Here is a 110,504-nt window from a genome sequence, read left to right on the forward strand (position 1 = left end):
CGCATGAACAACAACCGCGGCGACCAGTCGAGCCTCAGCACGCCCGTCGGCGAGCCCGCTCGCACGGTCACGACAGCCGGCCACCAGGCCCTGCTGCAGTCGAAGCAGAAGACCGTCGACGTCGGCGACGTCTACTTCCGGATGCTCGAGCCGGGCGAGATCAAGCAGGCGATGGCGTTCCCGGCCGACTACCTCATGGCCGGCAACCGCCGCGAGCAGGTGAAGCTCTCGGGCAACGCCGTCACGCCGCCCGCGGCGCGAGACCTCGTGGCAACAGTCGCTCAGGCGTACGGGTACGCAGCGTGAACTCTCAAAGGATCGTCGCGGCGATCTCGCCCCAGGTCATGCCTCCACCGCCGACGGAGACGAAGCCGTTGCGACCGCTCACGTCGAACGTATGCCCGATGAGCGTGAGGCGCACCTCGTACTCCTCGGCCGTCGCACCGCGTCTGTGGACCACGTACTCATCGGGACCGGTGCGTGAGACGCGGTACTCCATGCCGTCCTTCGTGAACAGAACGGACGTATTGATCGCTGACGGCAGCGGCGGGATCGGAAGAAACGTCATGCGGGCAGACTATGCGCGCTCCGGCCGGGCGGTCGAGCGATGACCGTGCTACCGCCGCTCGCGATGACGTACGCGATCCACTGGCCGGAGCTCGGCATCCGCAAGGTCGGTCACTCCTGTTACGCGCCCTCAGGCGGGAGGCTTCCAGACGCTTCGCCGATGACGATCTCATTCCTAAGGGGCGCGCGCTCGGCAGCGTCGTCCCACGACGCGATGTGCTGTGGCAGTTCGCGGAGCAGGACCGCGATCGCGTCCGGATCATGGATCAGCGCTTCGGCGACGGACTCGATGAAGTTCATCGCCCCCCAGCGCCAGAACTCGTGCACCTTGTCTTCACCGTCGACCGTCTCGAGCGGCATCGGCGATTCACGGATGCCCCGCACGATCGCGAGAGCATCGGGCGCGCCGCGAACGGTGGAGACCGTGAGTAGGGCCTCCAGTTCCGCGATCCGGGCATGCGCGGCGTCGTCGTCGTACTTGAAGACAAGTTGCACGAGCTCGAGCAGAGCGGCGACAGCTTCGAGCAATGCCGCCCTGTGCGCATCACCCTCGGCGCGAGCGATCGCGTCAGCCTCGATCCGGTGCGCGGACCGTGTGAAGCGGTACGCAACGAAGCTCAGGAGCAGTGTGGCACCGCCGAGCAAGCTCGGGACGACTACCAGGGAGAGCCAGTCGAACCAGCTGGGCTCGACGATGCTCGCTTCGAGGACGCTCACGAGCCGAAGCGTAGCGGGAGCACGATCGTGACTCTGCCGCCGCTCGCCATGACCTACGCCGTCTACTGGCGCCGCTACGGCGTGCTCAAGGTCGGCCGCGCCTGGCGCATGCGCCGCATCGAGCAGCTCGCCGAGACGGGCGCCGAGGTGCTCGTGCTCGTGCGCTCGACGCCGGCCTCGTGGGAGCGCGGCGCGCTCGCGGCGATGCGCGAGCGCTTTGAGCAGCGCTTCACCGACGCGGAGGACGGCGCACGCCTCCTCCCAAACCACGGCTCCGGCTGGACCGAGTGCTTCTGGGTGCTCGACGACGAGGTCGGCGAGGCGATCGACGTACTGATGAGAGGGACCGCCCGCTATGGCGATGACGAAGAGGCGCTTCATGACGCCCGAGGAGTTCAGCGACGAGGATCTCGGCTGCCTGCCGCGCGCGACGAGGTTCACGGCGCTCGCGCTGCGCATGTGGGCCGACGACGCCGGCCGCGCACGACTGAACGCCCGCAGCGTCAAGGGTGCGATCTTCGCGAACGACATGGAGCTGACGCTCGAGGAACTCGAGGCGGACATCCTGCGCCTCGCCGAGGTGGGCTTCCTGAGCCTCTACACGGCGGACGACGGCAGGGAGTACTTCGCGATCGCGCCGCGGTTCAACACGGCGCCCGAGAAGGCGAAGGTCTCCGACCTGCCGCCCCCGCCCGTCCGGACGGCATCCGGACCGCCGCAGGACGCCGTACCGGTAGTGGGGAGGGGAGAGAGCGAGGCCGAGAGCGAGGAGCCGGAGGGAGCCCCGACCGGACGCCATCCCGACGCCGGCCCGCCGATGTTCTGCCACGAGCACATGCCCAGCGGGTCCGGGGGAGCGCCCTGCGGACCTTGCCGGGATGCCCGGATGGTGCACGAAGCCTGGGCACGCACCGCCCGCACCACGACCAGACGGCCGCGCTTCGAGGACGACGAGGAGGACCCGACATGACGATCGACTTCGCTCCGGGCTGGGAGGCGTTCTGGCTCAAGATGCGCCGCATGCCGCTCGACGAGCTGCTGACCGAGGCGAGCGCGCCCGAGCCGAGCGAGCGCTCCGGCCGGCACGGCAACCTCGACGCCCTGGTGCGCGAGTCGCGCGACGTGCTGCCGAAGATCACCGTGCAGCGCTACATGGACCGAGCCGCGAGGGCGGCCGCGATCACGAAGCAGCAGACCAAGGCAGCAGAGCGCATGCTCGGCCTCGCCTCGACGGGGAAGGACGCCGCATGAGCACGATCACCGAGCGCCCCTGCATCCGCGGCTGCACGCTCCGGGGCGAGCACTTCGCCACCTGCCTCGACCGCGACGGCCAGCCGACCGAGGGTTGCAAGGGATGCGTGCCGGCGCCCGCTCGCGACGGCGTGCTGCTCTGCAATCGATGCTGGGGCCGCTCGCTCGGCGCGCTCTACGACGCCCCGGACCTCGTCGGCGCGATCCGCGCACGAGCGAACCCGCTCAAGGCGCAGGTGTTCGACAAGGTGCTCGTCTCCGGCTCCCGCATCGAGGGCATCCCGGCTCCCGTGAACGCCGACTTCATCGAGGCCGCCGACGCGCTCACGCGCGGCCTGCAGGGCTGGGCGCGCTTCATCGAGCCCGCATCCGTGCCGGCCCGCCGCGGGCTCCGCGCGGGCGCCGAGGCGGACGAGGCCCGCGAGATCGTGCTCGAGGCGACGACCGTCATCCTCGACGCGCTCCCGACGCTCGCGAACGACGCGGTCCAGATCGTCGAGCTCTGCCGCTACCTGCTCGACGAGATCCCCGGCGAGCACGACGACGAGTGCCTCGCTCGCGGCGGCGGCCGCCCGGCGCCCGGCTGCACGGGCTGCAAGGTCGACCGCGAGTGGACGGTCCGTGCGGCGCTCGCGAAGTGGCCGCTCGTCGAGCGCGCGTGGTTCGCGGCGCAGCCGTGCCCGTACTGCTCGCTCCGCACCGTCCGCGTCACGCCGGCCCGCCGCCTCAAGGACGACACCGTCTACGAGTGCCAGGGCTGCCAGTGGACCCGCACCGACGCCGACGACGACGGCCCGTGGCCGCTCGTCTTCTCTCGCCGATCCGGGGAGAGCCTCCGATGACGCGTCTCGACTTCACCTGGGGCACCCCGTGCGGCGTCGGCGTCGCGAACGAGTGGTGCGTCGACAACCGAGACCCGCACAAGCACGGCTTCGCATGCGACAAGCGCTGCCGATGCCGTACCGATCAGGCGGCCTGGCGCTGCGACGAGACCGACAGGAAGGCATGACCATGAAGACGAGGACTCTCGCGATCGCCGCGACCGCGGCGACCGTAGCGCTCGCGCTCACCGGATGCGTGAGCGACGCCGACCGCGCCTCGCAGAATCTCGGCACCGCGTCCGAGCAGTTCGAGATCGAGCGCCGCATCACCGCCATCAACGGCTTCACCGACGCGGTCATGCTCGAGATCGAGGGCCGATGCTCGGTCGAGACGGCCGACGCGGCGCTCACGAACGCGCTCGAGATCACCTGCAAGATCGGGCCCGACGAGTACGTGAAGCACTTCGCGCTGCTCGGCGACAACGGCTACGCGACCGTGCAGCAGCTCGGCACGGCCGACGTGAGCGTCTACCACCACCGTGTCCTCATCAAGCCCGAGAACCTCTTGCCCGAGTTCGACTACGAGGCGGGCGAGCAGTGAGCGGCATCGTCTTCGCGGTCGTCACGAACGACCCGGTGACCGGCGACCCGGTGGAGATCCAGGCCGACATCGACTGGAACCTCGGCACGGCCGCAGTGATCGCCGAGAGCGTCGGCGGCAAGGTCGTCGCCGCGCCGCGCGGCCCGTGGCAGCTCGTGCCCGATGAGGTCGTCGCCGACGCGCTCGAGGCGTCGAAGCAGGCCGTGATGGATGACGAGCTCTCGAAGATGCTCGACGCCGGAGAGGAGACCGACCGTGGCTGAGACGAAGGAGATGCGGGAGGGTCCAGCGGAGATGCGTTGGCGTGCTGAGTGGATCCGTGATCACTCGCCTGAGGGAGCGTCGCCGCGGATGATGGTCGCAGTGCCGGATGTGCTGGAACTGGTCGCGAGGTTGGAGGCGGCTGACGCCGCGCTCGCCCGCGTGACCGACCTCCACGCGCGGGAGACGCTCACGGGTCTCGTCGTCGGTGACTGCGCGATGGAGGAATGCGATCACGAGGGCGAGTGCCCGCGCACGGGCTCGATCGACGTGTGCGCAGCCTGTCTGCGGCTCGCGGAGGAAGCCGTCTCGCACTACGGCGAGGACGGGTACGGAGATGAGGTGCTCTGGCCGTGCGCCACGATGCGCGCGATCAGCGGTGCGCTGATGTCGGCCGAGGATCAGTCGGAGGGTGATCGTGCCTGAGCGCATCCACCGCTGCCCTCATCCAGGCGAAGGGCTCACGCCGTGCTGCAGCCGCATGGTGTTCGACCTCCCCGCGAACGATCGCATCACCGACGCGCCCGAGCAGGTGACGTGTCGTGGATGATCGCTTGCTGAGCATGGACGAGGCGATGGCCCGCGTCGACCGAAGGAAGCGCACGCTGCAGGAGTGGCGGCAGAAGGGCCTCATCCGCTTCTACCAGGTGCGCGACGACTACACGGGCCGCACCGTCGCGAAGACGCTCGAGAGCCGCCTGGTACAGGTCGACAAGGAGATGCGCGACCGGATGTCGGCCGGGCGCCCGCGCCGCGCCGACTCGTAGCCTCCGCATCCTTCGCACCGTGCGTGATACGCTACGCGTGCGAGATGAATGGGCCCGGATGGACTCCGGGCCCATTCGCGTTCCCCCGCCTCGGCCCGTCGTCGATCAGGAGGATCCGTGCAGGGTACGTTTCGTACATGGCCGAAGATCCGACCAAGCGCGTCGTCGACTCCCTGACCCTTCGTTTCACCGGAGAAAACGAGGGAGGTGGGGACCTGCACGAGCTCCGGGCCTCTCACGTCGCGGAGGTGTTGCAGGGCCTCGTCGGCCTCACCAGCGACTTCGATAAGGCAGGCGTCTTCACTGACGGGCCGATCGACTCCGAGGTGCTGGTACGGCCGCCGCAGGAGGGTTCGTTCCTCATCGAGGTCGTGAGAGTCGTGACCGAGAACTGGGAGACAGCGGCGGTGGTCGGCACGGCGGCCGGCGTCCCGTCGCTCGCCAACGTGATCTGGTGGGCGACGAAGTCCGCGCGCGCTGAGCTCAAGGACTACGAGCGCCTGGAGAACGGTCGGGTGAAGGTCATGTGGCAGGACGACACCGCCCAGGAGATCCCGGCGGCCGCCTTCGATGAACTGCAGAAGCGGAAGCGCCGGCGCAAGAAGCAGCTCCAGCAGATTCTTGCCCCGCTCAGCGACGCCCGCGTTGAGGCGGTCGACGTCGCGAGCGACCCCGAGATGGTCGAGGCCGCCCCGGAAGCCGAACTCGAGGCCCCTGAGTCCTTCGTGCTCAAGCGTGCGGACTACGACGCTGTGCGGCCCGACGACGAGATCGAGGAAAGCGACCACATCTTCACCGTCGAAGCCCGCATGTCAGCCATCAACTTCGACGACCCGACGAAGTGGAAGGTTAAGACGAAGGAGCAGACTCGGTCTGCGATCGTTGAGGACAAGGAGTTCCTGCAGAAGGTTGCGAACGGCTTGGCGATCCGAAAGAGTGATCTCTTCCACCTTCGGGTTCGCGAGAACAAGATCGTGAAGAACGGGCGGTCCCGCACTAGTTGGACCGTCCTCCACGTCGACAGCCATAGGAGAGCGGCAGGTGACGACGAGGCGTAAGCAGGGTGCAAGGCGTCGGCTGGACGCGGCCAGCGCGATGCTGCTCCTCATCGGCCTGGTGTGCGGTGCGTTCGCATACTGGCTGATCGTCGATCGAGCAGTGACCCCACTCGTAATGATCCCAGCGGTGGTGTCCGCGACGATCGGGATGGCGCACCTGCGAAAGTGGGAAGCGCCGCGTACATAGTCGGCTGCCTGGGCGCGTGTCAGCGGTCGCACTTACCGTGCGGCCATGACCTGCTCGAAGACGCGCTACCGCGATCGGATCGCAGCGCTCCTCGCGCTGTCCCAGATCCAGCGGATCGACAACGCCGGCCGGCCGAAGACCGAGCAGCGCGCGTACCGATGCCCCGACTGCCGCGGCTGGCACCTGACGTCACGGAAGAGCAGACGCCGCCGCTCGAGCTGACCGAGGGGCGGCGAGGTGGCGAACACGCGAGCAGGCTCCGGGCACCGCTGCTCGACCTGCGGCGCATGCTTCGTCGTCCCCTCGCTGCGCGTCGATCACGAGCACCGCGAGCACGGAGGCCCGCCATGGCCTGGGACACGAGCGATCGCCGCTCCCGGCTTCCCGAGGATTGGGACGACCTCCGCAAGCAGGTGAAGCGCCGAGCCGGCGGCCGCTGCGAAGCGAAGCGCCACGCGCCCCACTGCAACGGCATCGGCACCGACTGCGACCACGTTCGCCCCGGCGATGACCACGGCCTCGGCAATCTGCAGTGGCTCAGCCGTCCCTGCCACGACGCGAAGACCCGGGCCGACAACGCCCGCCAGAACGCAGAACGCGCGGCACTCCGCCGACGCCCCACAGAGAACCATCCCGGGAGGATCACATGAAGCAGGTCAAGCTCACCCGTCGCGCTGGCGGTCGCAAGGAGGGCGACGTCATCGACGTCACCGACGGCGTCGCCGAGCAGCTCATCGAGAGCGGCAGCGCCGAGGCCGTCGAGTCGGCGAGCGGCAAGGACGAGGACACCTCGCCCTACGCGAAGCTCACCGGCGAGAAGCTCAAGGCGGAGATCGACAAGCGCAACGCCGACCGCGACGACGAGGCGAAGCACATCAAGCCCGAGGGCACGAAGGTCGCCGACCTCCGCGCCGCGCTCGAGGCCGACGACGAGTCCAGCGCCGAGTAGCGCAGGCTGACGCACTCCTGGCCGCGTCTCTTCATCCCGAAGAGTTCGAAGCGCGGCCAGGCTCCATGCCCTTCGGTTGGGGACACAACTGAACACCGAGCCGCGAAGTTCCGTCGCGAGCGCTCGGCAGGACTGGCCTCCCTGCATAGAAGCGGGCCGCACACTTCCGGAGGCGTCACCATGCCCGAGCCCGACGCCTACCGATGCGGTCTGCCCGTCGCGATGACCGCACTCGCGGCCGGCATGGCAGCGCTCCTCCTGACCGCCGCGCTGGCGGTCGCCCGCGGTCGCCGATGACCGCCTAGGGCGGCCGCCACCGACGGGTGGGGGGTACCTCCCCTTCGGTTCGCCTCCCAACCGCCGGATAGCAACTCCGATCCTGCGTGCGCCGCTCGGCTGTTTTTTTCTGGGGCCGGGAGAGCGCCGGACAGGCCCGCTGCCGCGCGTTCTCCGCCTCGCCGACCTTCGACGCCGTCGCGGCGTCGGCGACGGCTCTGCTTGAGGGTCGATCGAGCCACCGTGGGCACATTCCGCTAAATCACTGAAAATAGCCGTTACACCGTGTAGACTCGGCGCATGACCTTCCGAAGCTGCGCCCAGTGCGGTGCGGGCATGACGCTCGCCCGGTCCGACGCGCGCTTCTGCTCGGGGGCATGCCGCGTCGCCGCCCACCGGGCCTCGAAGCGGGCCCCGTTCCCGGCCGAGATGGTCGCCGCCGACCGCTGGATGCGGTGGCGCCCCGTCCGCCGCGGTGACCGCTGGACCAAGAAGCCCGTCACCGTCGCCGGCCGTGCCGCTTCCTCGACCGACCCCTCGACGTGGGCGTCGTTCGAGGCCGCGAAGCGCTCGAGCGAGGGCGCCGGCCTCGGCTTCGCGCTCGGCGACGGCGTCGGCTGCATCGACCTCGACCACTGCATCCGTCCCGACGGCTCCCTCGAGCGGTGGGCCGAGCGGATCATCAACGCATGCCCGCCGACGTTCATGGAGGTGTCGCAGTCGGGCACGGGCATCCACATCTTCGGCCTCCTGCCCGAGGCGCCGGGCCGCAACTTCCGTTCGGCCGGCGTCGAGCTCGAGGTCTACTCGACGGGCCGCTTCATGGCCGTCACGGGTGAACGGTTCCGTGACGCGCCGCTGGGGCTCGCCGACCTCTCCGAGGTGCTCGCCTCGGCTCTCTAGCGCCCTGGCGGCGCGTCAGCGTCCCAGGAGGACACCGATGGCTCCCTCGGCACCCCGCGGGCTCGGCACGACCGGGCGCAAGCTCTGGCGCGAGACCGTCAAGCGCTACGAGCTGCGCACCGACGAGCTCGAGATCCTGCGCGCTGCATGCGGTGAGGCCGACATCATCAAGTCGATCGAGGAAGCCCTCGTCGATGCTGACCTGACGACGACCGGCTCGATGGGCCAGATCGTCGCGCACCCGCTGCTGAGCGAGGTCCGTCAGCACCGGGTCACGCTCGCGAGCCTGCTCGGGCGCCTCAAGCTGCCCGACGAGATGGGCGCGGGCGAGACGAACCAGCAGCGGGGCGCAGCGCAGTCGCGCTGGGCCGCGGCGTTCGGGACGCAGGTCAGCTGATGGCCGTGGCGCGTTCCGCGCCGGCCTTCCACCGCTCGGACGAGGCGGAGTACCTCGAGATCGAGCGCTGGTACGCCGACATGCTCGAGCGCACCACGCCGCCGACCGACCTGCAGTGGCAGCCGGTGCGCATCGGCCCGACGTGGCAGTGGGAGAACGGCTGGGTCCTGCCCGAGGCAACCCTCGGCTGGCGCTTCCTCGCGTGGTGCGGCATGTGGCTCCGCGGCCGCAAGGGCCCGTGGCAGTTCACGCCCGAGCAGGCGCGCTTCCTGCTCTGGTACTACGCCCTCGACGAGCACGGCCGCTTCCGCTACCACTCCGGCGCGCTGCAGCGGCTGAAGGGCTGGGGCAAGGACCCGCTCGCCGCGACTGTCTCCGCTGGCGGCATGTTCGCGCCGACGCTGTTTGACCACTGGGAGGGCGACCGGCCCATCGGCCGCGACAACGACCGCGCGTGGGTGCAGGTCATCGCCGTCTCGCTCGAGCAGACGAAGAACACCATGAAGCTCTTCCCGTCGCTCTTCACGCCAGAGGCTCGGTTGCGCTACGGCATCCAGGTCGGCAAGGAGAACGTCTGGGGGCTCGGCGACACGCGGCAGATCCAGGCCGTCACCTCGTCGGTGCTCGCGATCGAGGGCGGCCGGCCGACGCAGATCATCCGCAACGAGACGCAGAACTGGCTCGAGTCGAACCAGGGCCACGACATGGCCGGCGCGATCGAGGGCAACGCCTCGAAGTCCGAGGTCGACAGCCCCGCCCGGATGCTCGACATCTTCAACGCCTACCGGCCGGGCCAGGACTCGGTCGCGCAGCGGCTGCGCGAGGCGATCGAGGACACCTGGGGCGACCCCGACGCGGAGGACGCCGACCGGCGCCCGAAGGTCGTCGACTTCGGTGTGCTCTACGACTCGCTCGAGGCGCCCGAGGACGCGCCGCTCACGCTCGACGCCGCCCCCGAGGTGGTGCGCGCCGTGCGCGGCGATGCCATCTGGCTGGACCTCGACCGGATCAAGAAGTCGATTTCGAACCCGCTCAACGCCCCGTCCGAGTCGCGCCGCAAGTGGTACAACCAGATCACCGCGGCCGAGGATGCGTGGACCGAGCCCGCCGAGATCGACCCGCTGCGCGACTTCGACGTCACCGTCGAGCGCGGCGAGGAGATCGTGCTCTTCCTCGACTGCTCGAAGTCCGACGACGCAACCGCGCTCGTGGGCTGCCGCATGATCGACGGGCACGTCTTCACGCTCGGCATGTGGCAGCGACCGCCCGGCAAGCGCGGCGACGGTTGGATCGTGCCGCGGGAGGACGTCGACGCGAAGATCAAGATGGCGTTCGAGCAGTGGCGCCCGGTGGCGTTCTTCGGCGACCCCTCGCACGTCACCGACGACGAGACGACCGACCGCTTCTGGGACCCGCTGTTCGAGGAGTGGCACCTGCGTTACCGCGACCAGCTGCGCGTGTGGGCGGACGGCACGCCGGGCCGCAACGGGCACGCGGTCATGTTCGACATGACGGCGCGGGAGCGCTCGAAGCAGTTCGCCAACGCGGTCGCGTTCACGCTCGAGGAGATCCGCTCGGCGGCATTCACCTGGGACGGCGACGCGCGCATGCGCCGCCATCTGCTGAACGCCCGCCGCTACCCGGTGCAGGGCATCGTCTCGATCGCCAAGGAGTCGCGCGAGTCGAAGCGCAAGATCGACCTCGCCGTCGGTCTATGCGGCGCGCGCATGGTGCGGCGCCTCGTCATGAGCAGCAGCAAGACCGGAGGAGGTGCCGTGTGGTGATGTCCCAGCAGGCCGTCGTCGGCCTCACCAACGACGTGCTCCTGCCCGGGTGGAGACTCGAGCGTGCACGCCTCGACATCATCGACAAGTGGTGGCGGTGGACGCCCGAGCAGGTCAAGCTGCCCTCGCGCGCATCCAAGGAGGCGAAGGACCTCCGCGAGCTCGCCGAGTCCCCGTGGATGCGCCTGCTCGTGACGACCCTCGGGCAGCAGCTCGAGGCGGAGCTCTGCCGCACCTCGCGGCCCGGCGCCAACGAGAAGACCGTCGCCGGCCTGTGGCTGCCCTGGCAGCGCAACCGCATGGGCTCGCGCCAGCGCGCGATCCATCGCAGCGCGCTCGCCTTCGGGTACGCCTACACGACGGTGCTGCCCGGCGACACGGGCGCGGTCATCCGCGGCCGCTCGCCCCGCGACCTCTTCGCGGTCTACGAGGACGCGGTCGTCGACGAGTACCCGGCCTACTTCATCATCGTCAACGGCAACCGCTACACGGTCGTCGACGAGGAGGCCCAGTACACCCTCGTCGAGCAGGACGGCCGGGTGCAGTTCGTGGACTTCGACCTTCACGACGTCGGCGTCGCGCCGGCGGTGCGCTACTCGAACGAGATCGACCTCGAGGGGCGCACGCCCGGCGAGATCGAGCCGCTCATCAAGGTCGCGCGTCGTATCGACAAGACGACCTACGACCGGCTGCTGATCCAGCACTTCAACTCGTGGAAGGTGCGCACCGCGACCGGCCTCGAGCGGCCCGCGACCGACACCGAGCGCGAGCAGCAGAAGATGCTGCTGCGCCACGAGGACATCCTCACCGGCGGCCAGGGCGTCACGTTCGACACCCTCGACGAGACGAACCTCGAGCCGATCCTCAAGGCGCTCGAGCTCGACGTCGAGTGGTTCGCGGCCCTCTCGCAGACGCCCGCGCACGCCTACACGGGCAAGATGATCAACCTCTCGGCCGACGCGATCGAGGAGGCGCGGAACACGCTCGACTCGAAGACGCGGGACCGCAAGACCGGCTTCGGCGACTCGCACGCGCAGACGCTTCGGCTCGCCGCGCACGTCGAGGGGCGCGAGGTCGACGCGGAGGACTTCTCGCTGAGCATCCAGTGGGCCGATCACGGCTCGCGCTCGCTCGCGCAGGCGGCCGACGCGCTCGGCAAGGTCGCGACCATGCTCGGCGTGCCGGCGGAGAAGCTCTGGGACCGCATCCCGACCGTCTCGGCCGAGGAAGCGCGCACCTGGCTGGAGTACAAGCGCAACAACCCCGACGCGGACGTGCAGCTCGCGGCGGCACTGGATCGGCAGATCCGTGGCACGGACGGCTGAGGGCCGACGCCTCACCGAAGCGCACCGGCGTCAGCAGCTCGCGATCGCGGCGAAGGCCGAGGTCGCGGCTCGCCGCCTCTGGCCGCGGCTCGACGTCGCCGACCTCGACCGCTCCGAGCCGGCGTGGCTCGCGAGCAACCTGGCCGTCTACGAGTCGATGCACCGCGACTCCGCGGCTCTCGCCGCGCGCTACGTGCCGATGTACCGCGACGCCGAGCTCGGCGACCCCGCGGGGCCGACGGTGAGCGCGCCCTTCGCTCGCGCCGAGACCACGGCTGCTCTGCACATCGCCGGGCCAGTCGCGGTCAAGCAACGGATCGCGAAGGGCGTCGACCCGCGCGAGGCGCACGCGGGAGGCATCGTGGCGCTCGCGGGCATCGCTCGCCGCCAGGTGCTCCGCGGCGGCCGCCTCATCGTCGATCGCTCCACACGTGCGGACGGCCGCGCGGTCGGTTGGCGCCGCGTCACCGACGGTGACCCGTGCCCGTTCTGCGGCATGCTCGCGAGCCGCGGCCCCGTCTACGGCTCCCGCCAGCGCGCGCAGGAGATCGGCGGATCGGGCCTCCGCTACCACGGCGGATGCGGATGCACGGCCGAGATCGTCTACGGCGGGTGGGAGCCGAACGCCGCCGAGCAGCGATTCATCGAGCGCTACGAGGCGGCCGCCGCCGAGGTCGACGCGATGGGCCTGCCCCGCGTCGAGAAGACCGTGCTCCCCATCCTGCGCCGCGACTGGCCCGCCTAGACCACCCGACGCTCGTCGGGCACCACGCCGTCCCTGGAGGACGGCCCGACCAGCCCCAGGAGGGCACCATGCACGACCACCCCACGCTCAGCCACGTCCTCGACGTCGCACTCCCGCTGATCCCGAGCCGCCCCCGGCTCCGGTTCGTCGAGGGCGCGGCAGCCGGAGCCGCCGCCTCCGACGGCCCCGGCTACGACGACGACGCCGACGAGCCCGACGAGCAGGAGTCCCAGGAGGACTCCGACGACGACTCCGACGGCTCCGAGGAGCAGGACGAGCCCGACGACGAGCAGCAGTTCGACGCCGCGGCCGCCGCCGAGCGCATCCGCAAGAAGAACCGCGAGAACGCCAACCTCCGCAAGCGCGCGAAGGCAGCGGAGGACGAGGCAGCCGCCAACAAGGGCGCCGCCGACAAGGTCTCGACCCTGGAGGCCGAGAACCTGCGACTCCGCGTGGCGCTCGAGCACGGCCTGCCGCTCAAGCTCGCGAAGCGCCTCACCGGCACGACCGAGGAGGAGCTGCTCGAGGACGCCCAGGAGCTGCTCGAGCTCACGAACGGCGACAAGCGCAAGAAGCCCCCGACGGACCAGCCGAAGCAGCGCCTGCGCGGCGGCGGCGACCCCACGGAGGCACCGATCGACGAGACCGCGGATACGCACAAGTTCGCGTCGTCGGTCTTCGACAACTAGCCAGCACGGCACCGTGCGGGCCTCACGAAAGGAGAGCCACCGTGGCTCACACCCTGTACACGCCTGAGCAGGCGGCGCGCGCGACCATCGCGTCGATCCGCTGGCTCTCGGGCCTCACCCGCACGGTGCGGCAGGACTTCTCGACGGAGTTCGTCGCCGGCCGCGGCCAGACCGTCAACGTCCGTCGCCCGATCTCCGCCGGCAAGGCGAAGGTCTACACGAAGGCGCAGCGCACCGCCCGCGAGGCGATCCAGTTCAACGAGCTGACCGAGACCTGGTTCCCGGTCACGCTCGAGGACCAGGTCTACAACGCGGTCCGCCTGCCCGACGACTTCGCGACGTTCTCGCTCATGGACCTCACCCGCCAGGTGCTCCGGCCCCAGGCGGAGTCGGTCGTCGACGAGCTCGCCGCGCCGCTCGTGACGCAGATGACCGCGATCGCCACCGACGCGGCCATCCCGACGATCGACCCCGACGGGTCGAACTTCCGCCAGGCGCTCATCCAGGCGCGGAAGGTCCTCAACGACCGGCACGTGCCGGCCGTCGGCCGCACCTTCGCGGTCGGCTCCGGCATGGAGGCCGCGGCGCTGTCCGACGAGCTGCTGCAGAAGCAGAACGAGTCGGGCACGAGCGAGACGCTGCGCAACGCGACCATCGGTCGCCTGTTCGGCTTCACGATCATCAGCGACCCGGCCCTGCCCGAGGACTTCGGCATCGGCTACCACCGCGACGCCTTCGCCCACGTCACGCGCCCCTCGCGTGAGCCGGAGGGCGCCGCGAAGTCGGCCACCGTCGCGCAGGACGGCTTCGCCCTGCGCTGGATCCAGCACTACAACCCGCTCCAGCTCGAGGACCAGTCGGTCGTCGACACGTTCTTCGGCGCGGACACGCTCGAGGCGAGCTTCGCCGTCTCGGCGTCGCTCACGGAGACGCCGTAGCCATGGCTCGCGAGGCACTGGCCAGCGTGACGGAGCTCGCCGAGTTCCTCGGCGAGACGATCGCCGACGGGACCGCCGAGCACAAGCGCGCTGGCTGGTGCCTCCGGGTCGCGTCCGGTCTCGTGCGAGACGAGACCGGACGCACCTGGCTCGGCGACGACGGCAAGCTCGAGCAGAACCTGCCCGAGTCGGTCGTCAACGTCACGATCTACTGCGCATCACGGGTCTACGACAACCGCGAGGCGCGCACGAGCGGTGGCATCGACGACCTCACCGAGGGCTTCAAGGTTCAGGAGGCCGGCGCCTACCTCACCGCCTCGGAGCGGCGGCAGCTCGCGGCGATCCGCGACGCGGGCCGCAGCGGTCTCGGCACCGTCTCGACGGTCCGCGAGCCCGCAGCGGCCCCGGCGGCGGGCACCGTGCCCACCGAAACGCCGGGCGTCGAGTTCCCCTGGTACTAGGAGCGCCGATGAGCCCGAGCCGGATGCTCGATCGCGGCCGCCGCCGCGCCGAGAAGCGCATGACCGACACCGTCAAGGGCACCCTCACCGACCGCTCCGGCGCGCCGGAGTGGGACGACGAGACGAAGACCGAGACGTACCCGGAGCGCGTGGTCTACACGGGCCCCGCCCGGGTGCGCTTCGGCAACGCGCAGGCCACGGACCGCGACGACCAGGGCCAGCTCGTGACCGTGCAGGGTGCGGTCATGTCGCTGCCGATCGCGACGTCGTCGAGCATCCCGGTCGGCACCGTCTTCGAGATCACCGCATCCGAGAACGACGAGGGGAACGTCGGCCGCCGGTGCCGCGTCGTCGGCGACCACACGCAGACCGACGCCACCGCGCGCCGCCTGCGCGTCGACTTCTACTCGTAGGAGGCGACCGTGGCCGACGCGCACGAGCTGCACGAGCTCGCTCACGAGTTCCAGCAGGTGCCGTCGAACCTCAACCAGTACCTCGTGCCAGCACTCGAGGCCAGCGCCTTCGACGCGCGGGACGAGTGGCGCGACTCGCTGCGCGAGGTCACCGGATCGCGGCTGCGGCACGCGCCGACGTCGATCGACTACGACGTCCGCGCGCTTGGCGGCAGCCTCCAGCACCTGCTCGGGCTCGCGCGCGGCTACGAGGCCGAGATCGGCCCCAGCCTCGCTCGACGACAGGGCGCCATGGCCGGTTGGTTCCAGGAAGGCTCCGTCGACGGCGTCCCCGCCGTGCACAGCGCCGAGCGCGTGCTCGCCGCGGTCATCGACACCTTCGAGGGCCGCATGGCCGCCGCCGTCGACGACGCGATGAGGGGACTGACGTGAGCGAACTGACCTACGAGATCCAGCCCTACGTCGACCGCGTGCTCGCGCGGCTCCGCGCCGCGCCGTTCAGCGACCGCGACGTGTTCGACTCCGGCATCCCGCGCGGCGTCGAGCGGCCGCAGCGCTACCTGCTCGCGTTCACCGGCTTCGACGCCGCCGATCCGCGCCTCACCGGCGCGCAGGCGAACCACAACGTGGTCGTCATCGTCCGCGGCGTCGGCACCACGGCGCGCGAGGCGCGCGCCGCCATCGATCACGCGCGCACGCGCCTCATCGGCGCCCGCCTCGAAGTGCCCGGCCGCGCATCCGCGCCCATCCGGCACGAGGGCTCGCTCGTCAGCCCGATCGGCTTCGACCCCGACGTCGGCGACGGCCGCTGGTTCCACGAAGACGAGTTCGCCTGGTTCACGACCCCGGCTGGAGGCAGCTGATGCCCATCATGCGCGACAAGCACTCGAAGGTCGTGCGGGACGTCCCGCAGGTCACCCTCGACCGCTGGCCGGACGAGTACGAGCCGGCGCCCAAGACGATCCGCGAGCAGGTCGAGGCGACCGGCAGGCCGCACGCGCCGGCACCGCGCCCGAAGCGGCGCTCGCGCGAGACGAAGACCCCGGCAGCGGCGAACCAGCCGACGCCGACCGTTCCCGCTGAGGGGACCGACACGAAGGGAGAGGTCGCATGACCCTCGAAGCAACGCCCGGCGCGGTGCCCCAGGCGGGGAACTTCCTCGTCCTGTGGGTGCCGGAGGGGGGCCTCGCCGACCCCGCCAAGCCCACGGTCGCCGAGCTCACCGCCCCGACGGTGAAGAAGGTGACCTACTCGCACAAGAAGGGCGGCTACACGCCCTCCAAGGAGACGCAGCGTCTCAACGACGAGCGGCTCACGAAGGCGACGGTCCGCACCACGCGCGGCCAGACGACCTACGGCCTCGAGTCGACGATCGTCTTCGGCGACGAGGAGGACGTGGCCGCGAGCGTGCTCGTCGAAGGCGCCGCCGGCTACCTCGTCGAGCGCTGGGCGGTGCCCAACGCGACCGAGATCGCCGCCGCGCAGAAGGTCGACGTCAAGGAGGTCACGGACATCGAGACCTTCAAGATGCCGCCCACCGGCGACGGCGACTTCACGAAGCGCGTCCGCCCGTTCATCGGCGAGGTCTACGAGGACGTCGCCGTCGTCGCCTAGCGACACCTCTGACCCCTGGCCGGGCCGCGCTCTCACCGTCGCGACCCGGCCAGGCATTCCCCACCCACGGTGAGAACGGTGAGAGGACCATCCATGTCCAAGATCAAGGACCGCCTCAAGCGGACCACCTACAAGTCGATGCGCGTCGATATCTGCCTCGACGGCGAGCTGCGAGACGAGCGCGACCGCCGCATCGCCGACGTGCGCGCCGCGGCGCAGGCCGCGGAGGAGTACAACAAGGCCGCCAAGAAGGGCGCCGTCGACGAGCGCCTCGGCCAGGTCTCCGACGTCGAGCGGCGCCTCCAGGACGCGCTCGCCGCCGCTCGCGAGCTCGACGAGCAGATCGCCAGCGAGTTGCTCACGATCGAGGTGCGCGCGCTCCCGGGCGACCACTTCTCGCGCCTCAAGCGCAAGTTCCCCGTCCCCGAGAAGGCGATGCCGGCCGACCGCGCCGCGGGCTTCAACACCGAGGCCGTCGCACTCGCCGCGCTCCCCGACAGCGGCTACTACGTCGACGGCGACGGCGACGAGGAGACCCTCGATGCGCTCAGCGAGGACGACGTCAAGGAGCTGCGCGCGACGATCACCGACGGCGACTTCGACCGCATCCGGCTCGCCGTGCTGAACCTCAACTCCAGCGACGGCTTCCAGGGGGTGGGGCACCTAAAAGCCGCCTCGTCGGTGACGCCCGCCTCCGACTCGAAGTAGCCACCGCCGCACGGCTCGGCATCTCCCACCGGCGACTGCTGGGGTGGACGCCGGCCGTGCTGCACGAGCACGTCTACGACGACGCGGGCCGCATGGTCGAGACGCTCGTGCACACCGAGCCCGAGTGGGACACCGACGAGGTCGATCTGATGATCGCCGCGCACCTGCTCGAGCAGGAGACGGGACCCCACGGGCAGCCCTACTCCGAGAGCGTCGGCAAGCAGGCGAACCCCGACAGCCCCGAGCACACGCACCGCTACGAGACGGATCTGCCCGTCACGGACTGGGCGCTGCGCGCGCAGTTGGAGGCGGCCCGCGAGTTCGAGCAGCAGCTCGAAGAGGCCGGCATCGACGAGCGCGAGCGATCGCTGATCCTCCGCTCGACGCACTTCACCGTGCGCCGCGTCGAGCGGGAGCCGGGCACCTAGCAACTCATGCCGACGGGAGGCGATCTGTGGCCGAGCGCACCGTCTCCGTCAGGCTCACCGCCGACGCCGCGCAGTACCTCCGGACCTTCGACGAGGTCGCGCGGAAGTCCCAGGACACCGCGAGCAAGGTCGAGGAGCAGCTGCGGCGCCAGCAGGAGGCGTACCAGCGCGTCGGAGCGGTCGCGCTCTCGATCGGCGTGCTCGCCGCCGCAGGGTTCACCGCAGCCGTCGCCTCGTACGCGTCGTTCGACGCGGCGATGTCGAACGTGCAGGCGGCGACCCACGCATCCGCGGAGGAGCAGGAGCTGCTGCGGCAGGCCGCGCTCGACGCGGGCGCCGCCACCGTCTACTCGGCAGAGGAGGCGGCGCAGGCGATCGAGGAGCTCGCGAAGGCGGGCCTCTCGACGGCGCAGATACTCGGCGGCGGCCTCACCGCCGCCCTCGACCTCGCGGCCGCGGGTGAGCTCGAGGTCGCGCGCGCGGCGGAGATCACCGCGATCACGCTGCAGCAGTTCCGCCTCAGCGGCGAGCAGGCTACGCACGTCGCCGACCTGCTCGCCGCGGGCGCGGGCAAGGCAGTCGGCTCCGTCGACGACCTCGCCAACGGCCTCAAGTTCGTCGGCCCGATCGCGGCCTCGATGGGCGTCTCCATCGAGGAGACGACCGGCGTGCTCGCGCTGTTCGCGCAGCAGGGCATCATCGGCGAGCAGGCCGGAACATCGCTGCGCGGCGTGCTCGCCTCGCTCACCTCACCGTCGGCCGCCGCCCGGCGCGAGATCGAGGCGCTCGGGCTCACGCTCTACGACTCCGAGGGCAACTTCCTCGGCCTTCGCAACGCCGCCGAGCAGCTCTCGATGGCGTACAGCGACATGGATGGAGCCTCGCGCGATGCCTCGATGGGCATCGTCTTCGGCCGGGAGACGATCACGGCTGCGACCGCGCTTTACCGCGCGGGCGCTGATGGCGTGCAGGAGTGGACTGACGCGGTCGACGACTCCGGCTACGCGGCCGAGACCGCGGCGATGCGGCTCGACAATCTCAGGGGCGACCTCGAAGAGCTCAGCGGTTCGGCCGAGACGTTCATGATCGAGCTCGGCGAGGCCGGCGATGGTCCGATGCGGGCGCTCGTGCAGGCAGCGACGGCCGTCATCAACGGCTTCACCGACATGCCCGAGCCGATGCAGATCGCGGCCCTGGCGGCGCTCGGCCTCGTCGGCGCGCTCGGCCTCACGAGCGGCGCGATGCTGACGCTCATCCCCCGCATCGCGGAGACGCGCGCGGCGTGGGCGCTCATGACGACGACCGCGGCGGGCTCGCGCAGCACGCTCGCGGGCGTGTCCGCCCTTCTCGGCGGGCCCTGGGGCATCGCCCTCACCGTCGCGACGGGTGCTGTCATCGGGCTCACTGCGGCTATCTCGGCCGCGTCCGCGTCGTCGTCGGAGTGGCAGAACGTCCTCCAGACGGGCACGCGCTCCGGCCAGACGCTGCTCGAGACCGCGGGCGAGCTGCAATTCGGAGTCGACAGCCTTGGCTCCGCGCTCGACGAGATGGGCTCGCATCGCATCCTCTGGATGGACGCGCTCGGGGGCGACGAGGCGGCGACGGCCGCCGCGAGGCTCGACGGTCTCGCGAACAACCTCAACGAGATCGGCGCGCAGCTCGCGGAGACCGCGCGCGGCGGGAACGTCGACGCGGCGCGTTCGATGTTCCAGGCGCTCGCCGACGACGCGAACCTCACCGAGGAGCAGATCGGCACGCTCATCAACCGCATGCCCGAGTGGCGCGACGCGCTGATCGAGCAGGCGACCCAGCAGGGCCGGAACGTTACTTCGGGGTCGGAGCTGCAGCAGCAGGAGCAGCTCGTCGCGTTCGCGATGGAGGAGAGCGCCACGGCCGCGGGCGAGTCGACGGATGCCGCGCGGACGCTCGCGGAACAGGCGCAGACCACCGCTGACGAGATCGCCGGCCTCGCTGACGAGATCCGTGGGCTGAACGAGCTCTACTACGGCGCCCAGGACGCTACGGCCGCCTACTACCAGTCGGTCGATGACCTCCAGGCAGCGATCGCAGAGGGGCTCTCGCCCGCTCTGCTCACCGCCGCCGGCGACATCGACCTGTCCACGCAGGCGGGCCGGGACGCCGAGGCGATGCTGTCGAAGGTCGCCGAGAACGCGCTCGAGGCGGCCGCGTCGATGATCGAGCTCGACGGGGACACCATCGGTGCGACGGCGCGAGTCCAGGAAGCACGAGATGCGTTCCTGGAGGGGGCGGAGGCGGCCGGCATTAACGCCGAGCAGGCCAACGTGCTCGCCGACCGGTACGGGCTCATCCCCGACGCCGTGCACACGGCCGTCACGAACACCGCCCCGCAGGCCGAGACGATGGCCTCGCTCTACCAGCGCGCGCTCGGCCGGATCCCCGAGGGCATCAACACCAACGTGTCGATCTCCACCGCGCAGGCCGAAGCGGACGTGCAGTTCTTCCTCCGCACCCGGACGATGAACGTCAACGTCGCCGCCCAAGCACGCGGAGGCTTCGGCGTCGGGTCGCAGGCGATGCCAGGCATGATCGGCCGCGCCTCCGGCGGCATCCTCCCGGGCCCGCCCTCCTCCGTCGACAACATGGTCATCCGCGCAGCGTCCGGCGAGTTCATCATGAACGCGCTCGCGACGTCCCACTCGACGAACCGGGCGCTGCTCGAGTGGATGAACGCCGGCGGCATCGTCCCCGCGTTTGCCGGTGGCGGGCTCGTCGGTGCCGCGCACTACGTGGCAGCGCCGTCGGTACACGTCGCTCCCGCGTCGCTCGAGGGGCTCACCGTGCTCGTGCAGAGCCCGTTCACCGGCGAGTACCTGCGCGGGGAGATCGCGGCGATCACTGACGCACGGATCCACGACGCTGACGACCGAGCGGCACTGGACTACAGGCTGGGAGGTCGTTGATGCTGGTGCTTGAGCCTGCGTCGGACGACGCACCCTGCCCACGAGTCGGGATCTTCGACGATGCAGTGCCGAGTGCGGCGGCGTTCGCTACCGTGCACCGCACCGTCGAGGGACGGCAAGCCCAGGTGCGCGACGCGATCCGCGTGTCCGTGTCAGGGGCGCTGTCGCGCGTCGACTACGAGGCGCCCATGGATGTGGACATCACCTACCGAGTTCAGTGGTTCGACTCGGCGGGCGACGATCTCGGCTTCTCGGAGCCGGCGACGACACGGATCATCTCGCCCCGATTCCTCGACGGGCGCCCGCGTCTGCTGCTGCACAATCCACTCGACCCGCGGACAGCGGTCTGGGTGCACCCTGGCCGAGGGTTCGCCCAGTCGATCTCTCGGCCGGTACCCGGCCGGGTGGTGTGGGGGCAAGGACGGCGTCTCGGCATAGCACAGTCCGAGCGTCGACGAGGGCTCATCGGCGTTTCGCTCGACGTCGTCACCGACACGGCGCAGGAGGCTGCCCGCTTCGACGCGCTCTTCGGCGACAGCACGACGTCGCGCATGCCGATCCTCTGCGTGCGAATCCCGGCCGCGCTGCGCTTTACCCTGCTCGACCCCGTGTGGTTCGCCGCCGTCTACGAGCCGGTCGCGATCCCCGACACGGCGATGTGGACCGAAGAGGTCGCATGGCGGATGCGAGCCGACGAGGTCGACTCGCCAGTCCCGTCGCTCGTGCGGCCGTTGCTGACGCTCGGCGACATCGCCGCCTACTACCCGACCCTCGGCGCGCTTGCCGCGGACAACCCGACCTTGCTGGCCCTGTCTCGCCGGTACGAGATCGCCGGCTCTGGAGGCTCCTGAATGCGTGCAGTGACCGACGACCTGAAGGCGATCCTCGATGGCGGCCAGTACGAGCTCGACATGCGGCTCGACGCGTTCTACGGCGCTGACCGCACCCTCGAGGGCCTCACGGTCGATCGGTCCTGGGAGTTGCGCTGGGTGAAGTCCGCGGACGTGCCCGGTTCCGGGTCGGTGCTCGTGCAGGTGCAGATGCCGGATGGGTCGTCGTTGACGCCGCGCGAGTTCACGGCCCGCCTTGCCCCGTTCGGGCAAGAGGTGATGCCGCTGCTCACGATCCGGGCGGGCGAGTTCGGGGAGACGATCCCCGCCGGCCGGTTCCGCATCGTCGACGTCCCTTCCGCGCGCGACGAGAATCTCGTCCACTCTGCTCGGATCATCACGGTCGGCTCGTACGTGAAGCTCGCGCTCGCGGATCAGTTGGAGGCGGTGCGGGCGGCGGAGTTCGCGAAGCCCGAGAAGCCGGTGCACACGTCGGATGCGTGGCAGGAGCTCGCGCGCCTGACGGGGATGCGGATCGAGCGTCGCGGCGCGACCGTGCCGGTGCCGGCGTCGATCACGTACGAGATGTCGGACGGTGGCCGCATCAAGGCCGTGCAGGAGATCGCGGCGGCGCTGGGCGGCACCCCGTACGTGACCGCGGACGGCGCGTTGACGGTGCTGCCGGATGAGCCGTCGATCCCCGTCCGGCGGTTCCCATTCAAGGGCTCGACGGTCCTCGACTTCGAGATCGGCATGTCCTCGGCGGGCGTCTACAACGAGGTCGTCGGGATCTTCGAGGATGACGACCGGAACCCGATCGTCGTCCCGCCCGCGCAGATCACGGATGGGCCGCTCAGGGTGGATGGCCCGTTCGGGCGCCGCACCCGCTTCTACTCGTCGCCGTTCGTCAAGACGGCCGAGCAGGCGCGCTCGGCGGTCACGAAGATCCTCGAGCAGTCGTCGCAGCAGAAGGCGTACCGGACGTCGTTCCCCGCGATCCTCGACCCTCGCGTCGAGGTCGGGGACACGATCGAGGTGGAGCAGGACGCGCACACGTACACGGCGGTCGTCGTCGAGGTGGTGTGGAAGGCGGACGCGACGATGACGCTCACGGTCGACATCGTGCGCACGCTCGACGAGGCGAACCTGCTGGGGGTGTGACGTGTCGAGACTGTCGCGCGCGGTCGCCCAGCAGACGTCGAAGCAGCACGGGCGGGCACTAACCGGGATCTACCGGCGCATGCAGGGCGCGTTCGCGGTCGTGACGGTGCAGGGCGCTGACGTGACCCTCCCGTTCGCGGGGACGGTGCAGCCGGTGCCGGGCGCGGTCGTGAACATCGAGCTGCGCGACTCCGGCTACCTCGTGCTGGGACCGGTGAAGTCGCCGCCGACGCGCGGACGGATCACGGCGACCGGCACCCCGTTCGTTACTGTCCTCGCTGGCGGGGAGTCGTTCGAGCTGCCGTACATGGCCGCGTACACGCCCGCGGTCGATGACGACGTCGCGATCGACTGGTCGGAGGCAGGCGGGCTGGTGCGCGGCAAGGTGTCGACGACACCGGTCGCGGCACCTGTGTCGCCAGTGTTCGAGGCGCTCCCCGGCCACTACCATCCATCGCCGTTCCTCGCGACGGCCGCTGGATACCACCGTCTCTCTGGCGGTGCGCCGAACCTGTCGTGGTTCCCGAACTACGGGATCGGGCAGGCGTCGGCCGCCTGGTACGGGTCGACGGTCGCGGACTCCATCCCGGACGGCGCGACGATCGTGTCGGCGCGGCTGTTCCTGTCGGTGCGGTCGTCGCAGCTCGGCGGCCCGAAGCTGCAGGTGATCGAGGGCGCGGGTCCGCAGGCGCGGGTGCAGGTGGGCGGGGACTTCCCGCTCCCGGCCAGAACCGGCTGGGTACCGATCCCGCTCGAGGTCATCGACCTGCTGAAAGTCGCCCCGCGTGGCCTGTCCACGATCGGCGCGACTGTCCCGTCCGGTTCGGACATCTACAAGAAGCTCACGGACGACCCGATGTCGTTCGCGCTCGACATCGAATGGAGAAGCTGATGGCTGACAGTTACGGACCTAAGGGCTTCCCGAAGTACGGTCCCGACTCGAACGCGGAGCTGTGGCCGAAGCTGCAGGAGGTGGGCGAGTTCGCGGGCGCGGTCGGGAACCGTCGCGTGGGGACGAAGGCGGATCGTGCGGCACTGTCGGTGTCGACGACCGCGGCTGAGCAGGCGTGGCGGGGGCTCGAGTTCTACGAGACGGACACGGGGATCACGTACCTGTGTGTGGCGGTGTCGCCGGCCGTGTCGTGGGTGCGTACGTCGGCGCGCACGATCCTGCTGCGCGTGGACGAGACGGCGGAGTGGACGATCCCGACGGGGTCGGAGGGTCGCCGGGTCGGGCCGATCACGCTCACCACGCCCCGGCATGTGGTCGTGTCGATCTTGTCGACGTGGATGTCGCCGGGGAACTCGGCGGCGCAGATCATCCCGTACCTGAATGGGGCGAAGCACACGGATGGGTTGCGGGCGGCGGCGACGACGGTCCACAACAACTCGCGCGGCAACACGCCCCTGTCGTTCAAGCTCGTGTTCGAGGCTGATCTGCCGGCTGGCAAGCATGACGTGGGCATGTGGATTGTGGTGCCTGGGACGGCGGCGGCGCACGTGTCGCTGAACATGTACCTCGACGTGCAGGCCGACTGATGTACGCATCCCCGCTGCGCATCCCCCTGATCCGCACGGGGAAGTACGGGAAGCGCGCCCCGGTGCTGATGCCGGGCGGGAAGGTGTCGGCGAACGACCATGAGGGCGTCGACACTCGAGCGCCGGTCGGGACGCCCGTCTACCCCGTGATCGGCGGGACTGTCATCCAGGTGATCGACGGGTGGGCGTCGCCGTCGAAGCCTGGCCGTTCCTACGGCCGCTCGATCTTCCGTCCGGGTGGTGGCGGCAACCAGGTCGTCTACCGCGGCGACGACGGCCGCGACCACAACGACGGGCACCTCTCCGACGTGCTCGTGAAGCCCGGTCAGCGCGTCGAGACGGGCACGATGATCGCGCGCACAGGCAGGACCGGCGTGTTCGCCGCGCACCTGCACCACGGCGTGTGGATCGAGCACGCCCCGAACCGGTGGCGGTCGATCGACCCGACGCCGCTGCTGCCCTGGTCGGGCGACGTGTTCGGCGAACTCAAGCCCGCGACCACGAAGACCGAGAACCGCCTGCCCGACCCGATCGTGGCGGCGCTGACCCGAGAGGACGACGACATGCGAATCATCCAGGCACCGAACCGGGGGCTGGCGCTCGTCGGCGCGGGCTACTACTCCCACATCCGCGCCGAGTTCCTCAGTTCGGCGCTCGCCGTCTGGGGCCCGTCGACGGAGGTGGTCGGCCTCAACGACCGCCAGTTCGACGAGGCGCGCGCGCTGGCGACTCAGGGCACCGTCTCCGACGCGCTGAACGCGGTCCCGACCGCCATCGCGGGCGTCCTCGACGCGGTGCGTGCGCAGGCGTCCGCGCAGGGCGTCGACCTCGACGAGAGCGAGCTCGCCACCTCGCTGCTCCACCAGGGCCTCGCGCAGGAGATGGTCGACGCGCTCGTGAACCGCGCTCGCTGACCCCTCGACCCGGAAGGGGTAGCCGATGCCGGAGTGGCTCGGATCGGTCCTCGGGCCGGGAATCGGTGGCGCGTTCATCGCGGGCGTCGTCGCGATCGTGGTCGCGGCGATCAACAAGCGCCGCACCGCGCCGGAGCGGAAGCTCGACGCGCTCGACGGCGCGCTCCGGCTCGTGCAGGACCTGCAGGAGGAACGCGACACGGCCGACCAGCGGACCCGTGACGCGCGCTCAGAGGCGGCGGAAGAACGGCAGCGACTACGTGACGACCTCGCGGAGGAGCGCGCCGCGCACGCCGCGACGAAAGCAGCTCACGACGTCGAGCGGGCATCGACGGTCACGCGGGAGCGCATCAAGGACGCCTACATCGAGGTGCTCCGAGCCCACATCACGCAGGGCTTCCCGCCGCCACCGCCCGACTACCCCGAGGGGATCTGATGACCGACTCGCACGAAGTGATCGCGGCGCTCGAGCAGGAGAAGCGCGCGACGGTGCGCGATCGTAAGGTCGCGCGCACATGGTCGACGCTCGCGGTCATCGGTCTGCTGCTGGGGGCGCTGTTCGCGATCTGGATGATCGCGGACCTCACGCAGGCGCGCTCGCTGTGGCGGACGCAGTACTACGAGCTGCACACGGAGTACGTCGAGGCGACCGGGGAAGAGCCTGAAGCGGACGCGCCGGCGGATGTCGTCGAGGGGATGCCTGGCCCGCCCGGACCGTCTGGCGCGCCGGGACGTCCGGGCCGCGATGGTGTCGACGGCCGCGATGGACTCGACGGGGCTCCCGGCGCGACCGGATCGGCTGGGAGTGTCGGTGAAGCGGGCGCGGATGGCGCACCTGGCGACTCGATCACCGGCCCGCCCGGCCCGCCCGGACCCGCTGGGGTCGACGGCGCGCCCGGGACGCCCGGGACACCCGGCGAGCCGGGACCCGCAGGCGCGAACGGTCGCGGCATCGCGGCGGTCTCCTGCTCGGGCGCCGCGCTCGAGCTGACCATCACCTTCGACGACGGCACCACCGAGACCGTCGCATGCGCCCAGGAAGGGGCAACACCATGACCGTCCCCGTCACCACACAGCAGCGCTACCCGTGGAAGGCGGCGCTGCGTACCGCGATCGAGACGGCGATCCCGCTCGTCGGCCTCGTCGCTCTCGCGTTCATCGCCGCTGGCCCTGAGCTCGCCGCGTTCGCGGACCAGTTCTGGCCGGGCACGCCGATCGGCGCCTGGATCGTCGCGGCCGTCACGTTCGTGTCGGCGTCCGCGGGTCTGCTTGCACGCCTCGCCGCGCTCCCGCAGGTGGACGCGCTCATGCAGCGGATCTTCAAGCTCGGCTCGTCACCCGCGGCTGACCGTGGCAAGCACGCAGCCTGACCCGGTCTGGCGCCGCGTCACCGACGTGGTGCTGTCGCTCGCGATGATCGGGTCCGGGATGCTCGCGGACGCGCTCGAGGACGGCGCGCGCCGTGCCTACGCCCGGATCCGCCGCGCCTGACCGCGCACACGACTACGCCCCTCCCTCGCCTGGCTTCGGCCGCGGGGGAGGGGCGTCCTTCGTGGTTGAATCGGCGGATGGCACACAGTCAGTCACGACGGCGAGACGCGAAGAAGCACCGCGCTCGCGTCGCGGACGCGCCGCCTGAGTCCTGGTATGAGATGGACCCGGACGAGGTTTTCGAGGAACACGAGATGCCGATTGCGATGCCGTGCAACTGCTGCCGCATCGTCCAGCGGAACCGCTACGTGCAGCACTCGCTCGCGTTCTTCGCCATCGTGTGGACCCGGCGCGACGGCTTCGGCCGATGGATCGAGCAGTACTCCGTAGACACGGGGCACGGCTACTTCCACGAGCACGTGCACGGTCATCAGAGACCGAACGACCGCAGAAACATTCGACCCCTACGGGCACAGGTAGACGTGCAAGAATGCTTCGACGAAGGCTACGACCAAGTGCATGCCCGGCAGCAACGAGGGTGCAAGGGATGAGGTGGACGATGGACCAGCGAAATCAGGTCATCCGTAGGGTGATGCGAGCAGTCGCTCGGCAAGCGCCAGCGCGCCCCCTTCGAGTTGTCGCCGCCGACGGCACGCGCCCCATTGTGGCGACGCTGCCGGACGACACCTTGGCCCACGCCATCAAGCAGGTCGAGGCTTTCGGTGGCCGCGCGAACGTGTTCGTTGCCTTCCCGGATCGGATGCGGCTCATCGAAATGCACATCGGCGGACCCGATGATGACAGGGCCGACGCATCGCCGGCCGCACCCACGACGACCATGGCGATGTACGTTGCCTTCCTTGAGTCCACCGAGCGCGGGCACGGCGTTGTGACGGTGCGAACGTCGGACGAGTTGGTGAGCGCACCGGGCGTCGCTGAGATGGCCTACGCGTTCTGAACCCTGCGGAGTGCCCGGCCCTCTTCGGAGGTGGCGGGGCGCTTTGTCGTTCACCAGTAGTCGCCGTAGCCGCGGTCGAACTCTGCGCGCAGCTGCGGGAGCGTGTTCGTCGGCCAGTCGGCGCGGGCGGCGTCGCCCATGACGGCGCGCCAAAGTGTCTCGCCGTCGGGCACGCGCTCGAGCGGGAGGGGCTTGCCGTGGTTCTCGGCTTCGGCGACGTCGCCGCCGAGGTTGTAGGCGGTCTGGAAGTGGTCGGGCTTGCTCATCATGGCGCCGACGGTAGGTGCGGCCGCTGACGCTCACCAGCCGCGGATGCCGGGCACGTCGTCGGGCTCGTACGGCGGGCGCTCGCCGTCGACGGGGTCGGGCATCCATCCGCAAGCAGGGCAGGCACCGTCGCGGAGAGTGTGCCTGCAGCGCTCGCACACGTCACCGGGGAAGTCGAGCATCAGTTCTCGAAGGGCTCCTGAGTCAAGACCATGTCGAGCCCGTCGTCCGGGTGGTAGGTCCAGGTCGCTTCGTACCCGTCCCACTCGGCGGTCATGGTCCCGTCCAGCGCTCGCGTCGACTGGATGCGCTGCTGGTCCGCTTGGCTCATGTCAAGCTCGTCAAGCACGCAGAAGATCGCGGTCGTGCTGGCACCGGGTGCACGGCCTACCGCGCCGTCGATCACCAGGCTCTCGCCGTCGTCGAGTACTTCGAAGCCGCTGCCGATGTGCCCATCGCAACTGTCCACCGCCTGCCAGAACGGTACGTGCGAGGCGCTCGGCGTCGGGGTCGACTCCGGCTCGTCGGCCGAAGCGCTCGCACATCCGGCGAGCAAGAGCGCGGCGGCGCTCAGCGCGGCCAGGCGAAGCGTCTTCATGGCGCGAGTCTAAGCGGAAGTCACCGGCTGCCGGGAGAATGTGAGGGATGCTCTCCGACCTTGACCGCGCCGTCCTCGACCTCGCCGCCAAGCCCTGGAAAGGCCGCGGCTGGCTCGAGCGCGAAGCCCGCGACCGTCTCGGCCTCTCGTCGATCCGCTTCTACCAGCGCCTCGACGCGCTCGTGCGGACGCGGGAGGCAATCGAATATGACCCGATAACCTGCCGCCGCATCCGCGAGCTCGCGGCATGATCGGTTGGGGGGAACGCGCCGAGTCACGCTGATGACCGCGGGACTCGTCATCGTGCTGTGGACGGTCGCGGGGCCCGCGCTGCAGGGCGTCTTCGAGCAGGCGATCTCGCGCGTCACGAGCTTCTGATGCGGTTGGCCGACGAGCGCGGCTCGGCGGTCGCCGAGTTCGCCATGGTGGCGGGGCTGCTCGTCGTGCTCGTGCTCTCGGTCATGCAGCTCTCGCTCGCGCTGCACGTGCGCGCGACCGTCGCCGACGCGGCGGCGGAGGGCGCGCGGCACGCCTCGCTGCTCGGCTCCGATGCCGCGGCGGGCGTCGAGCGCACGCGCGAGCTCATCTCGACGGCGATCGGACCACGCTACGCCGAGCGGGTGAGCGCATCGAGCGCCGTCGTCGCGGGACTCGAGACCATCGAGATCCGCGTCGCGGCACCGCTGCCCGTGCTCGGCTTCATCGGCCCCGTCGCGCTCGAGGTCGCCGGTCATGCCCCCGTCGAATCGCTCCGCTGAGCGGCGCGCAGGCGCCCTGGGCGGGCTCGCGTCGGAGGAGGGCTCCGCCTCGATCGAGTTCCTCACCGTCGGGCTCATCCTGCTCGTGCCGCTCGTCTACCTCGTGCTCGCGCTCGGCCAGATCCAGCACGCCGTGCTCGGCATCGAGGGCGGCGCCCGCCACGCGGCGCGGGCGATCGCGCAAGCCGACTCGCACGAGCAGGGCCTGGCCGCAGCCGATCGGGCGATCCGCGTTGCGATGGCGGACGCCGGGCTCGAGCCCGAGGCCGTGCGCGTCGAGGTCGTGTGCACCCCTGCGCAGGACGCGTGCGACACCCGGCGCGGCACGGTCTCCGTCCGCCTCGACGCGACCGTGCCGCTCCCGCTCGCCCCGCCCGGCCTCGACCTCGGCGCCGGGGTCGGCGTGCCCGTCTCGGCGCTCGCGAGCCAGCCGGTCTCCGCCTTCGGCGGCGCCCCGTGAAGCGCGCGTGGTCGCGACTCGCGGGCGAGGAGGAGGGCTCGACGCTCGTGCTGGCGATCGGCTTCGCGGCGCTCGCGCTCGCTCTCGTGCTCGCGGTCGCCGCGGCGACGAGCATGCTCGTCGAGCGTCGCCGGCTGTTCACGGTCGCCGACGGGGCGGCGCTCGCGGCCGCCGAGGCATTCGCGCTCGAGCAGGTGCGCTTCGACGGTGCCACCGCCGCGCCGGAGCTCGCCGACGCGGCGGTGCAGGAGGCCGCTGCGGCCTGGGCGGCGGAGGCCGCTGGCGAGCTCGACGACGTGCGGGTCGAAGGTGCGAGCGCCGATGCCCGCAGCGCCACCGTCTCCGTGTCGAGCACGTGGCGCCCGCCGGTCGTCTCGCTCCTGCTGCCCGAGGGCATCCGCCTCGACGTGACCGCGACGGCGCGCGCCGTCTTCGTCGACTGATCTCGCTACGACACGGACGACGGGCTCGAGCGACCACCTCGCCGCGGCGCTCGCGGGAGCGCAGCCGGAGTACGCCGCGCGGGACTCGCTCGCGCGACGCGCACGCGGCTCGAACGCACGGGGCTCGAACGCACGGGCCTCTTGCGCGACTGCGAGCGTCGACGGCACGTCCGGCCAGATGACGGCCGCCTCCACCATCGTCGGCAGCGCCGCCTACATGGCTCCCGAGCAGGCCGACGGCGGTCGAGCGACGCCCGCGACGGATCTGTACGCGCTCGGCTGCGTCATGATGACCCTGCTCACCGCACGGCCGCCGTTCGCGGGCGAGCACCCCCTCGCGCTGCTGCAGCAGCACGTGCACGCGCCGGCGCCCCGGGTGTCGGAGCGGCTCACCGACGCGCCGGCCGCGCTCGACGCCCTCGTCGCGCGCCTGCTCTCGAAGCACCCGGACGACCGCGGGTCGGACGCGGCGCTCGTGCGCGACGAGCTCGCCGAGATCCGGAGCGCGCTGCCGCGCACGGGCGAGGTCGCCGCCGCAGCAGTGCCGGTGGCCGACACCGTGCCGCTCGTGGCTGCCGCGCCGACCGTCGAGGCGCTCGGTGCGCCGTCGACCGGTCCGCTCGCCCCGGCCGGCGCGGCGACCGCGGTCGTCGTTGCCCCGCGCAAGCGCGTCGCCCGCCGGGCGCTGCTCGCCGTGGCCGCCCTCGTGGCGCTCGCTGCGCTGCTGCTCGTCGTCGTCCCGCTGCTGCAGCGGCCGAGCGCGGACGACGCCCTCGCGTCGCAGCCGCCCGCCGCGCAGGACGGGGCACCAGTGACCGTCACGCCGCCGTCGGCGACGGCCGCGACGCCGCTCGCCGGCGAGCCGGGGACGAGCGCCGCCCCCGCCGCGCAGCCCGCGCCCGACGCGGCCGCGGAGCCGACGCCGGCGGCGGCAGGGGAGGCGGCGACACCGGCACCCGCGCCCGCCGAGTCCGAGCAGCCGGCGCCCGCGCCCACCGCGTCTGCGCCTGCCGACCCGGCACCGGTCGAGCCGGCCCCTGTAGAGCCTGCGCCGATCAGCTTCGCCGGGGTACGCGACGCGATCGGCGGCGCGGTCGCGGGCGGCGGGCTCGACGCCGCCGCAGGCGATGCGCTCCTCGGCCGGGTCGCGGCGCTCGAGGCCGCGGCAGCGGACGGGGAGACGGCGGGCCTCGCGGCGGGACTCGCGGAGCTCCGCTCGCAGGTCGACGCGCTCGAGCGCGACGGCGCGGCGAGCCCCGAGGCCGCGGAGGCCATCCGGGCGGCGATCGACGAGCTCACGGCCTCCGCTGCGTGAGCGTCACTCCCGCGGCTTCCGCGGCAGCCACTTGAGCAGGATCGCAGCACCGGCGATGCACACCGCGGTCAGCCCGGCCGCTGCCCACGCGATCGACGCGATCGAGACGACCGCCGAGATCGCGAGCGGGGCGACGGCGCCGCCGAGGTCGACCGTCAGCCGCCACGCACCGAGGAACGGCGCGGGGTTGCGGGGATCGGCGAGATCCGCGCCGAGCGTCATGATGATGCCGGAGCCGAGCCCGTTGCCGAGGCCGAGCACCATCGCCGCCGCGACGAACCAGCCGGTCGCGGCATCGAGGTCGTGCGAGACCGCGAGCATCGCGAACGCCACCGCCATGAGGCCGAGCGTCGGCACGACGCTCCACAGCCGCCCGAAGCGATCCATGATCCAGCCCGAGACGAAGAAGAGCGCGAAGTCGACGCCGCCCGCGATGCCGATCACGAGACCGGTCGTGGCGGCGTCGAGCCCGATCGAGATCGCCCAGAGCGGCAGCAGCACATTGCGCGCTGAGCGCGCGAGCGCGAGCATCGCCGCGCCGACGCCGACGGTCGCGAGCACGCGCGCGTGCTGCCGCACGACGCGCCACACGCCCGTGCGCTCCTGCCGCAGCTCGATGACGCCCGTCGTCGGGGGCTTCCGCTCGAAGGCCGTCGTCGGATCGGGCAGCACGACGAGGACGGCGATCGCGACGATCGTGCAGACGCCGAAGAACACCCACACCGCGCCGAGCGGGAGCCCGAGCCCGAGCACCGCGGCGCCGATGAGCGGGCCGACGAACATGCCAAGGCGGAAGATGCCGCCGAGCGTCGACAGCGCCCTCGCCCGATACCGGATCGGCACGTAGGTCGTCATGAACGCGTGCCGCGCGAGCGCGAAGACCGCGTGGCCGAGGCCGAGCACGAACACGGCGACGCCGAGCGTCCACGCATCCCTCGCCACGAGCGCGAGCGCGAGCGCCGCGAGCACGAGCGCGCCCGCGCCGATCATCGTCGGCCGCTCCCCGAAGCGAGCGACGACGCCACCGCCGGGCACATCGCCCGCGAGCTGCCCGATCGTGAGCATCGCCGCGACGACCGCGGCGACCGCGAGGGAGGCGCCCAGGTCACCCGCGATGAGCGGGATGTAGGGGATGACCGCGCCCTCGCCGATCGCGAACGCCGCCGTCGGCACGTACACGGCGCCCGCGACGCGCCTCCACGGGAAGCGCTCGGTCTCGTCGCCCCCGCTCACAGCCCGAGCCTACGATGCTCGCGCTGGTCGAGCGGATGCGGTGCCGGCGTCGGGCGGGACGGACGATGCCGCGCCGGTAGGCTGGGGCATCATGGCCGATCTCGACATCGGCGGCGAGATCGCCGCCCTCCGCTCCACGTTCGCCGACATCAAGGCGGTCACCGACGTCGACCGGCTGGCCGCCGACATCGAGCGGCTCTCCGCCGCCGCGGGCGCGCCCGACCTGTGGGACGACCCCGACGCCGCGCAGAAGGTGACGAGCCAGCTGAGCCACGCGCAGGCCGACCTGCGCCGCATCGTCGAGGCGGAGTCGCGCATCGACGACCTCGAGGTGCTCGTCGAGATGGCGAACGAGGAGGCCGACGAGGCGACGCAGCTCGAGGCGAAGAAGGAGCTCGCGAGCCTGCAGAAGCTCATGGGCGAGATGGAGATCCAGACGCTCCTCGACGGCGAGTTCGACCCGCTCCCCGCCGTCGTCACGATCCGCGCCGGCGCGGGCGGCGTCGACGCCTCCGACTTCGCCGAGATGCTGCTGCGCATGTACCTCCGGTACGCCGAGCAGCACGGCATGCCCGTCACCGTCTACGAGACGAGCTACGCGGAGGAGGCGGGCATCAAGTCGGCCTCGTTCGAGATCGACGCGCCCTACGCCTTCGGGCAGCTCTCCGTCGAGGCCGGCACCCACCGGCTCGTGCGCATGAGCCCCTTCGGCGCCGCGGGCAAGCGCCAGACGTCGTTCGCGGCGGTCGAGGTCGTGCCGCTGTTCGAGCAGGTCGACGAGGTGGAGGTGCCGGAGAACGACATCCGGGTCGACGTCTTCCGCTCCTCGGGGCCGGGCGGTCAGTCCGTCAACACGACCGACTCCGCGGTGCGCATCACCCACATCCCGACCGGCGTCGTCGTCTCGATGCAGAACGAGAAGAGCCAGATCCAGAACCGCGCCGCGGCGATGCGCGTGCTGCAGAGCCGCCTCATGCTGCTCAAGCGCGAGGAGGAGGCGGCCCGCAAGAAGGAGCTCGCCGGCTCGATCGCCGCGAGCTGGGGCGATCAGATGCGCTCCTATGTGCTCGCGCCGTACCAGATGGTCAAGGACCTCCGCACGCTCCACGAGGTCAACAACCCCTCGGCGGTCTTCGACGGCGACCTCGACGGCTTCATCGCGGCGGGCATCCGCTGGCGCAAGCAGCAGCAGCGCGAGGACGCGCAGTAGGAGCGGCGATGGGCACCCGACCGCAGACCGGCAGCGACTACCTCGAGAGCCTCGACGACGGTCGAGTGGTCGTCCACGACGGCGAGCGCGTCGCGCGCGTCGCCGAGCATCCCGCCTTCGCGGGCACCGCATCCACCATCGCGTCGCTCTACGACGCCCTGCACGACGAGGCGGCGGATGCGCTGCTCGCGCCGATCGGGGACGGCGACGGGGTCACCCACGCCTTCTGGACCGTGCCGCAGTCGCAGGGCGACCTCCGCGCGCAGCGCGAGGCGATCCGCGCGTGGCAGCGGCGCACGCACGGCTGGCTCGGCCGCACCCCCGAGTTCATGGCGTGCATGCTCACGTCGATGGCGGCGCACGCGCCGTTCTTCGGCCGCTTCGAGCCCAACGTGCGCGCGGCGCTCGAGCGCGACCAGCGCGCCGTCACGCACTACGCCCAAGCGCTCGTCAACCCGCCCGTCGACCGCGAGCTGCCGCCCGACGAGGTCGGCGACGTGTTCCTGCACGTCGTCCGCGAGACCGACGAGGGCGTCGTGCTGCGCGGCGCGAAGGCGGTCGTCACGGGCGCCGCGACCGCGCAGCGCCTGTTCGTCTCGCACTTCGGGGGCGAGGTGCAGACGGATGCGTTCGCGGTCGCCGCGTCGGTCGCCGTCGGCTCGCCGGGCGTGCGCGTCTACACGCGCGGCACGCCCTTCCGCACCGACCAGCCGCTCGCGAGCCGCTTCCAGGAGCACGACGCGCTCGTCGTCTTCGACGACGTGCTCGTGCCGTGGACCGACGTCTTCATCCGCGACGCCGACACGATGCTCGCCTTCAACCGCGGCGCGGTCGGCTGGAACGCCCGGCTCGCCTTCCAGGCGGCGACGCGGCTCGAGGCGAAGCTCGAGCGCATCGCCGGGCTCGCCGTGCGGGCGGCAGAGATCATGGGCACCGAGGAGCGCCGCGGCACGCAAGCGGCGCTCGGCGAGGTCATCGCCTTCCGGCACACGGTCGCGGGCCTCCGCGACGCCATGATCGAGCAGGCCGTGCCGTCGGGGGAGTCGATCCTGCCGGGCGTCGACGCCGCGATGGCGTTCTCGGCGCTCGCGCCCGACGCCTACTCGCGCGTGCGGATCTCGCTCGAGACGACGCTCTCGTCGGCGCTCGCCCACCTGCCCGTGCCGATCGGCTCGCTCGGCACGCCAGAGGTCGAGCCGGTCGAGCCGCTGCTGCGCGGATCGGGCGGGGCGGATGCGCGCGAGCGGCTCGAGGTCGTCGGCGAGCTGTGGGATGCGATCGGCACGGGCTTCGGCGCGCGCCACGAGCTCTACGAGCGCAGCTACTGGGGCCAGCCGGAGCGCACCCACGTCGGCATCCTCGGGCTCGCGCGGGCCGACGGCCGCGTCGCGGACTGGCACCGGCGCTCCAGCTCGTGAGCCGCCGAGCGCGCGACGACGTGCGCCGAGGTCGCGCCGCGCCGACAGCGGTGCAGAGCCGAGCCGCCCGCCGCCCGTAGCCTCGACGGGCCATGATCCGCTTCGACGAGGTCTCGAAGACCTACTCCCGCAAGGCTCGCCCCGCGCTCGACGGCGTCTCCCTCGAGATCCTCAAGGGCGAGTTCGTCTTCCTCGTCGGCGCCTCCGGCTCGGGCAAGTCCACGCTCATCCGCATGGTGCTGCGCGAGGAGACGCCCTCGAGCGGCGAGGTGCACGTGCTCGGCCAGCGCCTCAAGGCGCTGCCCAACCGGCGCGTGCCCTTCTTCCGCCGCAACCTCGGCGTCGTCTTCCAGGACTTCCGCCTGCTCGGCAACAAGACGGTCTACGAGAACGTCGCCTTCACGCTGCAGGTGATCGGCAAGAGTCGCGCCTTCATCTCGGAGGCCGTGCCCGACGTGCTGAAGATCGTCGGGCTCGCGGGCAAGGCGTCGAGGCTCCCGCACGAGCTCTCGGGCGGCGAGCAGCAGCGCGTCGCGATCGCGCGCGCGGTCGTCAACCGACCGCCGATCCTGCTCGCCGACGAGCCGACGGGAAACCTCGACCCCTCGACGAGCGCGGGCATCATGGCGCTGCTCGCTCGCATCAACGAGGGCGGGACGACGGTCGTGATGGCGACGCACGAGGCCTCGATCGTCGACGAGATGCAGAAGCGCGTCGTCGAGCTCGACGCCGGCCGCATCATGCGCGACGAGGCGCACGGCTCCTACCGCCGACATCTCGGCGACGACGACGAGCTCGCGCCGCGAGCGCTCGAGGAGGAGACCGCGTGAGGGTCCAGCTGATCGCGCAGGAGGTCTGGAACGGCCTGCGCCGCAACCTCTCGGTCGTCGTCTCGGTCGTGCTCGTGACGTTCATCTCGCTGTCGTTCGTCGGCGCCGCGATCCTGCTGCAGATGCAGATCAACCAGATGAAGGGCTTCTGGTACGACCGGGCCCAGGTCGGGGTCTACTTCTGCGGGCCCGTCGACGCGACGGCGACGTGCAGCCAGACCGCCGCGACCGCCGAGCAGGTCGACGCCGTGCGGGCCGTGCTCGAGAGCGGGGCGATCGCGCCGTACGTCGCCGACGTCGAGTTCGAGGACCGAGAGCTCGCCTACCAGCACTTCATGGAGCAGTTCGGGGGCACCTCGAGCGCCGAGTTCGCGAGTCCCGAGACGATGAACGAGGCGCTCTGGGTGCGGCCGACCGCGCCGCAGGACGCCGACCTCATCCGCGAGGCGACGAGCGCGCTGCCGGGCGTGCTCGAGGTGCGCGATCAACGGGCGCTGCTCGAGCCCATCTTCCAGGTGCTGAGCACCGCGAGCCTCGTCGCGATCGGCATCGCCGTGCTCATGCTCGTAGCCGCCGTGCTGCTCATCTCCACGACGATCCGCCTCTCCGCCTTCTCGAGGAAGCGCGAGCTCGGGATCATGCGGCTCGTCGGCGCCTCGAACCGGTTCATCCAGACGCCGTTCATCATCGAGGGGATCGTCGCGGCGCTCGTCGGAGCGGTGCTCGCGGCCGGAGCGGTCGTCGCGACGGTGCACTTCCTGCTGCAGGGCTACGTCGCGCCGATGCTGCAGACGATCGCGATCGTGGGGCTCGACGACGCGCTCGTCGTCGCGCCCGTGCTGCTCGGGATCGGTGTGCTCTTCGCGGGCGTCGCGGCCGCCGTCGCGATCCGCCGCTACCTCAGGATCTGAGCCGCGGCCCTAGCCGCGCTACACTGGGCGGCTGCCCGAGCACGGGCTGTCGAGACCACCGAGACCGGGAGCGAGCCATGCCGCGCGAACAGGGCCAGAGGGTCGTGGCGCAGAACCGCAAGGCGCGCCACGACTACCACATCGAGGACCGCATCGAAGCGGGCCTCGTGCTCACGGGCACCGAGGTGAAGTCGCTGCGCGCGGGCCGCGCGTCGCTCGTCGACGGCTACGCGTTCGTCGACCGCGGCGAGGCGTGGCTCGACGCCGTGCACATCCCCGAGTACGGGCAGGGCACCTGGACGAACCACCCGCCGCGGCGCAAGCGCAAGCTGCTGCTGCACCGCGACGAGATCGACAAGCTCGCCGCGAAGGTCGCGCAGGGCGGCTACACGCTCGTGCCGCTCTCGCTCTACTTCTCGGACGGCCGCGCGAAGGTCGAGCTCGCGGTCGCGAAGGGCAAGAAGGAGTACGACAAGCGGCACGCGCTGCGCGAGCGGCAGGACAAGCGCGAGGCCGAGCGCGCGATGCGCACGCGGAACCGCCTCGGCGACTGACGTCCCGCGCGGTTCGACTTTCCCAGCGCGCGTCGACTTGAATGGGCCTGCCGGCGCTCACCCAGGGCTCGCCGGCGGAAGGGCGACATGCGCATCGGCATCCTGACCTCCGGCGGCGACTGCCCGGGTCTCAACGCGGTCATCCGAGCCGCCGTGCTCACCGGCATGAAGCACCACGGGCACGAGTTCGTCGGCATCCGCGACGGCTACCGGGGGCTCAAGGAGGGCGACGTGCGGGTGCTCAACCGCTCGGCGGTGCGAGGCACCTCCCGCATCGGCGGCACGATCCTCGGCACGAGCCGCACGAACCCCTACGAGGGGGAGAAGGGCGGGCCAGAGCGCATCGCCGAGACGCTCGAGCGCCTCGGGATCGAGGCGGTCATGGCGATCGGCGGCGAGGGCACGCTCGCGGCCGCCAATCGGCTCGCCGACGACGGCATCCCCATCGTCGGGGTGCCGAAGACGATCGACAACGACCTCGACGCGACCGACTACACCTTCGGCTTCGACACGGCCGTGCAGATCGCGACGGAGGCCGGCGACCGGCTGCGCACGACCGGCGACTCGCACATGCGCTGCATGGTGCTCGAGGTCATGGGGCGGCACGTCGGCTGGATCGCGCTCCACACCGGCATCGCGACGGGCGCGCACGTCACGCTCATCCCCGAGCAGCCGCGCTCGATCGAGTGGATCTGCGAGTACGTGCAATCGGTCTACGACCGCCGCCGCGCGCCGCTCGTCGTCGTCTCCGAGGGCTTCAAGCTCGAGGGGATGGACGAGGAGTACTCGCGCAAGGGCCTCGACGCCTTCGACCGCCCGCGCCTGGGCGGCATCGGCGAGGTCATCGCGCCGATGATCGAGGAGCGCACGGGGATCGAGTCGCGGGCGACCGTGCTCGGCCACATCCAGCGCGGCGGGGCGCCCTCGGGCGCGGATCGCGTGCTCGCGACGCGCTTCGGGCTCGCCGCGGTCGATGCGATCACGGACCGCGCGTGGGGCTCGATGGTGTCGCTGCGCGGCACCGATATCGTGCGGGTGCCGATGGCGGAGGCGCTCGGCGACCTCAAGCGCGTGCCCGACCACCGCTACCGCGAGGCGGAGCTGCTCTTCGGCTGACGGTTGCCCAAGGATCCCGGGCGCGCTACCATGGTGGGCTGGCCTCGCCAGCGAGCCGGACGCATCCGGCATTGGAAACTCCACAGCGTGCGACTCGCGCCCAGCACGGGGATGATCGGTTTCGACAGCGTCTCGATTGCTGCGGGAAGCGGGTAGAGGATGCAGGGTCATCTCTTCAACGCCCCCTGCAAACCAATAGGTGCCAATGCAAAGCGCACCGACTTCGCCCTCGCTGCCTAAGCGAGCCTGAAGTCCGTCAGACCGGGGTTGCTCTCGCCCCGGACCCTGGCGTCATCTTGAGAGCTCGCTGCGATGCTGCGTCACAGGGCATCGCGGGACTTTCACTGTGACTGGGCTCGTCGACCTAGGTGCTCAGGACAAAGGTCGGAGCCGAGCAGAACGCCACCCTTGAGCTGCACCCGGAGAAGCCGCACGATGTGAGCGTTGGACGGGGGTTCGATTCCCCCCATCTCCACCATCGGCCGAGTCGCACGCTGTGAGATCCCGCCTGACGCTGCCCGCGATCGGCGGTCGGTCTCCTCGACTAGCCTGGAGGCTCCCGATCCTGCGAGGAGGCAGCGTGAGCGAGTACCGGGTCGTCGACCCCTACACCGGCCAGGTCGTCAAGGAGTTCCCCACCGCGACCGACGACGAGATCCGCGCCGCGATCGAGCGCGCCCACGCGGCGTTCGAGCCGTGGCGCGCGACGCCGATGGCGGAGCGCGCAGCGATCCTCACGAAGGCCGCGAAGGCCTTCACCGAGCGCTCGCGCGAGCTCGCTGAGATCATCCGCACCGAGATGGGCAAGCCCCTCGGGCAGGGTGTCTTCGAGGCGGAGTTCTCGGGCGAGATCATCCAGTACTACGCCGACAACGCGGCGGAGTTCCTCGCCGACGAGGTGCTCAAGACTCGCGAGGACGTCGACGCGCGCGTCGTGAAGTCGGCGCAGGGCGTCATCCTCGGCATCATGCCGTGGAACTACCCGTACTACCAGGTCGCGCGCTTCGCCTTCCCCAACCTCATGCTCGGCAACACCGTGCTGCTCAAGCACGCGCCGCAGTGCCCGTGGTCGGCGACCGTCATCGCCGAGATCCTCGAGGAGGCGGGGCTGCCCGCCGGCGCCTACGAGAACATCTTCGCGACGAACGACCAGATCGGCGAGATCGTCATCCCCGACCCGCGCGTGCGCGGCGTCTCGCTCACCGGCTCCGAGCGCGCGGGCGCCGCGGTCGCCGAGATCGCGGGCCGCAACCTCAAGAAGGTCGTGCTCGAGCTCGGCGGGAGCGACCCCTTCGTCGTGCTCTCGACGGACGACATGGATGCGGTGGTCGAGTCGGCGGTCGCGGCCCGGATGGAGAACTCCGGCCAGGCGTGCAACGCCTCGAAGCGCTTCATCGTCGTCGATGAGCTCTACGACGAGTTCTCGACGCGGCTCGCGGAGGCGATCGCCGCGGTCGAGGTCGGTGACCCCGAGGATGAGGACGCGCTCGTCGGCCCGCTCTCGTCGCAGGCCGCGGCCGACCGCCTGCGCGAGCAGACCAGTGCCGCCCTCGCGGAGGGCGCGCGCGTGCTCGCCGGTGCCGTCGACGAGGGAGACGGCACGCGCGTGCAGCCGGCGCTCCTCGCCGACGTGACGGACGCGATGAGCGTGTACCGCGAGGAGCTCTTCGGCCCCGTCGGCACCGTCTACCGTGCGAAGGACGTCGACGACGCCGTGCGGATCGCGAACGACACGCCCTTCGGGCTCGGCGCCCGCGTGTGGTGCAGCGACCCCGACCTCGCGCGCGCGGTTGCCGACCGCATCGACGCGGGCATGGTCGCGATCAACGACGCGAGCGCCGAGGACTACGACATGCCCTTCGGCGGCACGAAGCGATCGGGCTTCGGCCGCGAGCTCGGGCCGCACGGCATGGAGGAGTTCATGAACAAGAAGCTCGTCGTCGGCTGATCAGCCCAGCCAGCGGTGTCGCCGCTTCGCGCGCGCCCGCGCCCAGGCAGGTCCGAGCTCCGACTCGGCGGCCAGGGCGCGGGCGCGCTCGCTCCCCGCGAGCAGCCCGTAGCTGAAGGCGTTCTCGCCGCCGAGGTGCGCCCGCATGCGGAGCTCCCGGAGCACAGGCTGGGCGACGACCGCGTCGTGGTGCTCGCCGAGCACCGCCTGCACGCGCTCGAGCGACCGCGCGAGGCGCGTCGCCGGCGCGCCCGCGCTCCGACTCGAGGGCCTCGAGGGTGCGGCGGTGCGCCGCCCGGGTGCGCGAGCGCAGCGCGTCGTCGAGGCGGTTCGCCAGCGGGCCTCTCGCGAGCTCGGCGGGCAGCGCGCCGGCGGCCGCAGTGAGCCGCTCGAGCAGCACCTCGGCGTCGCGATCCTCGCCGAGCGCGCGGGCGAGCCAGCGCAGCTCCGCCCGCACCGGCTCGGTCCGCTCGGCATCGAGCAGCGACCGGGACGTCGCGAGCGCGGCGCGCAGCCGGCGGACGGCGACGCGCATCCGATGGACCGCCGGCCGCCGGTGCAGCGGCGACCTCGTCATCGGCGATCTCGGCGAGCGCGAGGTCGGCCGTGTCGAAGTACTCGGCGTCGAGCGGGAGCTCGAGCGGCGCCGTCGTCGACGCGACGCGCGGGGCCGCCTCGAATCCCGGGAGCGCCGCGCCCTCCGGCGGCTCGAGCTTCGTCTCCACTTCGCGGTGGTGGGTCGCCATGGTCTGATCCTCCACCGCCGGTGCCGCGTCAGGCGACCGTGCCGACCATCGGGCGGCCCTCCGCCGCCCACCGCAGGGTCCCGCCCGCGACGTTCACCGCATCCATGCCGCGCTGCTCGAGGAAGGCGACGACCTGACCGCTCCGCGCGCCCGAGCGGCAGATCACGGCCGCGCCGTCGGGCACTTCGTCGAGCCGCTCGACGATCTCGCTCATCGGGATGTGCAGCGCGTCGACCGCGTGCCCCGCGTCCCACTCGTGCTGCTCGCGCACGTCGACGATCGGGCGGTCGGCGGTCTCGGCGGGCGTGATCTCTCGCATGGATCGAGGCTATCGATCCGCGCTCCGGGCGAGCATCATGGCGGCCATGACGGATGTGCGCACGGTGCTCTGGTTCGACGGCCGCATCGAGGAGGCAGCCGAGCTCTACGTCTCGCTCCTGCCCGACTCGGCGATCACCGATGTGATGCGGATCCCCGGCGATGAGAGCCCCTGGCCGGGGGACGCCCCGCCCGGCGAGGCCCTCACGGTCGACCTCACGCTCGGCGGCTCGCCCTTCCAGCTGCTGAACGGCGGTCCCCAGTTCCCGCAGTCGGAGGCGGTGTCGATCGCCGTGACCGTCGACGGGCAAGCGGAGGTCGACCGGCTGTGGGACGCCCTCGTCGCCGACGGGGGCGAGGAGTCGATGTGCGGGTGGTGCCGCGACCGCTTCGGCGTCTCGTGGCAGATCATCCCCGAGCAGCTCGGCGAGCTCATGCAGGGGCCGCGCTCGAAGGACGTCACGCGCGCGATGCTCGAGATGCGGAAGCTCGACGTCGCGGCGCTCGAGGCCGCCGCGCGGGGCTGAGCGCCGGCGCGGATCAGCCGGCGCGGATCAGCCGGCGCGGATCAGCCCGAGCGGCTCAGCGCGCGAGCCGCGCGAGCAGCTCGTCGTGGAGCGCGCCGTTGGTCGCGAGCGCCGACCCGTGCCACGGGCCCGCCTGGCCGTCGACCGACGTGAAGCGCCCCCCGGCCTCCTCGATCACCGGCACGAGCGCGGCCATGTCGTAGGGCTTGAGGTCGAACTCGGCGACCGCGTCGACCTTCCCCTCCGCGAGCAGCATGTAGCTCCACGCGTCGCCGTACGAGCGCGCGCGCCACACCTCGCGCTGCAGCGCGACGAGGTCGTCGAGCCTGCCCGCGCCGTCCCAGCCCTGGATCGCGTTGTACGAGAGCACCGCATCCTCGAGCGACGCGACGCCCGAGACCCGCAGGCGGCGGGGCTCGGCGGGATCGGTCCACGCGCCGGAGCCCTGCGCGGCCCACCAGCGCGCGCCGAGCGCGGGGGAGGAGACGACGCCGACGACCGGCCTGCCCTTGACCGCGAGCGCGATGAGGGTCGCCCAGATCGGTGCGCCGCGCAGGAAGTGCGCCGTGCCGTCGATCGGGTCGACGATCCACTGCCGCGCGGCGTCGCCCTCGGTGCCGAACTCCTCGCCGAGGATCGCGTCGCCCGGGCGCTCCTCGGCGAGCATGGTGCGGATGCGCTGCTCGACCGCGCGGTCGGCGTCCGTCACGTGCGTCGTGTCGGCCTTCGTCGTGATCTCGAGGTCCTGCGCGCCGAAGCGCGCCATCGAGATCGCGTCGGCGGCGTCGGCGAGCCGGAGCGCGAGGGCGAGGTCGTCGTCGTAGCGGGTCACGCCCTCCAGCGTAGGCCGCGCGTCACTCCTCGTGCCGCTGCTGGCGCGCGGCGACGAGCGTGCCGAGCAGCCGCTGCATCGAGTCGACGCGGCGCTGCCCGAGCCGCCCCTCGCGCGCGGCGATCGCGAGCTCGCAGTACTCCTCCCCGACGAGGTGCGAGCAGCCGCGCGGGCAGTCCTCGGCGACGGCCGCGAGGTCGGGGAAGCCGCTCAGCACGTTGGCCGTCGCGACGTGGCCGAGGCCGAAGGAGCGCACGCCGGGCGTGTCGATGATCCAGCCGGAGCCGAGCTTGAACGAGACGGTCGACGACGAGGTGTGCCGGCCGCGGCCGGTGACGGCGTTCACGTGGCCGACCGCGCGCATCGCGCCCGGCACGAGCGCGTTCACGAGCGTCGACTTGCCGACGCCCGAGTGGCCGACGGCGACCGTCGTGTGCCCGTCGAGCCGCTCGCGGAGCGCCTCGACGGGAGGGTCCTCGATCGACGACTGCCACACCTCGATGTCGAGCCCCTCGAAGTGGGCGAGGAACGGCGCGGGATCGGCGACGTCGGTCTTCGTGACCACCATGACGGGTGTGATGCCGGCGTCGAGCGCCGCGACGAGGTAGCGGTCGACGAGCGCGGGCCGCGGCTCGGGATCCGCGGCCGCGACGACCATGAGCAGCACGTCGGCGTTCGCGACGATGACGCGCTCGACGACGTCGGTGTCGTCGGCCGATCGCCGCAGCACGGTCGCGCGCGGCTGGATGCGCACGATGCGGGCGAGCGATCCCTCCTCGCCGCTCGTGTCGCCCACGACGTCGACCCGGTCGCCCGCGACGATCGCCTGCTTGCGCAGCTCCCGGGCGCGCGCGGCGCTCACGACGGCCTCGTCGGGCTCGCCGACGCGCACGGCGAGCGTGTAGCGGCCGCGGTCGACCGCGGTCACGATGCCTGTGATGGCGTCGTCGTGCTCGGGGCGCTGCTTCGACCTCGGCCGGTTCGCCTTCGGGTTCGGCCGCTCGCGCACGCTCGACTCGTCGTACTCCTCGTACGGGTCCTCGTAGTCGCCGAGCCAGCTCATGCGCCCCTGCCGCCCGATCCGCTGCCGTCGGAGCCGGCGAGCATCGCGCTCCACAGCTCCGGGAACTCCGGGATCGTCTTCGCCGTCGCACCGATGTCGTCGACCTCGACGCCCGGCACGCGCAAGCCGATGACGGCACCGGCGGTCGCGATGCGGTGGTCGTCGAAGGCGCGCCACGGGCCGCCCGCGAGCGGCGCGGGCTCGACTCTGATGCCGTCGGGCAGCGCCTCCGCTCGCCCGCCGAGCGCGGCGATGTCGTCGACGAGGGCGCGGATGCGGTCGGTCTCGTGCCCGCGGATGTGGCCGATCCCCGTGACCTCGACGGGCCCCGACGCGAGCGCGCCGAGCGCGACGATCGTCGGCGCGAGCTCGCCCGCCGCGTGCATGTCGAGGGTCGCGCCGGGGATCGCGCCGCCGACGGCCTCGACGGTGAGGGACCCATCCGAGAGCCTCGACGTCGCGCCGAACGGCTCGAGCAGCTGCGGGAGCAGCGCACCGACCTGGGTCGTCTCGGCCGGCCAGCCGTCGAGCACGATGCGGCCGCCGATGGCGACCACGGCGGCGAGGAACGGCGCGGCGTTCGAGAGGTCCGGCTCGATCCGCTCGTCGAGCGCCGCGATCGGGCCGGGCTCGACGCGCCACGACGCGTCGCCCACCCGGCGCGCGTCGACGCCGCGCTGGCGCAGCGCCTCGAGCGTCATCTCGATGTGGGGGAGCGAGGGCAGCCGCTCGCCCCGGTGGTGGAGCGTGAGGCCCTCGTCGAAGCGCGCGCCGACGAGCAGGAGCGCCGACACGAACTGGCTCGAGGCGCTCGCGTCGATCTCGACCTCGCCCCCGCGCACGCTCCCGGGACCGCCGGGGCCGCGCGCGCCGTGCACGGTGAAGGGCAGCCGCGGCTCGTCGGCGTCGACGCGCACGCCGAGCGCGCGGAGGCTCGCGATCGTCTCGGCCATGGGCCGCTCGCGCGCGTGCGGGTCGCCGTCGAACGACACCGGGCCGTCGCCGAGCGCCGCGACGATCGGGAGGAAGCGCATCGCGGTGCCCGCGAGCCCGCAGTCGATCGAGGAACCGCCCCTGATGGGGCCGGGCGTCACAGCGAGGTCGGGGCCGAACCGGCCGTCGCCGGGCGTCTCGCGGATCGTCGCGCCGAGTGACCTGAGCCCCTCGACCATGATGCGGGAGTCGCGGCTGCGCAGCGGCCGGTGGAGCGTCGAGCCGCCGTCGGCGAGCGCCGCGAGCAGCAGCGCCCGGTTCGTGAGGCTCTTCGAGCCCGGCAGCTGCACGCGCGCGTCGAGCCGCGAGGTCGCGGTGGGGGCCGTCCAGGGCCGGGAATGATCGGGCTTCGGCATCGGTTGCAATCTATCGGTCGGAGGCGGAAGCAGAGGAGGTGCCTGTGCCGACAGCGACACTAGACTCGCCCGCGATGGCAAGCGAGCAGACAGAGTCCGAGCAGACAGAGTCCGAGCAGACAGAGGCGGCGAAGCGCGACGACTTCGCGGAGCAGGCGATGCAGTACGCGGATCAGCTCTACGGGGCGGCGATGCGCATGACGCGCAACCCCGCCGACGCGGCGGACCTCGTGCAGGAGACGCTGCTCAAGGCCTACGCGGCATACGGCTCGTTCAAGCAGGGCACGAACCTGCGGGCGTGGCTCTACCGCATCCAGACCAACACCTACATCAACACCTATCGCAAGCAGCAGCGCCGGCCCTTCGAGGCGGCGCTCGACGACATGGCGGAGTGGCAGATCGGCGATGCCGAGTCGTTCACCGCGACTGCGGCGCGCAGCGCCGAGGCCGAAGCCATCCACCGGATGCCCTCGGGCGTCGTCAAGGATGCGCTGCAGGAGGTCCCCGAGGACTTCCGCATGGCGGTCTACTGGGTCGACGTCGAGGGGCTCAGCTACGCCGAGACCGCCGAGGTCATGGAGACCCCGATCGGCACCGTCATGAGCCGGCTGCACCGCGGCCGCAAGCTGCTGCGAGGCCTGCTGGCCGACTACGCCCGGGAGCAGGGCATCGCCGTGCAGGATCCCACCGTGAAGGAGAAGAAGCCGTGAGCGAGACGCCGGCCCTCGAGATGACCGAGGGGAAGAAGGACTGCGCCGAGGCGCGCGCCGCGCTGGAGGAGTTCCTGCACAACGAGCTCTGCGCCGAGGATGCCGCAGACGTGCGCGCGCACCTCGACGAGTGCGAGGAGTGCTCGGCCGAGCACCACGTGGGCGAGATGCTCACGGCGGCGCTCCAGGGCGCGTGCAAGGACCGCGCTCCCGAGGAGCTGCGCGCGAAGCTGCTCGCGTCCCTGCGCGCCGCGCAGGCCCAGCACGGCTGACGGGCGAGATGAGACGCAGGGCGGGACCGCATCGGTCCCGCCCTGCGTCGTCTGAGCATCACGCGGCCGCGCGCGCGTCCTCCTCGAGCGGCGTGGACGCATCCTGCACCGGGATCGAGCCGGTCGCGGGACGCCGCGCGCCGTCGCCGAGGTAGCGCTCCGTGCCCGCGAGGGTGAGGAACGCGGGGTACGCCTCCTCGAGCGCGGTCTCGCGGAACAGCTCGATCGCCTCGCGGAACCGGTCGTCCTCGCCGTCGGCGAACGACGGGGCGAGCTCGGCGACGATCGCCTCGCAGCGCTCGCGCGTGACCGTGCGGCCGTCGCTCGTGACCGACTCGTTGTAGATCCACTGCCACACCTGCGAGCGCGAGATCTCGGCGGTGGCAGCGTCCTCCATGAGGGAGTGGATCGCGACCGCGCCGTGGCCGCGCAGCCATGCCTCCATGTAGCGGATCGCGATCTCGATGTTGGAGCGCAGCCCTGCGTCGGTGATCTGGCCCTGGGTCGTCGAGAGGTCGATGAGCGCGGTCGCATCGACCTCGACGTCGTCGCGCGAGCGATCCAGCTGGTTCGGCCGGTCGCCGAGCACGGCGTCGAAGGCGGCCCGGCATGTCGCGACGAGCCCCGGGTGCGCGACCCACGAGCCGTCGAAGCCGTCGGCGGCCTCGCGCGACTTGTCGGCGGCGACCGCCCGCAGCGCCCGCTCGGTCGCCTCGGGATCCCTCGCGCTCGGCACGAACGCCGCCATGCCGCCGATGGCGTGCGCGCCTCGGCGGTGGCACGCCCGCACGAGCTGCTCGGTGTAGGCGCGCATGAACGGCGCCGTCATCGTCAGCTGCGAGCGGTCCGGGAGCACGAAGTCGGGCCCGCGCAAGCGGAACGCCTTGATCATCGAGAACAAGTAGTCCCACCGGCCCGCGTTGAGGCCGGCCGAGTGCTCCCGCAGCTCCCAGAGGATCTCCTCCATCTCGAACGCCGCGGTGATCGTCTCGATGAGCACCGTCGCGCGGATCGTGCCGCGATCGATGCCGAGCCGGTCCTGCGCGAGGAGGAAGACGTCGTTCCACAGCCGCGCCTCGCGGTGCGACTCGAGCTTCGGCAGGTAGAAGTACGGTCCGCGGCCGCGCGCGATGAGCTCGCGCGCGTTGTGGAGCACGTGGAGGCCGAAGTCGACGAGCGAGCCCGACATGGGCTTGCCGTCGACGAGGATCCGGTGCTCGTCGAGGTGCCAGCCGCGCGGCCGCACGACGATCGTCGGGGTCTCGGCCCGGGTGACTCGGTACTCCTTGCCCTCCGGGCTCGTGAACGCGATCCGGTCGCGGATCGCGTCCTGCAGGTTGACCTGGCTCGCGATGACGTTCCGCCACAGCGGGCTCGACGCGTCCTCGCAATCGGCGAGCCACACCTTGGCTCCCGAGTTGAGCGCGTTGATCGTCATCTTCCGCTCGATCGGGCCCGTGATCTCGACTCGGCGGTCCTCGAGCCCGGGCGCGGGCGAGGCGACCCGCCAGCTGTCGTCCTCGCGGATGTGCGCGGTCGATGCCAGGAAGCCCGGCGTCTCGCCGTCGGCGAGCGCGGTGCGGCGCTTCCGGCGATCCTGCAGCAGCTGCTGCCGCGTGCACTCGAACGCGTCGTGCAGCTCGAGCAGGAAGGCGAGGGCCTCGTCCGTGAGGACGCGGTCCTGCCCCTCGGCGTGGTCGTTGATGCGGATGCGGTCCATCGTCGTCCTCCTTCGTCGTGCCGTGCGGATCAGTGGAACTGCTCGGACTCGGTCGAGCCCGCGAGCGCGAGCGTGCCCGAGTCGGGATTGAGGGCGGTCGCGACCAGGTCGAACCAGCCGGTGCCGACCTCGCGCTGGTGCTTGGTCGCGGTGTAGCCGCTCGCCTCTGCGGCGAACTCGCGCTCCTGCAGGTCGACGTACGCGGTCATGTGCTGCTCGGCGTAGCCCTTCGCGAGGTCGAACATCGAGTGGTTGAGCGCGTGGAAGCCGGCGAGCGTGATGAACTGGAAGCGGTATCCCATCGCGCCGAGCTCGCGCTGGAACCGCGCGATCTCGTGGTCGTCGAGGTGCTTCTTCCAGTTGAACGACGGCGAGCAGTTGTAGGCGAGCAGCTGGTCGGGGAACTGCGCCTTGACGCCCTCGGCGAAGCGGCGGGCCACCTCGAGATCGGGCTTGCCGGTCTCCATCCAGAGCAGGTCGGCGTACTCGGCGTAGGCGAGGCCGCGAGCGATGCACGGCTCGATGCCGTTGCGCACCTCGTAGAAGCCCTCCGCGGTGCGGCCGCCGGTGAGGAACGGGCGGTCGCGCTCATCCACGTCGCTCGTCAGGAGCGTCGCGGCCTCCGCGTCGGTGCGGGCGATGATGACGGACGGCACGCCCTCGACGTCGGCCGCGAGGCGCGCCGCGTTCAGCGTCCGCACGTGCTGCTGCGTCGGGATGAGCACCTTGCCGCCGAGGTGGCCGCACTTCTTCTCGCTCGCGAGCTGGTCCTCCCAGTGCACGCCCGCGGCGCCGGCCGCGATCATGGCGCGCATGAGCTCGAACGCGTTGAGCGGTCCGCCGAAGCCCGCCTCGGCATCCGCGACGATCGGCGCGAGCCAGTCGGCGACCGTGCGCTTGCCCTCGCTGCGCTCGATCTGGTCGGCGCGCTGCAGCGCGTTGTTGATGCGGCGCACGACCGCGGGCACCGAGTTCGCCGGGTACAGCGACTGGTCAGGGTAGGTCTGCCCCGCGAGGTTCGCATCGGCGGCGACCTGCCAGCCCGAGAGGTAGATCGCCTCGAGCCCCGCCCGCACCTGCTGCACCGCCTGGTTGCCGGTGAGCGCGCCGAGCGCGCGCACGGGCGTCTCGTCGGCATGCAGCCGCTCGAAGAGGCGCTCGGCGCCGCGGCGGGCGAGCGTGTGCTCCTCGACGACCGAGCCGCGCAGCCGCACGACGTCCGCCGCCGAGTAGTCGCGCTGCACGCCGCTCCAGCGCGGGTCCGCCGCCCACTCCAGCTCCAGCTCGGCTGCCTCTGCGGCCATCCGGTGGTCCTGCTGCTCCGTCACGGTGTCCTCCTGTCGTGTCGCCGAGCCCTCGCCCGGCACTGTCCTGATCTCACTGTGCGGGCAGGATGCGCGCTCGGATGGTGGTTTGCGGCATGAAGATCTGCATTCCTGCCAGATGGTGCAGGAGTGCCGTATGGTGCTCGCATGACCGCACCTCGCGCATCCGCGCCGCCCGCCTCCCCGCCGGCGTGGGATCGCCCCGCGCGCGAGTCGGCGGCGGCGCCCGCGCACGTCGATGCGCTGCAGCTCGGCAAGGCGCTCCGCCACGCGCGGAAGCAGCGAGGGATGACGCTCGACGCCGTGCACCGGGAGATCGGGCTCGCGCCGTCGCAGCTCTCGGGCTTCGAGACCGGCAAGCGCGAGGCGCGCTTCTCGCAGCTCCAGCAGCTCGCGGCGCTCTACGGCGTCGGGCTCGACGAGCTCACCGGCACCGCGCCGCCGTCGCGCCGCGCCGCGCTCGAGCTGCGCCTCGAGCGAGCGATGCAGTCGTCGATGTGGCAGCAGAAGCGGCTGCCGACGATGCGGGTCGGGCCGCGCACGCCCGACGACGTGCTCGAGACGATGCTCGCGCTCGTCGACGAGCTCGAGCGGGTCGCGGAGGAGCGCGTCGCGACACCCGAGGAGGCGCGGCGCGCGAACGTGCAGCTGCGCGCCGAGATGCGCGCTCGCGACAACCACTTCCCCGAGATCGAGGCCGAGGCGGCGGCGATGCTCGAGCGCGTCGGCTACCAGTCCGGCCCGCTCTCGCAGCACCTGATCGCCGCGATCACCGAGCGCCTCGGCTTCTCCGTGCACCACGTCGGCGACCTGCCGCACTCGACGCGATCGGTGACCGATCTCAAGCGCAAGCGCATCTACCTCTCGCGCTCGTCGCGCACGGACCACGACCCGCGCTCGGTGCTGCTGCAGGCGCTCGGGCACCACGTGCTCGGCCACTCGGTGCCGGCGGACTACGGGGCGTTCCTGCGGCAGCGCATCGAGACGAACTACTTCGCCGCGGCGCTGCTCATGCCCGAGCGGACGGCCGTCGCGTTCCTCGCGGCCGCGAAGGACGAGCGCCAGCTCGCGGTCGAGGACCTCCGGGACGCGTTCGCGGTCTCGTACGAGGCGGCGGCGCACCGGCTCACGAACCTCGCGACCGTGCACCTCGGCATCCCGCTGCACTTCCAGAAGGTGCACGAGTCGGGGATCATCTACAAGGCCTACGAGAACGACGGGGTGACGTTCCCCGCCGACCATACGGGCGCGATCGAGGGCCAGCCCGTGTGCAAGCGGTGGACGAGTCGCGAGGTCTTCGACGCGGCGGACCGGGTCAACCCGTTCGAGCAGTACACCGAGACGCCGGCCGGCACGTTCTGGTGCACGGCGATGACGGAGCGCAGCGCGCAAGGCGACTTCTCGCTCTCGATCGGCGTGCCGTTCTCGCAGGCGCGCTGGTTCCGCGGCCGCGCGACGAAGGAGCGCTCCGTCTCGCACTGCCCCGACCCCTCGTGCTGCCGCACGCCGCCGGTCGAGCTCGCTGAGGCATGGGCGGGGCAGGCGTGGCCGAGCGCGCGTGCGCACTCCCACTTGCTCGCCGCGCTCCCGCCGGGCGCCTTCCCGGGCGTCGACGAGACCGAGGTCTACAGCTTCCTCGCCTCGCGCTCCTAGATCGCGAGCTGCGCCTCGGGTGCCGCGCTCCCCTCCAGCAGCGCGAGCGCTCGTCGGAGCGCGGTGCTCGAGGTGTGCGCCGTGTAGGGGAAGTAGACGACCTGCACCCCCACCTCGGCGAACTCCCGCTCGAGCCTGAGCCCTCGCTCGGTGCCGCGCCAGTCATCGCCCTTGAAGAAGTGCGTGAAGCGGACCTCGCGCCATGTCTCGAGCTTGTCGGGCACGGTCTCGATGTGCACCCGGTCGACGAAGCGCAGCCCGCCCACGATCTCGGCTCGCTCGAGCGTCGGCACGATCGGCGTGATGCCCTTGACCTGCTGCAGCATCTCGTCGCTGACGACGCCCGCGACGAGCACGTCGCACTGCGCCCTCGCATGCCGCAGCAGGTTGAGGTGGCCGACGTGGAAGAGGTCGAAGGCGCCGGCGGCGTAGCCGATGCGGGTCATGAGAGCGCTCCTTGCTCGGTGCGGGCATACTGCCGATGCGCATGTCCGAGCGCGCCGGCGACCATGCCCAGGCCGCGGTAGGCCGTCCGCATGCCCCGCGCGTCGGCGGCGATGTCGCCGCGAGCGCGACCGGCGACGTGGCGCAGCCAGCCCATCACCGCTCGGCCGCTGCCGCCGAGACCGCGCCGGAGGCGGATCGCGGCATGTCGACCAGGGCCGGGCTCGAGCCGCAGCTCGACCTGCACGGCAGTGTTGCCGCCGTTGAAGGCGCGCTGCATCGCCCATCGCCTCGTCATGCGATCGGGCGGCACGGGATCCTCCGCCCGAGATTCGTCGCACCAGACCACTCGGCCGCCAGCCGCGATGAGCTGCTTCGAGAAGAGCGTGTCCTCGCCGCCGGCGAGACCGAGGCTCGGGTCGAAGCGGACCCCGGCGTCGCGGACCTGCGCCAGGTCGACCAGCAGGTTGCCGGCAGCCGCGGCTGCCAGCTCGAGCCCAGTCGGCCTGCTGCGGCGTCGGAACACGCCGGTCTCGAGGATCCACGGGTCGATCTGTCGGTCGAAGACGGAGATCACCCTCCCCATCACGGCTGCGGAACCCGTGCGCTGCCACGTCGTGACGAGGTGCGAGAGCCAGCCCGGCAGCGGCAGCTCGTCGTCGTCGATGAAGGCGAGCAGGTCGCACGCGCCGGCGAGGTCGAGCAGCCGGTTGCGCACAGCGGCGATCCCCGGGTGCGGCTCGACCGCGTAGCGCACCGGCAGCGGTGCCGCCGCTGCCGCAGCTCGAGCGGACGTCGCCTCGTCGTTGTCGACGACGAGCACCACGACCTCGACGTCGCCCGGGACCTCGGCGATGCGCTCGGGCAGCGCCGCGAGCAGCTGCGCGAGCTGTGCCGGCCGGCGGTACGTCGGGATCCCGATGGCGACGCGGAGCGTCATGCCGGCACCTGCATGGCGCTGCGGATGAACCGCATCTTGCCGCCGACCTGGGGGATCTCGTGCACGTGCTCGACCGTGACCGGCACGAGTCCGCGGAGCGCCTCGCGCAACCGCCGCTCCGCACCGTCGATGCCCGCGGTCGCGGTCGCCCGGTCCGCTGCGGGGATGCAGCGGAGCGTCACGCTCGCGTCCTCGTGCTGCACGATCTCGAACTGCCGCACGGACAGCGGCGCGTGATCGAAGATGTGGCCGAGCGCTCCGGCGATCGTCGTGCCGTCGGGCAGCCGCACGGCGTCCGAGGAGCGGCCCGAGATCGCGCCGAGCCGGGGGAGCCCGCGCCCGCACGGGCAGCGCCCGGGCAAGCGACGGCTGATGTCGCCGATGCGGTAGCGGATCACGGGGAACACGCGGTTCGTCAGGTCGCTCGCGACGACGGTGCCCTCGGTGCCGTCGGGGACGGGGCGATCGCGGTCGTCGAGGATCTCGACACGACGCACGTCGGCGAAGACATGCAGCCCCTCGTGCCGCGGGCACTCGCCCGCGAGCCACGGCACCTCGGCGGAGCGGTAGTGGTCGTGCACCGGTGCGCCGAGTGCCGCCTCGATCTCCGCTCGTGTCCCGGGGGCGAGCGGCGCAGCCGTGACGGCGATCGCGCGCGGAGGCTCGAGCTCGATGCCGAGCCGCTCGAGCCGCCGCACGAGGTCGAGCACGCCCCCGCCGTAGCCGAGCAGGAGCCGCGGCCGGACCGCGTGCCACTGCGACGCGAAGCGCACGATCGCGTCGTCGTCGATGCGGAAGGCGTCGAGCTGGATGTGCCGGCTCGGCCACCACGAGACGCGGTGCCGCACTCGGTCGGAGCCCTGGTGCATGTGGCGGGTGAGGATGCCGCGGTCGTCCCACGGGCAGATGCCCCACCAGTGGAACAGCCGCCACTCGAGCGCGCGAGCCGGGAATCGGAGGTCTCGCTCGATGTGGAGCGGGAGTCCCGTGCTGCCACCCGTCTTCGACGTCGAGGCGGTGCGCGCGCTCCACTCATCGGTGCGGATGCGGCTGCCGTGCTCGCGGAGCATCGGCTTGTCGACGATCGGGAGCGCGGCGAACGCGGCGGGGTCCGCGAGATCCTCGGGTCGGAACCCGTGGTCGCGGTAGAGGTCTCGGTAGAACGGGCTTCGCTCCATCGCGAAGCGGGCGTGCGCCGCGGCGCGGCGGAGCGAGAGCGCCTCGATGCGCTCGGGCGAGAGGCGGTCGGCCGCGAGGAAGGCTCGGTAGGCGGCGGTGCTCGACGATCCCGCGACCGCGAGCTTCGCGCGGAACGCCGCGGCCGCGAGCCGGGTCACGAGCGGCTCCGTCGAGCGGCGATCGCGCGCCGGTACGCGGCCGCGTGGTCCGTCGCGGTGCGCTCCCAGTCCCGGCGCGCGAGGTCCGGCCGGGCGCGCTCGGGGATGGTTCGCGCGACCTCGAGGGCGTCGAGCAGCGCCTCGCCCGTCAGCTCGTCGTCGTACATGCGCACCCACGCGTCGCCGACCTCTCGAGCGAGCGCCTCGTTCACGTCGTTGCGCGGGACGAGCACGGGCCGGTCGAGCGAGAGCGCGGCCAGCACGCTGCCGGAGTTGTGCATGAAGCGGTAGGCGAGCACGATGAGCTCCGCTTGCGTCGCGAGCCGGACGAGCTCGCCGTCCTCGAGGAACTCGAGCCGCAGGTCGACGCCGTCGAGCTCCGCGACCCGCTCCTCGAGGGCCCGCGCGAGCTGGGGGGTCGACGGCCTCCCGCCGATCTCGAGGCTGAGTCCCGGCTCCCGGCTGGCCGCAGCGGCGTACGCGTCGACGAGCACCCCCACGTTCTTGTAGCGCCGGACGCCGCCGAAGGCGCCGACTCGGCCCGGCACGCGCGGGGCGCGGGGCTGCTCTGCGTACCACGAGCGGTAGTGGCCGTGGGGGATGAGCGCGCTCGGGCGCTCGTCGAGCTCCGTCTCGCTGTTGAGCGCGATGAGCAGGTCGGCGTCGCGGTAGATCCGCGCGAGCAGCCACCGACGCATCCTGCCGTCGTCCGGCAGCTCCACGTTGTGCACGGTGCGTACGACGGCGATCCGCCTGGACGCGCGGAGCCGCAGCCAGAGCGCGGTCGTCAGCGCGACCTTCCCCGCGGTCTTCCACCACGAGCTGCCGTGCAGCTTGCCCTCGGGCCAGTGCCAGTGGAAGGCGTCGTAGTCGCCACGGAGCGCCTGGACCCAGTCGAAGCGGAGATGCTCGACCTCGTCCGACGCGGCGAGCGCGTGGTCGAGCATCGTGATGTAGGGGTTCGTCGTGGCGCGCGGCGCGCGGAACGACTGCATCACTCGCACAGGCATCACAGCGCCGGTTCCAGTGCCCGCAGGGAGCGGTGCCACCGCAGCGAGGCCGCGACGAGGAGGACGGCGTTGACGGCCGCGATCGCGGCGTAGAGAGGGACGAACCAGGCTGGGACCGCCAGCAGCAGGAAGATGAGGCAGAGCACGCCGTAGTCGTTGGGCGATACGAGCAGCGAGTAGAGCGGCGAGTGCCCGTCGCGGCGCTCGGGGACCGCTGCATCGGGATGCTGCAGGCGATGGATGCGACGGAGCAGGTCGACCGCGACGATGCCGAAGAAGAACGTGCTCGCGACGACGGCGAAGCCGAGCGGCACGATGAGGAGGACCGGGTCGAGATCCGGGTACCTCAGCCAGGCCACGAGCACCGCGAGGTGGATCGACACCGCCTTCGCGGCGTCGAAGAAGTGGTCGAGCCACTCGCCCGAGAGCGAGAACCGCCCGGTGAGCCGCGCGAGCTGCCCGTCGGCCGAATCCAGCGCGTATCCCAGGACGAGCAGCGCGGTGATGAGCGCTGACTGCGCCCACCCGAGGGGGAGCAGGGCGATGCACGCGATGCCGGTGAACGTCGACACGGCGCTGACGAGCGTCACCTGGGTGGGTGACAGGCCGAGCGCCGCTGCGACCGCGGCGAGCGGACGACCGAGTGGCCGGTTGATGAAGCGGGAGTAGGCGGGCGCCCCCCGCGACGACTTCTGCGCCGCTCCCAGCCGCGCCATCGTCTCGCTCATGCCGGTCATCAGGCCTCCTCACGGTCCGATGTCGGCATTAGATCACACTGTTACGAAATACCGATCCCTGCATCGGCGCAAGATTCCCGCAAGCGGTGTGCGACGCCGTCCCACGTCCACCGCGCGAGCGACGCCTGGCGCGACGCGGGGTCGGCGCGCTCGCCCCATGCGGCGTCGACGGCCGCGCCGAGGGTCGAGGGCGACGCATCCGCGGCGACGAAGTGCGCGGCAGCGGCCATGGTCTCGCGGTGCACGGGGATGTCGCTCACGAGGAGCGGGGCGTCGAGCGCGAGCGCTTCGAGGGGCGTCAGGCCGAAGCCCTCGTCGCGCGAGAGGCTGATGGCGAGGCTCGTCTCGCGGTAGAGCCACGCAATCTCGGCATCGGTGAGCCGGCCGGCGATGCGGACGGCGGCAGGGTCGGGCAAGGCGGCGAGCGCTTGCTCGAGGTCGCCGTGCACGCCCGAGTGCGCGCTCGACCCGACCACGACGAGCGGTGATGCCGCGGAGATCCGCGCGCTCACGCCGGCGGCGGCGATGGCGGCGGCGAGGTTCTTGCGCACGTTGAGCCGACCGACCGTGAGCGCGAAGTCGCGGAGTCCCTCAGCGACTGCGGGGCGCGACGGCGCGGCGCCGACGATGGCGGGGGTGGGGCCGAGGCCGATCGCGGCGACCGGCGCGAGGCCTGGCGCGAGGCGCTCGATGCGATCGGCCTCCGTCCGCGTCGAGGTCGCGACGACCGTCGCGCGGCGTGCGCCGGGGAGCATGCCGGCGAAGTAGAGGCGCTCCTTCCGCGTGAACCACTCGGGGTGATCGACGAACATCGCATCGTGAACGAAGACCGCCGCCGGCCCGCCCAGCGGCGCGAAGTTGTGGCTCACGACGAGATCCGCGCCGCGTCCGTGGAGCTCGAGCAGGTTCGAGAGCCCGTGCGGCCACAATCGCGTGGGCAGCGGGCGCACGCCGGGTGGCAGGTCGGAGACCTCCGCGCCGCGACGGATCGCGATCGCGACCGCGTCGCCCGGGAAGCAGCGGAGCCATGCGAGCACGATCTCGCGCTGCACCGTGCGGTTGGCTGCAGGGCCGTCGGCCCACCAGTAGCCGTCGAAGAGCACGCGCATGGCACCTCCAGTCAGCGGCTTACACTACCCACGGACAAGGGGGTGCCGTGCTGCCGCAGCTGGCGATCGTCGTGGTGAGCTACGGGTCGAGCGCGCTCCTGGAGCGGCACCTCACCGCGACGGCGCAGGGGATCCCGGAGGCACGCGTCGTCGTCGTCGACAACTGGAGCACAGTCGCTGAGCGCACCGCCGTCGCGCGGCTGGCGGTGCGCGAGAGGTGGGATCTCGTCGGGCTCGACGAGAACTCCGGTTTCGGCGGCGGCGTGAACGCGGGAGCACGGCACGCGTTCGACCGGGGCGCCGAGGCGCTGCTCGTGCTCAACCCGGATGCGAGCATCGATCGAGCCGGGGCGGAGGCCCTCGCGGCCGCCGGCGATGCGCGGACCCTGCGATCGCCGGTCGTGCGATCGCCGTCGGGACGCACCTGGTTCTCGGGTCTCGACCTCGATCTCGTGAGCGGCGAGATCCGCTCCCCGAAGCGCCGAGGCGAGCACCCCGGTGCCACGCCGGTGCCGTGGCTGTCCGGTGCGTGCCTGTGGATCACCCGCGAGGTGTGGGAGCTGAGCGGCGGCTTCGACGACGCCTACTTCCTGTACTGGGAGGACGTCGACCTCTCGAGGCGCGTCGCCGAGCGCGGCGGGAGCCTCCTCGTCGTCGAGGACGCGGTCGCGGTGCACGACGAGGGCGGCACGCATCGGAGCGCCGGCCAGCGATCCGAGGCCAAGAGCGAGCTGTACTACTACTGGAACATCCGCAACCGGATGCGCTTCGCGGCGGACCACCTCGATGCGGAGGGCATCCGCCGATGGCAGCGCCACTCGAGGCGGGCCGCGTGGCGCATCGTCATGCGCGGCGGCCGCAGGCAGCTCCTGCGCCCCGTCCCGCCGCTCCGCGCGATGCTCCGCGGGCTGCGCGACGGTCGGCAGATCGCTGAGGAAGCCTTGATCCAGCGGGCGAGCGGGCGACCGTAGACTGCAGCCGACGCCGAAGGAGGCCGACATGGAGAAGCGGGCCGCCCGGCGCAGATGGCTCCCCGCCGCGATCATCGGGACGCTGCTGGTCATCGCGCTCGTCTGGCTCGTCGCAGCGAACCGCGGTCCGAGCGCGCCCGCCGCGTCGGTCTCGCCGGAGGTGACGACGAGTGCGGGGCCCACCGATCCCGTGGCATCCCCGTCGGCGGCTCCGGCCAGCCCTGCAGCCACGCCGATGGCACCGCCCGCCTCGGCCGCGCCGCCCGCTCCGGACGCGCCGATCGCCCCGGAAGCCGCTCCCGTGGCCCCGGATGAGCCGGCCGACCAGGCGGGGGTGCGCGTGGAGCTGGCGAGCATCGAGCGGGTCGAGGGGATCGCGTCGGCCCCGGGCGAGATCTCCGGGCCCGCCCTCCGGATCACCGTGCGGATCACGAACGGCTCGCCCGAGTCCGTCGACGTCGGGCTCGTCGCGGTCAACGCGTACTACGGCGAGGCACGTCGCCCGGCGAGCTCGATCATGCAGCCTGGAGGTGACCCGTTCGACGGCGTGGTGGAGCCCGGCGGATCGGCGGAGGGCGTCTACCTGTTCGAGACCGGCGGCGCGGACCTCGCCGACGTGCTCATCGGCGTCGACGTCGTGCCAGGGCAGCCGACCGCGACCTTCCGCGGCGACCTGCGCTGATGCGCTTCCGCGCGCTGCTCCGGCCGCGTCGCGTCGCGGCACTGCTTCGCGGCGCGCTGCGGGGGCACGCCGGCGCGCGCATCCAGTCGGGCGTGCGGCTGGGCGGAGCCGGCTCGCTCGATCTCGCGCGCGGATCCCTCGTGCGGGAGGAGGCGCGCATCTACGTCGGACCGGGCGCGGTCCTCCGGCTGGGACCGGGTGCCGTCATCGGCATCCGCAACACCGTCAACGTCGCCGCGGGCGTGACGATCGGGCCTCGCACGGAGCTCTCCTGGGACGTCGAAATCATGGACACCGACTTCCACGACATCGCGCACGCGGACGGTCGTCCTCGGGAGCGGTCGCAGCCGATCATGATCGGCGAGCACGTGCTCATCGGGGCGAGGGCAGTCCTGCTCAAGGGCGTCACGATCGGTGACGGTGCGATCATCGCTGCGGGTTCGGTCGTGACGAGGGACGTGCCTCCGGGAGCGATCGTCGCAGGCAATCCGGCTCGCCCCGTCGGCGAGGCCGTCGACTGGCGCTGAGCGCCCCTGCTGTGGAAACCTGAAGAAAACACTGTCTGGAAACTGGCGGGGCGCGTGTCGTCGCCCTCCTACAGTGTCCCCCAGGCCGCGCGACCTCGCGCGGGGAGCGCCCGCTCGAACGCGGGCCGTGGATGGGGAGCGCCACCGTGGCAACACCAGCAGCAGCCGGACCCCGGGACACCGCGTCCCCGTTCGCGCGCCTCGCGCACGCCGCGATCGCGACAGTCGCGGCGGCGGCGCTCGTGATGGGACTCCATGTCGCCCCGCCCCCGGCAGCTGCTGCGCCGGTCGAGCTCTCCTCGGCGGCGCCGCTCGCCGAGGTGGAGGCGGCAGCGGTCGAGCAGCCGGTCACGTCCGACCCGCTCCCGACCGTGCAGATCGACGGGATCGTCTACGCGCAAGCGGTGGCCGGCAATCGCGTCTTCGCCGGGGGCGAGTTCGCCAACGCGCGGCCGGCGGGCGCCGCACCCGGCACGCAGCAGACGCCGCGGTCGAACCTGCTGGCGTACAACCTCACGACGGGCGCCCTCGACGGTGCCTTCGCGCCACAAGTCAACGGCCGCATCATGGCCGCCGCGGTCTCTCCCGACGGCTCGACCCTGTACATCGGCGGCGCGTTCACGGCCGTGAACGGTCAGGCGCGGTACCGCCTCGCGGCGTTCAACGCCGCGACCGGCGCGCTGCTGCCGAACTGGCGGCCGGGCACGAACTCGACGGTGTTCGGGCTCGCCGTGAGCGGCTCGGCCGTCTACGTCGCCGGCCAGTACACCAACATCAGCAACACGACGCGCACGGGCGTCGCGGCCGTGCACCCGACGACGGGCGCGCTGCTGCCGTTCAATCCCGTGCACACCGGCGGCTACCTCGCTCGAGCGGTCGTCGTCTCTCCCGACGGCGCCAAGGTGGTCGCTGCCGGATCCTTCCTCACGACGAACGGCTCGGACAACCCCGGGCGAGGGATGGCGGCGCTCGATGCGCAGACGGGCGCGAGCCTCCCGTGGGCGGTCAACAGCGTGCTCCGCAACGGCGGCAACAACGCCGCGATCTACTCGCTGGCATCCGACGCGACGAGCGTCTACGGCTCGGGCTACGACTTCGGCGGCAACAAGCAGCAGGACGACTTCGAGGGCGCGTTCCGAGCCAGCTGGGCGGACGGCACGATGGTCTGGATGGAGGACTGCCACGGCGACACCTACTCGGTCGCGCCGCACAACGGCATCCTCTACACGGCCACGCACACGCACTACTGCGGCAACATCGGAGAGTTCCCGCAGCTCAACCCCTGGTACCTCAACCACTCGCTCGCGTTCGGTGCCGAGCCGAGCGGCCGGGCGATCACGCCCGACATCTGGGGCTACCGCAGCTTCACCGGCAACCCCGCCGCGAAGCTGCTCCACTGGTACCCGATCTGGGGCACGGGCTCGGTCTCGGGCGTCGACCAGGCCGGCTGGAGCGTCGCCTCCGCGGGCGACTACCTGCTCTACGGCGGCGAGTTCACCTCGATCAACGGCGTCCGTCAGCAGGGCCTCGTGCGCTTCACCACGCGCGACACCGCGCCCAAGAAGATCGGGCCGACGATGCAGGGCGGCACGTGGCCGATCAGCACCGCGTCATTCCGAGAGGGCGAGGCGCGCATCGGCTGGCAGGCGAACTACGACGCCGACAGCGCGGAGCTGAAGTACGAGGTCTTCCGGCAGGGCGTCGCGACACCGCTCACGACGATGACGGAGTCGTCGACGTACTGGCAGCGCCCGCAGATGCGGTTCGCCGACCGGACGGTGCAAGCAGGGCAGACCTACAGCTACCGCGTGCGAGTCACCGACCCCGATGGCAACTCGACGCAGTCCGACTGGACGAGCGTGACGATCGCGCAGCCCGGCTCGACTCCCGCGTACTCGCTCGACGTGCTCGACGACAACCCTGTGCACTACTGGCCGATGGGTGAGCCGAGCGGCACGACCGCAGTCGACTGGGCGGGGGGTTCCGATCTCACGCTCACGGCGAGCACGACGCGCGGTGCCGCGGGCCAGGCGACCGACGGCTCGACCAGGGCGACCACGTTCGCCGGCACGACGAGCTCGTACGCGAGCACTCGCGCTCTCGAGCCCGGATCCGACGAGCTCTCCGTCGAAGCGTGGTTCCGCACGACGAGCACGCAGGGCGGCAAGATCGTCGGGTTCGGCAGCAGCGCGACGGGCGACTCGAGCTCCCACGACCGGCACATCTACCTCTCGGGCAACGGCACGATCACATGGGGCGCCTATCCGGGAGCCGTGCGCGTCGTGCAGAGCGGCGCCGGCTACAACGACGGGCAGTGGCACCACGTGGTCGGCACGCTCGGGCCCGACGGCATGACGCTCTACGTCGATGGCGCTCGCATCGGCTCGCGGGCCGACACGACGTCGGGCCAGGCGTACGACGGCTACTGGCGCGTGGGAGGCGACAACCTCGCCTCGTGGCCGAACGTCAACTCGCGCTACCTCAACGGCAGCATCGCCGATGTCGCGGTCTACGACCGGGCGCTCACGCGCGGCGAGGTCGACGGCCACCGCGTCGCCTCCGGCCGGGCCTCGAGCTTCCCGACCGCGCCTGAGGATGGCTACGGAGCAGCCGTGTTCGACCTCGATCCGACGCTGTACTGGCGCCTGGGCGAGACAGGCGGCACGGTGGCGCGCGACGCGGGCCCCGACGGCCTCAACGGCACCTACGCCCGCGCCGGGACCGCGCAGTTCCAGTTCGGTCGTGCGGGCGCGATCGCCGACGTCGCGGACACCGCTGTCGGCTTCACCTCGTCGAGGAACGTCCTCGGCACATGGAGCAACCGCCAGATCGTCGTGAGCGCCCGATCGATGCAGAGCCCGACCACGTTCTCGGTCGAGACCTGGTTCAGCACGACCTCCACGCGAGGGGGCAAGCTCGTCGGCTTCGGGAACAGCAGCTCGGTGGCGCTCAACGCCTCGTCGAACTACGACCGGCACGTGATGATGACGCCGGAGGGCCGTCTGCAGTTCGGCGTGTGGAGCGGCTCGGCGCAAGTGCTCGAGACGACCGGCACCTACAACGACGGTGCGTGGCACCACGTCGTGGCGCAGCAATCGCCGAGCGGCATGCAGCTCTACGTCGACGGACAGCTCGTGGGCTCCAACGCGGTCACGACCGCCGACCCCTACGTCGGCTACTGGCGGCTCGGCGGCGACACGACGTGGGTCGGTGACCCGTTCTGGGTCGGCACGCTCGACGAGTTCGCGGTCTACGGCGCTCCGCTGAGCGGCGACCAGGTGCGCGAGCACTTCGAGCTCGGGAGCGAGGGCGCCGCCAACCAGGCGCCGACGGCGGCGTTCACCAGCCGGGCGGACGGGCTCACGGTCGACTTCGACGCCTCGGCGTCGAGCGACCCGGAAGGCCCGATCTCGTCGTACGCGTGGGACTTCGGCGACGGCTCGCATGGCTCCGGCGAGACCGCGCAGCGCGTCTACGTCTCACCTGGCACGTACACCGTCACCCTCACGGTCACGGATGCGAGGGGCGTCACGGCGCAGATCGCCCACGACGTCGTGGTCGCGGGGCCGAACGCCGCGCCGGTCGCCCAGTTCACCGCATCCGCCGACGGACGCACGGTGAGCGTCGACGCGAGTGCCTCTGCAGACCCGGACGGCACGATCGCGTCGTACGCGTGGGACTTCGGCGGGGCCACCGGGAGCGGCGTCACCGCATCCCACACGTACCCGTCCGACGGGTCGCGCACGATCACGCTCACGGTGACGGATGACCGCGGCGCGACCGCGAGCACGAGCCAGCAGGTGACGGTCGAGGCGGCGAACCAGCCGCCGGTCGCGTCGTTCGCGGTGACGGCCGACGGCCTCGTCGCCGCGGTCGACGGCAGCGCCTCGAGCGACCCGGACGGGTCGATCGCGTCCTACACCTGGGCGTTCGGCGACGGCGGCGAGGGGAACGGCGTGACGGCGAGCCACACCTACCAGGCATCGGGGGAGCGCACGATCACCCTCACGGTGGTCGATGACGACGGCGCGTCCGCGTCGACGACCCGGACGGTCACACTCGAGGAGGAGCCGCCGGCGAACATCCTCGCGCGCGACAGCTTCACGCGCTCCGCCACAGCTTCGTGGGGCACGCCCGACGCCGGCCCCGCCTGGGCGACCTTCTACGGCAACCAGGCCTTCTCGGTCGCGGACGGACGCGGCGCCATCGCGCTCGCGCCCTCGCACACTCGGGAGGCGCGGATGAGCACGCTCTCGCAGTCGAGCGCCGAGGTCGAGCTGTCGTTCTCGTCGGATGTCGCCTCCGCCGGCGGGACCGCGAGCGTCACCGTCATCTCGCGGCAGGTGGGCACGAACGTCTACTCGGGTCGCGTGCGGCTCGAGCCGAACGGCGTCGTGCGCCTCTACCTGCTCTACAACGAGACGCTGCTGGGCAGCGCCGTGCTGCCGCAGTCGTACACGCCCGGGGCAGTGGTCCACGTGCGCGTGCTCGCGACGGGCACGTCGCCGACGACGCTCGCGGCATCGGCGTGGCTCGATGGCGCCGCGGAGCCCGCGGGCTGGATGGTCCAGGCGACGCACTCGCTCGCGGGCATGCAGACCGCCGGCTTCGTCGGCATCCGCGCCGCGCTCAGCTCCGCTTCGACCGTCCCCACGCAGACGCTCCGCTTCGATGACTGGACGGTGCTGGTGCCGCAGTGACGAGACCACGGGCGACGGGGAGCGCCGCCACCGCGAACAGCAGGGCGAGGGTCCGGTAGGAGGTGAGCATGGGCGAGAACAGTGCGTCCCAGGTGCCGAGCAGGGTGAGCAGCACGAGCACTCCGGAGGCAGCTCGCGTCGAGAGCCGCGTGGCGGTGCCCGCGACGCCGGTCGCCACGATCAGCGCCGCGAGAGCGGCGCCGAGCGGGCCGAACCAGACCCAGAGGTCGCCAGTCACGGAATGGACCTCGTAGTGGCCGCCGAACATGAACACGTCGACGTAGCCGTTGTTGGGGTTGTAGCCGAGCTCGTGCATCCCCGTCTTCGCGAGCCACACGTCGCTCGAGACCGGTACCGTGCCGGATCCGTACCCGAGCGGACGGACGCCGATGAGCGCGACCGCTGCGCCGAGCTCCGGCCGCCCCCCGGTGATGAGCGAACCCGAGGTGTCGAGCTGGGCTTGCGAGCGCTGCGCGGCGGCCTCGCCGAGCACTCCCTCGAGGATGAGCGCCTGCAGCAGCATGTAGGCGCCGAGCGCCGCCGCGCTCAGCCAGAGCAGCGTCTGCCACGGCCGCGGCCGGCTGTCCACGGTCGGAGCGGATGCCTGCCAGATGAGCGCGGCGACAGCCATCAGCATGAACGAGGTCATCGAGCGGGAGTCGCTCAAGGCCGAGATGGCGGCGAACGCGGTGAGCGCGACGATCGGCGCCAGGCGGCTCCGGGTCAGCATGCAGAGGCCGAGCACGATGAGCGCGACAGGGACGGCGAGCGAGTACTTCCAGAGGTTGGCCGGGTTGCCTCCGGTGAGCACGACGTTCACGAGCGCGCCCGCACCGAACGCGACGACGGTGTACGCGACGCCGAGGACGCTCCGCGCCCACAGGAGCAGCCCAGCACCCCCGACGAGCGAGAGCAGCTGACTCGTGCTGGCGATGAGGAGCGAGGTCGACGAGGGGCGCTCGGTGTCGGAGAGCGTGAGCACGGCACCCCATGCCGCGGCACCGATGGCGAGCGCGACCAGCAGCCGCGCGCCGCGATACTCCTTGAGGACGCTGAGCCACACGGGAGCCAGCGCCACCGCGACGACGAGGCAGAGGCTGAGACCAGGTCCGAACTGGTAGCGCATCGCGGCGGCGCCGGCGCCGGCTGCTGCGAAGACGGCTGTCGGAACCGTCGGGCGAGGCGTCACGACGTCCATCGACCCTCCTCGGCCGGGCGCTCCGTGCGCTCGATTGCTCGCGCCATGATCGCACGAGGGAGCGGATGATGCGCGCTGCACCGCGGGTGGTGATCGCGCTCGCGCACGACCTCGACGTCGAGCGGTGGCGCGAGCGCTTCGCGCGCGGGGAGGTTCTCGACGAGACTCCCTACGGCTACCACCGGGCCGCGGAGCGCTTCGAGCTCGCCTGGACGGTCTCGCACCGCGAGAGCCGCTCGGTCGCGCGCGCTCGGCGCGCGCTCGCCGCTCGTCTCGGCTTCGATCTCGTGCACATCTGGCGGAACCGGAGGCTGCTGCGCAGCGCCGACGCCATCTGGACGCACACGGAGCGCGAGCACCTCGCGGTCGCGGCGGTGGTGGGCCGGGGCGGGCCTCCGGTGCTCGCCCAATCCGTCTGGCTCTGGGATGCGTGGCGCGGCTACGGCGCGCTCCGTCGGGCCGTCGTGGCTCGGCTGCTGCGTCGCCACCGCATCGAGGTCGTGCACTCGAGCGTCAACCTCGCCGACGCGCGCGCCGCCGTGCCGGGGCGGCGGGTGGAGCTCCTGCCGTTCGGCTCCGCCGGACTGCCGAGCGTGCGCGGGGTCGAGCCGCCGCCGCGGCCCTCTGCGCTCGCCGTCGGCAACGACGCCGACCGCGACTGGCCGCTCCTCGCGGCGGCGGCCAGACGGCTGCCGACCGTCTGGTTCCGCGTCGTGTCGGGGAGCCGGGCTGCTCGAGACGTCGCATGGCCGGTCAACGTCGAGCTCACGCGCACCGCCACTCGCGAGAGCCTCGCGGACTGGATGGCCCAGTCCCGCTGCGTCGTCGTGCCGCTGCGCCCCAACCGCCACGCGTCGGGCACGACGAGCTGCATCGAGGCCATGAGCGCCGGCCGACCGATGGTCGTCTCCAGCGCCGGCGGCCTGCAGGAGTACGTCGAGGGCGCCGCGCGCCTCGTCGAGCCCGGCGACCTCGACGAGCTCGTGCGCGGGATCGAGGACGCCGTGGCCGGCATCGTCGCGGGCCCGCCGGGCGCGGCGCAGCGGGACCGGGGACTGACCCAGCGGGACTACGTCGGTCGCTACGCGCTCGTCACCGACTGGATGCTCGGCGGCAGCTGGGATCCGGCCGTCTCGGCGTTCGCGCCCGTCGAGGCCGGCGTCACCCCTGCTGGGGCGCCATAAGTCGTTCGCGGTTGCGGCGGATGTAGATCGAGAACGGCACGATCTGGCACACGAGCACCGCGAGGGCGTTGCCGAGCGGCGGCCCCGCCGCGCCCATCGTCGGCGCGAGGATGATCGAGAGCGCCAAGCTGGCGATGGCCATCGCGAGCGTGGGCACGACCTGGAACCGGATGGCCGGCTTGTCCATGAGGAACATCCCGAGCGGATACACGCCCGCGATGCAGGTGATCATCGCCCCGAAGGCCAGCACCGTCGAGCCGGTGACGTCCACTTCGCCACCGGTGATGAACGCGAAGATGGGGTCCTCCAGCAGCCAGACGAGCAGCGTCGCCGCGGCGACGGAGCCCCCGAACAGCCACGCCATGGGAGCCGGGCCGCGGCGGAGCTCGCCGCGGTGGCGCTTCCGGGCATACGCGGGCCACAGCGCGACGCCCGCCGCGAGCATCAGGCCGTTGAGGGCGAGGAAGAGCTGTGCGACGACGCCGTACTCGGCGACCTGGGCGGCGTCACCGCTCTGCGCGAGCACGTAGCGCTGGGTGCTTACGGCGATGGGATAGGAGATGAGCTGGGCGAGCATCGGCCACCCGACATCCATGACCCGCACTCCCTGCTCGCGACGCAGGCGGGGGAGGGCCGCCGCGGCACGCGGGATGAGCGGCGTGGTGCCGCGCCACGTCAGTGCGAGCCCGATCGCGCTCACGACGAACGAGGCTCCGTACGAGGCGATCGCGAGGAAGGCGTGGCCCTCGGCATCGGGCAATCGGGTCAGCAGGAACACCCCGAGCAGCGTGAGCGGCGAGATGAGACCCTGGAGCAGGATGACGACGTGGTTGCGCCGCAGGCCGAGCATGATGCGCACCCAGATGCCGACCGGCACCCCGAGGCAGAAGACGGTCAAGCAGAGGAAGGCGGCGAGGGCAGCGCGAGGCAGGGCCCCCGACTCGCCGAGCACGAGCGCCCATCCACCGCTCGCGAGCATGAGCGCGTTGAGCAGCATGAGGCCGATGGAGAACGCGACGAGGATGCGGCCGACCGAGGTCAGCTGCGCGACGAGTCGATCATCCGCTCGCGGGTCGTCGCTCGTGGCGACCCCGTTGACGATCACGGCGCCGGCGCCCAGGTCGGTGAAGGCGAGCATGGACGGCAGCACCGTCAGGAGCGAGAAGAGCGCGTAGTGCTCGACGCCCGCCTCGCCGAGGATGAGCCTCGTCGTCAGGATGCCGCAGACGAGCGAGATCGCCATCGTCCCGGCCTTCGCCAGGAGGGCGAGCAGCGAGTTCATCCACGCGGCCGGTCGTAGGGCGTCCGCGGCAGCACGACCCCGTTGAGCACGACGCCCAGGATGCGCGCGGGGGTCGCGGCGACCGCCGTGAGGGTGCGACGGAGCGCCTCGCGACGCGTGCGATCGGCGCGCGCGACGACGATGATGCCGTCCGACTCGGAGGCGAGCCACAGGGCATCGCTCACGGCGAGCACGGGAGCCGTGTCGACGATGACGTAGTCGTAGGAGCTGCGAGCGGCCGCGAGCACGGTCGTCAGACGGTCGCTCGTGAGGAGGTGGCCGGGGTTGGGAGGCTTCGGGCCGCTCGCGAGGATCTCCAGGTCTGGAGAGCCCCACGGCTGCACCGCCTCGGGCAGCGTGACATCGCCGACGAGCACGGTCGTGAGCCCGACTGCTCCCTCGACGCCCGTCAGGTCGGCGATCGAGGAACGGCGCAGGTCGGCATCGACGAGCAGCACGCGGTGACCGACGTCGGCGAGCGTGAGCGCGAGGCCCACGCTGACCGAGGACTTGCCCTCGCCGCTGCTGCCGGAGGTCACGAGCAGCACTCTGCGCTCGCCGGCGAGGTCGACGTATTTGAGCGCAGCCGTCATCTGACGCACCGACTCGGCGACGCGGCCGCCCTCGTGCTCCCGCAGCGCCGGCACCAGCCCCCGGCCGTCGGCGCGGCCGACGCGTCCGAGCACGGGGATGTCGGCGGACGCCTCCTGCAGGTCCTCGACGCTCGTGAGGCGGCTGCCGAACCGGCGGAGGACGAGTGCCGCGAGGACTCCGACGGCGAGCCCGGACGCACCGCCCAGCAGGGTGTTGAGCCGCGTGTTCGGCGCGATCGGCCCAGACGGCTCCCGAGCCGGCGCGATTACCTCGACCCGCACGGCGGGCTCGCCGTCGGGGCCCTCGGGCGAGACGTCCGCGACAGCGCGCGAGAACTGGGCGGCGACCGCGTCGGCGATCGTCCTCGCCGCCGCACCGGATGCATCCGACACGCCGATCTCGATCACGAAGGTGTTGAGCGGAGCCTCGACGTCGGTTCGCGCCGCGAGGCCCCCTGCCGTCTGCGGGATGTCCAGCTCGTCGACGACGGGCTGGAGGACCGTGGGGGAGCGGGCGAGGAGCGTGTACGTCTGCACGAGGTTCTGCACGTAGTTGGACCCCTGCACGAGCTCGCTCGTGGAGTCGCCGCGCGAGGGGATGACCATGACGCTGGTCTCAGCGCGGAAGGTGTCAGGCATCGCCTTCGACACGCCCCACCCGCCGCCGGCACCGAGCACCGCGAGCAGGAGGATCGACAGCCAGTGCTTTCGCAGCGCCGCGGCGTACTCCGTGAGGGTCATCGGGCCTCTTCCTGTGGGCTCACCTCGCATTCTGCACTGCTCGGCGTGCCCCGCGGCCCATCCCGCGGATCGACTCGCCCGCGGCGAGTCGCTCGGCCAGCTGCTCGTAGCCCTCGGCGACCTCGTCCCAGCGGAACGCGCGGGCCGCCCGCTCGCGCGCCCGCGCACCCCGCACGGCGACGAGCTGGTCGTCCTCCTCCGCCTCGGCGAGGGCCGCGGGCAGGTCTGCGGCGCTGCTGAACGTCCATGCGTCGTCGTCCAGCACCTCGCGGTTGAAGTCGACGTCGAACGCGATCGTCGCGGCCCCCGCACCCATGGCTCGCAGCAGAGAGGGGTTCGTGCCGCCGACCGAGTGCCCGTGGATGTACGTGCGCGCGTAGGCGTAGAGCGCGTCGAGCGTCCGCTGGTCGTAGATGCTGCCGAGCAGCCGGATGCGGTCGTCGCCCTCGGCCGCTTCGCGCACCGCGCGCGTGTAGTCGGCGCTGTAGGGCGCCGACCCGACGACGGCGAGGGGCAGCCGCGCGCCGCTCGCGCGATAGCCGCGGACCATCTCGAGCACGTGGTTCTCGGGCTCGAACCGCGCGACGACGAGGTGGTAGCCGTGCGGCTCGAGGGCGAGCTCGCCGAGCGGCCGGGCATGCACGCGCTCGAGCACCGGCGCTCCGTAGCGCAGCAGCTCGGTCGCCACGTCGAACTCGCGGGCGTAGTAGTCGGCGATGCCGGGCGCGTCGGCGATGAGCGCGTCCGCGGTCCGCACCGAGTGCTCCTCCGCCCAGCGGTAGTAGGCGCGGCCGGCGCCGCCCCACTTCGTTCGGCGCCACTCGAGGCCGTCGACGTGCACCGCGACCGGCACGCCGCGGGTGCGTAGCATCGAGACATACGGCGCGTTCGCGGCGTTGAACACGAAGACGACATCGGGGCGCGGGCCGCAGGTCACGAGCAGCGACGCGATGCCCGTGCGGCTGAGCGTCTCCACCTGCTTGAGCGGCACCGAGGGCACGTGCACGACGCGCATGCCGCGATGCTCCTTGACACCCGGATGCGTCCGGTCGCCGTACACGGTGACGTCGTGACCGCGAGCGGCCAGGCGTCCGCCGATCTCCTCGACGGCGGTCTCGAAGCCACCGTAGGCCGCGGGCACGCCGCGCGTGCCGAGCATGGCGATGCGCATGTCAGTACGCCCCCGAGGGCTGCACGACGACACGGGCGGTCCGGAAGATGATCATGAGGTCCTCCATGACCGACCAGTTCTCGACGTAGCGCAGGTCGAGCCGCACGCTCTCCTGCCAGGTGAGGTCGCTGCGACCGCTGATTTGCCACAGCCCCGTGATGCCCGGCTTGAGGTAGAGCCTGCGCATGGCGACCTCGTCGTAGTGGGTCGCCTCGGCCGGCAGCGGCGGGCGCGGGCCCACGACGCTCATGTCGCCGCGCAGCGCGTTCCAGAACTGCGGGAGCTCGTCGAGCGAGTGGCGCCGCAGGAATCCGCCGACGCGCGTGATGCGCGGGTCGTCCTTCAGCTTGAAGAGGGGTCCAGCCGCCTCGTTGAGCGCGCGCAGCTCCTCGAGGCGCTGCTCCGCGTCGACGTGCATGGTGCGGAACTTCAGCATCGCGAAGCTCTGCCCGTCGCGGCCGATGCGCCGCTGCCGGAAGAGCACGGGGCCGGGGGAGTCGAGCTTGATCGCGATCGCGATCGGCACCGCCGCGATGCCGACCACGACGAGGGCGCAGGCCGACACGGCGATGTCGAGCGCGCGCTTGAGCGCGTGGTGGCCGCCTTCGAAGGTGGGGATGCGTACCTGGATGAGCGGCAGCCCGTCGACGGGCCGAAACGAGATCCGCGGACCGGCGACATCGGTGAGCCGAGAGAAGAGCACGAGCTCCGCGCACGTGCCCTCGAGCTGGCGCCGCAGCCGGGTGAGGTACTCGGGGTCGGCGTCCGTGCTCGCCGCGAGGATGACGGTGTCGGCACTCATCCGCTCGGCGTTCTCGGCCACGGTCGCGGTCGTCGAGAGCACCGGCACCCGGCGCCCGCGCAGCTCGAGCGGGTCGCCCGGGTCGCCGCGGACGGCGGCGCCGACGACGTGGAAGCTCAGGTCGTCGGTCGCGCCGAGGCGCTCGAGCACGTACGCGATCTCGTCGCGGTCGCCGACGAGGATCGTCCGCGATGCCCACTCACCCTCGCGACGGCGGGTCACGAGCCAGCGACGCCACTGCCAGCGGCTCACGAGCAGCCCGAGCAGCCCGAGCGGCAGCGCGACGAGCAGCTGCATCCGCATCTCCGGCCACTCGAGCGCGAGCGCGCCGGCCGCGAGCGCCGCGAAGGCGAACCCGGTCGCGTGCGCGACGCGGCGGTACTCGGTGGCGCCGGATCCGAGCACGCTCGGCTCGCGGGAGCGCGTCGCGGCGAGGGCGATGAGCCACGCGATGGCGGTGAGCACGGGCGCCGCGAGCAGCTGCTCGGGCGTGACGGGCGCGGGTCCGCTCGAGAGCGCAGTCGGGGCGAGCATCTCGAGCCCCGTCGCGACGACGACGACCGCGACGTCCGTCGTGACGAGCCCGGCTCGGCTCCGGCGCTCCCACTCGAGTCGCCGCGCGAGCGTCGAGGTGGGCCGAGGCGACCGCGCGCCGGGCAGGTGGATCGTGGCAGCGGCGACTGCGCGCGCACCGCTGCGGGAGCGACGAGCTGCGGTCGGCTGCGTCGTGACCGCAGTGCTCACGGCTCGCTGCACCTGCCACCGCCTCTCGCCGACGGCCTCACCGCCGAACTCGTAACACTGTTGCCAAACATACGAGCGGGGCTGTCGGGGGACAAGCGAAGATCCCCGCACGATGCGATTCGTGCGGGGATCTGCGGCTCGGCTTGAGCCGTTGCTCAGGCCGAGGGCTCAGCCGAGCGCCGACTCCAGGATCGCGGCGAGCTCTTGCGAGGAGCGCTTCGCGGAACCGGTCGCGGGGCTCGCGGATGCGGGGCGCCCGACGACCTTGAGCGTGCGGCCGTGCAGGTGGCGGGGGAGCGCGAGGTGCATGAACGGCCATGCGCCCTGGTTGAGCGGCTCCTCCTGCACCCACACGAGCTGCGCGTTCGGGTAGCGGTCGACCGCGTCGTTGATCTCGTCGATCGGCAGCGGGTACAGCTGCTCGACCCGCACGAGGGCGACGTCGCTCCGGCCGCGCTTGGCGGCCTCGGCCTTGAGGTCGTAGTGGATCTTGCCCGAGTGCAGCAGCACGCGCGTCACGGCGCCCGGATCCTGCACCTGCTGGTCGTCGATCACGGTGCGGAAGGCGCCGCTCGTGAAGTCCTCGACCGCGCTCGTCGCGTCGCGCAGCCGCAGCATCGCCTTCGGCGTGAAGACGATGAGCGGCCGGCGCGGCCGGGCGTAGGCCTGGCGGCGCAGCAGGTGGAAGTGGTTCGCCGGCGTCGAGGGACGCGCGATCGTCATGTTGTCCTCGGCCGCGAGCTGCAGGAAGCGCTCGATGCGACCCGACGAGTGGTCGGGGCCCGCGCCCTCGTAGCCGTGCGGCAGCAGCAGCACGAGCGAGGAGTGCTGGTTCCACTTCTGCTCGGCGGAGGCGATGAACTCGTCGATCACGATCTGCGCGCCGTTGGCGAAGTCGCCGAACTGCGCCTCCCACAGCACGAGCGCGTCGGGGCGCTCGACGGAGTAGCCGTACTCGAAGGCCATCGCGGCGTACTCGCTCAGCAGCGAGTCGTAGATCGACAGCCGCGCCTGGTCCTCGCCGAGGTTCGCGAGCGGCAGCCACTCCTGGCCGTTGTTCCGGTCGTGCATGACGGCGTGGCGCTGCACGAACGTGCCGCGACGCGTGTCCTGCCCCGACATGCGCACGGGCGTGCCCTCGAGCAGGAGCGATCCGAGCGCGAGCAGCTCGCCGAACGCCCAGTCGACGCCGCCCTCACGGCTCGCCTTGACGCGCTTGTCGAGCACCTGCTTGACCTTCGGGTGCACGGCGAAGCCGTCGGGGGCGTTGCCGTGCGCGTCGCCGATCGCGGCGATGACGGATGGGTCCACCCCGGTCGACTCCGGCTCGCCGGCGGCCTGCTGGAACACGGCGGGCGTCACGATCGGCATCGAGCCGGTCGCAGCCGCGTGGGTCTCCATGAACGCCTGCTCGAGCTTGGCCTGGAAGTCGGCCTGCGCCTCCTGGTACTCGTCCTCGGTGATGTCGCCGCGACCGACGAGGTTCTCGGCGTAGAGGGTGCGCACCGAGCGCTTCGCCTCGATGAGCGAGTACATGAGCGGCTGCGTCATGGTGGGGTCGTCGCCCTCGTTGTGCCCGCGGCGGCGGTAGCAGATGAGGTCGACGACGATGTCGCGCTTGAACTCCTGGCGGTACTGGAAGGCGAGCTCCGCGACGCGCACCACGGCCTCGGGGTCGTCGCCGTTCACGTGCAGGACGGGCGCGTGGATCGCCTTCGCGATGTCGGTCGCGTAGGTCGACGAGCGCGACTCGGTCGGCGGGGTCGTGAAGCCGACCTGGTTGTTCACGACGAGGTGCACGGTGCCGCCCGTCTGGTAGGCGCGCAGCTGCGAGAGCTGGTGCGTCTCGAACACGACGCCCTGGCCGGCGTTCGCCGCGTCGCCGTGCACGAGGATCGGCAGCACCGACTGCTCGCCGTTGCCGAGCCGGTCCTGCTTCGCGCGCACGATGCCCTCGAGCACGCCGTTGACGGCCTCGAGGTGCGAGGGGTTCGCGGCGAGGTAGACCGGCACGGTCGAGCCGTCGGCGGCGGTGAACTCGCCCTCGTTGCCGAGGTGGTACTTCACGTCGCCCGAGCCCTGGAAGACCGCGGCGCCCTCGAACTCCTGGAACACCTGGCCGTAGGTCTTGCCGGCGATCGACGTGAGCACGTTGAGGCGGCCGCGGTGCGGCATGCCGATCGCGACCTCGTCGAGGCCCGCGGCGGCCGCGCCTGCGAGCACGGAGTCGAGGAACGCGATCATCGACTCGGCGCCCTCGAGCGAGAAGCGCTTCTGGCCGACGTACTTCGTCTGCAGGAACGTCTCGAACGCCTCGGCCTCGTTGAGCTTGCGCAGGATGCGCATCTGCTCGTCGTGCGTCGGCTTGACGTACGGCACCTCGAGGTGGCTCTGGAACCACTGGCGCTGCGCCGGGTCGGGGATGTGCATGTACTCGACGCCGATCGTGCGGCAGTACGAGTCGCGCAGCACGCCGAGGATGTCGCGCAGCAGCGCCGAGCGCTTGCCGCCGAAGCCGCCGGTGACGAACTCGCGGTCGAGGTCCCAGAACGAGAGCCCGTGGTGCTCGATCTCGAGGTCCGGGTGCGTGCGCTGCACGTACTCGAGCGGGTCGATGTCGGCCATCAGGTGGCCGCGCACGCGGAACTGGTTGATGAGCTGCGCGACGCGCGTCTGCTTCGAGAGCTCGTCCGACTCCCGCACCGACACATCCGTCGCCCACTTGATGGGCTCGTAGGGGATGCGGAGGTCGGCGAAGATGCCGCGGTAGAAGTCCCGCTCGCCCACGAGCAGCCCGTGCACGATCTTGAGGAACTCGCCGGAGCCGGCGCCCTGGATGACGCGGTGGTCGTAGGTCGAGGTCATGGTGACCGTCTTGCCGACGCCCGCCTCGGCGAGCCGCTCGGGGCTCGCGCCCATGAACTCGGCCGGGTAGTCGAGCGCGCCGACGCCGATGATGCAGCCCTGGCCCTGCATGAGGCGGGGCACGGAGTGCACGGTGCCGATGCCGCCCGGGTTCGTGAGCGAGATCGTCGTGCCGGCGAAGTCGCCCGCGTCGAGCTTGTTCGCGCGCGCCTTCTTCACGAGCGCCTCGTAGGCGGCGACGAACTCCGAGAAGTCCATCGACTCGCAGCCCTTGATGCTCGGCACGAGCAGCGCGCGGGTGCCGTCGGGCTTCGGGATGTCGATCGCGATGCCGAGGTTCACGTGCGGCGGCGCGACCATCGCGGGCTTGCCGTCGATCTCGTCGTAGTAGACGTTCTGGCTCGGGAAGGCCTTGAGCGCTTGCACGAGCGCGTAGCCGATGATGTGCGTGAACGACACCTTGCCGCCGCGCGTCCGGCGCAAGTGGTTGTTGATGACGATGCGCTGGTCGATCATGAGCTTCGCGGGCACGGTGCGCACGCTCGTCGCGGTCGGCACCGAGAGCGACTTGTCCATGTTGGCGGCGAGCGTCTTCGGCATGCCGCGGAGCGTCGTGACGACGGGCTCGTCGGCCTTCCGCTCCTCGCCCTTCGCCGGCTGCTTGTCGCTCGCCGTCGGGGCGTCGGCGGGCACGGGCATGGGGCGCGCGGCCTGGCGCGTCGTCTTCGCGACGATCGTGCCGTCGGCCTTCGTCGGCGAGGGCGTCTCTGCCGGGCCCATCGCGTCGGCGCGCGACGAGTCCTGCGTCGCCTGCGCCTCGCCGGAGTCGACGGGCTTCGGCGTGCGCGACTCGGCGCGCACGGGTCGGCGCGGCGGCGCGGGCTGCTTGGGCGCGGCGGGCGGGGCGGCAGCCGGGGCCGCAGCCTCGGCCGCGGGCGCCTTCGGCGTCTCGCTCATGCTCGTCTCAGCCTCGCCGGAGGAGCGCTGCGCAGCGTAGCGCTCGAGGATGGGCCACCACGACTGGGCGACGGAGCTCCTGTCCTTGACGAACAGCTGATACTGCTCCTCGACGAGCCACTCGTTCGCTCCGAAATCGCTGTCGTCCGCAGGGCTGGACACGGTATCGATCGCCTCTTCCGATTCTCGCGGGCACGCCGCAGGCACTCCGCGGCGACACTGCCAACAAGCATAGTGGCGCGCGCTGGGCGATCAGGGCGTCACGCAAGCGGCACGAGTCCGAGCTCGGCGAGATCGACGCCCGCAGCCTCGACCGCGAGCAGCACGACCTCGCGGCGCCACACGACGCGCGGCTCGAACCGCAGCGGCATGCCGGCTTCGGTGGGCGTGCGGTCGCCCTTCGCGCCGTTGCACGCGACGCACGCCGTGATGGTGTTGAGCCACGTCGACTCGCCGCCGCGCGAAGCGGGATGGATGTGGTCGATCGTCGCGCCCGGCGCCTCGCAGTACGCGCATCGACGGCCGTCGCGGTCGAGCACGCCGCGCCGGCTCCACGGCATCTTGTCGTACAGGCGCGTGTGCGGGATCCGCACGTAGTCGTTGAAGACCACCACGCGCGGCACCGGCAGCTCGATCGAGTTCGACCGGATCACGCCGTCGGCCGCGAGCATGATCTGCGCGCGCTCCTTCACGAGGAACGCGACCGCGCGCTGCAGCGAGGCGACGCCGATGGGCTCGAGCGTCGCGTTGAGCACCACCACTTGCGCTGTCATCGCGGATCTCCAGCACCATCGTGCCGCACGCGGGCTATGAAGCGCATGTGGGATGCGCGCACTAGCGTGCAGGCATGGATCTCGCGGTCGTGCCGCTCGAGCGCGGCGCCCGCATCGCGGTGGCCGCGCTCGAGCGGGACGGCGCGACGGTTGCCCGGATCCACGAGGCCGCGCGGGTCGCGGACGACGAGCGGCTCGGTTCGCCGGGCGTGCGCCTCGTGTGGCAGGACGCGCGCGCTATCGCTCCGGCCCTGCTCGACGCGGGCGTGCGCATCGAGCGGGTGCGCGACCTCCGGCTCGTGCACCGCATCCTCGTCCACGCGAGGAGGCTCCCGCTCGAGGAGCGCTGGTCGCGACCGCTCGACGCGGGTGCGGACGCGCTGTTCTCGCTCGCCCCCGAGGCGGAGGCCGTCCCGGCGGTCGCCGAGCAGCTGCGCGCGCAGGAGGCGGCGATCGGCGACGACGCGGGGCTCGCGATGCTCGCGGCCGCCGAGTCGATGGGCGCGGTCGTGGCGGTCGAGCTCGGCCGCGAGGGCCTGCCGTTCGACGTCGCGCGGCACGACGCGCTGCTCGTCGAAGCGCTCGGCGAGCGCTCGACGGGACGTCCGGCTCGCATGGAGGAGCTCGCCGCCGAGGTGCGCGAGGCGCTCGGCGAGCCGGGGCTCAACCCCGACTCGCCGCAGGACGTGCTGCGGGCGCTCCGCCGCGCCGGCCTCGACGCGAGCTCGACCGCGCGATGGGAGCTGCGCGACCTCGACCACCCCGTCATCGAGCCGCTGCTCGCCTACAAACGGCTCGCGCGCCTGCACACCGCGAACGGGTGGGCGTGGGCGAAGCGCTGGGCGCGCGTCGACGAGCGCGGGCGCACGCGGCTGCGGATCGAGTACGTGCCGGGCGGGGTCGTCACGGGCCGCTGGGCGACGGAGGGATCGGGCGCGATGCAGATCGCTCGCCAGATCCGCGGCGCCGTCGCTGCGGAGCCCGGCATGCGCCTCGTGGTCGCCGACGCGGCGCAGCTCGAGCCGCGCGCCCTCGCCGCCCTCGCGCGCGACGAGGGCCTCGCCGAGGCGGGGCGCGGTGCCGACCTCTATCGCGCGCTCGTCGACCGCGGCGTCGTCGCGAGCCGCGAGCAGGCGAAGCTCGGCATGCTCGGCGCGCTCTACGGCGGCACCCGCGGGCAGGCGGCGCTCGTGCTGCCGCGGCTCGCGCGCGCCTATCCGCGAGCGATGGCGGCCGTCGAGTCGGCGGCTCGCGCTGGCGAGCGGCGCGAGCGCGTGCGCACGTGGCTCGGCCGCACCTCGCCCGAGCCGCCGCGCTGGTCGAACGACGAGCGAGGCGCCGCGCAGGCCCGGGCGTGGGGACGCTTCACGCGGAACTTCGTCGTGCAGGGCACGGCGGCGGAGTGGGCGCTCGCGTGGATGGCGGGCGTGCGCCGCGCGATCGCCGACGTCGACGGAGCCGCGCTCGTGTGCTTCCTGCACGACGAGGTGATCGTGCAGGCGCCCGAGGCGGACGCCGAGGCGGTGGCCGAGGCGATCCGCGACGCTGCGTCGCTCGCCGGGAGGCTGCTGTTCGGCGACTTCCCGATCGAGTTCCCGGTGCAGACGGCGGTCGTCGACGACTGGGGCCGGGCGAAGGGCTGAGGCGGCGGCGCTCTACCCTGGGAGCATGCGCTTCATCGACGACGTCCCGGAGCACGACCTCACCTACTCCGACGTCTTCCTCGTCCCCAGCCGGAGCGACGTGGGGTCGCGCATGTCGGTCGACCTCGCCCCCGATGACGGCACGAGCGCGACGCTCCCGATCGTCGCGTCGAACATGAACTCCGTCACCGGCCCGCGCATGGCGGCGACGCTCGCGCGCCGCGGCGGGCTCGCCGTGCTCACCCAGGACCCGCCGCTCGAGCAGACCGTCGCGTCGATCGCGTGGGTCAAGGCGCAGCCGATCGCGCTCGAGTCGCCGCACCGCGCGGCGCCCGGCGACGTCGTGCAGGAGGTGCTCGAGCGCGTGCCCGCGCTCGAGGGCCACGCGGTCGCGGTCGAGGATGCAGACGGCACGCTGCTCGGCGCGATCCCGGCGGAGCGGCTCGGCCACGCGCTGCCCGACGCGACGCTCGGCGACCTGCTCCACTCGAGCCTGCCAGAGCTCGCTCCCGCCGACGTCGCCGACGGCCGCTCGATGTTCGCGGCGCTCGAGCGCGAAGGGGTCGGGGTCGCGCCCGTCGTCGCCGACGGCCGGCTCATCGGCTTCGCCTCGCGGCTCGGCGCGCTCCGCGCCGACATCTACCGGCCCGCGCTCGACGCCGACGGCCGGCTGAGCGTCGCCGCCGCGGTCGGCATCAACGGCGACCCGGGCGCGAAGGCGCTCGCGCTCGTCGAGGCGGGCGCCGACGTCATCGTCGTCGACACCGCGCACGGGCACCAGGCTGGCATGCTGCGCGCGCTCGAGGCGGTGCGTGCGGCGGTCGGCGACGAGCTCCCGATCGCGGCGGGCAACATCGTCTCCTCCGACGGCGTGCGCGACCTCGTCGCCGCGGGAGCCTCGATCCTCAAGGTCGGCGTCGGCCCGGGCGCGATGTGCACGACCCGAATGATGACCGCGGTCGGCCGCCCGCAGTTCTCGGCGGTGCTCGACACGTCGGCGACGGCGATCGAGCTCGGCGCGCGCGTGTGGGCCGACGGTGGCGTGCGCTACCCGCGCGACGTCGCCCTCGCGCTCGCGGCGGGCGCCTCGAGCGTCATGATCGGCTCGTGGTTCGCGGGCACGATCGAGGCCCCCGGTCGCCTGCAGCGCGACGCGCAGGGGCGGCTCTTCAAGGAGTCGTGGGGGATGGCGTCCACGCGCGCCGTCGTCGGCCGCTTCGGGCAGCTCGACGCCTACGAGCTCGCGCGCAAGCAGCTCTTCGCCGAGGGCATCTCGACCTCGACGATCCTGCTCGACCCGGCGCGGCCGAGCGTCGAGGACCTCGTCGACATGATCACGGCCGGCGTGCGCTCCTCGTTCACGTACGCGGGCGCCGATTCGGTGCCGGCCTTCCGCGAGCGCGCTCGGGTCGGCGTGCAGTCCGCGGCGGGCTACGAGGAGGGCAAGGCGCTGCCCGTCTCTTGGTGACGCCGCGCGCCGCGGGCAGTGGGAGGGCCGAGCGCCGTCCTCTAGGATGTCGCCGTGAACGACGACCACAGTCATAGTCCGCGGCCGGAACCGACCCGTTGATGGATGCGCTGCTCATCGGCATCGGCGTCATCCTCACGATCGGGACCGGCCTCTTCGTCGCGAGCGAGTTCGCGCTCGTCAACCTCGACCGAGCTGACCTCGAGGCTCGCCGCGACCGCGGCGAGAAGCGCCTCGACGGCACGATCAAGGCGCTCCGCCAGACCTCGACGCACCTCTCGAGCGCGCAGCTCGGCATCACGCTCACGACGCTCCTGACGGGCTACACGATGGAGCCCGCGATCTCGCGGCAGCTCTCGCCCATGCTCGTCTCGTGGGGGCTCGCCGAGGGCGTCGCCGGGCCGCTCTCGAGCGTCATCGCCATGACGGGCGCGACGATCCTCTCGATGATCATCGGCGAGCTCGTGCCCAAGAACCTCGCGCTCGCGAAGCCGCTCGGCACCGCGATCGGCGTCACGCCGTTCCAGCGCGCCTTCACGGCGCTGTTCCGGCCCGCGGTGCTCGGGCTCAACGGCTCCGCCAACGGCATCCTCCGCTCGATCGGGCTCGAGCCGAAGGAGGAGCTCTCCGGCGCCCGCACGGCAGAGGAGCTCTCGACGCTCGTGCGCCGCAGCGCCATGGAGGGCGCGCTCGACGCCGGCGCCGCGACGCTGCTCTCCCGCACGCTGCGCTTCGCCGAGCTCACGGCGGGGGACGTCATGACGCCCAGGCCGCGCGTGCAGGCGATCGAGCGCAGCGCATCCGTCGCCGACCTCGTGCAGCTCGCGCACCAGACGGGCCTCAGCCGCTTCCCGGTCGTCGACGGCGACCTCGACGAGGTGCTCGGCATCGCGCACGTCAAGCAGGCGATCTCGGTGCCGCGCGAGCGGCGCGCCGACGTGCCGGTCGCGGCAATCGCCGAGGAGCCGCACCGCGTGCCCGAGTCGGTGCACCTCGACGCGCTGCTCGGCGACCTCAAGGAGCGCGGCTACCAGATGGCGATCGTCGTCGACGAGTACGGCGGCACCGCCGGCATCGTGACGCTCGAGGACCTCGTGGAGGAGGTCGTCGGCGAGGTCTCCGACGAGCACGACCGGATGCACGTCGAGGTCGTGCGCGGTCCGGGCTGGGTGACCTTCCCCGGCTCCTTCCGGCCCGACGAGCTGCTCGAGCGCGCGCGCGTCGCCGTGCCCGAGGAGGGCCCGTTCGAGACGATCGGCGGCTTCATCATGGCCGAGCTCGGCACGCTGCCGAGCGTCGGCGACACCGTGCGCGTCGAGGGCGGCACGCTCCGCGTCGACCGCGTCGACGGGCGGCGCGTCGACCGCGTGCGCTTCATCGAGGACGAGCCGGCGAGCGAGCCGACTCGCGAGGCAGCGGAGGGGGAGCGATGAACGACTGGCTCGGCATCATGTGGCTCGTCATCCTGCTCGCGGCCAACGCGTTCTTCGTCGGCGCCGAGTTCGCGGTCATCTCCGCGCGCCGCAGCCAGATCGAGCCGCTCGCCGACCGCGGCAACCGCGCGGCGAAGCTCGCGCTGTGGGCGATGGAGCACGTCTCCCTCATGCTCGCGATGTGCCAGCTGGGCATCACGATCTGCTCGCTGCTCATCCTCAACGTCTCCGAGCCGGCGATCCACCACCTGCTCGAGGGACCGCTCGAGTGGACGGGGCTCGCGCCCGAGGTCGTCTCGGTCGTCGCGTTCGTCATCGCGCTGCTGCTCGTCACCTACCTGCACGTCGTGCTCGGCGAGATGGTGCCGAAGAACGCGGCGTTCTCGGTGCCCGACCGAGCCGTGCTGCTGCTCGCGCCGCCGCTCGTGCTCATCTCGCGCATCTTCAAGCCCGTCATCTGGGCGATGAACGAGGTCGCGAACGGCATCCTGCGCCTGTTCCGCGTGCAGCCCGTCGCAGAGGCGGCGAGCGCGTTCACGATCGACGAGGTCGAGACGATCGTCGAGACCTCGAAGCGCGAGGGCGTGCTCTTCGACCCGACGGGCGCGATCTCGCGCACGTTCGAGTTCACCGAGCGCCGGGTGCGCGACGTCGCGCTCCCGCTCGACGAGATCGTGACGCTCCCCGCGGGAGCGACGCCGACCGACCTCGAGGCCGCGGTGCGCGAGCGCGGGTTCTCGCGCTACGTGGTGTCGGATGCCGAGGGCATGCCGAGCGGGTACGTGCACGTGAAGGACGTGCTCGGGGCCGACGACGCCGAGATGGACGTGCCCGTGCCGGCCAAGCGCATCCGCCAGCTCGCCTCGATCTACCAGGACGCCGAGCTCGAGGACGCCCTCGCGCTCATGCGCTCGACCGGCGCGCACATCGCGCGCTCGTTCGACGCGAACGGCGACACGACGGGCCTGCTGTTCCTCGAGGACATCATCGAGGAGCTCGTCGGCGAGGTGCGCGACGCGACCCGGAGGCTCTTCTGAGCCAGGCTCGAGCGGGGCAGCCTGGAGCGTGCCAGGCTCGAGCATGGCCGTGGCTCGCGTTCGGCGGCGTGCACGCGCTGCTCGCGATCCTCGCCCTGCCGAGCGTCTCGGACGCGTACGGCGACGTGCTCGCGGTCTACCCGTTCTGGGTCGAGCAGGGGCTCGGCAGCGAGGGCCGGCCCGGTCAGTGGCTCGGCGTCGACGTGCCGTGGGTCTACCCGCTGCTCGCGTGGGCGCCGATCCTCGCCTCGAGCGCGTTCGGCACGGCGGCGTTGCCGCTCGTGTGGATGCTCCTCGTCACGGCGCTCGACGCGATCGCGCTCGCGCTGCTGCTGCGCGTGCCGCGCGGGCTCGTGATGGCGTGGACGTGGCTCGCGCTCCTCGTGGCGCTCGGCCCCGTCGCGATCGCCCGCATCGACACGGTCGCCGTGGCGCTGTGCGTCATCGCGGTCGTGGCGCTGCGCAGCGACCGTCCTGGGGTCGCGGCGGCGCTCTTCACGGTCGGCGCGTGGATGAAGGTCTGGCCCGGCGTGCTGTGGCTCGCGCTGCTCGTCGTGCGGCGCGAGCGGATGCGCGTGGTCGCGGCGGGCGCGCTCGTCTCGGCCGCGGTGCTCGGGCTCGCGGCGCTCGTCGGCTCGGACCACGCGCTGTCGTTCCTCACCGAGCAGGACGATCGCGGGCTGCAGATCGAGGCCGTCGCCGCGACGCCCTACCTGTGGCTCGCGAGCGCGGGCGAGGCGCAGGTCGGATTCGACCGCGAGATCTACACGTTCCAGGTCGAGGGCGACGGCGTCGGCGCGGTCGCGGCGCTCGCGACGCCCGTGCTCGTCGCGGGGGTGCTCGCGATCGGCGCGCTCGGCGCCCTCGCCGTGCGGCGCGCGCACCGGCGGGAGGCGATCGTGTGGCTCGCGGTCGCGCTCGTCGAGGCGATGATCGTGACGAACAAGGTCGGCTCGCCGCAGTTCGTGCTGTGGCTGTTCGTGCCCGCGCTGCTGCTCGCCGAGGCGGGCGCGCGGCGGCACTGGATCGGCGTCGGCGCGATCGCGCTCGTCGCGGCGCTCACGCAGCTGCAGTTCCCGTGGACCTACGACTGGCTGGTCGCGGCGCACCCCGCGGCGGTCGCGCTCCTCACGGCGCGGAACGCGCTGCACGTCGCGCTCCTCGTCGGGGCGGTGTGGATGCTCGTGCGGGCCGCGCGCGTCGGCCCCGTCGGGGTGTCAGGCGAGGAGCGTCGCCAGCAGATCGCCGACGCGGCCCGACTCGATGAGGAACGCGTCGTGCCCGAAGCCGCTCTCGAGCACGACGGGCTCGGCGCCGGAGACGCTCGTCGGGATCCCTGACGCGAGCCGCCGCTGGTCGGCGACCGGGAAGAGCCGGTCGCTCGAGATGCCGACGACGAGCGTCGGCGCCGTGACGCGTTCGAGCGCGGCCTCGACGCCGCCGCGACCGCGGCCGACGTCGTGCGTCGACATCGCGTCGACGAGCCGCACGTAGGAGCCGGCGTCGAAGCGCCGCGTGAAGCGGTTGCCGTGCACGTCGAGGTACGACTCGACCTGGAAGCGCCCGCCGTGCAGCGGGTCGACGCTCGACTGCCACTCGCGGCGGAACCGCTCGTTGAGCTCCTGCTGCGAGCGGTAGCCGAGCATCGCCATGCGGCGCGCGAGCGCGAGCCCGCGCGCGGGACCCGCGTGGCCCGGCAGGTCGTAGAAGTCGCCGCCGAGCCAGCCGGGATCGTTCGTGACGGCCTCGATCTGCAGGGTGTTCTGGGCGATCTGGTCGGCGCTCGTCGCGGCGTTCGAGGCGAGCAGCGCGGCGGAGCCGACGCGCTCGGGATGCGCGACCGCCCACTCGAGCGCGTGCATGCCGCCCATCGAGCCGCCGACGACGGCGTGCCAGCGGCGGATGCCGAGCTGGTCGGCGAGCCGGCGCTGCGCCTCGACCTGGTCGCGCACCGTCACGCGCGGGAAGCGCGAGCCCCACTCGCGGCCGTCGCGGTCGAGGGAGGCGGGACCGGTCGACCCCTGGCAGCCGCCGAGCATGTTGGGGGCCACGACGAAGAACCGGTCGGTGTCGATCGCGCGGCCGGGCCCGACGACGTCCTCCCACCAGCCGGCCGTCGCGTGGCCGGGGCCGGCCGGTCCGCGCACGTGGCTGTCGCCCGTGAGCGCGTGCAGCACGAGGACGGCGTTCTCCGCGCGCTCGTCGAGGCGACCCCACGTCTCGAACGCGAGCGCGGCATCCGGGATCGTCCCGCCAGACTCGGTCTCGACGTCGCCGATGCGGGCGAAGCGCCGCTCGCCGGGATCGTCGCCCGGCCGCCACGCGCCCGTGACGGGCACGGGGCGCGCGTCGGGCCCGGCGTCGAGCCCCGTGTCGACGAGCCGTGCGGCCGGCACGCGAGCGGCCGGCTGCGCGTCGTCGCTCAGCTGCCAGTCCACGCGTGCCCGCCGACCGCTCGTGCCGTCCGTGCTCAGGCGTTCGCCGAGAGCTCCGCCGACTTCGCGGCGGCGGCGTCGAGGCCGCGGCCGAGGTCGGCGATGAGGTCGTCGACGTGCTCGATGCCGACCGAGAGCCGCACGAGTCCGGGCGTGACGCCCGCGCTCAGCTGCTGCTCGGGCGTCAGCTGCGCGTGCGTCGTCGATGCCGGGTGGATGACGAGCGAGCGCACGTCGCCGATGTTGGCGAGGTGGCTGAAGAGCTCGAGCGACTCGACGAGCGCCTTGCCGGCCTCGACGCCGCCGCGCAGCTCGAAGGAGAGCACGGCGCCCGTGCCGCGCGGGGCGAGCTCGCGGCCGCGCTCGTGCCACGGGCTCGACTCGAGGCCCGCGTAGTGCACGGCGGCGACCTGCGGGTGCGCCTCGAGGAAGCGGGCGACGGCGGTCGCGTTCCCGACGTGGCGGTCGAGGCGCAGCGAGAGCGTCTCGATGCCCTGCAGCAGATGCCACGCGGTGTCGGGCGCGGCGGAGGCGCCGACGTCGCGGAGGAGCGTGACGCGCGCCTTGAGGATGTAGGCGATCGCGTCGCCGAGCGCCTCGGTGTAGGTGACGCCGTGGTAGGACTCGTCGGGCGTCGTGAGGCCGGGGAACTTGTCGGACTCCGACCACGCGAAGCGGCCGCCGTCGACGATCGCGCCAGCGACGACCGAGCCGTGGCCGCCGAGGAACTTCGTCGCCGAGTGGATGACGATGTCGGCGCCGTGCTCGAGCGGGCGGATGAGGTAGGGCGTCGCGATCGTGTTGTCGACGATGAGCGGCACGCCGGCGTCGTGGGCGACGCCCGAGACACCCGCGATGTCGAGCAGGTTGATGCGCGGGTTGCCGATCGTCTCGGCGAAGAGCAGCTTCGTCTCGGGGCGGATGGCGCGGCGCCACTCGTCGAGGTCGTCCTGGTCCTCGACGAACGTCACCTCGATGCCGAGCCGCTTGAGCGTGAAGTTGAAGAGGTTGTAGGTGCCGCCGTAGATCGACGACGACGAGACGATGTGGTCGCCTGCGCTCGCGATGTTGAGCACGGCGTAGGTGCTCGCGGCCTGGCCCGACGCGAGCAGGAGGGCGGCGCTGCCCCCTTCGAGCGCCGCGAGGCGCTGCTCGACGACGTCGTTCGTCGGGTTCATGATGCGCGAGTAGATGTTGCCGAGCTCGGCGAGGCCGAAGAGGCGGGCAGCGTGCTCCGTGCTGTCGAACACGTACGAGGTCGTGCGGTAGACGGGCGTGATGCGCGCCTTCGTCGTCGGGTCCGGCTGCGCGCCCGCGTGGACCTGGAGGGTCTCGAACTTCCAGTCGCTCATGGGGTGCTCCTTGCGGGTCGATGCCGAGCTGGGTCGTGCTCCATCGTGCGGTCGATCGCGCGATCGGGCCAGCCGGGTGCGTCGCACGGCGTAACACTGCGGCTCCGCCGGTCCGGGGCCGAGTGGCGCCGATCGGCCGCCGCCTGCTTGCATGGCGGCATGAGCGAGAAGCGGATCGTCGTCACGGGAGCATCGAGCGGCATCGGGGAGGCGGTCGCGCGACAGGCTGTGGAGCGCGGATGGAGCGTGCTCGCCGTCGCGCGCCGCGCGGAGCGGCTCGAGGCGCTGCAGCGCGACACCGGCTGCGAGATCCTCGCCGCCGACCTCACCGACGAGGGCGACATCGCGCGGCTCGCGGAGGCGGCTGCGGCGTTCCGCCCGACGGGCCTCGTGCAGGTCGCGGGCGGCGCGAAGGGCGCAGCGCCGCTCGGCGAGACCTCGATCGACGACTGGCGGTGGATGTTCGAGGCCAACGTCATCGGCACGAAGCGCGTGATCGATGCCATCCTGCCGCTGCTGCGCGACTCGACTCGCGACGGCTCCTACGCCGAGATCATGGTCGTCACCTCGATCGCCGCGACGGTGCCCTACACGGGCGGCTCGGGCTACAACGCGGCGAAGTCGGCCGAGAAGCAGCTCGTCGACGTGCTGCGGCTCGAGCTCGCGGGCGAGCCGATCCGCGTCATGGAGGTCGCGCCCGGCATGGTCTGGACCGAGGAGTTCAGCCTCGTGCGCTTCGAGGGCGACAAGGAGAAGGCGGATGCGGTCTACAAGGATGTGCAGGACCCCCTCTCGGCCGACGACGTCGCGCGCGTCATGACCGACATCCTCGCGCTGCCCGGCCACGTCTCGATCGACGAGACGATCATCAAGCCGGTCGCGCAGACGCATCCGTGGCTGGTGCACCGCGGGCCGCTCGTCGCGAAGGACTGAGCTCCCGGCCGCTCAGGAGCGCGGTGCGGGCGTCGCGCCGGGCACGGCCTCGGCGACCGGCTCCGGGTCCGCGAAGGCGAGCCTCGGCACCGCGACGAGGGCGGCCGCGGCGATGAGCGCGGTGACGCCGCAGATGATCCACACGACGATGTAGCCGCCGAGGCTCGCGGCGGTGCCGACCGCGCCGACCGCGAGCACGATCGCGAAGATCGACGATGCGAACGAGCCGCCGATGGTCTTCGTCGTGTTCGTCATGCCGGTCGCGACGCCCGTCTGTCCGCGGGGAGCGGCGGCGGCAGCAGCGGCGGGCAGTGCGCCGACGAGCGCACCCGAGCCGATGCCCGCGACGGCCATGCACGCGAAGACCTGCCAGATCTCGAGGTGGAAGGGCACGAGCAGCAGGTAGCCGATGCCCACGAGCGTCGACGCGACGATGAGGAGCAGGCGGGGGCGGATGCGCGTGGAGAGCACGGCGAGCGCGCCGGCGCCGACGATGAGCGCGAGCAGGTAGACGCCGATGAGGAGCGAGCGGCCGGTCGCGTCGAGCCCGAGTCCGTAGCCGAGCGACGGGTCGGTGCCGGCGTAGGTCGCGAGCGGCGTCTGCGCGCCGAGCAGGCTCACGCCGACGAGGCCAGCGGTGAGCTGCACGGGCCACATCGATGGCTGACGCATGACGCGGAGGTCGATCGCGGGGTCGTCCTTGCCGAGCACCCAGCGGCCGAAGGGGAGCAGCAGCAGGATGCCGATCGCCATCACGGCCCAGCCCCACCACGCCTCGAGCCCGCCGATCTTCAGGAACGTGAGGCCCGAGGTGATCGTCAGGAGCGAGAGCGCGAGCAGCACGAACCCGCCGGCATCGAGGCGGCGGCCCGGGAGCGGCTCCGACTCGGGCACGCCCCAGAGGATCGCGAAGAACGTGAGCGTCACCATCGCGGCCGGCACCATGAGGGTCGGCGGGATGGCGTCGCCGAAGGCGCCGAGCGCGGCCGCGGAGCCGAGGGCGCCGAGGATCGCTCCCGCCTCGAGGGCGATGACGAGCAGGCCCGCGGCTCGGCGCGTCGTCGACGGAGCGACGCCCGTGCGGCGGCCGCGGTCGAAGATGAGCGCGACCTCGAGCGGCAGCCACACCGCGTAGGCGCCCTGCAGCGAGAAGGCGATCAGGTAGCTCGTGAAGTCGCCCGCGAAGGCGATCCACCAGCTCGCGGCCGCGGTGATCGCGGTCGAGAGCAGCAGCATGCGCTTGTGGCCGTGCATGTCGCCGAGCTTCGCGAGGATCGGCACGAAGAGCGCCGAGAGCAGCAGCTGGCCCGCCTCGAACCAGTTGACGTCGGCGTCGGTGACGTCGAGGTGTCGGGCGATGTCGGGCGTCAGCGTGACGTACCAGCCCTGCAGCACGCCGCTCGTGAGCTCGACGCACACGAGCCAGCCGATGAGAGCGAGGGGCACGGCGCGCGACGTCGACACGCGTGCATCATGGCACCTCAACGGCACTGTTCTGCGGAGCGGCGCCGGTCGTACCCTGAGGCATGGCGCAGGCCCTGCTGTTCGGCGTGGTCGCCTCGAGCGCGCTCATCGTCGGTGCCCTCATCGGGATGCGCTTCGAGCTGCCGAAGCGCGTGCTCGCGATCCTGCTCTCGTTCGCCGCCGGTGCGCTCGTCACCGCCCTCGCGTTCGAGCTCTTCGAGGACGCCTACGAGATGGGCGGCATCTGGCGGGCCGCGATCGGCCTGCTCGTCGGCGCGCTCGTCTTCACGATGCTGAGCGCGCTGCTCGATCGTGCGGCGCAGCCGGGCAAGGGCGCTCCCGCGGATGAGGTCGAGGGCAGCGCGAAGCTCGACACCGACGCGGCTGCGACGGATGCCCGCGCGACGAAGGCCTCGACCCGCGGCGCAGCGGGGCTCGCGCTGCTCGCGGCCGTGACGCTCGACGGGGTGCCCGAGAACGTCGCCCTCGGCGTCTCGCTCACCGAGGGATCGGGCGGCCTCGCGCTGCTCGCCGCCATCTTCGTCTCGAACCTCCCGGAGGCGCTCGTCGGCGCGTCCTCGATGAAGGAGCAGGGGATGTCGGGCGGGAAGGTGCTCGGGCTGTGGTCGATGTGCGCCGTGCTGCTCGTCGGTGCGGTCGTGCTCGGCGCCGGTCCGCTCGCGAGCGCCGAGGCGGAGACGATCTCACTCCCGCTCGCGTTCGCGGCCGGCGCGGTGATCGCCTCGCTCGCCGACACGCTCATGCCCGAGGCGTACGAGCACGGCGGCCCCGCTGTCGCGATGAGCACCGCTGCGGGCTTCGTGCTGTCGTTCGTGCTCTCGCTCGCCTGAGCAGCCGAGCGCGCGAGCGGATCGGGCGACCGCTTTCGACCGACTCGACCACTTCGCGCCGACTCGACCGCTTCCCGCGAACGAGCCGACCCCTTCGCGTTGACGGGACCCGTTGCGACGGGTCGCGCGAGCGAGAAGGGGTCGAGTCGCGGGCTGTGCAGGGGCCGCCGCGGGTGCGGCCGTAGACTGGACGCATGGCCACCACGCATCCGTTCACGCTGTCCGTGCGCGACATCGTGCACAAGCCGGGCCGCATGCGCGAGGTCGAGGAGACCGCGCCGTTCGGCGACAAGGTCGGCGAGGGTCTCGCCGCCGTGCTGCCCGACCAGCCCATCGAGCTCGACGTTCGCCTCGAGAGCGTGCACGAAGGCATCCTCGCGACCGGGCAAGCGAGCGTCACCGCCCTCGCGACGTGCTCGCGCTGCCTCACCGAGTTCGACCTCGACCTCGATGTCGACTTCGTCGAGCTGTTCGCGTATGATGGTGCGTCGGAAACCGACTACCTCGTGGTCGACGAGTCTGTCGACATGCTTCCGGTGGTTCGGGACGCGGTCGTGCTGGCGCTGCCGTTCCAACCGGTCGACCGACCGGACTGCTCGGGGCTCGATCCTGAGACAGGGGAGCGGCTCGAGCCTGGCACGGTCCACGAGCCGACGGAGACCATCGATCCACGGTGGGCAGCGCTCCAGGGTTTCTCATCAGACGTGTCCGACGATGAGTCGGAAGAGGGCGCGCAGGCGCCGAAGAAGGAGTGAGCAATGGCTGTTCCCAAGAGGAAGATGTCGCGGTCGAACACCCGCGCCCGCCGTTCGCAGTGGAAGGCCGTCGCGCCCAAGCTCGTGAAGACCGTCGAGGGCGGCAAGACCGTCTACAGCCTCCCGCACCGCGCGAAGGTCGTCGAGGACTCGGCCGGCACCGCGCTGTACATGGAGTACAAGGGCCGCAAGGTCGCCGACGTCTGATCCTGCTGGGATCCTTCGTCGCATGACGGACCAGCGAGGAACGGCACAGCACCGACTGCTCGAGCAGCTCGGGGTCGACATCGACCCCGAGCTGCTGTCGTTGGCACTCACCCACCGCTCGTGGGCGTACGAGCACGGCGGCGTGCCGCACAACGAGCGCCTCGAGTTCCTCGGCGACTCGATCCTCGGCCAGGCGATCACGATCGAGCTCTACCGGCGCTTCCCCGAGCTGCCCGAGGGCGAGCTCGCGAAGCGCCGCGCCGGCGTCGTCTCGATGAACGCGCTCGCCGAGGTCGCGCGCGACATCGGGCTCGGCGAGCACATCCTGCTCGGCAAGGGCGAGGCAGCCTCCGGCGGCGCCGAGAAGCCCTCGATCCTCTCCGACACGCTCGAGGCGGTCTTCGGCGCCGCATTCCTGTCGGCCGGGCACACCGCATCCGCTGGCCTCGTGCTCCGGCTCGTCGGCCCGCTGCTCGACGACCCGCTGCGCGCCGGCGCCGCGCTCGACCCGAAGACGGCGCTGCAGGAGCTCGCAGCCGCGCAGGGCAAGGGCGCGCCCGCCTACGCGATCGAGGCAGAGGGCCCCGACCACGCGCGCAGCTTCACCGCGACCGTGCTGATCGACGACGAGACCGTCGCGACGGGCACCGGCACGAGCAAGAAGGTGGCCGAGATGGCCGCGGCGCTCGAGGCACATCGGCTGCTGAGCGCGCCGGCCGCGCACTGACATGCCGGTGCGCTGACATGCCGGTGCGCTGACATGCCGGAGCTGCCCGAGGTCGAGGTCGTGCGCGCTGGGCTCGCGCCGGCCGTGACCGGCGCTCGCGTCGAGGGCGTCGAGGTGCTCGACGCGCGATCGATCGCCCGTCACGACGGCGACGCCGCCGCCTTCGAGGCGGCCCTCACCGGTCGCACCCTCGGCGCACCGGAGCGGCGCGGCAAGTTCCTCTGGGTGCCGATCCGGGACAGGGCGGATGCGCTGCTCGCGCACCTGGGGATGTCGGGCCAGGTGCTCGTGCGCGAGCCAGGCACCGCGCCTGACCGCCACACGCGCATCCGGCTGCTGCTCGACCAGCCCGACCACGGCCCGATCGAGATCCGCTTCGCAGACCAGCGCATCTTCGGCGGACTCGCCGTGCGGCCCCTCGTCGCGGCCGACGGCGGCCGGGCGGTGCCCGACCAGGCCGCGCACATCGCGCTCGATCCGATCGACGCCGGCTTCGACGCATCTGCCGTCGCCCGCCGCCTGCGCCGGAGAAGGCAGGGCGTGAAGGCCGCGCTGCTCGACCAGACGCTCGTGTCGGGCATCGGCAACATCTACGCCGACGAGGCGCTCTGGCGGTCGCGGCTGCACTACGCAACGCCGGGTGAGCGGCTCACGCAAGCGCGGGCGCTCGCCCTGCTCGCCGACGTGCGCGCCGTGCTCGAGCAGGCGCTCGCCGAGGGCGGCACCTCGTTCGACGCGCAGTACGTCAACGTCAACGGGCAGGCTGGCTACTTCGAGCACTCGCTGCACGCCTACGGCCGCGGCGGTCAGCCGTGCCACCGCTGCGGCGCGATCATGGTGCGCGAGCCGTGGGCCAACCGCTCGTCGACGCGCTGCCCGCGCTGCCAGCGGCGGCCCAGGGGCATCGCGGTCTGACGCCCGGCGGCCCACCAGGCGCCGCTCCTAGACTGGATCGATGCCCTTCGACGGATTCTCGCCCGACGCGTTCGCCTTCTACACCGACCTCGAGGCGCACAACGAGCGGCCCTGGTGGCTCGACAACAAGCACCGCTACGACGCGCACGTGCGCGCGCCGTTCGAGGCGCTCGCCGAGGAGCTCGAGCCCGTCGCGAGCGCCGTGAAGGTCTATCGCCCGTACCGCGACGTGCGCTTCGCCCACGACAAGACGCCTTACAAGACGCGGCAGGGACTCTTCGCGCAGCGCGCGCCCGGCATCGGCTGGTTCCTCAACCTCGACGCGACGGGCGTCTCGATGGGCGGCGGGTTCTTCGGGGATGCGTCGTTCACGAAGGCGTACCGCGCGGCCGTCGAGGCGGTCGCGGCGGGCACCGAGCTCGAGGGCATCGTGCGGGAGCTCGAGGCGGCGGGCTACGAGCTCGGCGGCGAGCGCGTCAAGACGGCGCCGCGCGGCGTCGACCCCGCGCATCCGCGCATCGAGCTGCTGCGCTACCGCTTCCTGACGGCGCGTCGGCACCTGACGCCAGAGCAGGCGGGCGGACCGGAGCTGCTCGACGCGCTCTTCGACACGGTCGAGCACCTGCAGCCGCTCGTGCAGTGGGCGGTGCGGAACGTGGCGCCGAAGCGGTAGCCCTCAGCCGAGGATGCGCTTCGCGAGCTTGCCCCGCCACGAGCTGAACGGCGGGTAGATCACCCGCAGCGTGTCGATGCCGGTGGGCTTCGACAGCACGGGCTTCCGGTGGCTGAACGCCTCGAACGAGTGCTTGCCGTGGTACGCGCCCGAGCCGCTCTCGCCCACGCCGCCGAACGGCAGCCCGGCCGCGCCGACGTGCGCCACGGCGATGTTGACGCCGAGCGCCCCCGACGAGGTCTCGCGCTCGACGCGACGCACCGCATCCCGGTCCCTCGCGAAGACGTACAGCGCGAGCGGCTTCTCGGCGCCGCGCATCGTCTCGAGGAAGCCGTCGACGCCGTCGACCGGCAGCACCGGCAGGATCGGGCCGAAGATCTCCTCCTGCATGACGGGGGATGCGTCGTCGACGTCGACGAGGATCGTCGGCGCGAGGAAGCGATCGGCCTCGTCGACCTCGCCGCCCGTCACCGCGGTGCCGCTGCCGAGCAGCCCCCGGAGGCGCTCGAGGTGTCGGCCGTTGACGATGCGGCCGTAGTCGGGGGAGGTGCGCGCGTCGCCGAGCTGCTCGGCGGTCGCGCGGCGCAGCTCCTCGACGAGGTCGTCGGCGATCTCGCGGTCGACGCGGATGTGGTCGGGGGCGACGCACGTCTGGCCGGCGTTGATCCACTTGCCCCACGCGAGCCGCCGCGCGGTCGCCGGGATGTCGGCGGAGCGGTGCACGTAGGCGGGGCTCTTGCCGCCGAGCTCGAGGATCGTGGGGGTCAGGTGCTTCGCGGCCGCCGCCGCGACGACGCGGGCGATCTTCGCGTTGCCGGTGTAGAAGATGAGGTCCCAGCGCTGCTCGAGGAGCGCCGTCGTCTCGTCGACCGCGCCCTCGACGACGCGCACCGAGCGCGGGTCGAGGTGCTGCGGCGCGAGCTCGGCGAGCAGCGCCGACGTCGCGGGCGCGACCTCGCTCGGCTTCACGACCGCGGCGCAGCCCGCCGCGATCGCGCCGATGAGCGGGGCGAGCGCGAGCTGCAGCGGGTAGTTCCACGGCGCGATGATGAGCGCGGCGCCGAGCGGCTGGGCGATCGTCCTCGCGACCGCCGGCTGGAGCGCGAGCGGCGCGGCGACCGGTCGCGGCGCCATCCAGCGGCGCAGCGACCGCTTCGCCGCGCGCGCCTCCGCGACGAGGAACCCGATCTCGGTCAGGTGCGCCTCGATCTCGCCCTTGCCGAGGTCGGCCCCCAGCGCCGCCTCCCAGCGCGAGGTGTGCTGCAGCAGCATCGCCATGAGCCCGTCGAGCTGCCGCTCGCGGTACTCGCGCGGGCGCGTCAGCCCGCTCTCGACCGCCTCTCGCAGCTCGGCGGCGAGGCCGTCGATGGATGCGTTGGGCCGGCTCTCGGGGCGGGCGTCGATCGTTGCGCGGTCGCTCATGCGCCCATGCTGGCAGGCGTGGCTATGGCCGGGCTCCATCGGCCGCAGCTCCGTCGTCGAGCCGCTTCTGCCACGCGCCCTCCGCGCCGACCGCGACGAAGCCGAGCGCCTCGTTGACGGCGAGCATCGGGCGGTTCTCGCTCGCGTTCCAGGTGATGACGCGCGTGCGGTCGGGGTGGAGGCGGCCGAGCTGCAGCAGGTTCTCGGCCTTCACGAGCATGCCGAGCCGGTGCCCGCGGTGGTCGGCGTGCACGAGGGTGTCCTCCTGGAACGCTGGGCGCCCGGGCGCGGGGAGCACGAGCACTGTGAACGCGACGGCCTCGCCGCTCGCGCGGTGGATCGCGACCGCCTGCAGGAGCGTCTGCCCCGCTTCGGTCAGCTCGGCCTCGAGCCGCTGCACGCGTGCGGCGTCCCACCGCTCGTCGTCGACGTCGAGGCCCGCGGCCGGCGCGTCGGTGACCATGCGGCCGTGCAGCGCAGCCATCGCGCCCAGCAGCTCCGTCGGCGTCGGGCCCTGCCAGGCGCGGGTCTCGTAGTCCTCGCCCGCGTGCGCGAGCGCATCCGCCCGGTGCCGCTCGAGGTCGGCGCGCGCGGCCTCGACGTCGAGCTCCGAGATGCGGTCGATCTGCTCGAGCGTGTAGCCGAGCGACGTCGCGAGCCGCGCGGGCGCGTCGAGCGCGATCGCGCCGTGCCCGCTCACCGCCGCCATCGCCTCGTCGCCCTCAGCAGGCGGCCGGTGGTCGACCCACGACTGCAGCGTCGTCGCGCCGAGCTCGCGCGCGATCCGCTCGAGCCGCTCCGCGATCGCGCGGCCGACGCCGCGCCCGCGCTCCTCGGGCACGACCCACGCCGAGACGAAGGCGATGCGCGAGCCCTCCTCGGCGTTGATCGACGCGATCGCGCGGCCGACGTCGCGGCCGCCCTCGATGACGAGGAAGCGCCGCGTCACCTCGTCGTCGGGGTGCCGCAGGCTCGCGACGATCTCGTCGACCGTCGTGTCGTGCGCGTCGTCGCCCCAGTGCGCCTGGGTGACGCGGTTCGCGGCGTCGACGTAGCGGGCGATGCGCGAGAGCCGTGGCTCGTCGAAGTCGCCTGCAGGTGCCTCGAGCTCGAGCCACTCGAGCTGCATCTCCGTCATCGCGCGTCCTTCCGCTGCCACTGCGCCTCGTACGCGATCGGCTCGAAGCCGCATCGCTCGTTCACCGCGAGCATGGGCCGGTTCTCCTCCGCGTTCCAGGTGACGATGCGCGTGAGCTCGGGTCGCAGCTCCCGCAGCCGCAGCATGTTGTCGAGCTTCAGCAGCATGCCGAGCCCGTGGCCGCGGTGCGGCTGCGTCACGAGGGTGTCGTGCTGGCGAGCGACGCCGCCGGTCGTCGGCAGGATGAGGGTCGAGAAGCCCGCGAGCTGCCCGCTCGCCCGCTCGCGCGCCGCGACCGTCAGGAGCGAGCGGCCGCCGCCCTGCTTCGACTGCTCGAACGCGGCGAGGCGCGCGTCGTCCCACGTCTCGGGCTCCCACGCGAGCCCCGCGACGGGTGCGTCGACCGACATCCGCTCGTGCAGCATCCGCATGCCCTCGCGGTGCTCGGCGGGCGTCTCGCCGACCCACCGCTCGAGGTCGTACCCGCTCGCGCGCTCGAGTCCTGCCGCGTGCCGCGCCTCGAGGTCGCCCAGCTGCGAGAGGTCGGCGACGCTCACGCGGTAGACCTGCTCGAGCTCGAAGCCGCGCGCGACGAGCGGCGCGACCTCCGGATGCGTCGGGTCGGCCGCACCGTGCCCCGTGCGGGCGCTCACGCCCCCGATGCGCGCGCCGACGGTGGAGGCCACGATCGTCGAGCGGCCCAGCGCGCTCGCCTCGTCGATGCCGCGCGCGACGAGCGCCTCGGCGATCGCGGCCTGCTCGAGCGCGGGGAGCGCGGGATCGAGCTGGACGCCGAGGTCGGCGACGTCGGTCGAGTCGATGAGCGTCGTGTACATCGTCAGCACGCCCGCGAGCCGCTCGCCGCACCACGCGAGCAGGCGGTGGATGCGCTCGGTCTCGTCCGAGCGCAGGAGCGCGACGAACTCGGCGAGCGTGTTCGTGTAGAGGCCGTCGCCGAAGCGCGCGGCGTTCGCGCGCTCGTTGAGCTCGAACGCGAGCCGCAGCTCGTCGTCGGGCTCGCTAGCGGGGTCGAGGCGGGGGTCGACGGCATCGGGGAGCGGCGCAGCGGGGCGGATGTCGATCTGCATGGGTCCTGCCGCTCTGCACCGGCGCCATGCCGGCGGGCAGCATTGCAGGATAGGGGCGCGCGCGCCTGCCGTGCAACACGCGAGGCGGCGACTACGGTGGTGCGAGCAAGAACCGGGAGCCGCATGCACCTCAAGACCCTCACCGTCAAGGGCTTCAAGTCGTTCGCGCGCGCCACGACGTTCCAGTTCGAGCCGGGCGTCACGTGCGTCGTCGGCCCGAACGGCTCCGGCAAGTCGAACGTCGTCGACGCCCTCGCGTGGGTGATGGGCGAGCAGGGCGCGAAGACGCTCCGCGGCGGCAAGATGGAGGACGTCATCTTCGCCGGCACGGCGACGACCGGTCCGCTCGGCCGCGCGCACGTCGAGCTCGTGATCGACAACGCCGACGGCGCGCTGCCGATCGAGTACGCCGAGGTGCAGATCTCCCGCACCCTCTTCCGCAACGGCGGCTCGGAGTACGCGATCAACGGCGAGTCGTGCCGGCTGCTCGACGTGCAGGAGCTGCTGAGCGACTCGGGCCTCGGCCGCGAGATGCACGTCATCGTCGGCCAGGGGCAGCTCGACAGCGTGCTGCAGGCGACGCCCGCCGACCGCCGCGGCTACATCGAGGAGGCCGCGGGCATCCTCAAGCACCGGCGCCGCAAGGAGAAGACGCTCCGCAAGCTCGACGCGATGCAGGCCAACCTCACGCGCCTGCAGGACCTCACGGGCGAGATCCGCCGGCAGCTGAAGCCCTTGGGCCAGCAGGCCGAGATCGCGAAGGAGGCCGCGACGATCCAGGCGACCGTGCGCGACGCCCGCGCTCGCCTTATCGCCGACGAGGTCATCGGCCTGCGCGGCCAGCTCGAGGCCGCCGCGCGCTCCGAGTCGGAGCGGAAGTCCGAGCGCATCGTGCTGCAGGAGCAGCTCGAGCAGGCGAAGCTGCGCGCGAGCCGCATCGAGGAGTCGATGGTCGGCGACGACGTCGATCAGGCCCGCACCGTCGCGCACGCGCTCGAGCGCGAGCTCTCGCGGCTGCAGTCGCTCCACGCGCTCGCCGGCCAGCGGCTCGCGCTGCTCGAGGAGGCGCCCGAGATGGGCGACGCCGGCCCGCTCGTGACGCCCGACATGGTTGCCGCCGCGCGCGACGAGGCGCGAGCGCTGCAGGACCGGGTGGCGGATGCCGAGGGTCGCCTCGCGAAGGCGGCCTCGGCGACCGCCGTGGCGCGCGCGAACCTCGACTCGCTCGACGAGGAGATCGCCGCGCAGGCGGCGCTCGTCTCGAAGCACGACCTCGAGGCGGCCGGGCACCGATCGAAGGTCGACGTCGCGCAGTCGACGCTCGCCGCCCGCGAAGCGGAGGTCACGCGCCGCGAGGCGGCGCTCGCGAACGCCGAGCAGCGGCTCGCCGACGCCACCGAGGCGGCCGAGGGGCTCGGCGACGCGGAGGAGGCGGGCGACGCCGAGGCGCTCGCGGTCGCCTACCGCGAGGCCGACGAGCGGCAAGCCGCCCTCTCCGGCGACCTCGACGAGCGGCGCGACGCCCTGCACCGCGTCGAGCGGGAGCGCGATGCCCTCGCGGCCCGCGCCTCGGCGCTCACGGTCGCGCTCGACGCGGGGAACGCATCCGCGGGTCTGCTCGGTGCCGGCATCGACGGGCTCACGGGGCTCGTGGCCGAGCACGTGAAGGTGAAGAAGGGCTTCGAGGCGGCGATCGCGGCGGCGCTCGGCACGCTCGGCGAGGCCGTGCTCGCCGAGTCGCGAGGTGCGGCCGCCGCGGCGATCGAGCACGCGCACGAGGCCGGGCTCGGCCGCATCGAGGCGGTCGTCGGCGATGCCGTGCCGATGCGCTTCGACGTGCCGGCGCTCGAGGGCGCCGTGCACGCGCCGACGGTCGTGGATGCGCCGGCCGGTGTGCTCGGGGTGCTCGCGCTGACGTTCGTCGTCGACTCGCTCGACGGCGCGCGGGAGGCGGGGCCGCGGATCGCGGCGCTCGAGCTCGGCGGGCCGGTGACGATCGTCACGCGCCGCGGCGACTTCGTGAGCGAGTACCTCATGCGCGGCGGCTCCGACGACGCGCAGTCGCGGCTCGAGCTGCTCGCCGAGCGCGACGCGGCGACCGAGCAGCTCGAGCGGCTGCGCGCCGACATCGAGCGCGAGGCCGAGGCGCTCGAGCGCGCCCGGCAGGCGCACCAGCAGGCCAAGCGCGCCGCGGCCGACGCGCTCGAGCAGCTGCGCGCGCACGACGCGGCCTCCGCGGCGCGCGGCGAGGAGCGCTCGCGCGTGCGCGCGCGGCTCGAGTCGGCGACCGGCGAGCACGAGCGGGCGCGCGCGGCGCTCGCCGAGGCGCGCACGGGCGTGACGGATGCGTCGGCGGGCGTCGAGGCGGCGCAGCGGGCGCTCGACCGCTTCCTCGCCGAGCCGCGGCCGATCCTCGACGCGTCCGCGCGCGACGGCGTGCTCGCCGAGCTCGAGGCGGCGCGCCAGGCTGAGACCGACCTCCGGATCGAGCTCGAGACGGCCCGCGAGCGCGTGCGGGCCGAGCTCGCGCGCGCCGAGTCGCTCGCGCGCGACGTCGAGGCGCAGCGGGCGCGCGCCGAGGAGGCAGCGCGCCGCGCGGTGCTGCGCGAGCGGCAGCGCGAGCAAGCCTCGCGCGTGCTCGACGCGATCCCGCCCGTGCTCGGCGTCGCCGAGCGCTCGGTCGCCGAGGCGCGCGGCGTGCTCGCCGAGCGGGAGGCGGCGCGCCGCGACCGCAACGAGGAGCTCGGGAGGCTGCGCCGGAGCGAGGGGGCGCTCCGCGAGCGCCTGCAGGAGCTCACCGAGCACGTGCACGTCGCAGAGATGGAGGCGTACGAGCAGAAGCTGCACCTCTCGAACCTGCTCGAGCGCGCCGGGAGCGAGCTCGGCCTCGAGGAGGCGGTGCTCGTCGCGGAGTACGCGCCGGGGGAGGACTGGGATCGCAGGGCCGAGCAGGCGCGGCTCAAGCAGGCCGAGGGCAAGCTCGCGCGGCTCGGACGCGTCAACCCGCTCGCGCTCGAGGAGTTCGCGGCGCTCGAGCAGCGCCACACGTTCCTCACCGAGCAGCTCGCCGACCTCGCGAAGACGCGGAAGGACCTCGAGCAGATCATCGCCGACCTCGACGTCACGATGGAGGCGATCTTCGCTGCGGCGTTCGAGGACACGAAGGCGGCGTTCACCGAGGTCTTCCCGATCCTCTTCCCGGGCGGCTCGGGCGCGCTCGCGCTCACCGATCCCGAGAACATGCTCGAGACGGGCGTCGAGGTGACGGTGCGGCCGGCGGGCAAGAAGATCGACCGCATCTCGCTGCTCTCGGGCGGCGAGCGATCGCTCGCGGCCGTCGCGCTCATGGTGGCGATCTTCAAGGCGCGGCCGAGCCCGTTCTACATCATGGACGAGGTGGAGGCGGCGCTCGACGACGCGAACCTCGGCCGGCTGCTGACGGTGTTCGAGCAGCTGCGCGAGAGCTCGCAGCTCATCATCATCACCCACCAGAAGCGCACGATGGAGATCGCGGATGCGCTCTACGGCGTCTCGATGCGGCAGGACGGAGTCTCGGCGGTCGTCGGGCAGCGCACGACCCGCGAGCGGGAGCCCGTCGACGCCTGAGGGCCTCGCGCCGGGCCACTGAGGGAGTCGCTTCGCACCTCGTTGCATCGCGGGGAGTCGTTTCTCGACTCCGCGGGAGACATCGACTCCCGCCGTGGCGGAGTCGTCGGCCGAGGGGACGGCACGACAGCCCGCGGACGGTCAACAGTGCTGCGAACGGCGGCGGAATGGCGATTCGGTCGCGAGGAGCGGCGGATCTGCGCCGAGCGGACGCGGATCACCGCTCCTCGCGACCGCACGGCGGCGGGCGAGCAGCCTCAGCGCAGCGCCGACTCGACGAACACGACGCCGTCGCCGTAGATCTCGTCGAGCGCCGCCTGCATCGAGCCGTCGTCGAAGGTGACCGAGAGCACGACGACGCCGTCCATGCCGACGTGCCCCAGCACATCCGCCCGCTCGAGCGAGTCGAGGTCGGCCTGCACCGCCGCGATCGTCGCCTCGTCGAGGTCTCCCGTCGGGTACTCGATCGCCGGCATCGTGATCGCCGCGAGGTCGAGCAGATCGCCGGCCTGCGTGACGGTGTGCGAGGCGGCGTCGTAGGTGACCTGCATCGCGACCTGCGCCCAGCGCACGCCCTCCATCTCGACGGGCTCGAGCTGCGCCCAGTCGAAGCGGGCGAGCGCGGGGCCGGAGCACTGCGGGGGTGCCGACTCCATGACCGGCCCGAGGCACAGGATCGGCTCGCCGTCGTCGAGCACGAGCCCGATCGCCATCACGGGCTCCGTGGCGCTCGGCATCGGCAGGCCGGCCAGCTGGGCCTGCGCATCGGCGCCCGTCGCGACCGGCTGGGCCGGCGCCGCGGGGGCGGACGTCGCAGACGGGGCCGGCCCGCCGGAGCTGCCTGGACCAGCCGTCGCGCAGCCCGCGACGGCGAGGAGGACGACGGTGGCGGCGAGGCCGCCCATCGGGATGCGGCGGCAAGCGATGGAGCTCATGGCCTCACGGTAGGTCGGCGCCCCGCGAAGCGCAGCCCAACGTTCGCGACGATTCGATCGTCACGCCCCGATCGAGGCGGACGTCAGTGCGGCAGCCGCCCCTCGTGGAGCACGCCGTCGGGGTCGGCCGCATCGCGGATCGACCGCAGCCGCTCGATGTCACCCGCCGACGCGCACCGCTCGAGCGTCTCGCCCGGGCCGAGGAACGTCGGCGCCATGCGCTCGGCGAGGTGCGGGCGCAGCAGCGCGTCGAGACCGGCGAGCGACTCGAGGCCGGGCTCGACGGGTGTGCCCGGGAACTGCGGCACGAGCGAGTGCGAGATCCACGACGCCCCGGCGAGCGTCGCGAACGCGGGCCGCGCGGGCTCGTCGAGCACGCCGCCGAGCATGCGGAGCGTGAAGCCGACGAGCGGCCACTGCTCCTCGCGCGATCGCCACGCGAAGAAGTCGTCGATCGCCGCGTCAGGGAGCTCGGCGAGGGCGTGCGAGCTGCCGCCGCCGGGGGAGGGCTCCTCCGGCTCCATCGACATCGCCGCCATGCCGGCCTGCGTGATCGGCCTCAGCCGCTCCTCGCTCGGCGTCGCGGCGGCTCGCAGCCCCTCGAGCAGCCCGAGGTCGCTCTCCGAGCGCGCGAGCACCTCGACGGTGACGAAGCTCCGCCCGCGGATGCGCTCGGGCAGCATCGGCGCGTCGGGCATGCGCATCGACGAGACGAACGCGCCCAGGCCCTCGGGCGCATCCGCCGCCGCATCGCGCACGGCGCGGAAGACCGCGGGCCCGTCGGCCGCGTCGAACGACAGCACGCCGCCGACCATGCTCGGCGCCTCGAGCAGGTCGACCTCGAGCTGCGTGACGATGCCGATGAGGCCGCCAGCGCCGCGGAGCGCCCACATCGTGTCGGGGTCGGATGCGTCGTCGACGTGCTCGTGCGTGCCGTCCGGTCGGAGGATCCACGCGGCCCGCAGCGACTGGGCGCCGAGCCCCGCCCAACGGCTGAGCCATGAGTGGCCGCCGCCGGTGAGGTAGCCGGCTGGCGTCACGACGCGGCTCGTGCCGGAGGGGATGACGAGGCCCGTGCCGTCGAGCGCGTCGATCACCGGCCCCCACGTGACGCCCGCGCCGATCGTCGCGACGCGCGCATCCGGGTCGATGTCGAAGCGGTCGAACGCGGCGGTGCGCACGAGGATCGAGCGCTCGAGCGCGGAGAAGGCGCCGTGGCCGCTCGGCTGCACGGCGACCGTGACGCCAGCGTCTCGCGCGGCGACGAGGATCGCGCACAGGTCGCCGAGCCCGTCGGGATGGGCGACCGCGAGCGGCCGCTGGTCGATCGAGAGGTTCCAGGGGGAGCGCTCGGCATCGAACGCGGGGTCGTCCGGCAAGGTGAGGCGGCCGGAGAGGGAGGAGGCGAGCGAGGAGAGATCGGGCGCGGTCATCTCAGATGCGGAGCCCTGCCGCTGTGCAGTCACGCGCGGGACGCTACTCGTGGCCGCCCACGCGCGCCAGGAGTCTCCTGTGCGGCGATCGGGCACATGGCGCACGTGCTCGGATGTGGCTACAATCTGCCCATGACAAGCGCCACAAGCGAGCGTCGCGTCGGCATTCGGGCGCTCCGCGACGGGCTCAGCGCCGAGCTGCGACGAGTCAAGCGAGGCGACACGATCCAGGTGACCGAGCACGGGCGCGTGATCGCCCTGATCGTCCCGGCGCGGCATGAGAGCAGCATCGAGCGGCTCGTCGCCGAGGGCGTGATCGAGCTGCCGACCGACCCGAGTCGCGACCTGCCCGAACGCATCCCGGCGCGCGGGACAGTGAGCGACCTGGTCGCCGACCAGCGGCGATGATCGCCTGCTTCGACACCTCGGCGATCGTCCCGCTGCTCGTCGAGGAGCCGACGTCGGCGCGCTGCGAGCTGGCGTGGCGGAGCGCGGCGCGCGTGCACGTCGCTGCGGTCACGATCACCGAGACCGCCGCGGCGCTCGCCCAAGCCATGCGCATGGGCCGCATCGATGCCCGCGGGCTCGACGACGCCTTGCGCGGCGCCGAGCAGCTGTGGGCGCGTTGCTCGATCAGCCCGCTCTCCGCTGAGCTCGCGCGCCGCGCGGCCGTGCTCGCAGCGGAGCACGGCTTGCGCGGCTTCGACGCGGTGCACTGCGCCACGGGGCTGGTGATGCGAGATGTCGGCGGCGTCGGTGTGGCCGGCGATCGCGCTCTGCTCGAGGCCTGGCGGGCGGCCGGGATGCCCGTGATCGACATCACCCGCTGACGTCCGGATGGGAGGATCGAGCGGTGACCGACCGCGACGCCCTCTTCGCCGGCCTCCGCCGCTGGCCCGACGTCGAGGACTCGACGCTGCAGGCCCACGACGCCTCGGACGAGCTCATCCTCGACGAGGCCGCGAAGCTCGGCCCGCTCGGCGAGGTCGTCGTCATCGGCGACCGGCACGGCGCCCTCACGCTCGGCGCGCTCGCGGCCGGCGCGACCCGCGTGCGCGTGCACCAGGACTCGATCGTCGGCGAGCGAGCGCTCGACGCGAACGCCGAGCGCACCACGAACGACGGGTCGGCCCAGCTCACCGCCTTCGCGCATCACGGCCTCGACGCATCCCTCGTCGACGGCGCGCGCCTCGTGCTGCTGCAGCTCCCGCGCGCGCTCGACGCCCTCGACGAGATCGCCGAGCTCGTCGCGACGCACGCGGCCGACGACGTCGTGCTCATCGCGGGCGGCCGCGTCAAGCACATGTCGATGAGCATGAACGCGCTGCTCGGCCGCAGCTTCAAGCACGTGCGCGCGAGCCTCGGCCGCCGCAAGTCGCGCGTGCTGCACGCCGAACGGCCGCTGCGGCCCGGAATCAGCTGGCCGCGCGGCCGCACGCACCGGCTCGACCGCGGCTCGCTCACGGTCGTCGCGCACGGCGCCGCGTTCGCGGGCACGTCGATCGACATCGGCGCGCAGACGCTGCTCGCGCACCTGGGGGAGATGCCGGATGCGTCGCACGCGATCGACCTCGCGTGCGGCACGGGGGTGCTCGGCGTCGCGCTCGCGCAGGGCCGCCCCAACGTGCAGGTGCTCGCGACCGACGCGTCCGCGGCCGCCATCGCCTCGACCCGCGCGACCGCGGTGGCCAACGGCGTCGCCGACCGCATCGAGGCGCGCCAGGCCGACGGGCTCGAGGGCGTGCCCGACGGCAGCGCCGGCCTCATCCTGCTCAACCCGCCGTTCCACATCGGCGCCGCCGTGCACACGGGCATCGCGGAGCGGCTCATCGCCGACGCGGGCCGCGCGCTCGCGCCGGGCGGCGAGCTCTGGTGCGTGTGGAACAGCCACCTCGGCTACCGCGCGGCGCTCGACGCGGTCGGCCGCACGCGGCAGGTGAGCCGCAACCCGAAGTTCACGGTCACCGCGACGCGGCGCTGAAGCGCTGCGCGGCCGGGGGAGCAGCTGGCGCCGACGCCGCCCAGCACCGCAGCATGAGGGCCGAGCGATGCCCCGCGCAGTCCGCGGCGAAGCCGGCGAGGTCGTCGATGCCGAGTAGCCGCGCACCCTTCCGCACCGCGACGTCGCCGAGCAGCAGCACGTCGGGGTCGCCGAGCCGCAGCGAGAGGTAGCCCACCGTCCACGGGCCGATGCCCTTGAGCTCGAGGAGCTGCGCGCGCACGACCTCGAGGTCGGATGCGGGGGAGACGTCGATCGCGCCCGTCGCGACCGCCTCCGCGGCCCGGCGCACGGCGGCGGTCTTCGCGGCGGGGCCGCGCAGCACGTCGGCGCCGTCCGCGACTTGCGCCATCGTCGGGAAGCACCGCTCGACCCCGTCGGCAACGAGTGGGGCGGGCAGGGCATCGCCGAGCGCGGCCAGGAGCGCGAGCTGCTGCGTCGCCGCCACCACGGAGATCTGCTGCCCGACGATCGCGCGCACGAGCATCTCGTGCGCGTCCGCGCAGCCCGGTTGGGCGAGCGCCGGCGACGCGGCGACCGCCTCGGCGAGCGCGGGCAAGCCGTGCCGAGCAGCCGCCCACGTGAGCCGCGCGTCTGCCTCGCGCCGCGCATCCGCCCCGTGGATGTCGAAGACGCGCGCCAGGTCCGCGTCGGCGGTCGACGCGGTGTCGCCCTCGACCGTCGCGGTCGCGACGCGCGGACCGGGGAGCGCCCGCCGGTAGCCGTCGGGCTCGACGACCTCGACGCCGGGCACCGCGCGCGGCCGCAGCCACGCGAGGATGCCCGGCGCCCCGGTCATGCGTCAGACCTGGCGGTCGTCGCGCTCGTCGAACTCGCGGCCCTCGCGGATGCGACGGCGCAGCTCCTCGAGATCCTCCTCCGGCATGTCCTCGCGAGCGGCCTCGCGCACGACGTCGGCGGAGAAGTCGGCGACCGGCGCCTCCTTGCCGTGCGCGTCGATGACCGTGAGCGTGCCCGTCTCGCTGTGCTCGACGCGCAGCGGCCGGTGGAAGGTCGTGCCCATCGCGTCGACGATGTGGTAGTGGCCGTCCGCGCCGAGCTCGGCCTCCGAGGGGCCGATGTGGAGCGACGTGTCGCCCGTCTCCTTGCCCTTGATGCGGATGCGGATGAGCGAGGCGACGGTCGCGATGACCATCGACGCGAGGATCACGATGAGCGAGTGCCACGTCTCGATGTGGGGCACCCACGTGATGGGCTCACCGCCGTTGACGAACGGCAGGTCGTTCTTCTCCATGGCGTGGAACACGAGCTTGACGCCGATGAAGCCGAGGATCGCCGCGATGCCGTAGTGCAGGTAGACGAGCCGGTCGAGCAGGCCGCCGAGCAGGAAGTAGAGCTGGCGGAGGCCCATGAGCGCGAAGATGTTGCACGCGAAGACGAGGAACGGATCCGTCGTCACCGAGAAGATGGCGGGGATCGAGTCGATCGCGAACAGCAGGTCGGTCGTGCCGAGCGCGATGATCACCATCAGGAACGGCGTGAAGTAGGTCACGCCCTCCGACTTCAAGCGGATCTTGCCGCCGTTCCAGGTGTCGGTGAAGTTGAAGCGCTTCTTGAGCAGGCGGACGGCCAAGTTGTCCTTCTCGCCCGCGTCGTCATCGTGGCCGAACGCCTGCTGCCACGCGACGTAGACGAGGTAGGCGCCGAAGATGTAGAAGAGCCACGAGAACGACTCGATGAGCTGCACGCCGACGAGGATGAAGATGCCGCGCAGCACGATCGCGATGAGGATGCCGATCATCAGCACCCGCTGCTGCATCTCCTTCGGCACCGCGAAGCGGCTGAGGATGATGATGAAGACGAAGAGGTTGTCGATCGAGAGCGAGTACTCGAGCAGCCAGCCGGTGACGAACTCGCCCGCCTTCTGCTGCTCACCGGAGACGAACAGCACGCCGGCGAACACGAGCGCGAGCGACACGTAGAGCGCGACCCAGGCGGTCGCCTCCTTCATCGACGGCACGTGCGGCCGCTTCACGACGATCAGCAGGTCGAAGATGAGGATCGCGACGAGCACCGCCATGGAGGCGATCTCGAAGATCTGGTACGGGGTCAAGCGCTGCGCCTCTCAATGGGTACGGGAAGGGCGCGAACGTCTCTCCCGCGCGGAACGCGCCGCCGCGACCGGGAGCCCCGGGGCTCCGTGATGACGATCGCGGCGTGACGGGATACTCCCCTTCGCCAGGGGACGAGTCTAGCGGGCAGCCCGCCTAGCATGGAGCCATGGCAGCGAAGTGGTCTCTCACCGGCGCCCTCAAGGGCATGTTCCAGCGCGAGACGATCACCGAGGAGACGTGGGACGACCTCGAGACGGCGCTCATCACCGCCGACTTCGGCCCCGACATCACCGAGCAGCTCATCGACGCGCTGCGCGCCGACGTCGACCGGCTCATGGTCGACGACCCGAAGGACCTGCGCCGCATGCTGCGCGAGCGGCTCGAGGAGCGCTTCGCCGAGTTCGACCCGACCCTCTCGCTCAAGGAGCGGCCCGCCGTCATCCTCGTCGTCGGCGTCAACGGCGTCGGCAAGACGACGACGATCGGCAAGCTCGCGCGATTCCTCGTGCGCAACGGCCAGTCCGTGGTCGTCGGTGCGGCCGACACGTTCCGCGCCGCCGCGGTCGAGCAGCTCGGCACGTGGGCGCAGCGCGCGGGGAGCGCGATCGTGCGGCCGGAGCGCGAGGGCCAGGACCCCGCATCCGTCGCCTTCCAGACCGTCGAGGCGGCGAAGGCGCACGGCCACGCGATGTGCATCATCGACACCGCCGGCCGCCTGCACACGAAGGGCGGGCTCATGGATGAGCTCGGCAAGATCAAGCGCGTGATCGAGAAGCAGTCGCCGATCGCGGAGGTGCTGCTCGTGCTCGACGCGACGACGGGGCAGAACGGCGTGAACCAGGCGATGGCGTTCATCGAGTCGGCCGGCATCACGGGGCTCGTCGTCACGAAGCTCGACGGCAGCGCGAAGGGCGGCTTCATCCTCGCCGTCCAGGAGCGCACCGGGATCCCGATCAAGCTCATCGGGCAGGGCGAGGGCATCGACGACCTGACGGGGTTCACGCCGCACGTCTTCGTCGAGCAGCTGGTCGGCTAGGAGTGGCCGCCGCCACCAGTCAGCGCGGAGGTCCACTGGACCTCCGCGTCGAGCAGCTCGTCGGGTAGGAGTGGCCGCCGCCGCCAGTCAGCGCGGAGGTCCACTGGACCTCCGCGTCGAGCAGCTCGTCGGTTGACCCACTCCGCTCGTCGAGTAGGCCCGCAGGGCCGTGTCGAGGCGGGAGTCCCCGGTCTCGATGCGCCGGCTTCGACGGCTGCTCGACCAACGGGGTCGGGAAGGTGCTCGACCAGCGGGACGGTCACTCCGCCGTGTCGGGATGCTGCAGCGGCCCGGTGATCGTGAGCCTGCCGCCCTCGATCCGCGCCTGGTCCTCCGTGATGACCGTCGCGTGCGCGCCGCGCACCCAGAGCAAGCCGCTCGCATCCCCTCGCCCCTTGTGCCCGACGATGCCGAACTCGCTGCCCGGCAGCGGCATCCCGACGGTCCCGGGGTGCTTCGAGAGCAGCTCGGGCGTCGCCATCGCGACCGTGCCGGTCTGCACCGTGCCGTAGGCGGCCAGCACGATCGGCCCCCACGTCGCGTGCACGCGGCGCACGAGGTCGGCGTCGAGGTCCTGCCCCGCAAGCAGGATGCGCCGCAGCCGCGGCGGCGCCTGCCCGGTGCGGTCGAGCTCGTCGAGGATGCCGTCGAGCTGGCCGGGGGAGGCGGAGAGCACCGAGACGAAGCGCTCCTCGATGATGCGGATGCGGTCGGCCGCCGGCGTGTGCGCGGCGCTCACGAGCGTCGCGCCCGTGAGCAGCGACATGCCGAGCAGCTGCAGCCCCTTGCCGCGATGCAGCGGCGCGCACGCGAGGATGACATCGGTGCCCTCGACGCCGAGCCGGTCGTGCAGCCCCGCGAGCTGGCGGAGGCCCTGGATGCCGAGCGCGCCCTGCACGTGCGTCGTCACGGTGCCCGCGGCCGAGAGGGCGGGGAGCGCGATGCGCACGCGGCGCCGCGTCGACGCGAGTCCTGAGCCGTCGGTCCTCGACCACTCGAGGATGCTCGCGGCACCCACGGACGGCCCGGCGTGCCAGGCCGGCGCCTCGCCGTCGTGGATGAGGAGGGCGTCGGCGGGCACCGCGTCGCGCAGCTCGTCGAGCAGCGTCGGCCGGATGGGCATGACGTCGAGGCCGAGCCGCGAGCCCGCGAGGAGCGCGATCACCATCGCCGGCCCGTCGCACGCGATCACGACCGGCCGGGGCTTCCGCTCGAGCGGCTCGCGGAAGAGCACTGCGCCGGCGCCCTCGGCCGCCTCCCAGAGCTCGCCGAAGGTCGCGCTCCAGCCGTCGATCACGAGCGCGAGATGGTCGCGGCGCACGCGTGCGGAGTGGCGCGCGAGCGCGGTGATCGTGAAGCCGTGCTCTCGCACGCTGCGCCCGAGCGAGCGCGCGTGGCTCGGCGACATCCCTCGAAGGCGCATCCGATCCCCTCCCGTGTCGACCCGAACGCAGCACCAGCATGGCAGGCCCGCCCGCAGGGCACCCCTCGCCGACGCCGGATGCGCCCGGGCCGGTAGACTCGGCGGAACCATGGCGACCTTCGGCTCTCTCTCCACTCGGCTCACCGAGACCCTCGCGAAGCTCCGCACCAAGGGCAAGCTCTCGGCGGCCGATGTCGACGGCACCGTCCGCGAGATCCGCCGTGCGCTGCTCGACGCCGACGTCGCGCTCGACGTCGTCAAGTCGTTCACCGCCGCGGTGCGCGAGCGGGCGCTCGGCGCCGAGGTCTCGGAGGCGCTCAACCCCGCCCAGCAGGTCGTGAAGATCGTCAACGACGAGCTCATCGCGATCCTCGGCGGCGACAGCCGCAGGCTCGAGCTCGCCAAGACCCCGCCGACCGTCATCATGCTCGCCGGCCTCCAGGGCGCCGGCAAGACGACGCTCGCGGGCAAGCTCGCGAAGCACCTGCGCGGTCAGGGCCATCAGCCCCTGCTCGTGGCGAGCGACCTCCAGCGCCCCAACGCCGTCACGCAGCTCCAGGTGGTCGGCAGCCAGGCGGGCGTGCAGGTCTTCGCGCCCGAGCCCGGCAACGGCATCGGCGACCCGGTCAAGGTCGCGCGCGACGGCGTGGCCGAGGCGAAGCGTCGCCAGTACGACATCGTCATCGTCGACACCGCCGGCCGCCTCGGCGTCGACGCCGAGATGATGAAGCAGGCCGCGAACATCAGGAAGGCCGTGCAGCCCGACGAGGTGCTGTTCGTCATCGACGCGATGATCGGCCAGGACGCCGTCGCGACCGCGAAGGCCTTCCAGGAGGGCGTCGACTTCACGGGCGTCGTGCTGACGAAGCTCGACGGCGATGCCCGCGGTGGTGCCGCGCTCTCGATCCGCGGCCTCACGGGCAAGCCCATCCTCTTCGCCTCGACGGGAGAGACGCTCGACGACTTCGAGCCGTTCCACCCCGACCGCATGGCGAGCCGCATCCTCGACCTCGGCGACATCCTCACGCTCATCGAGCAGGCGCAGAAGGCATTCGACGAGGACGAGGCGCACCGCCTCGCCGAGGCGATCGCGACCGACGGCTTCACGCTCGAGGACTTCCTGAAGCAGATGCAGCAGCTGCGGAAGGCCGGCAACTTCAAGCAGATGCTCGGCATGCTGCCGGGCGCGAAGGGCATGCGCGAGGCGATCGACTCCTTCGACGAGAAGGAGCTCGTGCGCACCGAGGCGATCATCCAGTCGATGACGCCGCAGGAGCGCAAGCAGTCGAAGATCCTGAACGGCTCCCGCCGCCTCCGCATCGCGAAGGGCGCGGGCGTCACCGTCACCGACGTCAACCAGCTCATCGCCCGCTTCGAGCAGGCGGCGAAGATGATGAAGACCGTCGCGAAGGGCGGGATGCCGAACATGCCGGGCATGGGGCCGATGCCTCCCGGCATGCGCGCGCCGAAGAAGGGCGGCAAGCCCCAGGGCAAGCAGCTCAAGCGCTCGGGCAACCCCGCGAAGCGCACCGAGGAGCCGGCGGCCGCGCCCCAGGGGAGCGCGTTCGGCAAGCCGAAGCCCGAGGGTGCCTTCGGCGAGCTCTCGGGCGCGGAGCAGGAGACGCTCCAGCGCATGCTCGGCAACCGGTAGCGCGCGCCGGGGGTCGTCGCGTTGCAGGTGCGCGTGCAGCAAGGTTAGGCTTGCCTTACTCGCGCATCGACGCGGCGAGATCCCCACCTTTCCGAAACGGAGTACCTCCATGTCCCGTGCCATCCGCACGACGATCGCGGCCGCCGCCGCGATCGCGCTCCTGGCCGGCTGCAGCGCGAACGCCGCGCCCGCCGAGACCGACGCCGCCGCCGAGACGGTCACCGTCCCGTCGAACCTCGGCGAGGTGCAGGTCGAGGTCCTGCCCGAGCGCGTCGCGGTGCTCGACAACACGGCCATGGAGACGCTGCTGGAGTGGGGCATCACGCCGGTCGCGCTGCCCGTGCAGCTCGTCGCGCCCGAGCGCTTCGCCGAGTGGGTCGAGGACGAGTCGATCGCCGACGTCGGCACGCACCGCGAGCCCGACTTCGAGGCGCTCGCCGAGGCCGAGCCCGACCTCATCATCGGGGGCTACCGCTTCCGCGAGTACACGGAGGACCTCGCCGCGATCGCCCCGACGATCGACATCGCCGCGAACGACGAGCACGAGGGCGGCTACGTCGAGGCGCTGCGCCGGCAGACGACCTCGCTCGGCGCGATCTTCGAGCGCGAGGACGAGGCGACCGCGATCATCGAGGAGCTCGACACGTCTGTCGCGGCGGCCACCGAGGCGGCAGCCGGGCAGAGCGTCTTCCTCGGCATCGTGAACGGCGGCAAGCTCGACAACGGCGCGGAGCGCATCTCGCGCCTCTCCGACGCGATCGACATGACCGACGTCTTCGCGGGCGACGCGGGCGACATCCACCAGGACTCGGGCCTCGCGCCCGAGA

General features: G+C 72.2%; 115 protein-coding genes, 1 other RNA gene and 1 pseudogene (2 of these 117 cut by a window edge). 81 read left to right on the plus strand and 36 right to left on the minus strand.

The genetic code is table 11. The features are described from left to right. Positions 1-306, plus strand: partial view of a DNA cytosine methyltransferase gene (locus tag JSQ78_RS00340; protein ID WP_211448488.1) — the end only. The gene continues 1,365 nt to the left of window position 1, outside the view; 306 of the gene's 1,671 nt are visible here — the last part of the coding sequence; its start codon lies beyond the left edge, outside the window; its stop codon occupies positions 304-306. A 4-nt stretch (positions 307-310) separates the two neighbouring features. On the opposite strand, the gene JSQ78_RS00345 is transcribed toward JSQ78_RS00340, so the two are convergent. Together JSQ78_RS00345 and JSQ78_RS00350 are read right to left on the minus strand one after the other, a co-directional pair. Next, the gene (locus tag JSQ78_RS00345) at positions 311-568 is read right to left on the minus strand and encodes a hypothetical protein (protein WP_211448490.1); all 258 of its coding nucleotides are present in this window, start codon (positions 566-568) and stop codon (positions 311-313) included. Positions 569-687: 119 nt separating this feature from the next. Then, a complete protein-coding gene (locus JSQ78_RS00350; protein ID WP_211448492.1) occupies positions 688-1,665 on the minus strand; it encodes a hypothetical protein in 978 nt (325 codons plus the stop codon). Between JSQ78_RS00350 and JSQ78_RS00355 the strand changes: the two genes are divergently transcribed. The 38 genes from JSQ78_RS00355 (at position 1,664) to JSQ78_RS00540 (ending at position 27,635) form a co-directional block, all read left to right on the plus strand. Then, positions 1,664-2,254, plus strand: a complete 591-nt coding sequence (locus tag JSQ78_RS00355; RefSeq protein WP_211448494.1) for a hypothetical protein — start codon at positions 1,664-1,666, stop codon at positions 2,252-2,254. The genes JSQ78_RS00350 and JSQ78_RS00355 overlap by 2 nt on opposite strands. Next, a complete protein-coding gene (locus JSQ78_RS00360; RefSeq protein ID WP_211448495.1) occupies positions 2,251-2,535 on the plus strand; it encodes a hypothetical protein in 285 nt (94 codons plus the stop codon). Before JSQ78_RS00355 ends, JSQ78_RS00360 begins: the two co-directional genes overlap by 4 nt. Beyond that, positions 2,532-3,377, plus strand: coding sequence for a hypothetical protein (locus JSQ78_RS00365; protein ID WP_211448498.1), 846 nt, complete (start codon positions 2,532-2,534; stop codon positions 3,375-3,377). Before JSQ78_RS00360 ends, JSQ78_RS00365 begins: the two co-directional genes overlap by 4 nt. Next, entirely contained in the window at positions 3,374-3,544 is a 171-nt protein-coding gene (locus JSQ78_RS00370; RefSeq protein WP_211448499.1) for a hypothetical protein, read from the plus strand. The genes JSQ78_RS00365 and JSQ78_RS00370 overlap by 4 nt, the downstream gene beginning before the upstream one ends. A 2-nt stretch (positions 3,545-3,546) precedes the next feature. Next, a complete protein-coding gene (locus JSQ78_RS00375; RefSeq protein WP_211448501.1) occupies positions 3,547-3,957 on the plus strand; it encodes a beta-sandwich lipoprotein in 411 nt (136 codons plus the stop codon). Further along, positions 3,954-4,220 carry a hypothetical protein gene (locus tag JSQ78_RS00380; protein ID WP_211448503.1) on the plus strand — a complete coding sequence of 89 codons (267 nt, stop codon included), beginning with the start codon at positions 3,954-3,956 and terminating at the stop codon, positions 4,218-4,220. Before JSQ78_RS00375 ends, JSQ78_RS00380 begins: the two co-directional genes overlap by 4 nt. Then, positions 4,213-4,644: a hypothetical protein gene (locus tag JSQ78_RS00385; RefSeq protein ID WP_211448504.1), complete on the plus strand. Its 432-nt coding sequence runs from the start codon at positions 4,213-4,215 to the stop codon at positions 4,642-4,644. The genes JSQ78_RS00380 and JSQ78_RS00385 overlap by 8 nt, the downstream gene beginning before the upstream one ends. A 116-nt stretch (positions 4,645-4,760) precedes the next feature. Beyond that, positions 4,761-4,985: a hypothetical protein gene (locus JSQ78_RS00390; protein WP_211448506.1), complete on the plus strand. Its 225-nt coding sequence runs from the start codon at positions 4,761-4,763 to the stop codon at positions 4,983-4,985. A 137-nt stretch (positions 4,986-5,122) separates the two neighbouring features. After that, on the plus strand, positions 5,123-6,043 hold the full coding sequence (locus JSQ78_RS00395; protein ID WP_249295753.1) for an LAPAL motif-containing putative phage structural protein: 921 nt from the start codon (positions 5,123-5,125) through the stop codon (positions 6,041-6,043). A 534-nt stretch (positions 6,044-6,577) separates the two neighbouring features. Then, entirely contained in the window at positions 6,578-6,880 is a 303-nt protein-coding gene (locus JSQ78_RS00400; protein WP_211448508.1) for an HNH endonuclease, read from the plus strand. After that, the gene (locus tag JSQ78_RS00405) at positions 6,877-7,179 is read left to right on the plus strand and encodes a hypothetical protein (RefSeq protein ID WP_211448510.1); all 303 of its coding nucleotides are present in this window, start codon (positions 6,877-6,879) and stop codon (positions 7,177-7,179) included. Before JSQ78_RS00400 ends, JSQ78_RS00405 begins: the two co-directional genes overlap by 4 nt. Before the next feature lie 576 nt (positions 7,180-7,755). Beyond that, positions 7,756-8,358, plus strand: coding sequence for a bifunctional DNA primase/polymerase (locus tag JSQ78_RS00410; protein ID WP_211448512.1), 603 nt, complete (start codon positions 7,756-7,758; stop codon positions 8,356-8,358). A gap of 37 nt (positions 8,359-8,395) precedes the next feature. Further along, positions 8,396-8,755: a terminase gene (locus tag JSQ78_RS00415; RefSeq protein WP_211448514.1), complete on the plus strand. Its 360-nt coding sequence runs from the start codon at positions 8,396-8,398 to the stop codon at positions 8,753-8,755. A gap of 5 nt (positions 8,756-8,760) precedes the next feature. Continuing rightward, a complete protein-coding gene (locus JSQ78_RS00420) occupies positions 8,761-10,539 on the plus strand; it encodes a terminase (RefSeq protein WP_502756126.1) in 1,779 nt (592 codons plus the stop codon). Then, a complete protein-coding gene (locus JSQ78_RS00425; RefSeq protein WP_211448516.1) occupies positions 10,539-11,864 on the plus strand; it encodes a phage portal protein in 1,326 nt (441 codons plus the stop codon). Before JSQ78_RS00420 ends, JSQ78_RS00425 begins: the two co-directional genes overlap by 1 nt. After that, the gene (locus JSQ78_RS00430) at positions 11,848-12,609 is read left to right on the plus strand and encodes a VG15 protein (protein ID WP_211448518.1); all 762 of its coding nucleotides are present in this window, start codon (positions 11,848-11,850) and stop codon (positions 12,607-12,609) included. The genes JSQ78_RS00425 and JSQ78_RS00430 overlap by 17 nt, the downstream gene beginning before the upstream one ends. Before the next feature lie 68 nt (positions 12,610-12,677). Next, positions 12,678-13,298: a hypothetical protein gene (locus JSQ78_RS00435; RefSeq protein WP_211448520.1), complete on the plus strand. Its 621-nt coding sequence runs from the start codon at positions 12,678-12,680 to the stop codon at positions 13,296-13,298. Positions 13,299-13,339: 41 nt separating this feature from the next. After that, on the plus strand, positions 13,340-14,236 hold the full coding sequence (locus tag JSQ78_RS00440; protein WP_211448521.1) for a major capsid protein: 897 nt from the start codon (positions 13,340-13,342) through the stop codon (positions 14,234-14,236). 2 nt (positions 14,237-14,238) lie between these two features. Then, positions 14,239-14,697: a hypothetical protein gene (locus JSQ78_RS00445; RefSeq protein ID WP_211448523.1), complete on the plus strand. Its 459-nt coding sequence runs from the start codon at positions 14,239-14,241 to the stop codon at positions 14,695-14,697. A gap of 8 nt (positions 14,698-14,705) precedes the next feature. Then, positions 14,706-15,110 carry a DUF6093 family protein gene (locus tag JSQ78_RS00450; RefSeq protein ID WP_211448525.1) on the plus strand — a complete coding sequence of 135 codons (405 nt, stop codon included), beginning with the start codon at positions 14,706-14,708 and terminating at the stop codon, positions 15,108-15,110. A 9-nt stretch (positions 15,111-15,119) separates the two neighbouring features. Then, a complete protein-coding gene (locus JSQ78_RS00455; RefSeq protein WP_211448526.1) occupies positions 15,120-15,542 on the plus strand; it encodes a hypothetical protein in 423 nt (140 codons plus the stop codon). Next, on the plus strand, positions 15,539-15,973 hold the full coding sequence (locus JSQ78_RS00460) for a hypothetical protein (RefSeq protein WP_211448528.1): 435 nt from the start codon (positions 15,539-15,541) through the stop codon (positions 15,971-15,973). The genes JSQ78_RS00455 and JSQ78_RS00460 overlap by 4 nt, the downstream gene beginning before the upstream one ends. Beyond that, a complete protein-coding gene (locus tag JSQ78_RS00465) occupies positions 15,973-16,224 on the plus strand; it encodes a hypothetical protein (protein WP_211448530.1) in 252 nt (83 codons plus the stop codon). The genes JSQ78_RS00460 and JSQ78_RS00465 overlap by 1 nt, the downstream gene beginning before the upstream one ends. Further along, positions 16,221-16,724: a phage tail tube protein gene (locus tag JSQ78_RS00470; RefSeq protein ID WP_211448532.1), complete on the plus strand. Its 504-nt coding sequence runs from the start codon at positions 16,221-16,223 to the stop codon at positions 16,722-16,724. The genes JSQ78_RS00465 and JSQ78_RS00470 overlap by 4 nt, the downstream gene beginning before the upstream one ends. 93 nt (positions 16,725-16,817) lie before the next feature. Beyond that, a complete protein-coding gene (locus JSQ78_RS00475; protein ID WP_211448534.1) occupies positions 16,818-17,432 on the plus strand; it encodes a hypothetical protein in 615 nt (204 codons plus the stop codon). Positions 17,433-17,488: 56 nt separating this feature from the next. Further along, positions 17,489-17,860 carry a hypothetical protein gene (locus JSQ78_RS00480; RefSeq protein WP_211448536.1) on the plus strand — a complete coding sequence of 124 codons (372 nt, stop codon included), beginning with the start codon at positions 17,489-17,491 and terminating at the stop codon, positions 17,858-17,860. Between the two features lie 26 nt (positions 17,861-17,886). Next, entirely contained in the window at positions 17,887-20,802 is a 2,916-nt protein-coding gene (locus JSQ78_RS00485) for a phage tail tape measure protein (protein WP_211448537.1), read from the plus strand. Then, complete coding sequence (locus JSQ78_RS00490) at positions 20,802-21,653, plus strand: hypothetical protein (RefSeq protein ID WP_211448539.1); 852 nt, start codon at positions 20,802-20,804, stop codon at positions 21,651-21,653. The genes JSQ78_RS00485 and JSQ78_RS00490 overlap by 1 nt, the downstream gene beginning before the upstream one ends. Next, positions 21,654-22,793, plus strand: coding sequence for a hypothetical protein (locus tag JSQ78_RS00495; protein ID WP_211448541.1), 1,140 nt, complete (start codon positions 21,654-21,656; stop codon positions 22,791-22,793). A gap of 1 nt (position 22,794) precedes the next feature. Continuing rightward, positions 22,795-23,685, plus strand: a complete 891-nt coding sequence (locus JSQ78_RS00500) for a hypothetical protein (RefSeq protein ID WP_211448542.1) — start codon at positions 22,795-22,797, stop codon at positions 23,683-23,685. Next, the gene (locus tag JSQ78_RS00505) at positions 23,685-24,332 is read left to right on the plus strand and encodes a hypothetical protein (protein WP_211448544.1); all 648 of its coding nucleotides are present in this window, start codon (positions 23,685-23,687) and stop codon (positions 24,330-24,332) included. The genes JSQ78_RS00500 and JSQ78_RS00505 overlap by 1 nt, the downstream gene beginning before the upstream one ends. After that, the gene (locus JSQ78_RS00510) at positions 24,332-25,246 is read left to right on the plus strand and encodes a M23 family metallopeptidase (protein WP_211448546.1); all 915 of its coding nucleotides are present in this window, start codon (positions 24,332-24,334) and stop codon (positions 25,244-25,246) included. Before JSQ78_RS00505 ends, JSQ78_RS00510 begins: the two co-directional genes overlap by 1 nt. Positions 25,247-25,271: 25 nt before the next feature. Continuing rightward, entirely contained in the window at positions 25,272-25,682 is a 411-nt protein-coding gene (locus JSQ78_RS00515) for a hypothetical protein (protein ID WP_211448547.1), read from the plus strand. Further along, positions 25,682-26,302 carry a collagen-like triple helix repeat-containing protein gene (locus JSQ78_RS00520; RefSeq protein ID WP_211448549.1) on the plus strand — a complete coding sequence of 207 codons (621 nt, stop codon included), beginning with the start codon at positions 25,682-25,684 and terminating at the stop codon, positions 26,300-26,302. Before JSQ78_RS00515 ends, JSQ78_RS00520 begins: the two co-directional genes overlap by 1 nt. Next, entirely contained in the window at positions 26,299-26,616 is a 318-nt protein-coding gene (locus tag JSQ78_RS00525) for a hypothetical protein (RefSeq protein ID WP_211448551.1), read from the plus strand. Before JSQ78_RS00520 ends, JSQ78_RS00525 begins: the two co-directional genes overlap by 4 nt. After that, positions 26,597-26,737 (plus strand): hypothetical protein, encoded by a 141-nt coding sequence (locus tag JSQ78_RS00530; RefSeq protein ID WP_211448552.1) that lies wholly within the window; start codon positions 26,597-26,599, stop codon positions 26,735-26,737. The genes JSQ78_RS00525 and JSQ78_RS00530 overlap by 20 nt, the downstream gene beginning before the upstream one ends. 77 nt (positions 26,738-26,814) lie before the next feature. Beyond that, positions 26,815-27,228, plus strand: a complete 414-nt coding sequence (locus JSQ78_RS00535) for a hypothetical protein (protein ID WP_211448554.1) — start codon at positions 26,815-26,817, stop codon at positions 27,226-27,228. Positions 27,229-27,341: 113 nt separating this feature from the next. Continuing rightward, positions 27,342-27,635 (plus strand): hypothetical protein, encoded by a 294-nt coding sequence (locus tag JSQ78_RS00540; RefSeq protein ID WP_211448556.1) that lies wholly within the window; start codon positions 27,342-27,344, stop codon positions 27,633-27,635. A gap of 50 nt (positions 27,636-27,685) precedes the next feature. Here the strand turns inward: JSQ78_RS00540 and JSQ78_RS00545 are convergent, their stop codons facing one another. Next, positions 27,686-27,904, minus strand: coding sequence for a hypothetical protein (locus JSQ78_RS00545; RefSeq protein WP_211448557.1), 219 nt, complete (start codon positions 27,902-27,904; stop codon positions 27,686-27,688). A 179-nt stretch (positions 27,905-28,083) separates the two neighbouring features. Further along, entirely contained in the window at positions 28,084-28,500 is a 417-nt protein-coding gene (locus JSQ78_RS00550) for a hypothetical protein (protein WP_211448559.1), read from the minus strand. Positions 28,501-28,547: 47 nt separating this feature from the next. Here JSQ78_RS00550 and JSQ78_RS00555 point away from each other — a divergent pair, with 47 nt between their 5' ends. The 5 genes from JSQ78_RS00555 to JSQ78_RS00575 all read left to right on the plus strand — a co-directional run bounded on the left by JSQ78_RS00555 (position 28,548) and on the right by JSQ78_RS00575 (position 31,476). After that, a complete protein-coding gene (locus JSQ78_RS00555; RefSeq protein WP_211448561.1) occupies positions 28,548-28,751 on the plus strand; it encodes a DUF3263 domain-containing protein in 204 nt (67 codons plus the stop codon). 126 nt (positions 28,752-28,877) lie between these two features. Further along, positions 28,878-29,258 (plus strand): TadE/TadG family type IV pilus assembly protein, encoded by a 381-nt coding sequence (locus JSQ78_RS00560; protein WP_211448563.1) that lies wholly within the window; start codon positions 28,878-28,880, stop codon positions 29,256-29,258. Beyond that, a complete protein-coding gene (locus tag JSQ78_RS00565; protein WP_211448565.1) occupies positions 29,233-29,718 on the plus strand; it encodes a hypothetical protein in 486 nt (161 codons plus the stop codon). The genes JSQ78_RS00560 and JSQ78_RS00565 overlap by 26 nt, the downstream gene beginning before the upstream one ends. After that, positions 29,715-30,161, plus strand: coding sequence for a pilus assembly protein TadG-related protein (locus JSQ78_RS00570; RefSeq protein ID WP_211448566.1), 447 nt, complete (start codon positions 29,715-29,717; stop codon positions 30,159-30,161). Before JSQ78_RS00565 ends, JSQ78_RS00570 begins: the two co-directional genes overlap by 4 nt. Before the next feature lie 178 nt (positions 30,162-30,339). After that, positions 30,340-31,476, plus strand: a complete 1,137-nt coding sequence (locus tag JSQ78_RS00575) for a serine/threonine-protein kinase (RefSeq protein ID WP_211448568.1) — start codon at positions 30,340-30,342, stop codon at positions 31,474-31,476. Between the two features lie 3 nt (positions 31,477-31,479). Here JSQ78_RS00575 and JSQ78_RS00580 read toward each other — a convergent pair whose 3' ends face one another. Next, positions 31,480-32,709 (minus strand): MFS transporter, encoded by a 1,230-nt coding sequence (locus tag JSQ78_RS00580; protein ID WP_211448570.1) that lies wholly within the window; start codon positions 32,707-32,709, stop codon positions 31,480-31,482. Positions 32,710-32,800: 91 nt separating this feature from the next. Here JSQ78_RS00580 and prfB point away from each other — a divergent pair, with 91 nt between their 5' ends. The 8 genes from prfB to JSQ78_RS00620 all read left to right on the plus strand — a co-directional run bounded on the left by prfB (position 32,801) and on the right by JSQ78_RS00620 (position 40,696). Next, positions 32,801-33,919 carry a peptide chain release factor 2 gene (gene prfB, locus JSQ78_RS00585; RefSeq protein ID WP_211448572.1) on the plus strand — a complete coding sequence of 373 codons (1,119 nt, stop codon included), beginning with the start codon at positions 32,801-32,803 and terminating at the stop codon, positions 33,917-33,919. Between the two features lie 8 nt (positions 33,920-33,927). Beyond that, complete coding sequence (locus JSQ78_RS00590; protein WP_211448574.1) at positions 33,928-35,337, plus strand: 4-hydroxyphenylacetate 3-hydroxylase N-terminal domain-containing protein; 1,410 nt, start codon at positions 33,928-33,930, stop codon at positions 35,335-35,337. A gap of 92 nt (positions 35,338-35,429) precedes the next feature. Next, the gene (ftsE, locus tag JSQ78_RS00595) at positions 35,430-36,167 is read left to right on the plus strand and encodes a cell division ATP-binding protein FtsE (protein WP_021064964.1); all 738 of its coding nucleotides are present in this window, start codon (positions 35,430-35,432) and stop codon (positions 36,165-36,167) included. Then, on the plus strand, positions 36,164-37,078 hold the full coding sequence (gene ftsX / locus JSQ78_RS00600; RefSeq protein WP_211448576.1) for a permease-like cell division protein FtsX: 915 nt from the start codon (positions 36,164-36,166) through the stop codon (positions 37,076-37,078). The genes ftsE and ftsX overlap by 4 nt, the downstream gene beginning before the upstream one ends. 77 nt (positions 37,079-37,155) lie before the next feature. Continuing rightward, on the plus strand, positions 37,156-37,632 hold the full coding sequence (gene smpB / locus JSQ78_RS00605) for an SsrA-binding protein SmpB (RefSeq protein WP_211448578.1): 477 nt from the start codon (positions 37,156-37,158) through the stop codon (positions 37,630-37,632). A gap of 87 nt (positions 37,633-37,719) precedes the next feature. Then, entirely contained in the window at positions 37,720-38,748 is a 1,029-nt protein-coding gene (locus JSQ78_RS00610) for a 6-phosphofructokinase (protein WP_211448579.1), read from the plus strand. 107 nt (positions 38,749-38,855) lie between these two features. Then, positions 38,856-39,226: a transfer-messenger RNA gene (gene ssrA / locus JSQ78_RS00615) on the plus strand. 102 nt (positions 39,227-39,328) lie between these two features. Further along, positions 39,329-40,696, plus strand: coding sequence for an NAD-dependent succinate-semialdehyde dehydrogenase (locus JSQ78_RS00620; protein WP_211448581.1), 1,368 nt, complete (start codon positions 39,329-39,331; stop codon positions 40,694-40,696). Here the strand turns inward: JSQ78_RS00620 and JSQ78_RS14050 are convergent. Next, positions 40,668-41,273, minus strand: coding sequence for a CHAD domain-containing protein (locus tag JSQ78_RS14050; RefSeq protein WP_211448583.1), 606 nt, complete (start codon positions 41,271-41,273; stop codon positions 40,668-40,670). The genes JSQ78_RS00620 and JSQ78_RS14050 overlap by 29 nt on opposite strands. Positions 41,274-41,302: 29 nt before the next feature. Here JSQ78_RS14050 and JSQ78_RS00630 point away from each other — a divergent pair, with 29 nt between their 5' ends. Continuing rightward, complete coding sequence (locus tag JSQ78_RS00630; protein ID WP_211448584.1) at positions 41,303-41,449, plus strand: hypothetical protein; 147 nt, start codon at positions 41,303-41,305, stop codon at positions 41,447-41,449. A 21-nt stretch (positions 41,450-41,470) separates the two neighbouring features. Here the strand turns inward: JSQ78_RS00630 and JSQ78_RS00635 are convergent, their stop codons facing one another. Then, complete coding sequence (locus JSQ78_RS00635) at positions 41,471-41,761, minus strand: rhodanese-like domain-containing protein (RefSeq protein ID WP_211448586.1); 291 nt, start codon at positions 41,759-41,761, stop codon at positions 41,471-41,473. A 46-nt stretch (positions 41,762-41,807) separates the two neighbouring features. Here JSQ78_RS00635 and JSQ78_RS00640 point away from each other — a divergent pair, with 46 nt between their 5' ends. Next, on the plus strand, positions 41,808-42,287 hold the full coding sequence (locus JSQ78_RS00640) for a VOC family protein (RefSeq protein ID WP_211448588.1): 480 nt from the start codon (positions 41,808-41,810) through the stop codon (positions 42,285-42,287). 55 nt (positions 42,288-42,342) lie between these two features. Here the strand turns inward: JSQ78_RS00640 and hisN are convergent, their stop codons facing one another. The 3 genes from hisN to aroA are packed head-to-tail and all read right to left on the minus strand — an operon-like array spanning position 42,343 to position 45,531. Further along, positions 42,343-43,119 (minus strand): histidinol-phosphatase, encoded by a 777-nt coding sequence (gene hisN, locus JSQ78_RS00645; protein ID WP_249295758.1) that lies wholly within the window; start codon positions 43,117-43,119, stop codon positions 42,343-42,345. A gap of 22 nt (positions 43,120-43,141) precedes the next feature. Then, positions 43,142-44,182, minus strand: a complete 1,041-nt coding sequence (rsgA, locus tag JSQ78_RS00650; RefSeq protein ID WP_211448590.1) for a ribosome small subunit-dependent GTPase A — start codon at positions 44,180-44,182, stop codon at positions 43,142-43,144. Further along, on the minus strand, positions 44,179-45,531 hold the full coding sequence (gene aroA, locus JSQ78_RS00655) for a 3-phosphoshikimate 1-carboxyvinyltransferase (protein WP_211448591.1): 1,353 nt from the start codon (positions 45,529-45,531) through the stop codon (positions 44,179-44,181). The genes rsgA and aroA overlap by 4 nt, the downstream gene beginning before the upstream one ends. Before the next feature lie 74 nt (positions 45,532-45,605). Between aroA and JSQ78_RS00660 the strand changes: the two genes are divergently transcribed. After that, positions 45,606-46,241 carry a sigma-70 family RNA polymerase sigma factor gene (locus JSQ78_RS00660; RefSeq protein ID WP_211448593.1) on the plus strand — a complete coding sequence of 212 codons (636 nt, stop codon included), beginning with the start codon at positions 45,606-45,608 and terminating at the stop codon, positions 46,239-46,241. Further along, complete coding sequence (locus tag JSQ78_RS00665) at positions 46,238-46,513, plus strand: zf-HC2 domain-containing protein (RefSeq protein ID WP_249295760.1); 276 nt, start codon at positions 46,238-46,240, stop codon at positions 46,511-46,513. Before JSQ78_RS00660 ends, JSQ78_RS00665 begins: the two co-directional genes overlap by 4 nt. Positions 46,514-46,571: 58 nt before the next feature. On the opposite strand, the gene aceB is transcribed toward JSQ78_RS00665, so the two are convergent. Together aceB and aceA are read right to left on the minus strand one after the other, a co-directional pair. Continuing rightward, on the minus strand, positions 46,572-48,233 hold the full coding sequence (aceB, locus tag JSQ78_RS00670; protein WP_211448595.1) for a malate synthase A: 1,662 nt from the start codon (positions 48,231-48,233) through the stop codon (positions 46,572-46,574). A gap of 29 nt (positions 48,234-48,262) precedes the next feature. Then, a complete protein-coding gene (aceA, locus tag JSQ78_RS00675; RefSeq protein ID WP_211450426.1) occupies positions 48,263-49,537 on the minus strand; it encodes an isocitrate lyase in 1,275 nt (424 codons plus the stop codon). Between the two features lie 168 nt (positions 49,538-49,705). Here aceA and JSQ78_RS00680 point away from each other — a divergent pair, with 168 nt between their 5' ends. Then, entirely contained in the window at positions 49,706-51,211 is a 1,506-nt protein-coding gene (locus JSQ78_RS00680; RefSeq protein WP_211448597.1) for a helix-turn-helix domain-containing protein, read from the plus strand. On the opposite strand, the gene JSQ78_RS00685 is transcribed toward JSQ78_RS00680, so the two are convergent. From JSQ78_RS00685 to JSQ78_RS00710, 6 genes are read right to left on the minus strand one after another with little or no spacing between them, the layout of a single operon-like run. After that, the gene (locus JSQ78_RS00685) at positions 51,208-51,657 is read right to left on the minus strand and encodes an FAD synthase family protein (RefSeq protein WP_211448598.1); all 450 of its coding nucleotides are present in this window, start codon (positions 51,655-51,657) and stop codon (positions 51,208-51,210) included. The two genes, JSQ78_RS00680 and JSQ78_RS00685, sit on opposite strands and share 4 nt — an antisense overlap. Continuing rightward, positions 51,654-52,595: a glycosyltransferase family 2 protein gene (locus JSQ78_RS00690; protein WP_211448600.1), complete on the minus strand. Its 942-nt coding sequence runs from the start codon at positions 52,593-52,595 to the stop codon at positions 51,654-51,656. Before JSQ78_RS00690 ends, JSQ78_RS00685 begins: the two co-directional genes overlap by 4 nt. Next, entirely contained in the window at positions 52,592-53,932 is a 1,341-nt protein-coding gene (locus JSQ78_RS00695; RefSeq protein WP_211448602.1) for a phenylacetate--CoA ligase family protein, read from the minus strand. The genes JSQ78_RS00690 and JSQ78_RS00695 overlap by 4 nt, the downstream gene beginning before the upstream one ends. Beyond that, the gene (locus JSQ78_RS00700) at positions 53,929-54,942 is read right to left on the minus strand and encodes a glycosyltransferase family protein (RefSeq protein ID WP_211448604.1); all 1,014 of its coding nucleotides are present in this window, start codon (positions 54,940-54,942) and stop codon (positions 53,929-53,931) included. The genes JSQ78_RS00695 and JSQ78_RS00700 overlap by 4 nt, the downstream gene beginning before the upstream one ends. After that, a complete protein-coding gene (locus JSQ78_RS00705; RefSeq protein ID WP_211448605.1) occupies positions 54,942-55,679 on the minus strand; it encodes a CDP-alcohol phosphatidyltransferase family protein in 738 nt (245 codons plus the stop codon). Before JSQ78_RS00705 ends, JSQ78_RS00700 begins: the two co-directional genes overlap by 1 nt. Positions 55,680-55,720: 41 nt before the next feature. Further along, the gene (locus tag JSQ78_RS00710) at positions 55,721-56,788 is read right to left on the minus strand and encodes a glycosyltransferase (RefSeq protein WP_211448607.1); all 1,068 of its coding nucleotides are present in this window, start codon (positions 56,786-56,788) and stop codon (positions 55,721-55,723) included. Positions 56,789-56,835: 47 nt separating this feature from the next. Between JSQ78_RS00710 and JSQ78_RS00715 the strand changes: the two genes are divergently transcribed. The 4 genes from JSQ78_RS00715 (at position 56,836) to JSQ78_RS00730 (ending at position 63,668) form a co-directional block, all read left to right on the plus strand. After that, a complete protein-coding gene (locus JSQ78_RS00715; protein ID WP_249295762.1) occupies positions 56,836-57,759 on the plus strand; it encodes a glycosyltransferase family 2 protein in 924 nt (307 codons plus the stop codon). A 28-nt stretch (positions 57,760-57,787) separates the two neighbouring features. Further along, a complete protein-coding gene (locus tag JSQ78_RS00720) occupies positions 57,788-58,441 on the plus strand; it encodes a hypothetical protein (RefSeq protein ID WP_211448611.1) in 654 nt (217 codons plus the stop codon). Then, positions 58,441-58,968 carry an acyltransferase gene (locus tag JSQ78_RS13980; RefSeq protein ID WP_211448613.1) on the plus strand — a complete coding sequence of 176 codons (528 nt, stop codon included), beginning with the start codon at positions 58,441-58,443 and terminating at the stop codon, positions 58,966-58,968. The genes JSQ78_RS00720 and JSQ78_RS13980 overlap by 1 nt, the downstream gene beginning before the upstream one ends. A gap of 146 nt (positions 58,969-59,114) precedes the next feature. Beyond that, the gene (locus tag JSQ78_RS00730) at positions 59,115-63,668 is read left to right on the plus strand and encodes a PKD domain-containing protein (RefSeq protein WP_211448615.1); all 4,554 of its coding nucleotides are present in this window, start codon (positions 59,115-59,117) and stop codon (positions 63,666-63,668) included. Here JSQ78_RS00730 and JSQ78_RS00735 read toward each other — a convergent pair. After that, entirely contained in the window at positions 63,598-64,866 is a 1,269-nt protein-coding gene (locus JSQ78_RS00735; RefSeq protein ID WP_211448617.1) for a hypothetical protein, read from the minus strand. The two genes, JSQ78_RS00730 and JSQ78_RS00735, sit on opposite strands and share 71 nt — an antisense overlap. Before the next feature lie 68 nt (positions 64,867-64,934). On the opposite strand from JSQ78_RS00735, the gene JSQ78_RS00740 reads away from it, so the two are divergent. Further along, entirely contained in the window at positions 64,935-66,050 is a 1,116-nt protein-coding gene (locus JSQ78_RS00740; RefSeq protein WP_211448619.1) for a glycosyltransferase, read from the plus strand. On the opposite strand, the gene JSQ78_RS00745 is transcribed toward JSQ78_RS00740, so the two are convergent. From JSQ78_RS00745 to JSQ78_RS00770, 6 genes are all read right to left on the minus strand, one after another. Then, positions 66,028-67,332: a lipopolysaccharide biosynthesis protein gene (locus JSQ78_RS00745; RefSeq protein ID WP_211448621.1), complete on the minus strand. Its 1,305-nt coding sequence runs from the start codon at positions 67,330-67,332 to the stop codon at positions 66,028-66,030. The genes JSQ78_RS00740 and JSQ78_RS00745 overlap by 23 nt on opposite strands. Next, complete coding sequence (locus JSQ78_RS00750; RefSeq protein WP_211448623.1) at positions 67,329-68,666, minus strand: tyrosine-protein kinase domain-containing protein; 1,338 nt, start codon at positions 68,664-68,666, stop codon at positions 67,329-67,331. The genes JSQ78_RS00745 and JSQ78_RS00750 overlap by 4 nt, the downstream gene beginning before the upstream one ends. A 19-nt stretch (positions 68,667-68,685) precedes the next feature. Further along, positions 68,686-69,837: a glycosyltransferase gene (locus JSQ78_RS00755; RefSeq protein WP_249295764.1), complete on the minus strand. Its 1,152-nt coding sequence runs from the start codon at positions 69,835-69,837 to the stop codon at positions 68,686-68,688. Position 69,838: 1 nt separating this feature from the next. Next, on the minus strand, positions 69,839-71,383 hold the full coding sequence (locus tag JSQ78_RS00760) for a sugar transferase (protein ID WP_249295766.1): 1,545 nt from the start codon (positions 71,381-71,383) through the stop codon (positions 69,839-69,841). Positions 71,384-71,551: 168 nt separating this feature from the next. Continuing rightward, positions 71,552-75,367: a multifunctional oxoglutarate decarboxylase/oxoglutarate dehydrogenase thiamine pyrophosphate-binding subunit/dihydrolipoyllysine-residue succinyltransferase subunit gene (locus tag JSQ78_RS00765; RefSeq protein ID WP_249295768.1), complete on the minus strand. Its 3,816-nt coding sequence runs from the start codon at positions 75,365-75,367 to the stop codon at positions 71,552-71,554. 98 nt (positions 75,368-75,465) lie between these two features. Beyond that, the gene (locus tag JSQ78_RS00770; RefSeq protein ID WP_211448625.1) at positions 75,466-75,978 is read right to left on the minus strand and encodes an HNH endonuclease; all 513 of its coding nucleotides are present in this window, start codon (positions 75,976-75,978) and stop codon (positions 75,466-75,468) included. Positions 75,979-76,052: 74 nt separating this feature from the next. On the opposite strand from JSQ78_RS00770, the gene JSQ78_RS00775 reads away from it, so the two are divergent. The 5 genes and pseudogenes from JSQ78_RS00775 to JSQ78_RS13745 all read left to right on the plus strand — a co-directional run. Beyond that, positions 76,053-77,621 (plus strand): bifunctional 3'-5' exonuclease/DNA polymerase, encoded by a 1,569-nt coding sequence (locus JSQ78_RS00775; protein WP_211448627.1) that lies wholly within the window; start codon positions 76,053-76,055, stop codon positions 77,619-77,621. Positions 77,622-77,646: 25 nt separating this feature from the next. Further along, a complete protein-coding gene (gene guaB1, locus JSQ78_RS00780; protein ID WP_211448629.1) occupies positions 77,647-79,089 on the plus strand; it encodes a GMP reductase in 1,443 nt (480 codons plus the stop codon). A 101-nt stretch (positions 79,090-79,190) separates the two neighbouring features. Then, positions 79,191-80,522: a hemolysin family protein gene (locus JSQ78_RS00785; protein WP_211448631.1), complete on the plus strand. Its 1,332-nt coding sequence runs from the start codon at positions 79,191-79,193 to the stop codon at positions 80,520-80,522. Continuing rightward, positions 80,519-81,559 carry a hemolysin family protein gene (locus tag JSQ78_RS00790; protein WP_211448633.1) on the plus strand — a complete coding sequence of 347 codons (1,041 nt, stop codon included), beginning with the start codon at positions 80,519-80,521 and terminating at the stop codon, positions 81,557-81,559. Before JSQ78_RS00785 ends, JSQ78_RS00790 begins: the two co-directional genes overlap by 4 nt. A 203-nt stretch (positions 81,560-81,762) precedes the next feature. Next, positions 81,763-82,434: pseudogene (locus JSQ78_RS13745) on the plus strand (glycosyltransferase 87 family protein); the annotation flags it as partial. Between the two features lie 342 nt (positions 82,435-82,776). Here the strand turns inward: JSQ78_RS13745 and metX are convergent. Continuing rightward, positions 82,777-83,997, minus strand: a complete 1,221-nt coding sequence (gene metX / locus JSQ78_RS00795) for a homoserine O-acetyltransferase MetX (protein ID WP_211448635.1) — start codon at positions 83,995-83,997, stop codon at positions 82,777-82,779. Between the two features lie 32 nt (positions 83,998-84,029). Beyond that, on the minus strand, positions 84,030-85,346 hold the full coding sequence (locus JSQ78_RS00800) for a bifunctional o-acetylhomoserine/o-acetylserine sulfhydrylase (RefSeq protein ID WP_249295769.1): 1,317 nt from the start codon (positions 85,344-85,346) through the stop codon (positions 84,030-84,032). Between the two features lie 159 nt (positions 85,347-85,505). Here JSQ78_RS00800 and JSQ78_RS00805 point away from each other — a divergent pair, with 159 nt between their 5' ends. Then, positions 85,506-86,279, plus strand: a complete 774-nt coding sequence (locus tag JSQ78_RS00805; protein ID WP_211448638.1) for an SDR family NAD(P)-dependent oxidoreductase — start codon at positions 85,506-85,508, stop codon at positions 86,277-86,279. 12 nt (positions 86,280-86,291) lie between these two features. Here JSQ78_RS00805 and JSQ78_RS00810 read toward each other — a convergent pair whose 3' ends face one another. Then, on the minus strand, positions 86,292-87,743 hold the full coding sequence (locus tag JSQ78_RS00810) for an MFS transporter (protein WP_249295771.1): 1,452 nt from the start codon (positions 87,741-87,743) through the stop codon (positions 86,292-86,294). Positions 87,744-87,805: 62 nt separating this feature from the next. Here JSQ78_RS00810 and JSQ78_RS00815 point away from each other — a divergent pair, with 62 nt between their 5' ends. The 6 genes from JSQ78_RS00815 to JSQ78_RS00840 all read left to right on the plus strand — a co-directional run bounded on the left by JSQ78_RS00815 (position 87,806) and on the right by JSQ78_RS00840 (position 91,871). Further along, the gene (locus JSQ78_RS00815) at positions 87,806-88,594 is read left to right on the plus strand and encodes a ZIP family metal transporter (RefSeq protein ID WP_211448642.1); all 789 of its coding nucleotides are present in this window, start codon (positions 87,806-87,808) and stop codon (positions 88,592-88,594) included. Between the two features lie 194 nt (positions 88,595-88,788). Further along, positions 88,789-89,349, plus strand: coding sequence for a YceD family protein (locus JSQ78_RS00820; RefSeq protein WP_211448644.1), 561 nt, complete (start codon positions 88,789-88,791; stop codon positions 89,347-89,349). Between the two features lie 3 nt (positions 89,350-89,352). Then, positions 89,353-89,556 (plus strand): 50S ribosomal protein L32, encoded by a 204-nt coding sequence (gene rpmF / locus JSQ78_RS00825; protein WP_021009302.1) that lies wholly within the window; start codon positions 89,353-89,355, stop codon positions 89,554-89,556. A gap of 22 nt (positions 89,557-89,578) precedes the next feature. Beyond that, complete coding sequence (rnc, locus tag JSQ78_RS00830; RefSeq protein ID WP_211448646.1) at positions 89,579-90,283, plus strand: ribonuclease III; 705 nt, start codon at positions 89,579-89,581, stop codon at positions 90,281-90,283. Positions 90,284-90,316: 33 nt separating this feature from the next. After that, a complete protein-coding gene (gene mutM / locus JSQ78_RS00835; RefSeq protein WP_211448647.1) occupies positions 90,317-91,198 on the plus strand; it encodes a bifunctional DNA-formamidopyrimidine glycosylase/DNA-(apurinic or apyrimidinic site) lyase in 882 nt (293 codons plus the stop codon). 40 nt (positions 91,199-91,238) lie between these two features. Next, positions 91,239-91,871 carry a DUF2461 domain-containing protein gene (locus JSQ78_RS00840; RefSeq protein ID WP_211448649.1) on the plus strand — a complete coding sequence of 211 codons (633 nt, stop codon included), beginning with the start codon at positions 91,239-91,241 and terminating at the stop codon, positions 91,869-91,871. Between the two features lie 3 nt (positions 91,872-91,874). Here JSQ78_RS00840 and JSQ78_RS00845 read toward each other — a convergent pair whose 3' ends face one another. The 3 genes from JSQ78_RS00845 to JSQ78_RS00855 are packed head-to-tail and all read right to left on the minus strand — an operon-like array spanning position 91,875 to position 95,519. Then, positions 91,875-93,293: an aldehyde dehydrogenase family protein gene (locus JSQ78_RS00845; RefSeq protein ID WP_211448651.1), complete on the minus strand. Its 1,419-nt coding sequence runs from the start codon at positions 93,291-93,293 to the stop codon at positions 91,875-91,877. Positions 93,294-93,315: 22 nt separating this feature from the next. Continuing rightward, positions 93,316-94,431 (minus strand): GNAT family N-acetyltransferase, encoded by a 1,116-nt coding sequence (locus JSQ78_RS00850; RefSeq protein WP_211448653.1) that lies wholly within the window; start codon positions 94,429-94,431, stop codon positions 93,316-93,318. Further along, positions 94,428-95,519, minus strand: a complete 1,092-nt coding sequence (locus JSQ78_RS00855; protein ID WP_211448654.1) for a GNAT family N-acetyltransferase — start codon at positions 95,517-95,519, stop codon at positions 94,428-94,430. Before JSQ78_RS00855 ends, JSQ78_RS00850 begins: the two co-directional genes overlap by 4 nt. Before the next feature lie 123 nt (positions 95,520-95,642). Between JSQ78_RS00855 and smc the strand changes: the two genes are divergently transcribed. Continuing rightward, on the plus strand, positions 95,643-99,125 hold the full coding sequence (gene smc, locus JSQ78_RS00860; RefSeq protein WP_211448656.1) for a chromosome segregation protein SMC: 3,483 nt from the start codon (positions 95,643-95,645) through the stop codon (positions 99,123-99,125). Between the two features lie 257 nt (positions 99,126-99,382). Here the strand turns inward: smc and JSQ78_RS00865 are convergent, their stop codons facing one another. Together JSQ78_RS00865 and JSQ78_RS00870 are read right to left on the minus strand one after the other, a co-directional pair. Then, entirely contained in the window at positions 99,383-100,060 is a 678-nt protein-coding gene (locus tag JSQ78_RS00865; protein ID WP_211448658.1) for a hypothetical protein, read from the minus strand. A gap of 83 nt (positions 100,061-100,143) precedes the next feature. Continuing rightward, positions 100,144-101,526, minus strand: coding sequence for an FAD-binding oxidoreductase (locus tag JSQ78_RS00870; protein ID WP_211448659.1), 1,383 nt, complete (start codon positions 101,524-101,526; stop codon positions 100,144-100,146). A gap of 63 nt (positions 101,527-101,589) precedes the next feature. Here JSQ78_RS00870 and JSQ78_RS00875 point away from each other — a divergent pair, with 63 nt between their 5' ends. From JSQ78_RS00875 to JSQ78_RS00885, 3 genes are read left to right on the plus strand one after another with little or no spacing between them, the layout of a single operon-like run. Continuing rightward, positions 101,590-101,901, plus strand: coding sequence for a type II toxin-antitoxin system Phd/YefM family antitoxin (locus JSQ78_RS00875; RefSeq protein ID WP_249295773.1), 312 nt, complete (start codon positions 101,590-101,592; stop codon positions 101,899-101,901). Beyond that, entirely contained in the window at positions 101,898-102,323 is a 426-nt protein-coding gene (locus JSQ78_RS00880; protein ID WP_211448661.1) for a type II toxin-antitoxin system VapC family toxin, read from the plus strand. Before JSQ78_RS00875 ends, JSQ78_RS00880 begins: the two co-directional genes overlap by 4 nt. Positions 102,324-102,346: 23 nt before the next feature. After that, positions 102,347-103,474, plus strand: a complete 1,128-nt coding sequence (locus tag JSQ78_RS00885; protein WP_249295775.1) for a class I SAM-dependent methyltransferase — start codon at positions 102,347-102,349, stop codon at positions 103,472-103,474. Here JSQ78_RS00885 and JSQ78_RS00890 read toward each other — a convergent pair. Both JSQ78_RS00890 and JSQ78_RS00895 read right to left on the minus strand, forming a co-directional pair. Then, positions 103,455-104,291 (minus strand): DNA glycosylase family protein, encoded by an 837-nt coding sequence (locus JSQ78_RS00890; protein WP_211448663.1) that lies wholly within the window; start codon positions 104,289-104,291, stop codon positions 103,455-103,457. The genes JSQ78_RS00885 and JSQ78_RS00890 overlap by 20 nt on opposite strands. A gap of 3 nt (positions 104,292-104,294) precedes the next feature. After that, entirely contained in the window at positions 104,295-105,566 is a 1,272-nt protein-coding gene (locus JSQ78_RS00895; RefSeq protein WP_349305124.1) for a TerC family protein, read from the minus strand. A 167-nt stretch (positions 105,567-105,733) separates the two neighbouring features. Here JSQ78_RS00895 and ftsY point away from each other — a divergent pair, with 167 nt between their 5' ends. Beyond that, positions 105,734-106,603 (plus strand): signal recognition particle-docking protein FtsY, encoded by an 870-nt coding sequence (gene ftsY, locus JSQ78_RS00900; protein WP_211448665.1) that lies wholly within the window; start codon positions 105,734-105,736, stop codon positions 106,601-106,603. 259 nt (positions 106,604-106,862) lie between these two features. Here ftsY and JSQ78_RS00905 read toward each other — a convergent pair whose 3' ends face one another. Continuing rightward, positions 106,863-108,011, minus strand: coding sequence for an AMP-binding protein (locus tag JSQ78_RS00905; protein WP_211448666.1), 1,149 nt, complete (start codon positions 108,009-108,011; stop codon positions 106,863-106,865). Between the two features lie 124 nt (positions 108,012-108,135). Between JSQ78_RS00905 and ffh the strand changes: the two genes are divergently transcribed. Further along, the gene (gene ffh / locus JSQ78_RS00910; RefSeq protein WP_211448668.1) at positions 108,136-109,677 is read left to right on the plus strand and encodes a signal recognition particle protein; all 1,542 of its coding nucleotides are present in this window, start codon (positions 108,136-108,138) and stop codon (positions 109,675-109,677) included. Between the two features lie 109 nt (positions 109,678-109,786). Next, positions 109,787-110,504: the 5' portion of a siderophore ABC transporter substrate-binding protein gene (locus JSQ78_RS00915; protein ID WP_211448670.1), read on the plus strand. The gene runs 233 nt beyond the window's last position; the window shows 718 of its 951 coding nt (coding positions 1-718); the start codon lies at positions 109,787-109,789; its stop codon lies beyond the right edge, outside the window.

The sequence above is a fragment of the Agrococcus sp. Marseille-Q4369 genome, from assembly GCF_018308945.1.
GTDB lineage: Bacteria > Actinomycetota > Actinomycetes > Actinomycetales > Microbacteriaceae > Agrococcus.

What these genes read in the sequence shown, in the direction of transcription:
- JSQ78_RS00345 (WP_211448490.1), bottom strand. Translation starts at nt 568, where the DNA reads ATGACGTTTCTTCCGATCCCGCCGCTGCCGTCAGCGATCAATACGTCC.
- JSQ78_RS00355 (WP_211448494.1), top strand. Translation starts at nt 1,664, where the DNA reads ATGACGCCCGAGGAGTTCAGCGACGAGGATCTCGGCTGCCTGCCGCGC.
- JSQ78_RS00350 (WP_211448492.1), bottom strand. Translation starts at nt 1,665, where the DNA reads ATGAAGCGCCTCTTCGTCATCGCCATAGCGGGCGGTCCCTCTCATCAG.
- JSQ78_RS00360 (WP_211448495.1), top strand. Translation starts at nt 2,251, where the DNA reads ATGACGATCGACTTCGCTCCGGGCTGGGAGGCGTTCTGGCTCAAGATG.
- JSQ78_RS00365 (WP_211448498.1), top strand. Translation starts at nt 2,532, where the DNA reads ATGAGCACGATCACCGAGCGCCCCTGCATCCGCGGCTGCACGCTCCGG.
- JSQ78_RS00370 (WP_211448499.1), top strand. Translation starts at nt 3,374, where the DNA reads ATGACGCGTCTCGACTTCACCTGGGGCACCCCGTGCGGCGTCGGCGTC.
- JSQ78_RS00375 (WP_211448501.1), top strand. Translation starts at nt 3,547, where the DNA reads ATGAAGACGAGGACTCTCGCGATCGCCGCGACCGCGGCGACCGTAGCG.
- JSQ78_RS00395 (WP_249295753.1), top strand. Translation starts at nt 5,123, where the DNA reads ATGGCCGAAGATCCGACCAAGCGCGTCGTCGACTCCCTGACCCTTCGT.
- JSQ78_RS00400 (WP_211448508.1), top strand. Translation starts at nt 6,578, where the DNA reads ATGGCCTGGGACACGAGCGATCGCCGCTCCCGGCTTCCCGAGGATTGG.
- JSQ78_RS00405 (WP_211448510.1), top strand. Translation starts at nt 6,877, where the DNA reads ATGAAGCAGGTCAAGCTCACCCGTCGCGCTGGCGGTCGCAAGGAGGGC.
- JSQ78_RS00410 (WP_211448512.1), top strand. Translation starts at nt 7,756, where the DNA reads ATGACCTTCCGAAGCTGCGCCCAGTGCGGTGCGGGCATGACGCTCGCC.
- JSQ78_RS00415 (WP_211448514.1), top strand. Translation starts at nt 8,396, where the DNA reads ATGGCTCCCTCGGCACCCCGCGGGCTCGGCACGACCGGGCGCAAGCTC.
- JSQ78_RS00425 (WP_211448516.1), top strand. Translation starts at nt 10,539, where the DNA reads ATGTCCCAGCAGGCCGTCGTCGGCCTCACCAACGACGTGCTCCTGCCC.
- JSQ78_RS00435 (WP_211448520.1), top strand. Translation starts at nt 12,678, where the DNA reads ATGCACGACCACCCCACGCTCAGCCACGTCCTCGACGTCGCACTCCCG.
- JSQ78_RS00445 (WP_211448523.1), top strand. Translation starts at nt 14,239, where the DNA reads ATGGCTCGCGAGGCACTGGCCAGCGTGACGGAGCTCGCCGAGTTCCTC.
- JSQ78_RS00450 (WP_211448525.1), top strand. Translation starts at nt 14,706, where the DNA reads ATGAGCCCGAGCCGGATGCTCGATCGCGGCCGCCGCCGCGCCGAGAAG.
- JSQ78_RS00465 (WP_211448530.1), top strand. Translation starts at nt 15,973, where the DNA reads ATGCCCATCATGCGCGACAAGCACTCGAAGGTCGTGCGGGACGTCCCG.
- JSQ78_RS00470 (WP_211448532.1), top strand. Translation starts at nt 16,221, where the DNA reads ATGACCCTCGAAGCAACGCCCGGCGCGGTGCCCCAGGCGGGGAACTTC.
- JSQ78_RS00475 (WP_211448534.1), top strand. Translation starts at nt 16,818, where the DNA reads ATGTCCAAGATCAAGGACCGCCTCAAGCGGACCACCTACAAGTCGATG.
- JSQ78_RS00490 (WP_211448539.1), top strand. Translation starts at nt 20,802, where the DNA reads ATGCTGGTGCTTGAGCCTGCGTCGGACGACGCACCCTGCCCACGAGTC.
- JSQ78_RS00495 (WP_211448541.1), top strand. Translation starts at nt 21,654, where the DNA reads ATGCGTGCAGTGACCGACGACCTGAAGGCGATCCTCGATGGCGGCCAG.
- JSQ78_RS00505 (WP_211448544.1), top strand. Translation starts at nt 23,685, where the DNA reads ATGGCTGACAGTTACGGACCTAAGGGCTTCCCGAAGTACGGTCCCGAC.
- JSQ78_RS00510 (WP_211448546.1), top strand. Translation starts at nt 24,332, where the DNA reads ATGTACGCATCCCCGCTGCGCATCCCCCTGATCCGCACGGGGAAGTAC.
- JSQ78_RS00515 (WP_211448547.1), top strand. Translation starts at nt 25,272, where the DNA reads ATGCCGGAGTGGCTCGGATCGGTCCTCGGGCCGGGAATCGGTGGCGCG.
- JSQ78_RS00520 (WP_211448549.1), top strand. Translation starts at nt 25,682, where the DNA reads ATGACCGACTCGCACGAAGTGATCGCGGCGCTCGAGCAGGAGAAGCGC.
- JSQ78_RS00525 (WP_211448551.1), top strand. Translation starts at nt 26,299, where the DNA reads ATGACCGTCCCCGTCACCACACAGCAGCGCTACCCGTGGAAGGCGGCG.
- JSQ78_RS00535 (WP_211448554.1), top strand. Translation starts at nt 26,815, where the DNA reads ATGGCACACAGTCAGTCACGACGGCGAGACGCGAAGAAGCACCGCGCT.
- JSQ78_RS00545 (WP_211448557.1), bottom strand. Translation starts at nt 27,904, where the DNA reads ATGATGAGCAAGCCCGACCACTTCCAGACCGCCTACAACCTCGGCGGC.
- JSQ78_RS00550 (WP_211448559.1), bottom strand. Translation starts at nt 28,500, where the DNA reads ATGAAGACGCTTCGCCTGGCCGCGCTGAGCGCCGCCGCGCTCTTGCTC.
- JSQ78_RS00555 (WP_211448561.1), top strand. Translation starts at nt 28,548, where the DNA reads ATGCTCTCCGACCTTGACCGCGCCGTCCTCGACCTCGCCGCCAAGCCC.
- JSQ78_RS00560 (WP_211448563.1), top strand. Translation starts at nt 28,878, where the DNA reads ATGCGGTTGGCCGACGAGCGCGGCTCGGCGGTCGCCGAGTTCGCCATG.
- JSQ78_RS00565 (WP_211448565.1), top strand. Translation starts at nt 29,233, where the DNA reads ATGCCCCCGTCGAATCGCTCCGCTGAGCGGCGCGCAGGCGCCCTGGGC.
- JSQ78_RS00575 (WP_211448568.1), top strand. Translation starts at nt 30,340, where the DNA reads ATGACGGCCGCCTCCACCATCGTCGGCAGCGCCGCCTACATGGCTCCC.
- prfB (WP_211448572.1), top strand. Translation starts at nt 32,801, where the DNA reads ATGGCCGATCTCGACATCGGCGGCGAGATCGCCGCCCTCCGCTCCACG.
- JSQ78_RS00590 (WP_211448574.1), top strand. Translation starts at nt 33,928, where the DNA reads ATGGGCACCCGACCGCAGACCGGCAGCGACTACCTCGAGAGCCTCGAC.
- ftsE (WP_021064964.1), top strand. Translation starts at nt 35,430, where the DNA reads ATGATCCGCTTCGACGAGGTCTCGAAGACCTACTCCCGCAAGGCTCGC.
- smpB (WP_211448578.1), top strand. Translation starts at nt 37,156, where the DNA reads ATGCCGCGCGAACAGGGCCAGAGGGTCGTGGCGCAGAACCGCAAGGCG.
- JSQ78_RS00610 (WP_211448579.1), top strand. Translation starts at nt 37,720, where the DNA reads ATGCGCATCGGCATCCTGACCTCCGGCGGCGACTGCCCGGGTCTCAAC.
- JSQ78_RS14050 (WP_211448583.1), bottom strand. Translation starts at nt 41,273, where the DNA reads ATGACGAGGTCGCCGCTGCACCGGCGGCCGGCGGTCCATCGGATGCGC.
- JSQ78_RS00635 (WP_211448586.1), bottom strand. Translation starts at nt 41,761, where the DNA reads ATGCGAGAGATCACGCCCGCCGAGACCGCCGACCGCCCGATCGTCGAC.
- JSQ78_RS00640 (WP_211448588.1), top strand. Translation starts at nt 41,808, where the DNA reads ATGACGGATGTGCGCACGGTGCTCTGGTTCGACGGCCGCATCGAGGAG.
- rsgA (WP_211448590.1), bottom strand. Translation starts at nt 44,182, where the DNA reads ATGAGCTGGCTCGGCGACTACGAGGACCCGTACGAGGAGTACGACGAG.
- aroA (WP_211448591.1), bottom strand. Translation starts at nt 45,531, where the DNA reads ATGCCGAAGCCCGATCATTCCCGGCCCTGGACGGCCCCCACCGCGACC.
- JSQ78_RS00660 (WP_211448593.1), top strand. Translation starts at nt 45,606, where the DNA reads ATGGCAAGCGAGCAGACAGAGTCCGAGCAGACAGAGTCCGAGCAGACA.
- aceB (WP_211448595.1), bottom strand. Translation starts at nt 48,233, where the DNA reads ATGGACCGCATCCGCATCAACGACCACGCCGAGGGGCAGGACCGCGTC.
- aceA (WP_211450426.1), bottom strand. Translation starts at nt 49,537, where the DNA reads ATGGCCGCAGAGGCAGCCGAGCTGGAGCTGGAGTGGGCGGCGGACCCG.
- JSQ78_RS00680 (WP_211448597.1), top strand. Translation starts at nt 49,706, where the DNA reads ATGACCGCACCTCGCGCATCCGCGCCGCCCGCCTCCCCGCCGGCGTGG.
- JSQ78_RS00685 (WP_211448598.1), bottom strand. Translation starts at nt 51,657, where the DNA reads ATGACCCGCATCGGCTACGCCGCCGGCGCCTTCGACCTCTTCCACGTC.
- JSQ78_RS00690 (WP_211448600.1), bottom strand. Translation starts at nt 52,595, where the DNA reads ATGACGCTCCGCGTCGCCATCGGGATCCCGACGTACCGCCGGCCGGCA.
- JSQ78_RS00700 (WP_211448604.1), bottom strand. Translation starts at nt 54,942, where the DNA reads ATGCCTGTGCGAGTGATGCAGTCGTTCCGCGCGCCGCGCGCCACGACG.
- JSQ78_RS00705 (WP_211448605.1), bottom strand. Translation starts at nt 55,679, where the DNA reads ATGACCGGCATGAGCGAGACGATGGCGCGGCTGGGAGCGGCGCAGAAG.
- JSQ78_RS00710 (WP_211448607.1), bottom strand. Translation starts at nt 56,788, where the DNA reads ATGCGCGTGCTCTTCGACGGCTACTGGTGGGCCGACGGCCCTGCAGCC.
- JSQ78_RS00720 (WP_211448611.1), top strand. Translation starts at nt 57,788, where the DNA reads ATGGAGAAGCGGGCCGCCCGGCGCAGATGGCTCCCCGCCGCGATCATC.
- JSQ78_RS13980 (WP_211448613.1), top strand. Translation starts at nt 58,441, where the DNA reads ATGCGCTTCCGCGCGCTGCTCCGGCCGCGTCGCGTCGCGGCACTGCTT.
- JSQ78_RS00735 (WP_211448617.1), bottom strand. Translation starts at nt 64,866, where the DNA reads ATGGACGTCGTGACGCCTCGCCCGACGGTTCCGACAGCCGTCTTCGCA.
- JSQ78_RS00740 (WP_211448619.1), top strand. Translation starts at nt 64,935, where the DNA reads ATGCGCGCTGCACCGCGGGTGGTGATCGCGCTCGCGCACGACCTCGAC.
- JSQ78_RS00745 (WP_211448621.1), bottom strand. Translation starts at nt 67,332, where the DNA reads ATGAACTCGCTGCTCGCCCTCCTGGCGAAGGCCGGGACGATGGCGATC.
- JSQ78_RS00750 (WP_211448623.1), bottom strand. Translation starts at nt 68,666, where the DNA reads ATGACCCTCACGGAGTACGCCGCGGCGCTGCGAAAGCACTGGCTGTCG.
- JSQ78_RS00755 (WP_249295764.1), bottom strand. Translation starts at nt 69,837, where the DNA reads ATGCGCATCGCCATGCTCGGCACGCGCGGCGTGCCCGCGGCCTACGGT.
- JSQ78_RS00770 (WP_211448625.1), bottom strand. Translation starts at nt 75,978, where the DNA reads ATGACAGCGCAAGTGGTGGTGCTCAACGCGACGCTCGAGCCCATCGGC.
- JSQ78_RS00775 (WP_211448627.1), top strand. Translation starts at nt 76,053, where the DNA reads ATGGATCTCGCGGTCGTGCCGCTCGAGCGCGGCGCCCGCATCGCGGTG.
- guaB1 (WP_211448629.1), top strand. Translation starts at nt 77,647, where the DNA reads ATGCGCTTCATCGACGACGTCCCGGAGCACGACCTCACCTACTCCGAC.
- JSQ78_RS00785 (WP_211448631.1), top strand. Translation starts at nt 79,191, where the DNA reads ATGGATGCGCTGCTCATCGGCATCGGCGTCATCCTCACGATCGGGACC.
- JSQ78_RS00790 (WP_211448633.1), top strand. Translation starts at nt 80,519, where the DNA reads ATGAACGACTGGCTCGGCATCATGTGGCTCGTCATCCTGCTCGCGGCC.
- JSQ78_RS00800 (WP_249295769.1), bottom strand. Translation starts at nt 85,346, where the DNA reads ATGAGCGACTGGAAGTTCGAGACCCTCCAGGTCCACGCGGGCGCGCAG.
- JSQ78_RS00805 (WP_211448638.1), top strand. Translation starts at nt 85,506, where the DNA reads ATGAGCGAGAAGCGGATCGTCGTCACGGGAGCATCGAGCGGCATCGGG.
- JSQ78_RS00815 (WP_211448642.1), top strand. Translation starts at nt 87,806, where the DNA reads ATGGCGCAGGCCCTGCTGTTCGGCGTGGTCGCCTCGAGCGCGCTCATC.
- JSQ78_RS00820 (WP_211448644.1), top strand. Translation starts at nt 88,789, where the DNA reads ATGGCCACCACGCATCCGTTCACGCTGTCCGTGCGCGACATCGTGCAC.
- rpmF (WP_021009302.1), top strand. Translation starts at nt 89,353, where the DNA reads ATGGCTGTTCCCAAGAGGAAGATGTCGCGGTCGAACACCCGCGCCCGC.
- rnc (WP_211448646.1), top strand. Translation starts at nt 89,579, where the DNA reads ATGACGGACCAGCGAGGAACGGCACAGCACCGACTGCTCGAGCAGCTC.
- mutM (WP_211448647.1), top strand. Translation starts at nt 90,317, where the DNA reads ATGCCGGAGCTGCCCGAGGTCGAGGTCGTGCGCGCTGGGCTCGCGCCG.
- JSQ78_RS00840 (WP_211448649.1), top strand. Translation starts at nt 91,239, where the DNA reads ATGCCCTTCGACGGATTCTCGCCCGACGCGTTCGCCTTCTACACCGAC.
- JSQ78_RS00845 (WP_211448651.1), bottom strand. Translation starts at nt 93,293, where the DNA reads ATGAGCGACCGCGCAACGATCGACGCCCGCCCCGAGAGCCGGCCCAAC.
- JSQ78_RS00850 (WP_211448653.1), bottom strand. Translation starts at nt 94,431, where the DNA reads ATGACGGAGATGCAGCTCGAGTGGCTCGAGCTCGAGGCACCTGCAGGC.
- JSQ78_RS00855 (WP_211448654.1), bottom strand. Translation starts at nt 95,519, where the DNA reads ATGCAGATCGACATCCGCCCCGCTGCGCCGCTCCCCGATGCCGTCGAC.
- smc (WP_211448656.1), top strand. Translation starts at nt 95,643, where the DNA reads ATGCACCTCAAGACCCTCACCGTCAAGGGCTTCAAGTCGTTCGCGCGC.
- JSQ78_RS00865 (WP_211448658.1), bottom strand. Translation starts at nt 100,060, where the DNA reads ATGAGCTCCATCGCTTGCCGCCGCATCCCGATGGGCGGCCTCGCCGCC.
- JSQ78_RS00875 (WP_249295773.1), top strand. Translation starts at nt 101,590, where the DNA reads ATGGCGCACGTGCTCGGATGTGGCTACAATCTGCCCATGACAAGCGCC.
- JSQ78_RS00880 (WP_211448661.1), top strand. Translation starts at nt 101,898, where the DNA reads ATGATCGCCTGCTTCGACACCTCGGCGATCGTCCCGCTGCTCGTCGAG.
- JSQ78_RS00890 (WP_211448663.1), bottom strand. Translation starts at nt 104,291, where the DNA reads ATGACCGGGGCGCCGGGCATCCTCGCGTGGCTGCGGCCGCGCGCGGTG.
- ftsY (WP_211448665.1), top strand. Translation starts at nt 105,734, where the DNA reads ATGGCAGCGAAGTGGTCTCTCACCGGCGCCCTCAAGGGCATGTTCCAG.
- JSQ78_RS00905 (WP_211448666.1), bottom strand. Translation starts at nt 108,011, where the DNA reads ATGTCGCCGAGCCACGCGCGCTCGCTCGGGCGCAGCGTGCGAGAGCAC.
- ffh (WP_211448668.1), top strand. Translation starts at nt 108,136, where the DNA reads ATGGCGACCTTCGGCTCTCTCTCCACTCGGCTCACCGAGACCCTCGCG.